This is a genomic window from Microbacterium sp. STF-2 (assembly GCF_034650155.1).
Lineage (GTDB): Bacteria > Actinomycetota > Actinomycetes > Actinomycetales > Microbacteriaceae > Microbacterium > Microbacterium maritypicum_A.
In genome coordinates this window covers 1-115,343 of record NZ_JARKMW010000001.1, presented here as the reverse complement: position 1 = coordinate 115,343, position 115,343 = coordinate 1, and the positions used below count along the sequence as shown (strand labels likewise).

Below are 115,343 nucleotides of genomic sequence, written 5' to 3'. Positions count from 1 at the left end.
GATCTGTGCAGCCGGGAACTCTCGCACCAGATCGGCGATGAAGGGGATCGATCCCCCCACGCCCAGATCGACCGGAGCGACTCCGTAGCCGTCACGCATGGCGTCGCGGGTGAGGGCGACCGCCCAGCCGCTCGTGTCCACCAGGAAGCCGTCGCCGAGATCGACATCCGAGAACGTGAGCTCTGCTCCGAACGGCGCATGCGCACGAAGGTGACTCTCGAGTGCGTCGTAGGCTTCCTGACCGGTCTGCCCGGGGGCGACGCGAGCGCTGATCACGACGGTCACCTCGGGGAGCAACGTGTTGGACGCCGCCGCGACGCTCGTGGCATCGATACCGATCACCGTGACCGACGGCTTGTTCCAGATGCGGCTGAGGATCGTCCCGTCACCGATCGGAGTGGTGCCGGGCAGAAGTCCGGCCTCATCGCGCAGAGTCGCCTCGGTGTAGTCCGGCGTCGGCGCATCGCGCTCCGCCATTCCCTCGACCGCCACCGAGCCGTCGGCGTTCCACAGCGTGGACAGCAACGTCACGGTCGCCATCATCGCGTCGGGCACCGCGCCACCGAACATCCCGGAGTGCGAGGCGTGGTCCAGGGTGCGCACGCGCATCGTGAAGCGCGCGTTGCCGCGGAGGGAGACGGTGAGACCAGGAGTCACGGAATCCCAGTTGCCGGAATCCGCGACGACGATGGCGTCAGCGCGGAGCGCATCCTTGTTGTCGGAGAGGAACTGGGCGAATGAACGGGATCCATACTCCTCTTCGCCCTCGATGAACATCGCGATACCGAGCTCGAGGTCATCGCCAAGCACCTCGCTCACCGCACGGATCGAGGCGATGTGCGACATGATCCCGGCCTTGTCGTCTGCCGCTCCACGTCCGTAGAGACGCCCGTCGCGTACGGTCGGCTCGAACGGCGGCGTCTCCCACAGGGCGTCATCCCCAGGAGGCTGCACGTCGTGGTGCGCATAGAGCAGGATGGTGGGCTTGCCGTTGCGTGCCGCGCGGGTGGCGAGGACGGCCGGCTGTCCCTGCTCCTCGGTGCCCGGGATCGATGCGCGGAGCACGCGCACCTCGTCGAAGACCCCAGTGTCCGATGCCAGGGCCGCCACGGCATCCGCACTGCGTTGCAGCTGGGTCTGATCGAACGCGGGCCAGGCCATCCCCGGAATGCGAACGAGGTGACCGAGATCCGACAGCGCTGCGGGGATTCCGGTCGCCACCGCCTCGAGGACAGCGGCATCGGACTCACGGGGAGGAACAGGAGAGGTCATGCGAGTAATCTTAAGGTGATCCCCCGCCGGCGAACCGAGGAACTCCGTGTCCACTACCCCTGCCTCCCCTTCCACGAACGACGACGCCCCCGAGACGACTGCCGTCGGCAAGGGGCGCGCGACGCCGACCCGTGCGGAGCAGGAGGCAGCACGTCGCCGCCCCCTGGTCGCCAACACCAAGGAAGCGAAGGCGGCCGCGAAGGCGGACCTCAACGAACGTCGTGCCCGCGCCCAGGCCGGCATGGCCGCCGGCGAGGAGAAGTACCTCCCTGTCCGAGACAAGGGCCCGCAGCGCCGTTGGGTGCGCGACTACGTGGACGCCGGCTGGCACCCGGCCGAGTTCGTGATGGGAGTGATGGTGCTGGTCATCCTCGCCTCGCTCGTTCCGGCCAACACGGTCATCTCGTTCTACGCCTACATCGTCATGATGGGCTACCTCGTCATCGCCATCGGCGGCATGGTCCTGCTCGGCATGCGGGTCAAGCGCAAGGCCGCGGCGAAGTTCGGCAAGGATCGCCTCGAGCGCGGCCTCGGATGGTACGCCGCGATGCGCGCGCTCCAGATGCGCTTCATGCGTCTGCCGAAGCCGCAGGTCAAGCGCGGCCAGTACCCCGACTGAGCAGTCCCCTGTTGATCTCGCGGCCCCAGAACGGACCGCGGTACAGGAAAGCGGTGTAGCCCTGCACGAGGGTCGCCCCCGCATCGAGGCGCTCCTGCACGTCGGACGGCGCCTCCACTCCCCCGACGGCGATCACGCAGAAGTCGGAAGGAACCGCTTCGCGCACCACGCGGAGCACTTCGAGCGAGCGCTTCTTCAACGGCGCTCCGGACAGACCTCCCGCTCCGGCAGCCTCGACTGTGGCGGCATCCGTGAGCAGCCCGTCTCGGCTGATCGTGGTGTTGTGAGCGATGATTCCTGCGAGCCCCTCGGCTACCGCCATCTGCGCGATCGCCGTGATCTCCTCGTCAGAGAGGTCCGGTGCGATCTTGACGAGCAGCGGAGTGGCCCCGGCTGCCTCGCGCACGGCGCGCAACAGCGGCGCGAGCGTTTCCACGGCCTGCAGTCCCCGGAGGCCCGGGGTGTTCGGAGACGACACGTTCACGGCCAGATAGTCGGCGAGCGGAGCCAGCCGCGTCGCCGAGGCCACGTAGTCGGCCGTCGCATCCTCGACCTCGACGACTCGGCTCTTGCCGATGTTGACGCCGATGATCGTGTCGGGAGCCCCGCGACGCAGGCGTGCGAGACGACGTGCCGCTGCATCCGCACCCGCGTTGTTGAAGCCCATCCGATTGATCACGGCACGGTCCGCGATGAGACGGAAGAGCCGCGGCTTCGGGTTGCCATCCTGCGGTATCGCGGTCACGGTGCCGACTTCCACGTGCCCGAAGCCGAGAGCCGCGAGTCCCCGCACACCCACCGCGTTCTTGTCGAAACCTGCGGCGACGCCGAACGGTGACGGGAACGTGAGACCGAGCGCTTCGACGCGCAGCGACGGGTCGGGACGAGTGATCGCACGCGTGGCCCACGAGAACGGGGGCACGCCGAGAACGCGGATCACCGCCATGCCGGCGTGGTGGGCGAACTCGGGATCGAAGCGCGAGAGGACAGCGCGGAAGAGCAGCGGATACATCCCTGCCAGATTACCGCTCCTCGGACTCCCTCTTCGTGTGGTCGGCACGCAGATCGGTGATCGCGGCCTCGAAGTCCTCGAGGGAGTCGAACGCCTGGTAGACGCTGGCGAAGCGCAGGAACGCGACCTCATCGAGTTCACGCAGCGGGCCGAGGATCGCGAGACCGATCTCGTTGGTGTCGAGCTGCGAGACACCGGTCTGGCGCACGGCCTCTTCCACGCGCTGTGCGAGCACGGCGAGGTCGCCCTCCGTGACCGGACGGCCCTGGCATGCCTTCCGCACGCCCGTGATGACCTTCTCGCGACTGAACGGCTCCATCACGCCGGAACGCTTGATCACGTTGAGGCTCGCGGTCTCGGTCGTCGTGAAACGGCCACCGCACTCCGGGCACTGTCGACGGCGCCTGATCGAGAGCCCGTCGTCGCTGGTGCGTGAATCGATGACGCGGGAGTCGGGGTGTCGACAGAAGGGGCAGTGCATCTGACCGATCCTACGCGGTGAAACGGGCCTCGATCGCTTCACCGTGTGCGGGGAGCACCTCGGTGTCGGCGAGGGCGACGACTCCGGCACGCACGGCAGCCAGCGCAGCCCTGTCGTAAGAGATGACCTGCTGCGGACGGAGGAACGTGTACGACCCGAGACCCGGGGCGTAACGCGCCTGTCCCCCGGTCGGCAGCACGTGGTTGCTGCCGGCCATGTAGTCTCCGAGGCTGACCGGCGTCTGGTCGCCGACGAACACGGCACCGGCACTGGTGAAGTCGGCGGCGGCATCCTCGGCGTCGACGAGGTGCAGCTCGAGGTGCTCCGGCGCGTAGGCGTTGCTGAACGCCGTGGCCATGGCCCTGTCATCCACGAGGACGATCGCGGACTGCGGTCCCGAGAGAGCGGCGGCGACACGCTCACTGTGGCGGGTTCTCGCTGCCATGCGCTCCACCTCGACGGCGACCTGTTCGGCGAGCTCGGCCGCATCGGTGACCAGCACCGCGGACGCCTGCTCGTCGTGCTCAGCCTGGCTCACGAGATCGGCGGCGATGAGTCGCGGATCCGCGTGGGAATCCGCGACGACGAGGATCTCGGTCGCCCCGGCCTCCGAGTCCGTGCCGACCACACCGGCGACCGCGCGCTTCGCGGACGCGACGTAGTTGTTGCCGGGACCGGAGACGACATCGACGGGATCGAGATCCAGCGACGGCACTCCGTACGCCAGGGCGCCGATCGCTCCGGCACCGCCCATCGCGTATACCTCCGTCACTCCCAGCAGAGCCGCCGCCGCGAGGATGGTCGGGTGAATCCGCCCGCCCTGATCCGACTGCGGCGGCGATGCCAACGCGATCTGCTCGACCCCGGCGATCTGCGCGGGCACGACGTTCATGATCACGCTGGACGGGTAGACGGCCTTGCCGCCGGGGATGTAGACCCCCACGCGGTGCACCGGCTGCCACCGCTGCGTGATGACGGCCCCGTCCCCGATCCGGGTGACCTGTGTTGCCGGAACCTGCGCGGCGGAGGCCAGACGCACTCGGCGGATCGCCTCCTCGAGCGCGCCTCTGACCTCGGGAGCGAGTTCAGCCAGCGCTGCGGTGATGTGTTCGGCGGGCACTCGTACGGCGTGATCCGTGACGGCGTCGAATCGTCCGGCCTGCTCGCGAAGAGCGTCCTCGCCACGGTCGCGCACGTCCTCGACGATCCGCGCAGCGGTTTCGAGCGCTTCGGCACGCGCCTGGGTGGCCCGGGGTACCGCGGCGAGCATGCCTGCGGGCGAGAGCTCGCGCCCTCGCAGGTCTATGGTGCGCATTTCAGCCCTTCGTGATGTCGGAGATGTCGTGGAGGTAGCCGATCCGTCCGTCGTCATGTCGCACGACGAACGCACCCCCACGATCTTCGATCACCAGTGCCCACGCGCTCGGGCCGATGCGGAACAGCGGTTCACCACGCTCGTCGTGGACATCGCGCTCCGAGGGAGCGAGGATCCAGAACGGTTGAGCGGCGGGGGCCGCCTCGCGAGGGTTGGTCGCTTCGAGGTCGGCGTCGGAGACGCCCTCCAACACCAGCGGCGCCGGCTCTTCCGCAACGACGTCGGTCTCATACGTCGCCGCCGTCTCCAGAAGCGACTCGATGCTCCCGGTGTCCGAGACGATCTCGGGTTCCTGACCGCGCGAACGACGCGAGTAGGCGGGCACATACTCCTCATCCGAGGACTCCTGCTCGGTACCGATGCCGCCGCCCGAGGCGTGGGCAGTGAGCGGCACCTGCTCGGCGAGGTCGAATCGGGCGATCTCGTCGGTCGCCTGCCTCCCGGAGGGCTCGACATCGATCGGGATCACGAGCGCTGGTTTCGCACCATCGACGATGACATCTGTCCGGCCGTCGGCCTGCGCCTCTGTCCCCTCGAGGGGTGCGGACGAGTCGGACCCCGCAGGCGATGCCTCGGCCCACTCGCCGGACGGTTCTTCCGCTGCCGGCGCAGGCTCAGGACGCGGCCGCGCGATGACCGGACGCACCGGATTCGCGTTGCGGTGCGCGAGAGTCACCAGACGACCGTGGAAGTCTTCCTTCAGCCCCGGGATGATCGGAGCGAAGACGGTGAGGACGACGAGGGCCAGAGAGGTGATCACCATGGCGACCCCGTTCCACGGAAGGCTCCAGGCGCCTCCGGAGACGAGTGCGGAGATCGCGAGCCACAGGCTACCGGCCCAGACCACCGCTGACACGGAGAACGCGACCGAGGCGAACTGATCGATCCCCAGCGAACCGACCCTGCGGATGCCGTCGGGCGAGAAGCGGCGCAGCACGAGAAGGAAAACGGCGACAGTCGGGAGCGCGATCGGGAGTATCCATTGGATGCCGACGCCCCACAGCGAGAGGTCGCCGATCAGCGGGAAGAAGGAGAAGACGAAGGACAGCAACCAGACGCCCACGATCAGCAGCTCACGCAGTGTGAAGCCGAGGATGCCGAACTCCGGCGTGACCTCTTCGTCGTAGAGGACGCCGTCATCGTCGCCGAAGACGATGTCCTCGGTGTCCGATTCGGGGAGATCCGTGCTCATGCGTGGTCCTTTCGTCACAGGGCTCGACGGGTGGATTCGTCGTGCTGCCGACGGCTCACGATCCTACCCGCTCACCCCAGACAGGTGGGTCCGAGCAGTGACTTGAGGTCACCGAACAGGTCTGCGGACACCTTGACCGGCATGGGCACCTCGAACACCTTCGCGGTGCCCCCGCGATGCACCCGAAGCAGCACTTCGGTGTCGCCGCTGTGCCGTCGCAGCACCTCTGCGAGCTCCATCATCACCCGCTCTGTCGCGCGCTGCTCAGCGAGGACGAGGGCCAAGGGACCCGCCGCGTCGAAGGACCCCACATCCGGGGCGAAAGCCGACTGCGCGTGCAGGTTGAGTCCGTCATCGCGCCGGGACACGCGCCCGCGGACTGCGAGAATCGCATCCTGCTGCAGCGTGTGCTGGAACTCGGTGTAGGTCTTTCCCATGAACATCACGGTGACCTCACCGTTGAAATCCTCGACGGTGATCATGCCGTAGGGATTTCCGCTCGCCTTGGCGACGCGGTGTTGCACGCTGGTGACGAGCCCGGCCACCGTCACCTGGTCGCCGTCCTGCAGGTCTTCGGAGTTGTTGAGGTCGTGGATCGAGATCGATGCATGCTTCGCGAGAGGCACCTCGAGCCCGGCCAAGGGGTGGTCGGACACGTAGAGACCGAGCATCTCGCGTTCGAAAGCGAGCTTGTCCTTCTTGATCCACTCGGGGCGGGCGGGGACCTTGGCGGGAGCGACCTCGTCCATGCCGTCGTAGAGGCTGTCGAAGTCGAACCCGATGGCGCCCTGTGCCTCGTTGCGCTTGCGATCGACGGCGGCCTCCACCGCGTCTTCATGCACCTCCATGAGCGCTCGACGGGAGTCGCCCATCGAGTCGAAGGCGCCGGCCTTGATCAGCGACTCGACCGTGCGCTTGTTCGAGACGTGCAGCGGAACCTTCTCGAGGAAATGGTGGAACGAGGTGAAGCGCTCGTCCTTGCGGGCCTGCACGATCCCCTCGACGACGTTGCTGCCGACGTTGCGGACGGCGCCGAGGCCGAAGCGGATGTCGTCGCCGACGGCCGCGAAGAAGTTGATCGAGTCGGAGACATCGGGCGGAAGGACCTTGATGCCCATGCGGCGGCACTCGTTCAGGTAGAGCGCCATCTTGTCCTTGGAGTCGCCGACGCTGGTGAGCAGCGCCGCCATGTACTCGGCGGGGTAGTGCGCCTTGAGGTATGCGGTCCAATACGAGACGAGACCGTATGCGGCGGAGTGGGCCTTGTTGAAGGCGTAGTCCGAGAAGGGCAGCAGGATGTCCCACAGCGCCTTGATGGCCGCCTCGCCGAATCCGCGCTCGGTCATACCGCCCGCGAAGCCTTCGTACTGCTTGTCGAGCTCGGACTTCTTCTTCTTGCCCATCGCTCGACGCAGGATGTCTGCCTGTCCGAGGCTGAACCCCGCGACCGCCTGGGCGATGGCCATGACCTGCTCCTGGTAGATGATGAGCCCGTAGGACTCCTCCAGGATCTCGGCGAGCGGCGCCTCCAGCTCGGGGTGGATCGGCGTGATCTCCTGCACCCCGTTCTTGCGCAGCGCATAGTTCGTGTGCGAGTTGGCTCCCATGGGACCCGGCCGATACAGGGCGATGAGGGCCGAGATGTCACCGAAGTTGTCGGGCTTCATCAGACGCATGAGCGAACGCAGCGGCGGGCTGTCGAGCTGGAAGACGCCCAGGGTGTCGCCGCGCGCGAGCAGCTGGTACACGCCGGGGTCGTCGAGACCGAGATGTTCGAGGTCGAGCTCTTCGCCACGGTTCGTGCGGATGTTGTCGAGCGCATCCGAGATGATCGTGAGGTTCCGGAGCCCCAGGAAGTCCATCTTGATCAGACCGAGGGACTCGCACGACGGGTAGTCGAACTGCGTGACGATCTGCCCGTCCTGCTCGCGGCGCATGATCGGAATGATGTCGAGGAGCGGATCGGACGACATGATCACGCCGGCGGCGTGCACGCCCCACTGGCGCTTCAGCCCTTCGAGACCCAGCGCGCGGTCGAAGACCGTCTTCGCCTCGGGATCCGTCTCGATCAGGGTCCTGAACTCGCTCGCCTCCTTGTACCTCGGGTGAGCAGAGTCGAACATGCCGTCGAGGGGCATGTCCTTGCCCATCACGGGCGGCGGCATCGCCTTGGTGAGGCGCTCCCCCATGCTGAACGGGAAGCCGAGCACTCGACCGGCGTCCTTCAGCGCCTGCTTGGACTTGATCGTTCCGTACGTGACGATCTGCGCGACGCGCTCGGATCCGTACTTCTCCGTGACGTAGTCGATGACCTCGCCGCGGCGCCGGTCATCGAAGTCGACGTCGAAGTCGGGCATGGAGACACGGTCGGGGTTGAGGAAGCGCTCGAAGATGAGTCCGTGCTCGAGCGGGTCGAGGTCGGTGATCTTCATCGCGTAGGCGACCATCGAGCCGGCACCCGAGCCACGGCCGGGGCCCACGCGGATGCCGTTGTCCTTGGCCCAGTTGATGAAGTCGGCGACGACGAGGAAGTATCCCGGGAAGCCCATCTGCAGGATGATGCCGGTCTCGTACTCGGCCTGCTTGCGCACCTTGTCGGGGATGCCGCCGGGATATCGGTAGTGCAGGCCGGCCTCCACCTCCTTGATGAGCCAGCTGTCCTCGGTCTCGCCGTCGGGCACAGGGAAGCGCGGCATGTAGTTGGCCGAGGTGTTGAACTCGACCTCGCAGCGCTCGGCGATCAGCAGGGTGTTGTCACAGGCTTCGGGGTGGTCGCGGAACAGTTGGCGCATCTCGGCCGCGGTCTTGATGTAGTACCCGTCGCCGTCGAACTTGAACCGGTTCGGGTCGTCCATCGTCGATCCCGACTGCACGCACAGGAGGGCCTCGTGCGCGTCGGCCTCGTGCTGGTGCGTGTAGTGAGAGTCGTTGGTGGCGACCAGCGGGATGTTCAGGTCCTTCGAGAGACGGAGGAGATCGGTCATCACGCGCCGCTCGATCGACAGACCGTGGTCCATGATCTCGGCGAAGTAGTTCTCCTTGCCGAACAGGTCCTGGAACTCGGCTGCGGCCGCGCGCGCAGCGTCGTACTGTCCGAGACGCAGGCGCGTCTGGATCTCGCCTGACGGGCATCCGGTGGTCGCGATCAGTCCTTTGGAATAGGTCTGCAGCAGCTCGCGGTCCATGCGCGGCTTGAAGTAGTAGCCCTCCATGCTCGACCGGGAGCTGAGCCGGAACAGGTTGTGCATGCCCTCGGTGCTCTGACTCCACATGGTCATGTGGGTGTACGCACCGGAACCCGAGACGTCGTCGCTCTTCTGATCGGGAGAGCCCCACTGCACGCGGGTCTTGTCGCTGCGGTGAGTTCCCGGGGTGACGTAGGCCTCGAGTCCGATGATCGGCTTGACACCCGCGGCATTGGCGGCCTTGTAGAACTCGAAAGCTGCGAAAGTGTTGCCGTGATCGGTCACCGCGATGGCCGGCATCTTGTAGTCGGCGGCCGCCTGGGTCATCGCGTTGATCTTCGCCGCTCCGTCGAGCATCGAATACTCGCTGTGCACGTGCAGGTGGACGAAGGAGTCGGATGCCATGCCTCCGATTCTACGGCGGGGCCCCGACACCGGAGGTCGGTGTCAGGGCCCTGGCGCCTCGCTACGGCGCGTCGTCGACGATCGAAATCGACGTCACGACCGAGGCGTTCGGCACGGAAGCCGGTACCCCAGAATGCGAGAACGGTTCGAAACTGGTCACGGCAGAGTGTCGACCACGCTCATCTCGAATGCCATCCGAGAGTCGGGGACGTCACTTGGGATAGGTCCCTCGCCGACGGAGGTGGTGTCCGTGGTCTCAGTCACGATTCCCGTCGCCATGTCGATCGTCAATGTGAACCGCCGAAGAGATGTCTCCGCAGTCTCAGATGCGCCTAGATGGGAGCCGAAGGTGACGGTGCGTTCACCGTCTTGTTCGGCTCCCACCGTTGAGCCCGGGAGCAGGCTGAGCGCCTGATACATCGCAGCACGCATCCCCGGGTCACCGACATTGTGCGACAGCAGTCCGATGAGCAGCCACCCGACCTTTCCATCGGCCCATCCCTGCACATCTGAACCCTGATAGTCGTGAATCCACGCGATCATGGTGGCCGGGTCACGTGGCATCGATTCAAAGAACCACAGGACGTCTTCGGCACCGCTCTCGGGAAGCCGCGGTGAATCCGACGGGAAAGGCGCGACCGCTGGCCCATACGCCTGCATCGTCTCCACCTGTAACGCATGCCCCTGCGCTTGGTCGCCATACACCCCGCCTGCAACCGGAGCCCCCCACTCCTGATACCACTGAGAGTGAAGATCAGCCGGAGCGTAGTCGGCGCCGCTCCGGCTGATCACCCATCCGCTCGATGCCGCCGCGCGCGAGGCGCTGTAGCCGCGACCTCGTCGTAGCTCATCCCCTGCCAGGCATAGAGCAGGAGGGCCTCGCGATCTTTCGGCGCGAGCGCCGCGATGCGCGTCTTCAGCGTCTCGACCTCGCGCTCGGCATCGACGCGGGACATCGCATCCTCCAGGTCTCCGAGCGTCGAGTGCTCTTGCCGGGAGATGGATGCCGCGAACGACTTCCACTGCTTCGCCTCCAGCGCGCGGTGGCGACGGATCAGGCGCGAGGCGATGCCGAGAAGCCAGGGCATCGCCGATTCGATGTCCGTGTCGAAATCGGCTCGGCGGCGGAACGCGACGAGGAATGTCTCGCTCAGGACGTCCTCGGCAGCATGCCGGCCGACGCGATACGTCGCGAACGCGTTGACCGCGCGCGCATGTCTGTCGAAGAGCTCGGCGAACGCCGCCGGCTGCTGGAGAGATCGCTGGATGATCTCGCTGTCTGTGGTCACGCTATGTATTGGCCGTGCGCCGTCGAGCGGTTCACGCTTTCTTTGACGACTTCTGCGATGCACCCAGATCGAGCCGCATCAGCACCCGAGGGAATCCATCCAGGACAGAACCGGTGTCTGCCGCCTTCACGAACCCCGCGCTCTCGAACAACGACCGCGTGCCGACGTACGCCATGGTGAGATTGACCTTCTCCCCGCCGTTGTCGACCGGATACCCCTCGATGGCGGGCGCGCCGCGCTCCATCGCGTAGGCCACTGCTCCCTCGATCAGCGCATGCGAGATGCCCTGCTTCCGATAGCCCGGTCGCACGCGAAAGCACCACAGTGACCATACGTCGAGATCGTCGACGTGCGGGATCAGCCGATTCCGCGCGAAACTGGTGCCGCGACGCGGATGCAGCGCCGCCCATCCCACCGGTTCGTCATCGAGGTACGCGATCACGCCAGGAGGTGGATCCTGGTGGCACAGTTCCCGGACCCGATCGGAACGCTCCTGCCCTTTCAGTGCCACGTTCTCTTTGCTGCCGATGCGGTAGCTCAGGCAGAAGCACACGTTCGACGTCGGCTTCTTCGGCCCGACGAGAGTCGCGACATCGTCGAAATCCGTCGCGGGCAGAACCTCGATGGTCATGGGTTCAGTGTGGCGCACAGGGCCGACATCGCGCGATCGAAGCGCGGGCTACTCTCCGCGCAGCACGTCCAGTGCGTGCCGGAAGTCCTCGGGATACGGGGACTCGAACGTCACCCAGTCCCCCGTCGTCGGGTGCGCGAAGGCGAGCTGATGCGCGTGCAGCCACTGGCGGGTGAGCCCCAGCCGCGCGGACATCGTCGGGTCTGCTCCGTAGAGCGGGTCGCCGACACAGGGGTGGCGGTGCGCAGCCATGTGCACGCGGATCTGATGCGTGCGGCCCGTCTCGAGGTGGATCTCGAGCAGCGACGCGCCAGGAAACGCCTCGAGCGTCGCATAGTGCGTGACAGACGGCTTCCCGTCGGGCACGACGGCGAACTTCCAGGAGTGGTTGGGGTGACGCCCGATCGGCGCATCGATGGTCCCGGCAAGCGGATCGGGGTGACCTTGGACGACGGCGTGATAGATCTTCTCGACGGTACGGTCCTTGAAGGCCTGCTTCAGGACCGTGTAGGCGTGCTCGGACTTCGCCACGACCATCAGGCCGCTGGTGCCGACGTCGAGTCGGTGCACGACGCCCTGACGTTCCGGAGCGCCGCTGGTCGCCACGCGGAAGCCTGCAGCGGCGAGAGCGCCGACGACCGTCGGGCCCTCCCAGCCGACCGACGGATGGGCGGCGACCCCCGTCGGCTTGTCCACCACGATGATGTCATCGTCGTCGTAGACGATGCCGAGCTCCGGCACGGCGAGGGGAACGATCTTCGGCGCCTCTTTCGGCTGCCATTCGACATCGAGCCAGCCGCCCGCGCGCAGACGGTCGGACTTGTCGAGTGTCACGCCGTCGAGTCGTACTCCCCCTGCGGCGGCGACGTCAGCGGCGAAGGTGCGGGAGAACCCCATCAGCTTCGCCAAGGCTGCGTCGACGCGGGTACCGTCCAAACCGTCCGGAACCGGCAGGGACCGCGATTCCACGGTCAACGTCCTTCCGATGCGGGAGCCGCATCCTCCGAGGGAGAATCGTCATCGGTCGAACGCACCGGCACGGGAGCATCGGCGTCGAGCATGTCGTCATCGGTGTCTGTCGCCAGGACAGCCGCCGTCGCGGCGGCTTCGGCTTCTTCCTCGGTCTCGACGATCTCGTGATCGCGTTCGCGCGTACCGTCGAAGCGCAGGCCGAAGACCACGAGCAACGCAACCGAGATCATCCCGGTCACGATGAAGATGTCGGCGACGTTGAAGATCGCCGGCATCATCCACGGCATCGAGATCATGTCGACGACGTGGCCCACCGGAAAACCGGGCTCACGAAACAGACGATCACTGAGGTTGCCGAGGACTCCGCCGAGGAGACAGCCGAGCACGACCGCCCACAGGCGGGACTTGAGCCCGAACGCCTTCCAGACGATCACGCACGCTACGACCGCGAGGGCGATCGTGAAGATCCAGGTGACCTCGGATCCCAGGGAGAACGCCGCCCCGGGGTTGCGAACGTAGTACAGCTGAAGGAACTCCCCCAGGACCGGAACCGGCTCCTGGTAGGGGAGGTTCTCGATCGTGAGGTACTTCACAAACTGATCGGCGGCCAGTACGAGCGCTGCGAGAATCGCAACGACCGCACCGGCCGCCGACCGACGAAGGGGACGGCGTCCTGACAAGAGGGCGCCTTACAGACCGATCGCGGAAACGGGTGTCGAGTCCGTGGAGGTCGACTTCTCGTCGAGCTCGCGGAGCTGACCCTCGATGTAGCCGCGCAGCTGCGAGCGGTAGTCGCGCTCGAAGTTGCGGAGTTCGGTGATACGAGCCTCGAGAGTGTTGCGCTCGCGCTCGAGTCGTGCGGACTCCTCGCGCTGCTTGGCCTCGGCCTCGGTGCGGATGCGGGCGACCTCGGTCTCGGCCTCCGCGATGAGCGCGTTCCGCTTCGCCTCGCCCTCGGCGACATGCTCGTCGTGCAGACGCTGTGCGAGTTCGATGATGCCAGCGGTCGCGGTCGCGGAACCGGTCGGAGCGGGCTCCGCCGGGACCTCGGCCACGGGGGCGGGAGCCTCGACAGCGGCGGGCGCGGCGGCTTCAGGAGCAGCACCGGACTCGTACGCGGCCAGCTTGGCCTTCAGCTCCACATTCTCCTCGAGAGCCTTGCGCCACTCGATGACGATCTCGTCGAGGAAGTCGTCCACCTCGTCCGGGTCGAAGCCGTCCTTGAAGCGGACGTGCTGGAACTGCTTGGTGACGACGTCATCCGGGGTAAGTGCCATGGGTGGCTCCTCTTTCGATGAGTTCGATTGCCAGTATCGATGTATGGCGTGGTCGTGATGTGGCGCGAACCCGGGGCGCGCACCTGGGTGCCAGCATAGCCCCCGAGCATTGGCGCCGCGATGTCACGACACCCAGAGTGGGAGAAGTCGCAGCCACCGAATCAGGGGACACGCCGGGATTTCAGCGGATGAACAGCCCGACGACGTTCATCAGAATCAGGACGATCAGCAGAGTCAGCGCGAAGCCGAAGTCGAGCGAGAGCGAGCCGATCCGCAGTGGCGGGATGATCCGCCGGAAGAACCGGATGGGCGGATCGGTGAGGGTGTAGACGGCCTCGGCGAGCACGAGCCCGAATCCCTTCGGACGCCATTCGCGATTGAACATCGGAATGTAGTCCAGGATCAGGCGCGCGAACAGCACGAAGACGTACAGCAGGAGCACCAGATGGACGATGCTCGCGAGGACGGAGACCAGCTGCACGGGCTACGACTGGTCGAAGCCCGCAGACTCGGCGTCTGCGTGTGCGATGCCCCCGTGACCCGATACGGCGATGTTCTCCGGCGACAGCAGGAACACCTTCGAGGTCACGCGCTCGATCCGGCCGTAGAGGCCGAGGGAGAGCCCGCTCGCGAAGTCGATGAGGCGGCGCGCGTCGGCATCGCTCATCTGGGAGAGGTTGATGATGACCGGGACACCCTCGCGGAAGCTCTCCGCGATCAGCTGGGCGTCGCGGTACTGCTTCGGGTGGACGGTGAGAATCTCGTTCACGGCTCCTGCAGACGGCTGGCGGACGGCGACGGGGCGGCGCAACGGCGTGACGGGGGCCGGTGCCGGCTCCTCGCGGTCACGGTCACGGTCACGCTCGCGGTGAGCGCGGGCGGGCGCCTGCGTCTCTTCCTCGTAGACCTCTTCTTCATCGGCGAGGCCGAGATACACCATGGTCTTCTTCAGTGGGTTACCCATCGTGTCCTCCGGTTCGAACGTGTCGGGCTGGTCTTTTCACAGGTTAACCCCGGTCGGGCCGGGGGCCGGTGATTGCGGAACCGATCCGCAGGTGTGTCGCGCCGGCGGCGATCGCCTCGGCGAAGTCTCCGGTCATCCCGGCTGAGATCCACGACGCGGTTGAGTCGATCGCACGCACGCTGTCGGCGATGTCGTGCAGACGAGCGAAAGCGGAAGCGGGTTCCTCATCGAGGGGCGCCACGGCCATGACGCCGCGCAGCCGCAACGACGGCAGGGCCAGGACATGCTCCGCGAGGGCGACCGCCTGAGCCGGCACGACTCCCCCACGACCGGGGTCGTCGGTGAGATTGACCTGGACGAGAACATCGAGCCGACCGTCATCGTCCGCTGCGCGGTGCAGAGCATCCGCGAACCGGTCTCGATCGACCGAGTGCACGACGTCCGCACTCCGGCGGATCGCCGCCGCCTTGTTCGTCTGCCCCTGGCCGATGAAGTGCCAGCGCAGATCGGATGCTGCGACTTCTGCTTCCTTCGCCGACAACTCCTGCTGTCGGTTCTCGCCGACGTCCTTCACGCCCAGCCCGTGCAGGGCACGGACCAATGACGCCGGGTGGAACTTCGTCACCACGATCCGGGTGATCTCCTCGGAGCTCCGTCCGGCTGCCTGCGCGGCGGCGGCGATCCTCTCGTCGATCGCCGACAGCCGCGCAGCCAGGCCGGAAGGCTCGGCCGCGTCGACCGAGGACGTCACTTCAGGAATTCGGGGATGTCGATGTCGTCATCGGCGAATGCCGGCTCGATGCTGGTGGCCGGAACGCGCTGCTGAACGGGCTCAGGCTGAGCCGTCTCGCTCTTGCTCTCGGGTTCGTCTGTGAGCGCGACCTCGGGAAGCGACGTCGTGGACGGCCGCGAAACGACCATCGGGTCCAGCCGGAGGGAGGGTTCGCCGCCGTCGAAGCCGGCCGCGATCACCGTCACCCGCACTTCATCGCCGAGCGTGTCGTCGATGACCGTACCGAAGATGATGTTGGCTTCGGGGTGGGCGGCTTCCTTGACGAGGTCGGCCGCATCGTGGATCTCGAAGATCCCGAGGTTCGAGCCGCCCTGGATCGAGAGCAGCACGCCGTGCGCACCTTCGATGCTCGCTTCCAGGAGCGGAGACTCCACGGCCAGCTCTGCGGCTTTGATGGCACGGTCGGCCCCACGAGCGGAGCCGATGCCCATGAGCGCGGATCCCGCACCCTGCATGACCGACTTCACGTCGGCGAAGTCGAGGTTGATGAGACCCGGAGTCGTGATCAGGTCGGTGATTCCCTGCACACCGGCGAGGAGCACCTGGTCGGCCGTGGCGAAGGCCTCGATCATCGAGATGCCGCGGTCGCTGATCTCGAGGAGGCGGTCATTCGGCACCACGATGAGGGTGTCGACCTCTTCCTTGAGCTTGGAGACACCGGCTTCGGCCTGGCTCTGGCGGCGGCGACCCTCGAAGGAGAACGGCTTCGTCACGACACCGATGGTGAGGGCGCCGATGGACTTCGCGATGCGTGCCACGACGGGCGCGCCACCGGTTCCGGTGCCACCGCCCTCGCCGGCCGTCACGAAGACCATGTCCGCACCGGTCAGAGCCTGCTCGATCTCCTCGGCATGGTCCTCTGCGGCACGTCGGCCCACCTCGGGGTCGGCGCCGGCACCGAGGCCGCGGGTGAGTTCGCGACCCACGTCGAGCTTGACGTCGGCGTCGCTCATGAGCAGCGCCTGCGCGTCGGTGTTCACGGCGATGAACTCGACTCCGCGAAGGCCGAGATCGATCATGCGGTTCACGGCGTTGACGCCGCCACCGCCGACGCCGACGACCTTGATCACGGCGAGGTAGTTCTGGTTCTGGCTCATGGCCGGCCTCCGATTATTCGAGCCTGGAAGTGGGTGAACCTTAAACCTCAAGTAGAGGTGTAAAGTATTTCCCGGTATTGCGTTCTCTTTGATCGAAGGTAAGCGCCGCCCGGCCGCGTTCGCGCGAAGACACGGGCGTGTCGCCCCATTCCCCGCGAAAGGGATCAGCCGACGACGGCAACTTCGGGGGAAGTGACGTCGATCGACGCGGCTTCGGGGTTCGAGGCCATCGCCTTCGAGAGGACGACGGCCTTCAGCGCGGACTCCTCCGCGCTCCCCCAGACCACACTCAACCCGCTGTTGAGCGTGAGAGTCACGTCATCGGCGGTGCGCGCGCTGATCCCCGTCAGCGCCGCACGGATGTCGGCCGGGAGCGAGCGCACCACGAGACCTGCGCTGCGGAACGCCGCCGAGTCGACGCCGCCCGGGACGTCGATCACCGGCTGCCCCGCAGGCTGATCCGAGGTGGTGGAGAGGGCGACACCGGCGGCATCGACCAGCGTGTACCCGGCGTCCGAACGGATGACGCCGACCGGAGTGCGTTCCACGATGCGCACGGTCAGGTCATGTGGTGGACGTGCTTCGAGGGAATAGGTCTCGATGAGGGGGAAGGCCAGCAACGCGGCCTTCACCTTGCTGGAGTCGACGAGCGCGAGCGGGGTTCCGAGCTGGTCGCCGAGCGCGGCCTCGATGGCTGCGGGGTCGAGAGTCGTGGCCCCGGCGACGCTGATCTTCTGAACGGCGAAGAGCGGACTGTAGGCCGCGGCGACACTGCCCCCGACGAGCAGGAGTGCGGCGCCGATGCTGCTCAGCCACACGATCCTGCGCCGTCTGGAGCGCTGCGTGAAACGACGGATCTCGGCGCGAAGCGCCTTGCGTCGTGCGCGGGCCGCGCGCCAGACGTCCCTCGTCGACGTCGGCTGCGGATCGCCGGTCGACGTGTCATCCCTGTGCTCCTCGGGCGTCACGTCATCGGACATCACGTCATCGGCGGCCGAGAACTCCTCCTCCGCTTCAGCATCGCGTCGCCGCCTGCGGGACTTCGCCCCCGGCGCGGCGTCCTTCTCCCCCGGACTCTCCGGGGTGGTCGGAAGCGGTGCAGGCCGACGCATCGGCTATGCCCCGTCGGTCCGACGCAGCGAATCCAGGACCTGCGGGATGATCTGGTAGACGTTTCCGCAGCCGAGCGTGACGATGAAGTCACCTTCCCGTGCGACGGCTGCGGTGTAGTCGGCGGCCTGCTGCCAATCCGCGACGTAGTGCACGTGCGACGGGTCCTGGAACGCGCCGCTCACCAACTCGCCGGTGACACCGGGCACGGGGTCCTCCCTGGCGCCGTACACGTCGAGCATCACGGTGTGATCGGCGAACTCCTCGAGGACGTCGGCGAACTCCTGGTACATGTGCTGCGTGCGCGAGTAGGTGTGGGGCTGCTGAATCGCGATAATCCGTCCCGCTCCTGCGATGCTGCGCATCGCCTCGAGTGCAGCCCGCACCTCCGTGGGGTGGTGCGAATAGTCGTCGTACACGGTCACGCCGCGCTCGACACCGTGCTGCTCCAGTCGACGCACGGTTCCCGCGAAGCCTTCGACGGCGCGAACGGCTTCCGCGAGCGAGTAGCCGAGCGCACGCAACACCGTCACGGCCCCCGCCGCATTGATCGCGTTGTGCACACCGGGAACGGCGAGCTGCATACGCGCCTGTTCCTCACCGTGCGTCAGCGTGGCGGCGACCGGACCCGCGGCGACGATGTCGGTGACGCGTACATCCGCTCCTTCGGCCTGACCGAACGTCAGCACGTTCGGGTGAGAGAGACCGGCACCGACCCGCAGCGCACCCGCGTCGTCGCTGGAGATCACGACCGCCTCCGTCGCGGCGTCCGCGAACTGCACGAATGCCTGGTGGAAGGCCTCATCCGAGCCGTAGTGATCGAGGTGGTCGGGATCGACGTTGGTGATCAATGCGACAGCGGTGTCGTACAGCAGGAACGTGCCATCGGACTCGTCGGCTTCGATGACGAACAGCTCTCCCGATCCAGTCGCGCTGGATGTGCCGAGCTGCTCGATCACGCCGCCGTTGACGAAGTGCGGATCCGCGCCGAGCTCACGCAGGGCGGTCACGATCATGCCCGTCGACGTCGTCTTTCCGTGGGCACCGGCGACGGAGACGAGACGGCGTGCGCCGATCAGCCAGTGCAGGGCCTGCGACCGGTGGATCACGTGGAGTCCACGGGCCTTCGCAGTCACGAACTCGGGATTCTCCGGCCAGATCGCTCCGGTGTGCACGACGGTGTCGGCGTCACCGAGGTGAGCGGCGTCGTGACCCACATGCACCGTCGCGCCGGCGGCCGCCAGCGCGCGCAGATTGTCGCTGTCCGCGCGGTCGCTGCCGGAGACGCGGATGCCGGCGTCGAGGAACATCTTCGCGAGACCGCTCATACCGGAACCGCCGATGCCGATGAAGTGCGCGGAGGTGATCGTCTCGGGAATGGGGAGGGAGAGGTCGGGTCTGATCATTTCCGCTTCAGTCTACTTTTCTTCGGTCTCGTCGACCGCGTCAGACGGCGACGAGTGCGCGGTCGATGAGGGTGATGACGTTCTCGGTTCCGGCGCGGGTTCCGGCGGTCTCTGCAGCGGCGGCCATCCGTGCGATGCGCTCTCCGTCTCCGAGCAGAGGGACGACGATGCGCCGCACCGCGTCACCGTCGAAGGACGCATCGTCGAGCAGCTCTGCGGCCCCTGCAGCGACGGCCGAGGCGGCGTTCAGACGCTGCTCGCCGTTGCCCACGGAATACGGGACATACAGCGCGGGAATCCCCAGAGCACTGATCTCGCTCACGGTCGCCGCCCCGGAGCGGGAGACGATCAGATCGGCCAGAGCGAACGCGAGATCCATGCGGTCGACGTAGCGGTGGAGCGCGTAGCCCTCGACGCCCGGATCGGCGAGGTCGCTGCGCTCACCCGTCACGTGCAGCAGCTGCCAACCGGTGCCCAGGATGTCGCGCCACGAGTCCGCGAGCGCCTCGTTGAGCCGCTGCGCTCCCAGCGAGCCGCCGAACACGAGAAGGACGGGGCGGTCGGCGTCGATGCCGAAGTACTCCGCCGCCTCCGCGCGCGAAGCCGCGCGGTCGAGGGCGATCACCTCCCGCCGCAGGGGCATTCCGACGACCTCGCCACCGCGGAGCGGAGTGCCCTCGAAGGCAACCCCCACCGCGGCCGCACGGCGTGCCCCGAGCACGTTCGCCAGCCCTGGCTTCGCGTTGGCCTCGTGCACCACGAACGGCACGCCCTCACGGCGCGCGGCGACGTATGCCGGCGCAGACGCGTATCCGCCGAAGCCCACCACCACGTCGATGCCGTGCCGACGGATGTGGTCGCGCACCTGGGCGATGGCCCGACGGAACCGCCCCGGGAACGACAGGGCCTGTCTGTTCGGCCGCCGCGGGAAGGGCACCTTGTCGACGATCAGCAGTTCGTAGCCGCGCGCGGGGACGAGACGGGACTCCAGCCCCTCGGCCGTGCCGAGCACGAGCACGGAGGCTTCGGCATCACGTGCGCGGAGACCGTCCGCGACGGCGAGCAGGGGGTTGACATGACCGGCGGTGCCACCGCCGGCGAGGAGATACGAAGTCACCTGGTGACCCTACCCCGCTCGGCTGACTGCTTCTCGGTCACAGGGATCGTCCGTGCGAACGCCAGCAGCACGCCACAGGCGATGAGCACCGCGAGCAGGGCCGTGCCGCCCTGGGACATGAACGGAAGGGGGACACCCATCACCGGGAAGACGCCGATCACGACGCCGACGTTCATGACGGCCTGGCCGACGATCCACACGGTGATGCCGCCGGCTGCCACGCGGATGAACGGATCCGGTGTCTTGCGGATGATGTGGAAGGCGCCGATCGTGAAGAACGTGAACAGGGCGAGCACGACGATGCAGCCGATCAGGCCGAGCTCCTCGCCGACGATCGCGAAGATGAAGTCATTGCCCGCGGCGGGAAGCCACCCGTACTTCTCCTGGGAGTTGCCGAGGCCGAGGCCGAAGATGCCTCCGGTGGCCATACCCCAGATCCCGTGGATCGACTGGTAGCAGTCCGTGTAGTAGAGCGCCATGTTGTCGCAGGTCGCGGTGATGCGCCGCATGCGGTCCTCGCTCGACAGCGCGTAGGCGAGCACCGCGATGACGCCGAGGATCAGCGGGATGATGAACAGCCGGAGCTTGACGCCCGAGAAGAAGAGGCACCCGAGGAGGATGAGCACCAGCACCATCGCGGTACCGAGGTCCTTGCCCGCGAGCACGGTGCCGATCGCGAGTGCACCGACCGGGATCACGGGGATGAACACATGATGCCAGGTGCCGAGCATCGTGCGCTTGCGCAGCAGCACCGCAGCGATCCAGAGCGCGAGGGCCAGTTTGAGGAACTCGGAAGGCTGCAGGGTGAAGCCCGCGATCTTGACCCAGTTCCGGTTACCGCCGTCCTCGATACCCAGCGGAGTGAACACGAGCATCTGCAGCGCCACGGCCCCGAACAGTGCGGGCCACGCCATCCTCTTCAGGAAGTCCACCGGCAGACGGCTGATCAGGAACATCAGCGGGATGCCGAGCAGCGCGAACACGCCCTGGCGCAGCACGCCATCCATCGGGTTGACCCCCTTGGAGACGGCTGTCGCGCTGGTCGCAGACAGCACCATGACGAGACCGAAGAGGGTGAGGAGCAGCGCGGTCGAGGCGATGAGCAGGAACTCGGTCGACACCGGGGTGAACCGGCGACCGAGCGAGACCCTGGCCGCGAGACCGCCGGACTCAGAGCGCGGAGGGCGGGATACCTGTGTCATCGGCGCTCCCCCGGTCGATCCAGTCCCGCACCGCCTCGGCGAAGCGATGGCCTCGTTCCGCGTAGCCGGAGAACTGATCGAAGGATGCCGCCGCCGGGGCCAGCAGGACTGTGCCCTCGTCGTCGACGATTCCCGCGGCGATCTCCACGACACGGTTCATGACCTGTCCAGTCTCGCCAGCATCCACCTCGAACACCGGCACCCCGGGCGCGTGTCGTCGGAATGCCGCGACCACCACGGAGCGTTCGACCCCGATCACGACGGCTGCACGCGCCGTCGTGCCGACCTCGGCGACCAGGTCGGAGATGTCGACCCCCTTCAGATCCCCGCCGAGCACCCACACGGCACCGGGGTACGCGCGCAGCGACGACGCCGCGGCGTGCGGGTTCGTCGCCTTGGAGTCGTCGACCCAGGTGATGCCGCGATGCCGGGCGATCACCTGGATGCGGTGCGGATCGAGGCGGAAGGACTGCAGGGCCGTGTGGATGGCCTCCGGCTCGACGCCGAGCGAGCGTGCCAGGGCACTCGCGGCGAGGATGTTCTGCACGATGTGAGGAGCGGCGAGACCCGCCGCATCGAGATCGGCGACCGTCGTCAGCTCGAGGGCGCTGCGCGAGCGATCGTCGAGGAAGGCCCTGTCGACGAGCAGTCCCTCGACCACGCCGAGATCGCTCGGGCCGGGGATGCCGAGATCGAAGCCGATCGCACGGGCTCCCTCGACCACCTCCGCCTCTTCCACCATGCGACGCGTGGCCTCGTCCGCCTTGTTGTAGACGCACGCGATCCGGGTGTTCCGGTATACGACGGCCTTCGCGTCCCGGTAGGCGTCCGCGCTCCCATGCCAGACGAGGTGATCGTCGGCGAGGTTCAGGCACACGGAGGCGTAGGGGAACAGCTCCCCTTCGGGCCTCGACTGTCCCAGATACCAGAGCTGATGGCTGGAGAGCTCGACCACGAGGACATCGAACCCCGCGGGGTCGCGTACGGCGTCGAGCACCGGCACGCCGATGTTCCCGCAGGGGGCCGCCCGCAGTCCGCCTTCCACGAGCAGCGTGGCCGTCAACTGGGTGGTCGTCGTCTTGCCGTTCGTCCCGGTGATGAGCACCCAGTCCGCCGGCGTGCCGTCGGCACGGACGACCTTGTCGCGCACGCGCCAGGCGAGCTCGACGTCACCCCAGATCGTGACAGCGGATTCCTGCGCCCACCGGATGAGTGGATGCGACGGCGAGAATCCCGGCGAGGCGATGACCACCTCGGGGTCGAACTCGACGAGCACGGGCGGAACCTCGGCGAGCGGGCCCAATTCGAGTCGGGCGCCGATCACCGGGAGCAGTCGCTCGTACTCATCCTCAGCCGACTCGCTCAGCACGAGAACGTCGGCGCCCAGTTCGGCGAGCGTGTCCGCCACCGAGAATCCTGTCATCGAGAGGCCGAGCACGGCGACCCGTAGACCGCTCCAGTCGGCGTTCCAGCTCGTCAGTCCGGCGAGACGATCAGTCGACACGAGTGAGCCATTCGACGTAGAAGAGTCCGACCGCCGAGACGGCGAGCAGCCCGGCGATGATCCACATGCGCACCACGATCGTGACCTCGGACCACCCGCGCATCTCGAGATGGTGGTGGAACGGGCTCATGAGGAACAGCCGCTTGCCACGAGTGATCTTGAAGTACGCGCGCTGCAGGATGACCGAACCCGACGAAAGCACGAAGACGCCGGCGATCACGAGCAGGAGGAGCTCGGTGCGGGTCAGGATCGCCATCGCGGTGATGACGCCGCCGATCGCCATCGACCCGACGTCCCCCATGAAGACCTTCGCCTTGGGCGCGTTCCACCAGAGGAATCCGATGAGGCTCGCCGCGAACGACGCCGCGATGATGGCGAGGTTGAACGGGTCGCGCACTTCGTAGCAGCCGCCGAGGGCATCGGGATCGCCGCCGATGCACGGCTGCTTGAACTGCCAGAACGCGATCACGCTGTAGGCGCCGACGACGATGACGCCGGCTCCGGCAGCGAGCCCGTCGAGTCCGTCCGTGAGGTTCACACTGTTCGAGGTCGCGACCCCGATGATCGAGATCCAGACGAGATAGAGGATCCATCCGAGCACCACGCCGAAGGCGAACAGGTTGAGCCAGGTGATGTCGCGGAACAGCGAGATCGCGGAGCTCGCCGGTGTCTGGCCCCACTTGTTCGGGAAGTTCAGCGCGACGATGCCGAAGGGGATGATGACCAGCAGCTGGCCGATCACCTTCCGCCAGCCCGAGAGCCCGAGGCTGCGCTGGCTGCGCACCTTCATGTAGTCGTCGATGAATCCGACGGCGCCGAATCCGACCATCAGCCAGATCACCAGCAGCGCGGAGAGTGCGGGGACTTCACCGCTCACCAGCACACCGGTGAAGTAACCGACCATCGAGCCGACGATGAAGATGACGCCGCCCATCGTGGGGGTGCCGCGCTTGGCCTCGTGACTCGGGTTGTGGACGGACTCCGGGGTACGGATGACCTGCCCCCAGCCCCACTTCCGGAAGAGCCGGAGGAAGACGGGGGTCAGGAACAGGGTGAAGGCGAGCGAGATCGCCGCCGACATGATGAGAGACCTCACGAGAACAATTCTCCCAGACGATCGCCGAGATGCCGGAGGCCCACGGAATTGGATGACTTCACGAGCACGCGGTCGCCGTCGCGGAGCTCGGTGCGGAGATACTCGAACGCGGCGTCCTGGTCGGGCAGATGGACTGCCTCGCTGTCCCAGGAGCCCTCCCCGACCGCGGCGAGGTAGAGGCGCCTCGCCTCGGGGCCGACGACGACGATCCGCTGGATGTTCAGGCGCACGGCGAGCAGCCCGATCCTGTCGTGCTCCTCCCCCGCGCTCTCACCGAGTTCGCTCATGGCTCCGAGGACCGCGACGGTGCGCTCGTCGGGACCGGTGATCTGTGCGAGCGTGCGCAGGGCCGCCGCCATGGAATCCGGGCTGGCGTTGTAGGCGTCGTTGATGATCCGCACCCGATCGCTGCCCAGGGGCTGCATGCGCCAGCGTTCGGCGATCTCGACCGTCTCCAACCGGGCCACGGCGTCGGCCGCCGAGACCCCGAGCACGCGTGCTGCGGCGATGGCCGCCAGAGCGTTGGAGACGTGGTGCGCCCCGAGCACGCGCAGCCGCAAGGGAATCCGTTCGGCGTCGACCTCGATGACGCAGGACGTGCCGGAAGCGGATACCTCGATCTCATGCGCGCGCACGTCCGCTGCGGGCCCCTGACCGAAGCCGACGGTGCGGAGTCCGCGAGCGTCCGCGAGTTCGCGCATGGCCGCGACACGCGGGTCGTCGACGTTGAGCACGGCGGTCCCGGGCACGCGGGCGGCGGCGACGAGCTCGGCCTTCGCCTTCGCCGTCTCCTCGATGCCGCCGAATCCCCCGGCGTGCGCCATGCCGACCATCAGCACGACGGCGACGTGCGGCTCGACGAGTCCTGCGAGGTGAGCGATGCTCCCCGGAGCCGCGGCACCGAACTCGCTCACGAGGAAGCGGGTGCTCTCCGTCACCCGGAGCATGGTGACGGGGGCGCCGACCTCGTTGTTGAACGACTTCACGGGGGCGACGGTCTCGCCTTCCCCCTCGAGGATGCGCGCGAGGAAGTTCTTGGTGGTGGTCTTGCCGTTCGACCCGGTGATGCCGACGATCCGGAGCGCGCCGTCGGCACGGACCCGCGCGACGACCTCCCTCGCGAGTGCACCGAGGGCGGCGACAGCGTCCGGAACCACGATCTGGCTCACGGCGACGTCCACCGGGTGCTCGACGATCGCCAGGGCCGCTCCCGCGGCGACAGCTGACCCGACGAAGCGGTGTCCATCGGTCTCGGCTCCGGGCTTGGCCACGAAGATCGATCCAGGCCCCATCGTGCGCGAATCGGTGTCGACGATTCCGTCGACCACGGTCTCGGCCGTGTCTTCACCGGCCACGCGCAGATCACCGCCGACTGCGGCGGCGATCTCAGCGAGCGTCAGGGCGATCATGTCATCTCCATGCGCGGCTCTCGCCGACTATCCGAACTTGGGGAGGAGCTCGTCCATCGGGACAGAGGACGGCATCACGCGATACGTTTTCATCACCTGCGTCATCGCCTTCTGGAAGGCGGATGCGGTGGCCGCGGACGATACAACCTTAGTCGGCTCGTCGAGGGTGACCACGACGACGTACTGCGGATCGTCGACCGGCGCGAAGCCCACCATGCTGGTGTAGTAGACCCCGGCCTTGTAGCCGCCGTTGCCGTCCGACACCTGCGCCGTACCCGTCTTGCTGGTCACGCGGTAGCCGGGGACCTGGATGCGCTCGGCGTTGCCGCCCTGTACTGCGACGTTCTCCAGCATGCGTGTCAGCTCCGCTGCGGTCTGCTCCTTGATGATCTGCTCGCGCTTCGGGTCGGCTGGCGCGGTCACGGTGCCGTCCGCGGCGGTGCACGACTCGACGAGCGAGAGGTCGATCTTCTCGCCGCCGTTCGCGATCGCCTGGTAGGCACCGGCGAGCTGGGCGGCCGTCACGGTGAAGTACTGCCCGAACGTCGTCGTGTAGAGCGACTGGTTGTCCCAGTCGCTGACCGGGTGCAGGATCCCTCCGACCTCCGAGGGGAAGTCGAGCGTCTTGTCCCCCACCCCGAAGCGCTGGAGGTAGTCGTAGCGCACATCGGGGCTCACCATGGTGCCGAACTTCGACAGGGCGACGTTCGACGAGTCGATGAGGCCCCCGGCGAGCGTGTAGTTGTACGCCGGGTGGGTGAACGCGTCGTTCACGACGGCGCCGTTCGGGAACTTCTCCCGAGAGGCCGCGCTCACCGTGCTGAGCGGGGTCAGGCCCGCTCCTTCGATGGCGGCAGCCGCGGTGACGGCCTTGAACGTCGATCCGGGCTCGAAGTCGTGGTGGAAGATCTGACTGGCCCTGGTCGCCGGTGTCGACGCATCGAGATCGTTCGGGTCCAGCGCGGGCCACTCGGCCGCGGCGCGGATCTTGCCCGTCTTGACCTCGACGACCGTGACTGTCCCGCCCTTGGCGCCCTGCGCCTGTGCCTCTTCGGCGATCATCTGCTGCAGGTACCAGTTGAGGTCGCTGTTGATGGTCAGCTGCACGGATCCGCCGTTCACGGCATCGACCGTACGCTCGCTGCCGGGGATCACGACGCCGTCCTTGCCCTTGCGGTAGGTCTCCTCGCCGTCGATGGGCGCCAGGCAGGAGTCGTCGAGCTTCTCCACACCGGCCTGCGCCTCACCAGAGTTGTCGAGGAAGCCGAGGATGTTTCCGGCGACCGCGCCGTTCGGGTATACGCGTGTCTCTCGCGCCTTCAGCGACAGGTACGAACCGACTCCGAGATCCCGCAGAGCCATGTACTGCTCCGTGTTCAAGCCCTTCTTGAGAGGCGCGTACTGGCTGTCGGGGTTCTCGGCGAGGGCGTTCGAGACCAGAGCCCGCACCTCGTCGCCGGTCTGGCCGGTGATGGCGGCGATCTTGTCGGAGGCCTCGGCCCACGGCAGCTTCGGCTTCTTCTCCTCGACGAGCATGATGACCTGCGGGCTGAGCTGCGCGTCGTAGACCATCACACTGGAAGCGAGCACCGTGCCGCCGGAGTCGACGATCGACCCGCGCTGGCCCGGGATCGCCGAACTCGCACCGAGGTGCTCGAGGGACTCGGAGACGTGCTCATCAGCGCTGACCACCTGGATGTCGACCAGGCGTACCACGAACGCGACCAGCACCGAGAGGATGACGGCGAGAGCGACGACGGTGCGTCGCCGCGGACCGCGGGTGGCTCGTGTCGTCATGGGATCTCTCCGTCGCTCGTGGGTGTCAGTGCGTCGTGGGGCTGGGGAGGCCGTCGGTGATCGACGGCGGAAGGTCCTGGGTGGGCTGGTCCGTCGCCGTCCCCTCCTCGGTCTCCGCCGGAGGAGGCGGCGGTTCCACGATGAGGGAGTTGCTCACGGCCCCGACACCGGCGGGATTGACGGTCGATGTCCAGTCGGCCCCCGCACCGGTGCCGAAGACGGCACCGTCGCTGAGACGCAGATACGACGGCGATCCGGCGACGACCATCCCGAGTCCGGCTGCGCTGCTGGCGAGCACCTGGGGCGAGCTGACGCCGGTGAGCTCTTCCTGGAGGGCGTGCGTCTTCAGGTTGAGCTCGCGCTGCTGTGACGAGAGACTCGCGAGAGTGAACGAGTCCTGGGTGATGGCGAGCGACAGCCCGATCTGCGCGGCTCCGATCGCGAGTGCTCCGCCGAGCGCGATGAGGGCGTAGGCGAGCTTCGGCTTGCGGCGGACTGCAGGGCGGGTGACGGGCTGCAGCTTCCGCTGGGGCGTCCTCTCCGGGGCGACCGGCTGCACCGGCTTCCGGACGACGGCATTCAGGCTCATGCGCTCTCCCGCAGCTTCTCGGCGGCGCGCAGGCGCACCGGGATCGCCCGCGGGTTGCGCGCGCGTTCTTCGTCGTCGGCCAGCTCGGCGCCTTTGGTCAGGATGCGGAAACGCGGAGCATGTTCGGGGAGCTCGACCGGGAGCCCGGCAGGAGCGGTCGAGGCAGAGGCCGCAGCGAACGCCTGCTTCACGAGACGATCTTCCAGCGACTGGTAAGACAACACGACGATGCGCCCGCCGACTGCGAGCGCGTCCATCGCCGACGGGATCGCGTCGGCGAGCACGTTGAGCTCGGTGTTCACCTCGATGCGCAGCGCCTGGAACACGCGCTTGGCCGGGTGGCCCGCGCGCTGGGCAGCCGCGGGTGTGGCGGCGATCAGGATCTCGACGAGTTCACCCGACCGCGTGATCGGCTGCTTCTGCCGCGCGTCGATGATGAACCGTGCATACCGACCGGCGAGTTTCTCCTCGCCGTAGCGCTCGAAGATGCGGCGGAGATTGCCTTCGCTGTAGGTCGCGATGACCTCTGCGGCCGTGACGCCCTTGGTCTGATCCATCCGCATGTCCAGCGGGGCATCCTTCGAATAGGCGAAGCCGCGGTCGGCTTCGTCCAACTGCAGAGACGAGACGCCGAGATCGAAGAGGATGCCGGCCGCGCCCTGGGCGTGCAGTCCGATCTCGTCGTACACCGTGTGCACGAGCGTGACGCGGTCCGTGAAGCGGGCGAGCCGCTCCCCCGCGATGCGCAGCGCATCGGTGTCGCGGTCGAGTCCGACCAGACGGATGTTCGGGAAGCGTTCGAGCAGCGCCTCGGAGTGACCACCCATGCCGAGGGTGGCATCGACGAGCACCGCTCCGTCGGCCTGGAGGGCGGGAGCGAGCAGCTCGACGCAGCGGTCGAGCAGTACGGGGGTGTGGATGTCTCGGAGGTTCATGATCTTTCTCGGGGTGACCTTCGGCTCTGATCCCCCTCCGCTTCTCGACCCGGCACCGGGGAAGTGTGTCGGGGCGGGAGCGGCGGGGCATCACAGCCGTGGTCAGAAGAGTCCCGGAATCACCTCCTGCTCGAGGTCGGAGTAGGTCTCCTCGCCGGCGGCGAGGTAGGCGTTCCAGCTCTCGGCATCCCAGATCTCGGCGTGGGCGCCGACTCCGGTGACGATGAGTTCCTTCTGCAGACCTGCGTACTGACGCAGGTGCGCCGGGATGGTGATGCGGTTCTGGCTGTCTGGCATCTCCGCGCTGGCTCCGGAGAGGAACAGTCGCATGAAGTCACGCGCCTGTTTGTTCGCGAGCGGCGCCTGACGGATCCGCTCGTGCATCGCCTCGAACTCGGCCGTGCTGAACACGTAGAGGCACCGTTCCTGGCCTCGGGTGACGACGATGCCGCCGCCGAGGTCTTCGCGGAACTTCGCAGGAAGGATGACCCGTCCTTTGTCGTCCAGCTTCGGTGAGTGCGTACCCAGCAACATCGGCCACCACCCCCTCTGCGTCCGGCCAACTCGAGGTGCGCCCCACTTTACTCCACTTTCCTCCACATACCTACGACCAATCCTTCGGAAATCAGGGTCTATGCCGACAAGTACGCCGAACAACCCCGGAATTCCGGGGTGGAGGAAGGTGGAGGGTGAGTGGAGGGCGAGTGGGGGGACGGACGCGGCGAGCCGGCCGGCGGCGAACGCGGTCAAACGACAGAAGCCCGGATGCTCAGCATCCGGGCTTCTGTCGTGAAGTGTGTGGGGAGGTCAGTGACCGTCCTGGCGGCGATCCCATCGATCGTTCATCCGATCCATGAAGGAGGCCGATTCCTGCCGCTTCGGGGCGGAACGCTCACGGGGCGTGGTCGCGGTGGTGCGTCGCACTGGCGTGACGGCGACCATGACACCGGCGAGCATCGCGGCGAATCCGACGACACCGACGACGATGCCCCAGACGCCACCGAGAATGACACCGGCGACCAGACCGCCGACACCGGCGAGCAGGAGGAGTGCTCCGTAGACGAGATTTCGGTAGCTCAATGCTCGATCGCCGGACGGCGCGGTCACGACGTCGGCATCGTTGTGGAGGAGATGGCGTTCCATCTCGTCGAGCAGACGCTGCTCCTGTTCGGAGAGTGGCATTTCGTCCCCCTCGGGTATCGTGCCTCCCATTCTACGCGCGCCGAGGCGTCCGGGGCTAGCAGTTCGACGTCCCCTTGCTTTACGTATGCTGGGAGTCGTGCCGTCATCCTCCCCCGTCCCCGACGCCGTCGCCACGCACCTCGCACGCTTCTTCGCGCGGATGCGTGAGGAAGCCTCGGACTACGGCCCTGACGCGGCAGCATTCCTGGACGCCGCCGCCGGCACGCTCGACGGCGGCAAGCGCCTTCGAGCCCGCTTCTGCCATGCGGGGTGGCGTGCCGTCGCGAAGTTCGATGACCGCGACGCGGCGGAGACCGATGCGCTGTGGGACATGTGCACCGCGCTGGAGATCTTCCAGTCGGCCGCGCTCGTCCACGACGATCTGATCGACAACTCCGATACCCGCCGTGGTCGCCCCTCCGCGCATCGTGCGCTCGAGACGTCTCATCGCGCGGCCGGGTGGTCCGGAGATGCAGAGCAGTTCGGCAGGGCATCCGCGATCCTCCTCGGCGACCTGCTCGTCGCATGGAGCGATGACCTTCTGGAATACGCACTCGAGGGCCAGCCGCATGCGCGAGCCGTGCGCGCCGAGTACGCGCGGATGCGAAGGGATGTGACCACCGGCCAGTTCCTGGACATCGCAGAGGAATCGGCCTGGAGCGTGAACGACGGAAGTCTCCACGCCGAGAGGGCGCTGCGCGTGGCATCCCTCAAGTCCGCCAGATACAGCATCGAGCAGCCGCTCGTCCTGGGTGGCGCTTTCGGCGGAGCCCACGAGGACCAGGTCGCCGCACTGCGGCGCTTCGGCCATCCGATCGGCCTGGCATTCCAGCTCCGCGACGACGTGCTCGGCGTGTTCGGCGACGCATCCGTCACCGGCAAGCCGGCGGGCGACGACCTTCGGGAGGGCAAGCGCACGGTGTTGATCGCCCTCACCCGACAGGCTCTCGACGCCTCCGCACGGAATCTCCTGGACGAGATGCTCGGCGACCCCGCTCTGACATCGCCGCAGGTGTCGTCCCTGCAAGCCACGATCACTGCTTCGGGCGCGCTGGACCAGGTCGAGGCGATGATCGCCGACTATGCCCTCGAGGCCGACCGTGCGCTCTCAGGCGCCCGGCTCGACAACGCCGCCGTCGGCGAGTTGCGTGATCTCGCACGCGCGGCCACCGTGCGCGCGTCCTGACGGGCTTCGTCAGGCGAGAGTGCGCGCGAGACGCCGGACCGAGCTCTTGTGCCCGGCCAGCAGGGCGGCGATCGGCGAGCGCCCCAAGCTTTCCTCTTCGGCGAGCAGCCAGTCGATCAGCTCGTCGTCGGTGAAACCGGCGTCCTGCAGGACGATAACTGTTCCGCGCAGAGAACTCAGCGGGTGGCCGTCGACGATGAACACCGAGGGCACGGCGAACGTCCCGTTGCGACGCGACCCCACGAGGTAGTGCTCATCGATCAGACGACGCACTCGGCCGAGGGGCTCGTCGAGCACCTCGACGAGGTCGGGCATCGTCAACCACTCGACATCGGCAGCGGCAGGGGTTCCAGCAACGTTCTCAGACACGTTGCCCACTATCTCACCTCCGCCTGGCCGACGCATATCGACCCATCAGTCACATCCGTCACTTGCGTCACTTCTGTTGACTTCTGTTTACATCCGTGTCAGCGTGAAAAACTCGAAAAGGGGGCAAGCCTTGACAGTCAAGACCGCCACGCGTCGAACGCGATACCTGCCTATCGGAGTGCCTGCGGCGGTGCTCGGAGCCCTGGCGACCACGCTCACGGCGGCACCGGCCCACGCGGCTTCTCCGTCGGATGCTGCCGCCGTCGAGCGTCCACGTCTTCTCCCCGCGCGCGCGGTGCCCACCGAGGCCGCTCCACCCAGCTACGTCGTCCGCCCCGGCGACACCGTCTCCGCCATCGCCACGCGCTTCGGTCTTCGAGCGGTCGATGTCCTGACCTGGAACGGCCTCTCCTGGCGTTCCGTGATCTACCCTGGTCAGACCCTGACGCTGCTGCCTGCGGCCCCGGCAGCGACACCCGCAGCCACGCCCACCGCCGCGCCGGCGCCCCCGGCCTCGGCCACGCATCAGGTCGTCGCCGGCGACACCGTCTACGCCATCGCGCAGCGATACGGCACCACCGTCGACGCCGTCCTGTCGGCGAACGGCCTCACGCACGCTTCGATCATCCTTCCGGGCCAGAGTCTCGTCGTCGCCGGCACTGCAGCACCGGCAGCCGCGCCGACACCGGCTGCTGTCCCCGCAGTCGCTCCCGCATCCACCGCGACGCACACCGTCGTGGCCGGAGACACGCTGTTCGGCATCGCGCAGAAGTACGGCACCACGACGCAGACGCTGTACGCCGCGAACGGCCTCGGCCCCTCGTCGATCATCTACCCCGGCCAGACGCTCTCTCTGCAGGCGACGCCGGTAGCGGCTCCCTCCCCCACCACCGCTTCCGCCTCGGCCGGCGGCCAGCAGACGGCGACGCTCACCGCGGAACAGGCTGCGAACGCTGCGCTGATCATCCGCGTCGGTCGCGAGCTCGGCGTCTCGGACCGGGCCATCGCCATCGCCCTCGCGACGGGGATGGTCGAGTCCGGGCTGCGCAACCTCGACTGGGGCGACCGTGACTCGCTCGGCATCTTCCAGCAGCGCCCCAGCACCGGGTGGGGAACGCCCGCGCAGATCATGGACGCCGAGCGGAGCACACGCGTGTTCTACGGAGGGCAGGCCGACCCCAACGGGCAGGTGACGCGCGGGCTCCTGGACATCCCGGGCTGGGAGGGCATGCCCTTCACCGAGGCGGCCCAGGCGGTGCAGATCTCCGCCTATCCGGACAAGTACGGCCAGTGGGAAACGCAAGCCTATGCCTGGCTCGCTCTGCACGGCTGACGACATCCGGGAAAACCCGAAGGCCCGAGGGGTGAGCCGCTCCCCTGTCTTTCAGGCAGTTCTCCATAGAATTCTGACGTGACGACCAATCAGCAGGCCGACCCCCTCATCGGGCGGCTTGTCGACGGCCGCTACCGGGTGCGTGCCCGCATCGCCCGCGGCGGGATGGCGACCGTGTACGTCGCAACCGACCTCCGCCTGGAGCGGTGCATCGCCCTCAAGGTGATGCACGCGCACCTCAGCGACGACTCCGCCTTCCAGAGCCGGTTCATCCAGGAGGCCAGAGCCGCTGCCCGGCTGGCGGACCCCCACGTCGTGAACGTGTTCGACCAGGGCCAGGACGGCGAGCTCGCCTACCTCGTGATGGAGTATCTGCCCGGCATCACGCTGCGCGAGCTCCTCCGCGAGCAGAAGCGCCTCACGATCCCGCAGACCATCACCATCATGGATGCGATCCTGGCCGGTCTCTCGGCCGCGCATCGTGCCGGGATCGTGCACCGCGACGTGAAGCCCGAGAACGTCCTCCTCGCCGAAGACGGTCGCATCAAGATCGGCGACTTCGGGCTCGCGCGAGCGACCACCGCGAACACCGCGACCGGACAGCAGCTGCTCGGGACGATCGCCTACCTCGCCCCCGAACTCGTCACGCGCGGAACCGCCGACGCCCGCAGCGACATCTACGCCCTCGGCATCATGCTGTACGAGATGCTCGTGGGTGAGCAGCCCTACAAGGGCGAGCAGCCCATGCAGATCGCTTTCCAGCACGCCACGGAATCGGTGCCCCGACCGAGCGTGCGCAACCCCGCCGTGCCGGAGCAGCTCGACGAGCTCGTGCTCTGGGCAACGGAGAAGTCGCCGGACGACCGACCCGACGACGCGCAGCAGATGCTCGAGCGCCTGCGGGAGATCGAACGAGACCTCGGCATCGCCCCGACTGCGGCCAGAGCCACCGCGCCGCAGCACAGCCAAGGCGACTCGGGTGACCTCACCAAGGTGATGCCGGGAACGATGGTCATCGCCGACCCCACGGCTCCGGCACCCGCCGCCCTCGACAACGCGACCCTCCTGCGACGACGAGCGTCCAAACGCCGCGCGCGCGGGGCGTTCCTCCTCACTCTCGTGCTGCTGCTGGCGGTGCTCGCCGGCGGGGTCGGCTGGTGGTTCGGTTCCGGACCCGGCTCTCTCATCGCCGTGCCCGCGGTCGCCGGAGGCACATACGACGCCGCCGCGGCGACGCTCACGGATGCCGGATTCGTGCCGTCGCAGAAGGACGAATTCTCGATCGACATCCCCGCGGGGACCGTCATCGAGACCGATCCGGAAGAGGGGGCGCGACTCGACAAGGGCGCCTCGGTCACGGTGATCGTCTCCGCGGGGCCGGCGACGCACACGCTCGACCCGTTGAACGGCCGCGCCGAGCAGGATGCGCGCGACTACCTCACCGGTCTCAAGGTCAACGTCACGGACAAATCTCTCCTGCTCTTCTCCGATGCCGACGCCGGCATCGTCATCAACGCGTACGTCACACCGCGGGCCGGCGGGGACGCCTACATCTGCGGGGACGGCTGCGAGGTCTTCGAGGACGACACGGTGGAGCTCTACGTCTCCGCCGGCGACTTCCCCGACGTCGCGGGTATGTCGGTCGGCGAGGCCACCTCCACGCTCACGGACAAGGGCCTCACCGTGACCGCGGACCCGCAGTACACCTTCAGCGACAGCGTCGCCAAGGATGTGGTCATCGGAGTGGCCGATCGTGCGGAAGAAGGCAATTGGCGGCCGGGCGACAGCGTGCAGCTCATCGTCTCCAAAGGCCCGGAGCTGTTCCCCGTGCCGGATGTCTCGGGCAAGACCTTGAACGAAGCCAAGAAGATCCTCTCCGACAAGGGGTTCAAGTCGACCTATGCCGCCTGGGGCGATCTGCCGGGCTTCGCGGAGATGGCCAAGGTCACGGGGCAGGATCCCGGCCCGGACAAGTCGCTCCCCCGTGGAGGCACCGTGAACCTCTCGATTCAGCTCAGCGGTTGAGCGCTCCGTCGGGGAACGACCGCGAGACGTCATGAGCAAAGAGAAGGCCGCCTCCCCGTGTTCCGGGGGGCGGCCTTCTTCGACGGTGTCTCAGCGCTTCTGTCTCAGCGCTTCTCGAGCTCCTCGGCCACCAGGAAGGCGAGCTCCAGCGACTGCATGTGGTTCAGTCGCGGGTCGCACAGGCTCTCGTAGCGCGTGGCCAGCGCGGCCTCGTCGATCTGCTCCGACCCACCGAGGCACTCGGTGACGTCGTCACCGGTGAGCTCGACGTGGATTCCGCCGGGGAAGGTGCCGACCGCGCGGTGCGCTTCGAAGAAGCCCCGCACCTCATCGACGACGTCGTCGAAGCGACGGGTCTTGTAGCCGGTCGGCGTGGTGATGCCGTTGCCGTGCATCGGGTCGGTGACCCACAGCGGCTGCGCGCCGGAATCGCGGACCGCCTCGAGCAACGGCGGCAGTGCGTCACGGATCTTGCCCGCACCCATGCGGGTGATGAACGTCAGGCGTCCGGGCTCGCGTTCGGGATCGAGCTTGTCGATCAGCGCGAGCGCGGTGTCGGGCGACGTGGTCGGTCCGAGCTTCACGCCGATGGGGTTGCGGATCTTGGAGAAGTAGTCGACGTGTGCGCCATCGAGCTCGCGCGTGCGCTCTCCGATCCACAGGAAGTGCGCAGAGGTGTTGTACGGCGTGTCCGTGCGCGAGTCGATGCGCGTCATCGGGCGCTCGTAGTCCATCAGCAGACCCTCGTGCCCCGTGAAGAACTCGACGCGCTTGAGCTCATCGAAGTCCGCTCCTGCAGCCTCCATGAACTTGATCGCGCGGTCGATCTCCGCGGCCATGCGCTCGTAGCGCTGGTTGGCAGGGTTCTGCGCGAAGCCCTTGTTCCACGAGTGCACCTCGCGGAGATCGGCGAAACCACCCTGGGTGAACGCGCGGATCAGGTTGAGGGTCGACGCCGCCGTGTGGTAGCCCTGGAGCAAGCGACCGGGGTCGGCGGTGCGGGACCCCTCGGTGAAGTCGTAGCCGTTCACGATGTCACCGCGGTAGGCGGGCAGAGTGACGTCACCGCGGGTCTCGGAGTCGCTAGAGCGCGGTTTCGCGAACTGACCCGCCATCCGACCCATCTTGACGATGGGCATCGAGGCGCCGTACGTGAGCACGACAGCCATTTGCAGCACCGTCTTGATGCGGTTGCGGATCTGTTCGGCGGTCGCCCCGGCGAAGGTCTCGGCGCAGTCACCACCCTGGAGGAGGAACGCCTGGCCGGACGCCGCACGGGCGAGCCTGTCACGCAGGTTGTCGACCTCGCCGGCGAAGACCAGGGGCGGAAGGGTCGCGATCTGCTGGGAGACGTCGGCGACGCGGTCCGCGTCGGGCCACTGCGGCTGCTGCTTGATGGGAAGCGAGCGCCATTCATCAAGGGCTTCGATGTGGTGCGGGAGCATGCGTTCCAGCCTAGTGGTCGCGGGTACCACCCAGATCCGCGTGAGGCCTATGTGACGCGCGTGGGGAGCCGGTCCTTGACGGTCGACGCGTAGACGTCTTCGTACTTCTGCTCGCCGAGCCGCTGCAGGGCCACCATGATCTCGTCGGTGACCGAACGCAGGATGTAGCGATCGTTCTCCATGCCCGCGTAGCGCGAGAAGTCGAGGGGCTCCCCGATCACGATTCCGACGCGCACGATGCGGGGTAGCCTCCTGCCGATCGGCATCGCCGTATCGGTGTCGACCATGATCACCGGCACCACCGGGACCTTCGCCTCGAGCGCCATCCTGGCGATGCCGGTCCGACCCCGATACAGCTTTCCGTCGGGGCTTCTGGTGCCCTCGGGGTAGATGCCGAGCAGGTCGCCTCCGCCGAGCACCTGGAGTCCGGTGTTCAGCGAGGCCTCGGAAGCCTTGCCACCCGATCGATCGATGGGGATCTGTCCCGTCGCCTTCATGAAGAACTTCGTGGCCCAGCCTTTGAGGCCGCGGCCCGTGAAGTAGTCGCTCTTCGCGAGGAAGGACATCGACCGGTCGATCACCAGAGGAAGGAAGATGGAGTCGGCGAAGGAGAGGTGATTGCTCGCGAGGATCGCCGCACCGTTCGCGGGCACGTTGTTGCGCCCGACGATCCAGGGACGGAACACCGCCTTGACCACGGGGCCGATCACCACGTACTTCATCAGCCAGTAGAACATCGTGGTGAAGTCTAGCGCCGCGCCCGGCGTCCGTGGAGTCGGCTCCTTACTCCGACCATCCACGCGACCCAGTTCCACCCGAGGCGCGACTGGGTTCCATGCCCTAGACTCAGAGGCAAGTCCGTGCCCGACCGGTACCGAAGGAGCTGCCGTGGTCCAGTTTGAAGTCCCCGCGATCGTCCCCGCCGATCCCGACGCGAACGTCGCCGACCTGCTGGTGAAGCGCGTCGAAGCCACTCCGGATCGTGCGCTGTTCTCGGTTCCGGAGGGAGAGGGGTGGCGAGACATCTCGGCCGCCGACTTCCAGACGGCCGTGACCGCCCTCGCGAAGGGCTTCGTCGCCGCCGGCATCCAGCCCGGCGAGAAGGTCGGATTCCTGGCGCGCACGACCTACGAATGGACGCTCGTCGACTTCGCGCTGTTCTACGCCGGCGCCGTGATGGTGCCGATCTACGAGACCAGCTCGCCCTCTCAGATCCAGTGGATCCTCGAGGACTCCGGTGCCATCGCGCTCATCGTGGAGTCGCCCGAGCACTTCGCCCGCGTCGACGAGGTCCGTGGCGACCTCCCGCTGATCCGCGAGGTGTGGCAGCTGCACCTGGGCGCCATCGACACCCTGACCGCCCAGGGCGCCTCCGTGGCCGATGCCGAGATCGAACGCCGGCGCTCCCTTGCGGTCGGATCCGACATCGCCACGCTCATCTACACCTCCGGCTCCACGGGGCGCCCGAAGGGGTGCGTGCTCACGCACAGCAATTTCGTCGAGCTCTCCCGGAACTCCGCCAAGGCTCTGGACGAGGTCGTCCAGACACCGGGAGCCTCCACCCTCCTCTTCATCACGACTGCCCATGTGTTCGCACGGTTCATCTCGATCCTCGACGTCCATGCGGGAGTGCGCACGGGTCACCAGCCCGATACGCGCCAGCTTCTTCCGGCGCTCGGCTCGTTCAAACCGACGTTCCTCCTCGCTGTCCCCCGCGTGTTCGAGAAGGTGTACAACTCGGCGGAGCAGAAGGCCGAAGCCGGCGGCAAGGGCAAGATCTTCCGTGCCGCCGCCGACGTCGCCATCGAGCACTCCAAGCTGCTCGAAGCGGGCAAGCCGATCCCGTTCGGGATGAAACTCAAGTTCGCCCTGTTCAACAAGCTCGTCTACAGCAAGCTCCGCGAGGCCATGGGCGGCAATGTCGTCTACGCCGTCTCGGGCTCCGCGCCCCTCGGCTCGCGGCTCGGCCATTTCTTCCACAGCCTCGGTGTGGTGATCCTCGAGGGCTACGGCCTGACGGAGACGACCGCGCCCGCCACGGTGAATCTGGCGGACAAGTCGAAGATCGGGACGGTCGGCCCCGCCCTCCCCGGCGTCGGCGTCCGCCTCGCCGACGACGGCGAGATCGAGGTGCGCGGCATCAACGTGTTCAAGGAGTACTGGAACAACCCCGAGGCGACGGCCGAGGCCTTCAGCGAGGGCGGCTGGTTCCACACCGGCGACATCGGCAGCTTCGACTCCGAGGGCTTCCTGACGATCACCGGGCGCAAGAAGGAGATCATCGTCACGGCCGGCGGCAAGAACGTCGCTCCGGCCGCACTCGAGGACCCGATCCGCGCGAATCCGATCATCGGTCAGGTCGTGGTCGTCGGTGACCAGCGTCCGTTCATCTCGGCGCTCGTCACGCTCGATCCCGAGATGCTTCCGACCTGGCTCGCCAACAACGGCCTCGAGGCCACCATGTCGCTCGTGGACGCGTCCAAGAACGCGGCCGTCCGGGCCGAAGTGCAGCGCGCGGTCGATGCCGCCAATGCACGCGTCTCGCGAGCCGAGTCGATCCGGAAGTTCACGATCCTCGATTCCGAGTGGACGGAGGCCTCGGGGCACCTGACCCCGAAGCTCTCGATCAAGCGGAACATCATCATGAACGACTTCGCCGACGAGATCGCCGCGATCTACGACGAGCCCGTCGCGACCACGAATGTCCCGATCGGCGGCTGACCCGATCCCCCCGATGAAGAAGGGCCCCGCACGCGCGGGGCCCTTCTTCATCTGTCCGGCGTCAGAACCAGGAGCTCTCCCGCACTTCGCGCATGGCGACCTTGCGGACCTCCGGATCGAGCCGGGTCAGGAAGAGCTTGCCGTCGAGGTGATCGGTCTCGTGCTGCAGCGCCTGAGCGAGCAGGCCGTCCCCCTCGAGCACTACGGGGTCGCCGTCGAGATCGATCCCCTCGACGCGCGCCCAGGGATGGCGCTGCGCGTCGTGCCAGAGTCCCGGGACTGAGAGACAGCCCTCCCCCGTCGGCACCGGTTCACCGCGCACCTCGGTGAGCACCGGGTTGAGCACATAGCCGATGTCGCCGTCGATGTTGTAGCTGAAGGCACGCAGAGCGACGCCGATCTGCGGCGCCGCGACTCCCGCGCGCCCCGGCAGCTCGACGGTGTCGACGAGGTCGGCCACGAGTGCCCGGACCCCGTCGTCGATCACCTCGATCGGGGCGCAGACCGTACGCAGGACGGGGTCGCCGAAGATGCGGATCTCACGGACGGCCATCAGGCGGCCCTGGCCCGCAGGCCCTCGACCAGCAATGCCGCGAGTTCTCGGGCGGCGATGCGGGTCTCGGGCAGAAGGTTGGCGAACACGATCGTGCCACCCCCGGCGATCTGCGGGTCGTAGGGGACCCGCACGACACTCCGTGCACGTGTGGCGAAGTGCGCCTGCAACTCGTTCAGCCGCACGAGGGGCGCCCCGGGCGTGGACTGGTTGAGGACCACGATCGCCTCGCGCGCCTGCTCGGCATACCCGTTGGTCTCGAGCCAGGTGAGGGTCTCGGATGCGAGGCGCGCCTCGTCGACGCTCAGCCCCGAGACGATGACGACCTGGTCGGCGAGATCGAGAGTTGCCGACATCACCGAGTGGACGATCCCTGTTCCCGTATCGGTGAGGACGAGCGAGTAGTAGTGCGCCGCCACGCCGGCCACGTCACGGTAGTCGCTGTCGCTGAAGGCCTCGGCGATGCGCGGGTCGGCATCGGAGGCGAGGACGTCGAGGCGTGTCGCGTCGCGCGCCACGATGGCGGAGATGTCGTGGTATCCCTTGACGTCATCGTGGATGCGGACGAGGTCGCGCACGGACTTGCGGTGATGCGGACGCACGATGCGCTCGGCGAGTGTTCCGCGATCCGGGTTGGCGTCGACGGCGATCACGCGATCTTCCCGAGCGTCGGCCAACGCCATGCCCAGCAGCGCCGTGATCGTGGTCTTACCCACCCCGCCCTTGCGGGAGAGTACGGGCACGAAGCGCGCTCCCCCCGCGAGCGGTGCGGCGATCCGCGCGGAGAGGGCCTTGCGCTCCCGCGCACGACGGCCGTCGCCGATGTTGATGCGACGACCGGACACGGCGTAGAGGAAGTGGCTCCATGCCCCCTCGGGCTCCGGCTTCGCGATCCGGTGCGGGTCGAGCAACCGGTCGGCGGTGAGCAGATCGGCGGACTCGCGCGAGGACTCGCCCAGATCATCCAGGCGCTTCGAGGTGAGCGTCACGTCCGTGCGTGCCGCCGGGCGAGCCGGTTTCGCCACGACGGGCCTCTCTTCTGGGGTGGACACGGTGGTGGTCTCCTTCTCGGCGGACGCCCGCACGGCGGATGCCGGTGCAGGAGGAGTCGTCTCGATCTCGGATCGAGCCTGGGAGAGGAACCGGGCGGCCGCGGCTTCCTCTGCAGCCCGCCCCTCGGCGGAATCCAGATCGTCGGTGACCGGCTCAGAGTCCGGCTCATCGATGACGACCGCATCGACGACGACCGCATCGATGACGACATCGTCGACGGGGATCACCGGATCGAGTGCGGTCACCTCGATCACGATCCGTTCCATGCCGGGCGCCTCATCGATGACGGGCGCCTCATCGATGACGGGCGCCTCGTCGATGACGGGCGTCTCGTCGATCACGCCCGTGACGACGGGAGGTTCCACGGTCGACCCGACTGTGGGCTCGACGTTCGAGGAGGCCGCCGGCTCCTCCGCCGGTTCGACGACGGGGGCCGATCCGGAGACCGGCGCGGATGCGGCGGCGTTCGCCGATGGGGTCACAGGACGGGTCTGCGATTTCGGCAGCGTCTTCGTCTTCCCCTTCGTCCCGGACTTCGGGATCTGCTCCACGGCAGGCACCTGATCGATCACGAGGTCGCCGATGACCTCGCCGTCGACGACGCCGTCGTCGGCGAGGTCATCCTCCTCGTTTCGGGGAAGGGTCACGCTGACCTGAGCGGTCCCGCCGAGGATGCCGATGCCGGCCGTGTCGAGAGACGCGGCTTCGTCGAGCACCCCCAGCGAGTTCTCCTCGGGGTCGGTGGTGTTCTTCGGTGTCACGATGTCGCTCCAAGCCTGCGCGAGCCTCGGGTGCGCACGCATGCGCGGCCCTCGCCCGCACAAGATTAGTGCGCCGGACGGATCACGACCAAAAGATCTCCGGCGTCCACCTGCTGCGTCTCGGCGATCGCGTGGCGCTCGACCACGCCGTCGACGGGGGCGGTGATGGCCGCCTCCATCTTCATCGCCTCGATGGAGGCGACGGGTTCGCCGGCCCGGACGACGGCTCCGACCTCTGCCTTCAGAGTGACGACGCCGGAGAACGGAGCCGCCACCTGACCGGGGACGGAGGTATCGGCCTTCTCGACCTCGATCGCATCGACCTTGATGGAGCGGTCCCGGACGAACACCGGGCGGAGCTGTCCGTTCAGCGTCGTCATCACGGTGCGCATGCCCTTGTCGTCCGCGTCGCCGATGGCTTCGAGCCCGACGTACAGCCGCACCCCGCGATCGATCTCGATCTGGTGCTCCTGGCCGGCGACGAGGCCGTACAGGTAATCGCTCGTGTCGAGCACCGACAGGTCGCCGAACAGCTCGCGACGCTCCGCGAACTCCGCACTGGGCGCAGGGAACAGCAGCGTGTTGAGTCGCGTCCGCCGTTCGGCGCTGGTCCCGCCGAGAGCCGCCTCGTCGTCTGCAGTGATCGCGGTGAGACCCGTACGCACGGAGCGCCCGGCGAGGACCTTGGTGCGGAACGGCTCCGGCCATCCTCCGGGAAGATCGCCGAGCTCGCCGGCCATGAAGCCCACGACCGAATCGGGGACGTCGTACTTCTCGGGATGGGCTTCGAAGTCGGCAGGGTCCGCCTTCACCGCCGCGAGGTGGAGGGCGAGATCGCCGACGACCTTCGACGACGGCGTCACCTTGGGCACACGGCCGAGGATACGGTCGGCCGCGGCGTACATGTCCTCGATGAGCTCGAAGTCGTCGGCGAGGCCGAGCGCCTTGGCCTGCTGCCGGAGGTTCGACAGCTGTCCGCCCGGGATCTCGTGGTGGTACACACGGCCTGTGGGACCGGGAAGCCCGGACTCGAAGGGCGCATACTGGCGACGCACCGCCTCCCAGTACGGCTCGAGGTCGGAGACGGCGTCGAGCGAGATGCCGCTGTCGCGTTCGGTATGGGCGAGGGCCGCGACCAGCGACGACAAGGACGGCTGACTCGTGGTTCCGGACAGCGGCGCCGATGCGGCGTCCACCGCATCCACGCCGGCGGCGCTGGCGGCGAGGAGCGTCGCGAGCTGACCGCCGGGGGTGTCATGCGTGTGCAGATGGACCGGCAGATCGAAGCGCTCGCGCAGCGCCGTGACGAGTGCGGCAGCGGCGGCGGGACGCAGCAGACCCGCCATGTCCTTGATCGCGATGATGTGCGCGCCGGCCTCGACGATCTGGTCCGCAAGGCCCAGGTAGTAGTCGAGGGTGTAGAGGTCCTCCGCGGGGTCGAGCAGGTCGCCGGTGTAGCAGAGCGCGACCTCGGCGATCGCGGTCCCGGTGTTGCGGACGGCCTCGATCGCCGGACGCATCTGCTCCACGTCGTTGAGTGCGTCGAAGATGCGGAAGATGTCGACGCCGCTGGCGGCGGCCTCCGCGACGAATGCCTCGGTCACCGCCGTCGGGTACGGCGTGTAGCCGACGGTGTTCCTCCCACGAAGGAGCATCTGGATCGCCACGTTGGGCAGAGCGGCACGGAGCTTGTCGAGGCGCTCCCACGGGTCTTCGCCCAGGAAGCGCAGCGCGACGTCGTAGGTCGCACCGCCCCATGCCTCGACCGAGAGGAGTCCAGGAGTGAGCCGCGCGAGATACGGTGCGGCAGCGACGAGATCTTTCGTGCGCACACGCGTCGCCAGAAGCGACTGGTGCGCGTCGCGGAACGTCGTATCGGTGATCGCCAGCGCCGTCTGCGCACGAAGGCTGCGGGCGAAGCCCTCCGGCCCCAGCTCGAGGAGCTTCTGACGCGAACCCGGCACCGGCTCCGAGGTCAGATCGATCGACGGAAGCTTGGTGACGGCGTCGACAACACCGGGGTGCACGCCGTGGGGCTTGTTCACCGTGACGTCGACCAGCCAGTTGAGGAGCTTCGTGCCGCGGTCCTTGGAGACGCGACCGCGAAGCAGCTCGGGCCGCTCGTCGATGAACGACGTGCTGACGTCGCCGGCGATGAACGCGTCGTCCTCCAGGAGCGCCTGGAGGAAGGGGATGTTGGTCGAGACACCGCGGATGCGGAACTCGGCGAGGGCACGACGGGCGCGGGCGACGGCTGCCGGGAAATCACGCCCGCGGCACGTGAGCTTCGCCAGCATGGAGTCGAAGTGGGGGCTGATCTGTGCGCCCTGATGGACCGTGCCGCCGTCGAGACGGATCCCGGCGCCCCCGGGAGAGCGGTAGGTCGTGATCTTGCCGGTATCGGGGCGGAAGCCCTGCGTCGGGTCCTCCGTCGTGATCCGGCACTGCAGTGCGGCACCGCGCAGATGCAGGTTCTCCTGCTGCAGTCCCAGTTCGGCGAGGGTCTGGCCCGAGGCGATGCGCATCTGGCTCTGCACCAGGTCGACGTCGGTCACCTCTTCGGTGACCGTGTGCTCGACCTGGATGCGCGGATTCATCTCGATGAAGACGACCTCGCCGGTGCGCTCCCCCGCGGTCTCGAGCAGGAACTCGACCGTCCCGGCGTTCTCGTACCCGATGGAGCGGGCGAAGGCGACGGCGTACCCGTGCAGAGCGGTGCGCACGCTGTCGTCGAGGTTCGGCGCCGGTGCGATCTCGACGACCTTCTGATGGCGCCGCTGCACCGAGCAGTCACGTTCGAACAGGTGCACGGTCTCGCCGGTCTTGTCGGCGAGGATCTGCACCTCGATGTGGCGCGGGCGCACGACCGCCTGCTCGAGGAACATCCTGGCGTCGCCGAAGGCGCTCTCGGCCTCTCGCATCGCTTCGGCCAGAGCGGGAGCGAGGTCCCCGGCCGTCTCGACACGACGCATCCCGCGGCCTCCGCCACCGGCCACGGCCTTGGCGAACAACGGGAATCCGATCTCCTCCGCCTGGGCGACCAGCGCCTCGACGTCATCGGATGCCTCGGTGGAGCGGAGGACCGGGACACCGGCTTCGATCGCATGGCGTTTCGCCTCGACCTTGTTGCCGGCCATCTCGAGCACGTTCGATGGCGGGCCGATGAACACGATGCCGTTCGCCGCCGCCTTCTCGGCGAGCTCCGGGTTCTCGGAGAGGAAGCCGTATCCGGGGTAGATCGCGTCCGCCCCCGACTCGAGTGCGACGCGGATGATCTCGTCGACATTCAGGTACGCGCGCACCGGATGCCCGCGCTCACCGATCTCGTAGGCTTCATCGGCCTTGAGCCGATGGACGGAGCCGCGGTCCTCATGCGGGAACACCGCGACGGTGCGCGCTCCCACTTCGACAGCCGCACGGAAGGCACGGATCGCGATCTCGCCGCGGTTCGCCACAAGGATCTTCTGGAACATGCACACCTCTGGGAGCTCGATGCGCAGCGTTTTCGATGCGCATGGGGCGGGGCTGAGTGTTCCCCCAGCCTAGGGGAAGGTAACGTGGTCTCCGTGCACGTACTCAGCGTCAGCTCTCTCAAGGGAGGCGTCGGCAAGACGACCGTGACACTCGGGCTGGCCTCAGCGGCTTTCGCCCGAGGCGTCCGGACTCTCGTCGTCGACCTCGACCCGCAGTCCGACGTCTCCACCGGGATGGACATCCAGGTGGCCGGACGACTCAACATCGCCGACGTCCTGGCGAACCCGAAGGAGAAGGTCGTCCGCCAGGCGATCACCTCCAGCGGCTGGGCGAAGGTGCACCCGGGCACGATCGACGTGCTCATCGGCAGCCCCTCCGCGATCAACTTCGACGGCCCGCACCCGAGTGTGCGCGACGTGTGGAAGCTCGAAGAGGCCCTCGCCTCCGTCGAAGCCGACTACGACCTCGTGCTCGTCGACTGCGCGCCGTCCCTGAACGCGCTGACCCGCACGGCGTGGGCTGCGAGCGACCGTGTCATGGTCGTCACCGAACCCGGCCTCTTCTCCGTCGCCGCAGCCGACCGCGCCCTCCGCGCGATCGAGGAGATCCGACGCGGACTCTCGCCCCGACTCCAGCCGCTCGGCATCGTGGTGAACCGCGTGCGCCCCCAGTCCATCGAGCACCAGTTCCGCATCAAGGAGCTGCGCGACATGTTCGGGCCGCTCGTGCTCTCCCCTCAGCTGCCCGAGCGCACGTCTCTGCAGCAGGCTCAGGGTGCCGCCAAGCCGCTGCACATCTGGCCCGGAGACTCCGCCCAGGAGCTCGCCGCCGACTTCGACCAGTTGCTCGACCGCATCATCCGCACCGGTCGCATCCCCGTCCCCGAGAGCGGTCAGCAGAGCTGACCCTCCCGACGCGCACAGCGAAACGGCCGCCCTCTTCGAGGACGGCCGTTTTCTGTATGACGTGAGACGTCAGGCGGAACGCTTGGTGCGACGCGCGGACAGCTCGTCGACAGGGTCCGGAGCGGTGGCATCGAAGGCGACGAGCGTCGACTCCACCTCGCGGAGCACCTTGCCGACGGCGATTCCGAAGACACCCTGACCGCGGCTGACGAGGTCGATGACCTCGTCGTTCGACGTGCAGAGGTAGACCGAGGCGCCGTCGCTCATGAGCGTGGTGCCTGCGAGATCGCGGATGCCGGCGCGACGGAGTTCTTCGACGGCGGTGCGGATCTGCTGCAGCGAGATGCCGGTGTCGAGAAGGCTCTTCACGAGCTTGAGGACGAGGATGTCGCGGAAGCCGTAGAGACGCTGCGAACCCGAGCCGCTCGCGCCTCGGACGGTGGGCTCCACCAGCTCGGTGCGGGCCCAGTAGTCCAGCTGACGATAGGTGATGCCGGCGGCACGAGCAGCGACCGCACCACGGTAGCCGACCTCGTCATCCATGGCCGGAAGGCCGTCGGTGAAGAGGAGTTCGGGTACGAACCGCGGGTCGCCTGTGAGCTCATCCGCATTCATCTGAAATCCTCCCTGGAACGGTTATCTTCCACGGTAGAGCAGTGCCTGGGCACCGGCAATCACATCCGTGCCGCGGCGAAGGTGTGTCGCAATCAGTTCGTTACGAAAGCACGCGCGAGAGCGCATCCTTGACGAAGAGCGAGCGCACTTCGTCGATGCGCGTGGCGAGCTCGGGAGCGAGCTCGCTGGCTTTCGCTCGGGAGGCCGCATCGGTCCGGCGGAGCAGCGCGGACATGGCGGATTCGATGAGGGCGACCTCGCGCTCGGCGCCCTGACGCAGCGAACGAAGGTGCCGCGGCTCGATGCCGTGGCGGTCCAGGCCGACGAGACCGCGAAGCAGCGTCACCGTCGCCTCGGGGTAGCTCTCCTGAGCGGTGATGACGCCGGTGCTGATGGCGTCGTTGAGGAGCTGCGGGCCTGCTCCGGCCGCGGCGAGGAGCTCGTCGCGGCGGTACCGGCGGGGCGCCGGGGTGATCGACGGCGGGGGCACGAGAGCAGTCGCGTCTCCCCCGGCGTCGACGTCGTCGAGCTGTTCGCGGATGACGCTCAGAGGAAGGTAGTGATCACGCTGCAGCGTGAGTCCGAGCCGGAGGCGCTCGATGTCGGACGCCGAGAACTTGCGATAGCCGGAGTCGGTGCGAGAGGGGGTGACGATGCCCTGCACCTCGAGGAAGCGCAGCTTGCTGGAGGTCAGGTCGGGGAACTCCGGGGTGAGCCTTGCGAGCACCTGACCGATACTCAACAGACCCGCGGACGCAGAGCGTTCGCGGGCAGGAGAGGCCGCCATCAGGCGTTCGCCGCCGGGCGGTCGTGCGGAGAGGCGAAGAAGTTCAGACGGAACTTGCCGACGCGGAGTTCGGAACCGTCCACCAGGGTGCTGCGATCGACACGCTCGCCATTGACGTAGGTCCCGTTGAGCGAACGCTGGTCGATGATCTCGAACGTGGACCCCGTGCGCGTGATCTCCGCATGCCGGCGCGAGACCGTCACGTCGTCGAAGAAGATGTCGGCCTCGGGGTGACGGCCGACGGTCGTCACGTCGGTGTCGAGGAGATACCGGGCTCCGGCGAGAGCGCCGGAGCGGACCAGCAGAAGCGCCGATCCCGCAGGCAGCGCGGCGATCGCCGACTGCTCGACGTCGGTGAGTTCCACTCCGAACGGCACGAACGACAGATCGGAATCGTGCCCGAACGTCTGCGTAACGTCGTGTCTCTGCTCACCGGAACGGTGGATCGCGGCTTCTCCGGCCGGTCGGCTGTCGCTGTCAGTCACTGTGCCCTCCTGGTTGTCCAGACTAACGGATGCCGGGCCGGTCGCGGGAGGCCGCTTCCACACTCAGCCGCCCCATACCGAGGATTCATAGGCTGTACTCGTGAAGACCAAAGCTCTGAGCCGCTCGGCCGCCCCGATCGCCCTCGCCGCGACCCTGCTCGCCGCCTTTCTCGTGCTCCTCTCCCCTCTCTCCGCTTCTGCGCACGACGCACTCGTGTCGTCGTCGCCGGCGGCAGACGAGTCGGTCGAGGTCGTTCCCGCCGCGTTGACGCTCACCTTCAACGCGAAGCTGATCGGCGGCGAAGGCGCCACCGAGGTCGTCGTGACCGATCCGTCCGGCGCCTCCATCACCGATGGTCCGGCGACCGTCGACGGCGCGATCGTCACGCAGCCCTTGACGGGCTCGGGGCCGGCCGGCGCCTACCACGTGATCTGGAAGGTCGTCTCCAGCGACGGGCACCCCACGTCGGGCGAGTACTCCTTCACCGTCACCGTCGGCGACGAAAGCGCCGCGACGACCGAACCCAGCGCCGCGCCGACCACGACGCCGCCGACGGCCGAGCAGACGGCAGCCCCCGCCCCCACGGCCACGACCGTGACGGAATCCGGCGATTCTGCCGACGGGTCCGCCTGGATCTGGGTGGTCGTGATCGTCGCCGTGCTCGTCGTCGCCGGCGTGGTCGTCTGGATCGTCATGAGCCGCCGCGGCGGAGGCCCCCGGACCGATTCCGACCCCTCCTCCGAGCGATAGGCTTAAGGCATGCCACACTACGACGTCGTCATCCTTGGTGCAGGTCCTGGCGGATACGTCGCTGCGGTTCGCAGCGCGCAGCTCGGTCTGTCCACCGCGATCATCGAGGAGAAGTACTGGGGCGGTGTCTGCCTCAACGTCGGCTGCATCCCCTCCAAGGCGCTCCTGAAGAACGCGGAACTCGCCCACACCCTGAATCACAAGGCTGATTTCTTCGGAATCTCCGGTGAGTTCACGATCGACTTCGGCAAGGCCTTCGATCGCAGCCGCGAGGTGGCCGAAGGCCGCGTCAAGGGCATCCACTTCCTCATGAAGAAGAACAAGGTGACCGAGTACAACGGTCGCGGCACCTTCACCGGCCCCAAGGCGATCTCGGTCGCCAAGGCCGACGGCACGACCGAAGAGGTCACCTTCGACAACGTCATCATCGCCACCGGCTCCAAGGTCCGCCTGCTCCCGGGCGTCACGCTCAGCGAGAACGTGGTGACCTACGAAGAGCAGATCATGACCCGTGAACTGCCCGAGTCGATCGTCATCGTCGGCGCCGGCGCCATCGGCATGGAGTTCGCGTACGTCCTGACGAACTACGGCGTCAAGGTCACGATCATCGAGTTCCTCGACCGTGCGCTCCCCAACGAGGACGCCGACGTGTCGAAGGAGATCACGAAGCAGTACAAGAACTACGGCGTCGACATCCTCACCTCGACCAAGGTCGAGTCGGTCGTCGACAACGGCTCCTCGGTCACCGTCACCTACACCGGCAAGGACGGCCAGCAGAGCTCGATCGAAGCCGGCAAGGTCCTCATGTCGGTCGGCTTCGCCCCGAACGTCGAGGGCTTCGGGCTCGAGAACACCGGCGTGAAGCTGACCGAGCGCGGCGCGATCGACATCGATGACCACATGCGCACCAACGTCGACGGCATCTACGCGATCGGCGATGTGACGGCCAAGCTGCAGCTCGCCCACGTGGCGGAGGCGCAGGGCGTCGTCGCCGCCGAGACCATCGGCGGAGCCGAGACCCAGACGCTCGGCGACTACCGCATGATGCCGCGCGCGACGTTCTGCTCCCCGCAGGTCGCGTCGTTCGGTCTCACGGAGCAGCAGGCCAAGGATGAGGGGCGCGAGATCAAGGTCGCGACCTTCCCGTTCATGGCGAACGGCAAGGCACACGGCCTGGGCGAGCCGGTCGGCTTCGTCAAGCTGATCGCCGATGCCGAGCACCTCGAGCTCATCGGCGCCCACATGATCGGCCCCGACGTCTCCGAGCTCCTCCCCGAGCTGACGCTGGCCCAGAAGTGGGACCTGACGGCTCTCGAGCTGGCCCGCAACGTGCACACCCACCCGACGCTGTCGGAGGCGCTGCAGGAGGGCTTCCACGGCCTCGCCGGTCACATGATCAACTTCTGATCGAGACTCCTCACGAAGGCCCGGTCCGCCGACAGCGGATCGGGCCTTCGTGCGTCTCCGGAGCCGTCAGAGGCCGCGCATCGTGAGGAGGCCGGTCGTCCATCCGCGCAGCGGTGCCGATCCGAGCCCCTGCATCAGCACCTCCCGTCCACGCACGACCGTCCGGGGAGCGGGAGCGCCCATCGACATGTAGAACGCCGATCGGCGCTGCGCCCGGGAGGCCGATCTGCGCGCGTGCCACTCGTACCCCGACAGGTCGGGCGTCCGACTCGGCAGCGTCCTGACGAGGGCGGTGGCGAGACGAACGGCATCCATCCACCCGAGGTTCATCCCCTGCCCGCCGATCGGACTGATCTCGTGCGCGGCATCGCCGACGAGCACCAGCCGCCCGCGCTGCAGTCGCTTCGCCGCGTGCTGCGCGGCGACGAATGACGTCGGCATCACGTCCGCCGCGGGGGCGACGGCGATTCCCGTGCGCGTCTCGATGGTCGCGCAGAATTCCTCGATGCTGCGCAGACCTCCGCCCTCCGCTTCCCGTACCACCCACCGGCGCTGTCCACCGGGAAGTGGGAACGACTCGACGAGTCCCTCCGGTTCGCAGTGCAGCACGGCGCGCGCGTCGGGTGTCGCATCGGCGAGGTCGACCATCGCATAGGAGGCCCGTCCGAGGCGGCGGCGCCACCCGGCGTCGATCCGGTCACGGAGTCGGCTGCGCACGCCGTCCGCGACGACCACCACGGAAGCCGACAGCTCGTGCGGTCCGTCGGGGGAAACGCATGCGATCTGCACGGCATCCGCGTTCTGCCGTACGCCCCGCACGTCGTGTCCGAGAAGCAGCGACTCGGGGGAGAGCGACTGCAGGCGTGCGCGCAACAGTGCGCCGGTCCGCGGCTGCGGGAGGATGAGGATCGGGTGATCCTGCCCGAACGTCAGAGTCGCCAGAGTCCGGCGGCGACTGCGCACCTCGCCGCCGTCGAGGCGCAGCGCCTCCGCCCGCACCGCGTCACCGATGCCCGCGGTATCCAGAGCCTCCAGCCCCGGACGGTGGATCCCGATCGCCCTGGTCCGCTCATCCGCATCCGTACGGCGCTCGCACACAGCGACATGCCTCCCCTCCTGCACCAGCAGACACGCCAGCAGCAGCCCGACGGGCCCCGCTCCCACGATCAGGACGTCATGGTCGGGCACGGTCTCCCTCCCACCGCAGTTCCAGACGAGCGGGCACACCCCCGCTGACGATCCAGCCACTCGGGGCGATCGCTGCGAGCTCGGAGACCGTGTACGAACGGCGGATGCTGATGAGGCCGTCCTCGCGGATGAACGAGTCCGCGAGCAGAGTTCCGGAGACCGGCCACGTCGCCGCGGCGAACAGCGCATGAGCCGTGCGGCTGCGGGCGATGTCGTGATGGGATACCAAGCCGTCTGGAGCCGCGAGCTGCACGGAGTCGCTGAGCACGGTCCGGAGTTCGGCGTCGTCGAGATGGTGCAGCACGTGGTTCGACAGCACCACGTCGTAGGTCTCGCCCGCCGCCACCAGCTCGGTCGTGAGGGCGCGGCGATACCGGATGCCGGCGCCGCGATCGTGCGCCGATGCCCAGCGGATCGCCCGCTCGTCGACGTCGAGAGCGGTGATCTCGGCGTCGAGCCCCTCATGACGCAATCGCCGGGCGAGCAGACGGCAGAGGTCGCCCCCGCCCGCCCCCACGTCGAGGATCCGCAACGACCGGCGCAGAGCCCGAGGCCGGATGTCACGACGGTAGAAGGTTCCCGGGCGGGAGACCAGAGCGTTCACGAACCCGAACCGCCCGTAGGTCCGGGCCAGCTTGCGCGCATCGGCGTGCGGATCGTCCATCAGCTCGCGGGCGCCGACGTCCCGCGTGGCGAGGGACCGCCTCATGACTCGGTCGAGGCGACGACGGTCATCAGCGCGCTCTCGGCGGTGAGCCCCGGGCCGAACGCCATCGCAGAGACCCGGTCCCCTGCCCTCGCCCCCTCCTCCTCCAGGATGTGTTTGAGGACGAACAGCACGGTCGCGCTGGACATGTTTCCGTTCTGCCGCAGCACCTCCCTGGCCGGGTGCAGCTGCGCGTCACTGAGGTGCAACCGCTCCTGCACCTTGTCGAGGATGCTGCGCCCACCGGGGTGGATCGCCCAGTGCTCGACCACCTCCCCCACGCTGCCGGCCTCGAAGGCCTCGCCGAGACTCTCTTCCGCGGCATAGAGCGGACGGAGGGCGCCGATGATCGTCTCGCCGATGATCTGCGGAACCGCGGTGGAGAGGATCATCTCGAATCCGGTGTCGCCGATCGTCCAGGCCATGTCCTTCTCGCCCTCCGGCGCTATCGCGGTGTGGAAGCGGTCAAGGCGCAGCCCGGTCGAAGGAGAGGGAAGGTCGCGGGCCGTGACGATTCCGGCAGCCGCACCATCGGCGAACAGGGACGAGGCGACGATCGTGTCGGGGTCCTCCGAGGAGCGCAGATGCAGCGTGCACAGCTCCACGCTCACGACCAGGACGACCGCGTTCTCGTCCGCCGCGCAGAACTGACTCGCTGCGCGGAGCGCCGGCATGGACGCATAGCAGCCCATGAAGCCGAGGTGGAAACGCTGCACCGCATCGGACAGCCCGAGGGCGCGGACGATCTCGTACTCCGGGCCGGGGGCATGGAATCCGGTGCAGGAGACCGTGATGACATGCGTCACATCGGCGGGCCCGAGATCGGGGTCGGCCCCGATCGCTCGCCTCGCAGCCTCGACGAACAGCCGCGTGGCCTCACGCGTGTAGAGGTCGTTGCGTACTTTGGTGCCGGGGGCAAGCAGCCTCCCGGTTCGCCGGTCGAAGAAGACGGGATCGGTCGTGTCGGATGCGAGCGACAGCTCATCGATCACCGTGTGCCTGGCGTCGATCCCTGAGACGTTGAAGGACGTCGTGACGATGCGCTGCGCCAGCCTCCCGAGGTCGGGCTGCTGCGCGAAGACATCACGCACCTGCTCCTGGACGAGAACGGTGTCGGGGACGATCGTCTGCAGCGATCGAAGCACAGGCGGTCGGCTCATGGTGTCACTCAAGCACTGCGCACCGTCCCGGGGGAAGGGGTTGCGCGCGACCGCGGCCTGCCCTAGAAGCCGAGCGCCCGCGCGAGCTTGGAGCCGGATGCCGATTCGCGGCCTCCGGCTGCGCGGACGGCCTGCTCCACGGCGTCGAAGAACAGGGCACGCCCCGCGTCATCGGACGGCGCCGCGGGCCCGAGCTCCATCTCCCATTCCCGCCATTCGCGCTGCACGTTCTGACGCAGGTCGGTGGCGCGCACCCGGTCGTCGACGAACTCGGCGACGATCCCGCCGGGGCCCGTGAGCAGATAGGCGGTGCGGTCGTTCTCGATGCGTGCGAGCGGGGTGAGGGGTGCGCTCGTCCACTCCGAGACGGTCTCTGCGACGGCGGGAGGGAGCTCATCGCCCTCGCCCAGCGGCCAGCCGATCTCGAGTCGCCCGTCACCCTGCCGCGGACCCTTCACATGCCAGCCCTCATCGGGCCCGCCGGTACGACGACGCAGCGCCACGCCGCTCTGCGAGAGAGCACCGTCGGCGGTGTCGAAGTACCGGGCATCCAGGATGCGCTCCTCGCCGGAGGTGACGGTGTCGACTCCGGGGAGCGCGTGCCAGTGCGGCAGCGGCGTCTCGAGATCGACGTCGTACTTGCGCTCGACCTCGACCGTACGGGACGGTTCAGTCATCGTCGAGCGTGAGGTCCTCGAGAGACTCTTCGAACCAGTAGTCGATCTCGGTGGGCCCATCGTTCGGGCCGGTGTTCTGCGGTCCGCCTCGGCGGTTGTACACCACCTGCGTCTCGCTGTAGGGGACGATCAGCTTGTCGTCCGCGTCGCCGAGAGGGATGATCTGCCCGTCGAGCGGGCCGCCGTGAAGCCGTGCGAGTGCCATGTGCTCAGGGTAGCGCCGTCGGTGCGGTATCCGGGCGAGGCATGCGGATTCCTCCGAGGGCGGCGTCATCCGAGGACGACGCCGAGAAGGGCGCCGGCGATCATCCACGGCCCGAAGGCGATGCGCGTGGAACCGTCCGCTCTTCGCAGCAGGATGAGCATGAGCGCGTAGAGCGCCCCCAGCACGAAGGCCGCTGCCGCGCCGACCGCCAGTGCCTGCCAGCCGTGCCACCCCAGCACCAGGCCGATGACGGCGGCGAGCTTCACGTCTCCCCCACCCATCCCCGCACGGCTGATGACCCGCAGCACCGCATAGAAGCCGCCGAGCAGCAGCATGCCGAGGAGGGCACGGAGGAACGGCCCGCTCTCCCCCGTGCACAGGGCATCGATCGCGCCGAGTCCGATCAGGGAGGCGAGCGTCGGCAGCACGATGCGGTTCGGGAGCCGGTGTGTGCGGACGTCGATCACGATGAGCCAGGTCCCGACGCCCAGCAGGAGAACGTGCACGAGGACGACGAGGGCGAATCGGATATCCATCCCCGCAGAGTAGGAGATCGCCGACCGCTGCCCCGACCCCCTGTGGACAACCCCTGGCCAATGTCCGATGTACGAACTATCGTCAGTCAGACCCCTTGGTATATTAGAATATATCTTCGAGAAAGGATGCAGGTGATCGGGCTCGATGCCATCGCCCCGCTCTCTCCGGCGGGCGATTCCCGCGCGGGAGAAGTGCTGCGACTGCGCCGCGAGATCAGCCGGATGCAGCGGCGACGCAGCGAGCACGCGCTGCTCCCCCTCGACCCCGCCCTCGCCGCCCTCCTTCCGGAGGAAGGGTTGCAGACCGGCACCTCCTACACCGTCTCCCCGTCACCGAGCCTCGTGCTCGCGCTCCTCAGCGCGGCGTCGCAGAAGGGACTCTGGTGCGCCGTGGTCGGCATGCCGACCCTCGGCGTCGAAGCGGCCGCCGCATTCGGCACCGACCTCACCCGGCTGATCCTGGTGCCCGCACCCGGCGATCGTTGGCTGGCGGCGACCTCCGCCCTGGCCGAAGTCGTTCCCCTGATCGTCGTGACTCCCGGCTCACGGGCTCGCGACGCCGACGTCTCCCGGCTGAGCGCGCGCCTGCGCGATCGCGGATGCACACTCCTGGTCACCGAATCTCCCGGCGTCGAGCGCTGGCCGCAGAGCGAGGGGACGATTCGCCTGCACGACCCGCACTGGCACGGCCTCGGTGCCGGCTGGGGACTGCTCTCCGACTGCACGGTCACGGTGACGGCTCGGACACGGCACAGCCCTCGCCCGTCGAGCGTGCGCGTGCAACTGCCGGGCGGACACGGTGCCGTCGAGCCCATCGCCGTCGAGCCCATCGCCATCGCGCCCGCTGCCGTCGACCTCACCCCGCTCTCCGCCCCTTCCCACGAGTCTCCCGTGCCCGTCGAGCCCGTATCGCTGGAGCTCCTGCACTGGGCGGAGGCCGGATGAACAGCCCGCTTCGCGTCCTCGTGCTGTGGTTCCCCGATTGGCCGATGCGGGCCGTCCTCAGCAGCGCGCCCCCGCATCCCCCCGCAGCCCTGGTGCAGGCGAACACGATCGTCGCGTGCACCGCCTCCGCCCGGGAACACGGCGTGCGCACCGGCCAGCGTCGCCGGGTCGCGCAGGGGCATCTCTCGTCACTGCGGGTGCTCCCCCATGACCCCGAGAGGGACGAGCGCGCCTTCCTGCCTGTGCTGCATCTGATCGAGAGACACGCCCCTGGGGTCACGCTGCTGCGACCGGGGCTCGCGGTCCTCCGCGCCCGGGGCATCTCCCGCTACCACGGAGGAGAGGCGGAGGCCGCAGAGGCACTCACCGCCGTCCTGACGGAGGCCGGCTTCCCCGAGGTACGTGCGGGGGTCGCCGATGGTCCCTTCACAGCGGAGATCGCCGCGCGCGGTTCCGCCGCGTGCACGGTGGTGCCACCGGGGGGCTCCCGGGAGTTCTTGGCGCCCTACCCCGTGCAGGTGCTGCGCGACGAACAGATCACCGGTCTGCTCGTCCGCCTCGGAGTGCGCACCCTCGGCGAGTTCACCGCCCTCGCCCCTCTCGACGTGCGCGATCGCTTCGGCGAGCACGGCGCGCGCCTGCACGCGCTCGCGGCCGGTGCCGACTCCCGGCCGCTGACGCCGCGCCCACCCGACCCGGAGCTGGCGCGGCGGATCGAGTTCGACTCCCCGCTGGGCGGAACGGATCAGGTGGCCTTCGCGGTGCGCCGGACGGCTGATGCGGTGATGCTCGCTCTCGGCGACGTCTCACTCGTCTGCACCGAGGTGCGAATCGAGCTGACCGACGACAACGGGGCCGTCTACTCCCGCTCCTGGCTGCATCCGACCTGCTTCGACGCCTCCGACCTGGTCGACCGGGTGCGGTGGCAGCTGGAGGCTCTGGCCGCGCAGTCCGCCAAGGAACCGGTCGACGAGGCGCGGGCTTTCGGCGGCATCATGGCGGTGCGCATCATCCCCGCCGCCGTCGATGACGCCGCGCATCACCAGCCCGGTCTCTTCGGCTCCGGCACCGATGAGCGCCTGCACCACGCGGTCTCGCGCGTGCAGACCATGCTGGGCCATCAGGGCGTGGTCACCGCCGCCGTCGCGGGCGGGCGCTGGCTCGCCGACCGGCAGGTGCTCACGCCCTGGGGAGAGCGCACGGTCCCTCCGCGCGACCCCGGCTCCCCCTGGCCGGGAAGCCTTCCCGATCCGCTGCCCGCCGAGGTCTTCCTCCCCCCGCGCCCCATCGCGGTGCTCGCCGCGGATGAGAGCACCATCGGCGTCGACGAACGCGGGGCGCTCTCGAACGACCCCGCCCGCATCGAGGGAGCGACCGTGCAGGCATGGGCCGGCCCCTGGCCGGTGCACGAACGACGCTGGACCTCGGGCGGAGGGAAGCGAGGGCACCGGCTCCAGATCGTCGACGACCACGACCGCGCGTGGCTGGTCTTCCACGCCGGCGAGCGCTGGTGGGCCGAGGGGAGGTATCGCTGATGGGGTGGCACAATCCCCCCTTGTCCTGGAACGAGCTGGAGCGCACCCTCAGCGGCGAGGAGTCACCCCCGCCTCCTCCCGGCTCCGAGCCTCGAGGGCAGCGGACGGACCCCGGACCGGTGAGCCGTCGCCGCACGCGCACGCCCCCGGTTGCCGCGCCCCGACCCGAAGACCCGATCCCCTATGCCGAGCTGCACGCCCATTCGTCGTACTCGTTCCTCGACGGCGCCTCCTCCCCGGAAGAGCTCCTCGCCGAGGCCGACCGCCTCGGGCTGACCGCTCTGGCCCTCACCGACCACGACGGCTTCTACGGCGCCGCGCGCTTCGCCGAGGTGGCCGGCCTCATGGAGAGCCCGCTGCAGACGGTGTTCGGAGCGGAGCTCTCCTTGGACCTGCCCGCACCACAACGGGGTCACGCCGATCCCGCCGGCGAGCATCTGCTGGTCCTCGCCCGGGGCACGGAGGGCTATCACCGGCTCTCGGGGGCGATCACCGCGGCGCAGCTGCGCGGCGGTGAGAAGGGGCGCCCGGTCTACGACCTCGACGATCTCGCCGCACGTGCGGGCGGGCACTGGACGATCTTGACCGGATGCCGCAAAGGCGCCGTGCGCCGCGGTCTCGAGGCCGGAGACGCCGCCCATCCGCTGCGGTCGCTCGTCGACCTGTTCGGGAGCGAGCACGTCGCCGTCGAGCTCTTCGACCACGGAGACCCCCTCGACACCCGACGCAACGACACCCTCGCCGAACTGGCCCGTCGGATGCGGCTGCCGGTGGTCGCGACCAACAACGTGCACTACGCCACGCCGGCGCAGGCGCCCCTCGCCGAGGCCGTGGCCGCGGTGCGCGCGGTGCGCAGCATGGACGAGCTCGACGGGTGGCTGCCCTCTCACGACGGTGCACACCTGCGCAGCGGGGCCGAGATGTCGGCGCGCTTCCGGCGCCACCCCGGAGCGATCTCGTACGGGCTCGAGCTGGCCGCGGCATCCGCCTTCCCCCTGCGCCTCGCACGACCGGCGCTGCCGCAGCAGAAGGTGCCGGAGGGGCACACGCCCATGAGCTGGCTGCGCCATCTGGTCTGGGAGGCGGTGCCTACGAAGTACCCGCGACTGGACGACGACGGCCGGCACCGGATCGCGCGCGAGCTCGACGTGATCGAGGAGAAGGACTTCCCCGGGTACTTCCTGATCGTGCACGGGATCGTCACGGAGGCACGACGGCTCGGCATCCTCTGCCAGGGTCGGGGGTCGGCCGCGGCGAGCGCGGTCTGCTACCTGCTGGGGATCACCGCCGTCGATCCGATCCTCTACCGTCTCCCCTTCGAGAGGTTCCTCGCGACGACCCGCACGGAAGAGCCCGACATCGATGTGGACTTCGACTCCGACCGCCGCGAGGAGATCATCCAGTGGGTGTATCGGGAGTACGGCAGGGAGCGGGCGGCCCAGGTGGCGAACGTCATCCAGTACCGCCCGAAGAACGCGGTGCGGGATATGGCCAGAGCGCTCGGCCATTCCCCCGGCCAACAGGACGCATGGTCCCGCCAGGTCGACGGCTGGGGCGTGGGTCTGGAGCCCGTCGAAGGACACGACATCCCCGAGAACGTGCTCGCCTACGCGGGAGAGCTGCTGAAGGCTCCTCGGCATCTCGGCATCCATTCCGGTGGCATGGTGCTCACTGCACGCCCGGTCGGCGAGGTCGTTCCCGTGGAGCACGCCCGCATGGAGAACCGCACGGTCATCCAGTGGGACAAGGACGACTCCGCCTTCATGGGACTGGTGAAGTTCGATCTGCTGGGTCTCGGGATGCTCGCCGCCCTCCAGCACTGCTTCGACCTGATCCGGGAGACCACAGGCGAACAGTGGACGCTCGAGAGCATCCCCAAGGAGGAGGCGGGGGTCTACGACATGCTCTGCCGTGCGGATTCGATCGGAGTCTTCCAGGTGGAATCCCGCGCGCAGATCGGGCTGCTCCCCCGTCTGCAGCCGCGGAGCTTCTACGATCTCGCCATCCAGATCGCGCTCATCCGCCCCGGCCCCATCCAGGGTGGCGCTGTGCATCCTTTCGTGCGGCGCAAGATGGCGAAGGACCGCATCGATGAGGAGAACCGGGAGCGCGCCCTGCGCGGCGAAGAGCCGGTGGAGTTCCTGATCCCGTATCCGCACAGCGATCTGGAGGACATCCTGAAACGCACGCTGGGCATCCCGATCTTCCAGGAACAGCTCATCCAGATGGCGACGGCGATCGGCGACTGCACGGCCGATGAGGCGGACCTGCTGCGCCGGGCCATGGGCTCCAAGCGCGGCCTGGAGAAGATCGAGAAGGTCAGGGACAAGCTGTACGCGGGGATGGCGCGGCGCGGACTCGTCGATGAGGCGGCCGATCGTATCTACGCGCAGATCCAGGCGTTCTCCAACTTCGGCTTCGCCGAGTCGCACTCCCTGTCATTCGCCCTTCTCGTCTACGCCAGCTCCTGGCTGAAGCTGCACTACCCCGCCGCGTTCCTCGCCGGCCTCCTGCGCTCGCAGCCCATGGGCTTCTACTCCGCAGCGACCCTCACTGCCGATGCGCGACGGCACGGGGTCGAGGTCCACCGCCCCGATCTGCATGTCTCCGGTGCGACAGAGACCCTGGAACCACTCGCCGGCGCCTCGGGGAACGGGCCCACCGGCCGGGACGAGTGCCTCACCGACCCTCAACCACCTGTCCTCCGCTTCGACCGTGCGGCACCGGATGAGTCGGCCGCGCACCGCAGGGACGGGGAGTTCGCGGTGCGACTGGGGCTCGGCGGCATCCGTGGGATCGGTGTGCCGATGGCGGAGAGGATCGTCGCCGAACGCGACGCGAACGGCCGGTACCGTGACTTGAACGACCTGGTGCGACGAACGGATGCCACCGCCGCGCAGCTGGAGGCCCTCGCCACCGCCGGCGCCTTCGACTGTCTGGGCCTGGAGCGTCGAGAGGCCATCTGGATGGCCGGCGCCGCGGCGGACGACCGTTCCCGGTTCCTCCCGGGGACGACGGTCGCGGTGCAACCGCCCCTGTTCGCCGATCAGACCAGCTACGAGCGTCTCTCCGCCGACCTGTGGGCGACCGGCGTGTCGACCGACGATCATCCGATGGCGCACTTCCGCGACGAGTTGCGCGCGCGCGGGGTTCTGACGGCGATCGACCTGCAGGGACACGAGGTCGGTCGACGCATCGAGGTCGCCGGTCTGGTCACCCACCGTCAGCGACCCGCGACGGCCGCCGGGATCACCTTCGTGAATCTCGAGGACGAAAGCGGCCTGGTGAACGTGGTCTGCTCAGCCGGGGTCTGGAACCGCTACCGCCGGGTCGCCCGCGATTCACCGGCACTCATCATCCGCGGCATCCTGGAGCGATCTGCGGAGGGCGTGGTCAACGTGCTCGCCGATGGGTTCGAGGATCTTCGCACCGGTCTCACGCATCGGTCCAGGGACTTCCGCTGAGGACGGCCGCCCCGACTCACCAGAATCGCTCGGGCTCCTCCACGGGAGGACGGTCGGCTCCACCCCAGCGGTCCGCCTCGGCCTTCGCGGCGTCGGCGGCTGCGTCGGCTTCACGGAGAGCGACCTTGGCGCCGGTCGGACCGGGCTCGATGGGGTCGACGAGCAGCGAGGTGTGCGCGCCGGCGCCACCCATCGTCACGGTGCAGCGCAGGACGCGCCCGATCCAGCGGGAGAAGTCGCCACTCGGGTCTTCTGCGCGTCGATAGCGGATGCCCGTGTCGAGGTCGACGATGGCGAGGACGACCGGTTCGTCGGTGAGCGGATCGGTCTGCTCCGTCACCTCGATGCGATGGCCGTGGGCGATGGCGACCTGAGCGGTGAGCACGAGCAGTCTGTCCATGAGTCCACCCTAGAGAAGGCCGTCAGGAAGACAACAGGGAGTCCCTCACGAGCAACATTCGTAAATTTCTTTGTCCCCCAAATGGCGGACAAGCGGATTAAGCGATATTCTGCTCTTCGTAGCGGGGGCTACGAGGCTGAGGACTGGGGAATCAGCCGTGAGCGCAGCGATATCTTCGCCGCCTCCCCTACCGTCCGGGAAGGGCGGTGAGCCCTCTCGACGACACCGTCTGGGGCGGGTCATCGAGAGGGCCAATCTCCCCGGTCGACGCGACGCATCGCGACACGGTCAGTCGAGCGGGATGACCTCGAGCGTGTTCGAACGCACCGGCTCCTGACCCATCTCGGGAGCGTATGGGCTCGGCGTGTACTTGCGGAGGTACTCGGCATCGATCGCGGCGTTGATCGCCTCATCGCCGACCCTCTCGAAGCGGACATCCTTCGTGACGCCACCCGCGGAGACACGTCCGCGCAGGCTGGCCAGGGCCGGGGCGTACCACTTGCCCGCAAGTCCCGTGTAGGAGCGGACGAACAGACGACCGTCGACCGCGACCGCCCAGATCCCCACGGTCTTCGGCATGGTGCCGTCCTCGAGCTGCGCGGAGAGATCGAACATCTCCGGCTCGGCGATGCGGCTGAGCTCGTCAGGGTTCCAGGTCGTCATGGGTCCTCCTCGGTATCGACGGATGCGGCAGAGTGCATGCTACGTCAGAACCGGGAAGACGCCTGACCGGTCACGGGCGGAGTGCCGACGAGGCGCGCGCGCAGCGAGTCGAGGAGCAGGCCGACCCCGAGCTCGAATGTACGATCCGACCGCGCACTCCCGCGCTCCGCACCGTCGATGAGACGCCCCAGAGTGCGCGTGCCGCCTTCGGGCTGCCAGACCTCGTCGGGAGAGGCGAGATCGAGACCGAAGCCGATCGCGAAGGCGTCGATGACGGCGATCACCGAGAGCACCTCATCGTCGGGGAAGCCTCCGTCGACGAGCACGGATGCGAGATCGTCGTATGCGGCGATCACCGCCGGGTGCGTGATCGTCTTCCCCACGAGCAACGGAACGAGCTGCGGGTGGTCTGCGTACATCCGGCGTTGCGTGCGCAGCACCGCGAGCACGAACTCGTCCCAGGGCTCGCCGTGCCACTCGACGCGGTATCCCTCCACGAGTTCTCCGCGCATGAGCTCGAGGATGCCGTCCATGCCGTCGACGTGGTTGTAGAGCGATGACGGGCGCACGCCGAGCTCGCGGGCGATGGCGTTCACTCCGAACGGTTCGCCGGCTCTCGCGAGCGCGAGACCCGCCGAGCCGATGATCTCCGGGGACAGGAGCGGGGAGGAAGGCCTCGGCATCGGGACTCGCTTTCTCCGGCGGACCGGGTATGAGATCTGGGGGTTCCGCGAGAACCCTCATCTGTGCATAATAATGAACACCATTCGTTTACGAACACCATTCGTTTACGCCTCGTGCCCCACCCGCCGCACGTCCGCTGTCTTCCCTCTCTCCGCACAATGCCGTGCCGACTCCCTGGAGCCCCATGACCACTCTCGATCTCCGCACCCGAATCCCCCTCCGCTTCCCGACGGCGACGGCGACGTTCGCCATCGGGATCGCGGGGTACCTGGGCGTCAATCTGTCGCCCTACATGATCACCGCCGCGCAGACAGGCCTCGGCCTCGACGTCCTCACCGCCAGCTGGCTCGTCACCGCGACCCTCCTGCTCACCGCGGTGACCGGCTTGGCCATCGCCCCGCTGTGCGCCGGGGTGCATCGCCGCACGGTCGCGCGCGCCGGGCTCGGCCTCGCCGTCGTGGGCTTCGCGACCGCGGCCCTCGCGCCGGCGGCCATGCTTCCCGGGCTGCTCCTCGGCGGCGCCGGAGCAGGTGGCGCGGTCGCCGCATCGGGCGCGGCGCTCGCCGCTTTCCGCAACCCCGACAGGGTCGCCGGCTTCAACGGGCTCGCGAACCGCGGAGTCATCACGGTGGTCCTCGCCGTGATCCCGCTGATCGGCCTCGCCCCTCTCGACGTCTTCGGTGCGCTGGCGCTGTTCAGCCTGATCGGGCTGATCGCCTCGGCATGGCTCCCCGCCGCTCCGGTCCTCGCCCCGCAGGCGGGGGCGGCCGTCGCCGAGGCGATGCCGATCGAGATCCCTCCGACGGGCACCGTGCGCACCTCCCCCGCCCGCTCGCGGACCGTGACGATCGCCGGTCTCGGACTCCTCATCGTGTTCGCCCTGTGGGCGGCGAGCGAAGACTCCCTCTGGGCGATGGCGGGCATCATGGGCGCGGAACAGGCCGGCCTCACTCCCGAAGGGCTCGGCATCGCCCTCAGTGGCGCAACGGCCGGGGGACTCCTCGGCTCGCTGCTGCTCATGATCGTCGGAGCCCGATTCGGGCGCGCGGTTCCCCTGGTCGTCCTGCTGGTCGCCGGGGGCGCACTCAAGATCGTGGAGGGGTTCGTCACCGATCCCACCGCCTTCATCGTGGTGTTCATCGCCTGGAACTCCATCTACGCCATCGCGTTCATGTACTTCGTGTCGACGTCCGCGGCACTGGATGCCGACGGGCGCTGGTCGGGACCGCTGCTCGCCGTCTACCTGGTCGGGTCGGCGCTCACCCCGGTCATCGGCGCGGCCCTCGTCGGCGCCCTGGGATATCAGGGATTCGCGGTGGCGCTCGGCATCGCGAGCTTCATCCTGGCCGTCCCCACCGGGGCGATCGCCCTCATCTCGACCCGTCTGGAACGCATGACCGCACAGGAGATCGACGCATGACCCGCACCCTCTACCGCAACGGCCGCATCTTCACCGGGGACGAATCCCGGTGGAGCTCAGCGCTCGTGGTCGACGACGACGCGTTCGTGCATGTCGGCACCGAGGAATCGGCACCGCACGCCGATGCGGTCGTCGATCTCCACGGCCGCGTCGTGCTCCCCGGATTCACCGACGCGCACACCCACCTGCTCATGATGGGCGAAGCGCTCGGACAGGTAGGACTCACGGACGCCTCCTCTCTCGAGGAGATCCAGCGCCGGCTCCGCACCGCGCGCGAGGCCGCGCCCGGTGTGCTCCGCGGACGCGGATGGCTGTTCGATGCGATCCCCGGCGGTGAGCCGACAGCGGCCATGATCGATGCGGTCGTCTCCGACATCCCGGTCTACCTCGACGCGAACGACTATCACTCGTGCTGGGTGAACACGGCCGCGCTCGCCGAGCTCGGGATCACCCGCGACACCCCCGACCCCATCGGCGGCCGCATCGCCCGCGATGCGGCGGGCGATGCGACCGGGATGCTCTACGAGACCGCCGCGCAGCTGCACGCCTGGGCTCATCGCGACGCCACGACCACCGATGCGCAGCGCGATGCGGCGGTCGAGCGGGTCGTCTCCGCGTACCTCGCCGCCGGCGTGACCGGAGCCGTCGACATGGCTTTCGACGAGCTCGGGCTGGCCGCCCTCGGTCGTGCGGCCGCTCACGGCAGCCTGCCACTGCGCATCGCCGCGCACTGGTTCATCGTCAACACCGGCGACGATGCCGCGAACCTCGCGCAGGTCGCGCAGGCCGCCGCCCATGCGTCCGCGACGACGGCAGGGGTACGGGTGCTCGGGATCAAGCTCGTGCTCGACGGGACGATCGACGCGTGCACGGCCGCCATGCGGGCACCCTACGCCGACGGAACGAACGCCGCGCCGATCTGGCCCGCCGAACGCCTGCTGCCGGTCGTCGCCGCGGCGGATGCCGCGGGACTGCAGATCGCGATGCACGCGATCGGCGATGCGGCGAGCACCCTCGCCCTCGATGCGATCGAGCATGCCGTCGCGGTGAACGGCGACCGCCAACGACGGCACCGCATCGAGCACCTCGAGTACGCGGCGCCGGGGACCGCGGAGCGGATGGCACGGCTCGGAGTGACGGCGTCCATGCAGCCCGTGCACGCTGATCCCGCGATCTTCTCCAACTGGGCGGCACAGGTCGGAGACGAACGGGCCGACCGCGCGTTCGCCTGGTCGGAGTACGACGAGGCTGGCGCGCTCCTCGCCTTCTCCACCGATGCTCCGACGGCGCCGCATGAGGCCATGGCGAACATGTACGTCGCGGCTACCCGTGCTTCAGCTCTGGCTCCGGGCGTGCCGGCGATCCATCCCGAGCAGGCGCTCCCCCTGGAGCGTGCGATCGCGCATGCCACTCGGGAAGCCGCGGCCTCGATCGGCGACGGGGACTGGCGCGGCCGTATCGCTGTCGGATATGCGGCCGACTTCGTCGTTCTCGATGTCGACCCGTTCGAGGGGGATCCCGCTGCCCTGCTGACGACCCGCGTGGTGCGGACCGTGATCGCCGGCCGCACGGTGCACGAGGCGTAGCTCTCCGTCTGCATTTCCAGGATATCGCCGAGGTGGGGGCTTGCCGCAAGGCCCCCACCTCGGGGCAGAATCGACCCTCGCTCGTGCGAACTGCGCGCGGGCGTGAAGGAGATCCATGCCTTTCGACCCCTTCCATCTCCCCGACGATCTGCGCGCGAAGTCGACGGCAGAGCTCATCGACGCCGACCGCGATCACCTCCGCAGGATCGACGACGCCCTCGAGGCGCATCGGGCCGACGTGACGTCACGTCTGGCCGAGGTGCGTCAGCGTTCCGCCCGGTTCGGAGACGCGGCCGTGGAACGCGACCTCGAGATACGTCGCCTGAGCGGACGACTGCGCGTGCTCGAGCGCTACGGCACCGACATCTGCCTCGGTCGGATGACCCCGGAACACGGCGACCCCGTGTACATCGGCCGCACAGGCCTGGCCGCCGCCGACGGCACTCGGCTGCTGATCGATTGGCGGACCCCGGCGGCAGAACCGTACTTCGCGGCGACCATGGAGGATCCGCGCGGGCTCCTGTCCCGACGTCGATACCGGTGGGTCGACGGACGGATCAGCGACTACTGGGATGAGGCATTGACCGACGCCGCATTCGACGGTTCGGCCTCGCTCGACGACCAATCCGCCTTCATCGCCAGCCTCGGCGCCCAACGCACGTCGCGCATGCGGGACGTGCTGGCGACGATCCAAGCCGACCAGGACGCGATCATCCGCGCGTCTTCGCCCGGCGCACTGGTCGTCGAAGGTGGACCCGGCACGGGAAAGACCGTCGTGGCGCTGCACCGCGCCGCGCACCTGCTGTACGCCGAGCCGCGACTCACGCAGAGCGCGGGCGGCATGTTGCTCGTGGGGCCTCACCCGCACTATCTCGCGTACGTCGAAGATGTGCTGCCCAGTCTCGGCGAGGACGCCGTACGGCTCTCGACCCTGCGCGACCTGGTGCCGGAAGGAGCAACGGCCGTGGACGAGCAGGATGCGCGGGTGGCACTGCTCAAGGCCGCCCTCGATCCCGTCGCGATACTCGATGCGGCGGCGACGTGGTTCGAGCGCCCTCCCTCGCACGCGATGCGCATCGAGTCGCCGTGGGCCGACCTCTGGATCAGCCGCGAGGAATGGACGGCACTGTTCTCCGGCGCCGACCCGGCGGTCTCGCACAACGTGGCGCGTGACGAGGTGTGGGAGGAGATCCTCGAGTTGCTGACAGACCAGGTGCACGACGATGACGTGCCTCCCCACATCGTGCGACGGTGGCTGCGACAGGACGAGGAGCTCACCGGGACGTTCGTGCGCGCCTGGCCGATGCTGTCCCCGACCTCGATGGTCGCTCGGCTGTGGAGCTCCCCCGACTTCTTGCAGCGCTGCGCTGCGAGCCTCTCGCCCGGAGAGGTCGCGGCTCTGCAGCGCGAGGACCCCGAGAAGTGGACCGTCGCCGATCTCCCGTTCCTGGACGCCGCGCGCCGGCGGATCGGCGATCCCGACGCCGTCCGCGACGAGCACCGCCGCCAAGCCGTCGTCGCCTCGGCGCAGGAGCAGATCTCCCACGTTGTCGACCACCTGATCGAAGACGATGACAGCGAGATGAAAGTGATGTCCATCCTTCGCGGACAGGATGCGAGGAACGTGCTGCTCGGCGTCGACGCTCCGCCCGCGCTCCCGCCGGACGAGCTGGCGGGGCCGTTCGGGCACATCGTCGTCGATGAAGCGCAGGAGCTCAGCGATGCGGAATGGCGGATGCTCCTCGCCCGCTGCCCCTCACGCAGCTTCACGATCGTCGGAGACCGCGCACAGGCGCGGCACGGCTTCACCGAGAGCTGGGAAGCGCGGCTCACCCGCATCGGCCTCCGCGATGTCCGGATCGCCCACCTGGGCGTGAACTACCGGACTCCGGCCGAGGTGATGGCGGCGGCAGGACCGGCGATCCTCGCGGCGATTCCGGACGCCAATGTGCCGACGTCGGTGCGCGAGAGCGGAACGCCCGTGCGATACGACGTCGTCGCCTCGCTCCCCCGCCTGCTGGATGCCTGGCTCGATGAGCACCCGGACGGGATCGCGTGCGTCATCGGCGCCCCGGACCTCGCCCCGACAGCGCGCGTGCGATCGCTGACTCCCGAGGGGGCGAAGGGCCTGGAGTTCGATCTGGTCGTCCTGGTGCTCCCGGAGCAGTTCGGTGACGATGTCACCGGCGCCGTGGACCGGTACGTGGCGATGACCCGGTCGACACGGGAGCTGATCGTGCTCCGGTGAGCATGCCCGGGCCTCTCACGTTCAGCCCACGAGCACCCGACCGGCACGGGCCTGCCATCGCTCATCGCGATGCTCGATCCGGATGGGGTACTCGAACGCCGCGGTCACGAGGGCGGTCGTGAGAACATCGCTCGCCGCCCCCTGCGACACGACCTCCCCCTTCGAGACCAGGGCTGCGTGAGTGGTCGACCCCGGCAGCTCCTCGAGGTGGTGCGTCACGAGCACCGTCGCGAGATCGGGTTGCGCGTCGTGCAGCAGGTCGAGGGTCTCGAGGAACTGCTCCCTGGCGGCGACATCGAGACCGGTGGAGGGCTCGTCGAGCAGCAGCAACCCGGGGTCGGGCAGAAGGGCTCGCGCGATCAGTGCCCGGCCGCGCTCCCCCTGCGACATGGTCGGCCAGGTGGCGTCCTGCCGCCCGCCGAGGCCCAGCATCCCGATGAGGTGGTCCGCCCTCGCGATGAGCGACGGCGACGGCTCCCAGCGGTTCATCATCTCCGTCGTCCCCGTCGCACCGGTCAGGACGACCTGCCGCACCGTCAGCGGCGAGCGCAGCGGATGACGAGGGTTCACATGTCCGATCGATTCGCGCAGCCGGCGGATCTCGACCCGCCCGAGCTGCTGACCGAGCACATGCACGGACCCTCGGGTCGGGTGCGCCTCCGCGCCGCACATGCTCAGGATCGTGCTCTTGCCCGCGCCGTTGGGTCCGATGAGGGCCCAATGCTCCCCTGCACGGACGGTGAGGTCGACGCCGGTCAGGATCTGGCGCGAGCCGCGGATGACGTCGACACCCCTCAGCACCAGCACGTCGGACGTACGGTTCACACGAGGCTTCTCCTCGGTCATGCCAGCGCGTCCCGCAGTGTGAGGAGGTGTGCACGGCTCCGCGCGGCAGCAGCGCCCTCGTCGCGGTCGACGATCGCGTCGACCTGGGCGGCGTGGGCGTCGTGGTCGGCATCGTCGCCGAACTCCCGTCGGATGCGGAGCATCTCGACCATGGCTTCACGCAGCCGGGGGGTGAAGCTGTCGAACAGGTCGAGGAGGACGGCGTTGTGCGACGCGGCGACGACCGCGCGGTGGAACGCGGTGTCGGCATCGACGTGACTGTCGATGTCGGACCTATGCGCATCGCGATCGGCCAGGGCGCGACGGATGCTGCGCAGGTCTGAGGGCGTGCGTCGCGCGGCGGCGAGCGCGGCGGCTTCGGTCTCGATCGCGATGCGCGCTTCGATCACTGCGACGATGCCGGCCTTTCGCAGCACCGCGTCCCAGTCCTCGGGCGCATCGAGCGCGAGGACGAAGACGCCTGCGCCCTGTCGCGAGGCCAGCACCCCGCGCCCGGCGAGCTGGCGGATCGCCTCGCGCACGGTGGAGCGTCCCACTCCGAGCTGCGGCGCGAGCGTCGTCTCCCCGGGGAGCTTCTCCCCCAGTGCCCATTCTCCGGCGCGGATCCGTTCCAGCAGGAGTGCCGCAGCCTGATCCGCCAGGGGTTCTCGCCTCACCTGTGCCATGCGCAATGCCAGCCTCTCGTCTACTTGTCTGAGGAGTTGTGTTACAGTCTAGCCATGTTCTCGTCAGAGCACCTTCTTCTTCGTCGCCACGGCGGGACGTAGCCGGACCGGCTCCCCGTCGTGGAGTCGAACGTGTGCCGGTCGCAGACCCTCGAAGAAGGACACCGCACCCGCCATGACCACGACATCGTTCCCCCACCCCTCCCCGGCCGCCGACCTCGATACCGACACCGGCTCCGACCGGACGCCGACCTGGAACAGGCAGCGACGTTCCCCGATGCCGTCGCACCGCTACCGCGACGTCTACTCCCGCGTCGACGTGCCCCTCACCGAGCGGGACTGGCCGACACGGCGTCTCACCGCGGCCCCGCTCTGGGTGCCCGTCGATCTGCGGGACGGCAACCAGGCGCTCGCCGAGCCGATGGACCCCGCGCGCAAGCGCCGCTTCTTCGAGCTGATGGTGAGGATGGGCTACAAGGAGATCGAGGTCGGATACCCGTCGGCGTCGCAGACCGACTACGACTTCGTGCGGCTCATCGCCGAGAGCGACATCGCCCCGGATGACGTGACGATCGTGGTGTTCACGCCCGCGCGTCGCGACCTCATCGAACGCACGGTCGCCTCCATCCGGGGCATCGCCAATCCGGTCGTGATCCACATGTACACCGCGACCGCCCCGACCTGGCGCAGCCTGGTGCTCGGGCACGAACGCGAAGCGCTGACGCAGCTCATCCTCTCCGGCGGCCGTGACGTGTGGGAGTTCGCCGGAGACCTGCCGAACGTGCGGTTCGAGTTCTCTCCCGAGGTGTTCAATCTGACCGAACCCGACTACGTGATCGACATCTGCGATGCGATGACCGACCTGTGGCAGGCGACCCCCGAGCGCCCGGTGATCCTCAACCTCCCGGCCACGGTCGAGGTCGCCACCCCGAACGTGTACGCCGACCAGATCGAATACATGCACAAGAACCTCGCCCGTCGCGATGCCGTGATCCTGTCGGTGCACCCCCACAACGACCGCGGGACCGGCATCGCCTGCGCCGAGCTCGCGGTGCTCGCCGGCGCGCAGCGGGTCGAAGGCTGCATCTTCGGCAACGGCGAGCGCACGGGCAACGTCGACATCGCGACGCTCGCCCTGAATCTGCACGCGCAGGGCGTGGACCCGATGATCGACTTCTCCGACATCGACGAGATCCGCCGCACGGTCGAGTACTGCAACCGGATCGAGGTGCACGCCCGCCACCCCTATGTCGGCGACCTGGTGCACACGGCATTCAGCGGGACCCACCAGGACGCGATCAAGAAGGGCTTCTCCGAGCATCGCGCTCGGGCTGCGGCCGAGGGCCGCGACGAACGGGAGATCGAATGGCGGGTCCCCTACCTGCCGATCGACCCCGCCGACATCGGCCGCGACTACGACGCGGTGATCCGCGTGAACTCGCAGTCGGGGAAAGGCGGGATCGCCTACCTGCTCGAAACGGCGTACGGGATCGAACTGCCCCGCCGCCTGCAGATCGACTTCGCGCGACACGTGCAGCGGCACACGGACACGATCGGCACCGAGGTCACGGCATCGGAGCTGTGGAGGGTCTTCGGGGAGGTGTACCTCGGCACCGGTGCCCGCACCGATATCGCGCTCGTCTCGTACGACACCGCCGAGTCCGACGGCGAGTCCCGCACACGGATCACGCTGCACATCGAGGGGCGCGAGCACACTAGCACCCATGCGGCAGGTGGTCCGGTCGAGGCCCTCACGGCGGCACTCGATACCCGGGGAATCCGTGTCGACGTCGTGAGCCTGCACCAGACCAGCGTCGGATCCGGCGCCGACAGTGAGGCGCTCATCCTCCTCGAGCACCGCACGGAAGAAGGGGTCGCCTGGTCGGCAGGCCGCGGGCGCTCCGTCCTCTCCGCGAGCCTGTCCGCCGTGATCACGGCGGCGAGCCGCGCCGCATTCCCCGACGCGACGCCCGACTAGTCCGGGTCGCCGACGTGGCCGGGAGCCGTGAGAGAGAGCACACGCTCGACGAAGGCGGCGTACTCCTCCATGTAGTGCTCCAGGAACTTCTTCGTGCCGTCGTCTTCGACCTCGCCGTCCGGGCCGAACATCTCCGGTCGATACGTCAGGTACGCCTCGGGCGCGTTGAGCTGTGGGGCGTTGAGGAAGCTCAGCACGCTGCGCATCGACGACTGCATGACGGCGGTGCCGATGGCCCCGGTGGAGGCGCCGATGATGCCGGTGGGCTTGCGCGCGAACGAGTTGTGACCCCAGGGGCGTGAGCCCCAGTCGATCGCGTTCTTCAACGCACCCGGTATCGAACGGTTGCACTCGGGTGAGACGATCAGCAGTCCCTCCGCCTGTTCCACCGCCCGCTTGAACGTGGTCACGGCGGCGACCGGATCGAGCTCGTCGTCGCGGTTGTACAGCGGCAGATCGCGGATCGGGATCTCGACCATCTCGAGGCTGTGAGGTGCCAGCTTCACGAGGGCGGTCGCGACGACGCGGTTGATCGAGTCATGGGCGAGGCTCCCGATGAGGTAGCCGATCCGGTGAGTCATGCGCATTCTCCCTCGTTCGTTCCGCCGTGGTCGTTGGCGTTCAGGCTAGCCCCGTATGCCGAAACCGCAAGCCCGCCGCGGCTCACCGGTCTCAGTGCACGAGAGCCTTGAGAACCACGAAGACGAGACCGAACGACGCCGTCCCCAGGGCGCCGAGCACGCGCGTGAGCAGGGGGCTCCCCCGACGGAGGAAGGCCACATAGCCGAGGAACGCGAGGATCACGACACCAGACCAGAGCGCGAGGTCGTTCGCGAGCCCGTCGGGCATGACGCGGGTCGTGCCGGCCAACAGGAAGACCGCCGGCACGGTCGCCGAGCTGAGCATGCCGAAGGAGTGCTTCACCGACGCGGCGAACGCCGCCCGAACCCCGACGGATTCACCGTGCTCGCGTTCATCGTGATCGCTGACCCTGGCCACGGTGCCGGCATACACATGAGCACCCCAGAACACCAGCACCGTGACGGCGACCGTCACCAGCACCGCCAGTGATGTCTCCCCGTGCGCCGAGGACACGGCCACCAGGCCGCTGACGAGAATCGTGCCGTACACCGCGGCCTCGGTGCCGAATCCCGATCGCAGGGCCCTGTGCACGCGAAGGATCCCGTCATCCGCAGTCGTTCTCCGCCTGTCCATACCCGGTGCTGCTCCTGATCCGTCGTGCCATCGCTACCATCGAGCTCCCATCATCCCTCGACGCGCAGGGGGACCTTCACATCGCCGCCCGCCTCCTCGGTGATCCGCTCCCCCATCTGCACGAAGGTCGGCGCCGAGATGAAGCCGCCGGCGAACAGCGCCTGCCCCTGGACGAAATCAGCGGAACGGCGGATGGCGTCCTCGGAGGCGAAGCCGAAGACGTCGGCGAGCTCGGCGAGGTCGCGGGGCGCGTTGACCCGCATCAGCGCGAGGTTGTCGCACTGCGAGAGCACGTTGGGGTGGATCTTCGTCGGACGCTGGGTGGAGAGCAGCAACCAGAGCCCGAATTTGCGCCCCTCGGCCGCGATCTGCACGAGCTGCTCGGTGAGGGCTCGTTCGACGGCGGTCTCGGGATTCGGCGAGCAGAGGTTGTGTGCTTCGTCGATGACGATCAGGACGGGTCGTCGTTCCTCACGGTGTGCCCAGAGATGTTCGAGCACGGCGAGGGCCGCGACCTTCGGCTCGGCAGGGTGCTCGAAGCCGCCCAGGTCGAGGACCGTGGCTCGTGGGCGTTCTTCGATCACGTCGATGACCGATCCCGCGCCGCGTGACCAGAGCGCCCACTCCAGCACCTGCAGGTTCTCCATGCGGTTCGCGAGCCGCACCCGGGCGGGGTCGCCCGAGGCTCGCAGACCGGGGAGCATATCGCGACCGTCGAAGACGTGCGCATCTCGTTCCTCATGGAGCAGAGCGTTGTACTCTTCCGCATCCGCGATCGGGTCCATCTGCAGAACGGCTGCCTTCGATGCCGGCACCAGATCGACGTAACGCACGTGCAGGCGCTCGCCCTCACCCGCGCCGGAGCGGAACACGCGGATGTCGAGTTCTGCCATGCGGTCGGTCTCGGATGCTCCTGCGGAGGCCCGCGTCTCCCGCAAGCGCGTGAAGTCGCTGTTCGGATCGAGGACGATCATCGGCAGCTCGGTGTGCAGGAGCAGCTGTTCCAGCACGACACCGAGCGCATACGTCTTCCCGCTGCCGCTCTGCCCGACCCAGAAGGTATGCCTGTTGAAACGCCGGGCGTCGAGGTCGACCGGAGCCCCCGGGTCCTCGAGCGTCGTTCCGATGGTGAGGTTCGTCATCACTCCGGTACACCTTTCCTTCATCCCGTCATTCCTCGCGGCGGGGCGAGCCCATCCTCCGAGACCGATGCACGACATCATCCTCGCCCGGCTCGCCTTCGCACCAGTGCCGACATCCGTGGCCGCGGATTCCCGTGCGCAGTCCCGACACCCGAGAAGGCCGATTCCCCTCCTGCCCCGACGTTCCGACACCGCTGCGCTCCACTAATGTGACAACGTGGGCGCGGAGTGGAGACGACGGGTGCTCGTCGTCGAGGATCAGGGTGCCCTCCGCATGCTGGTGTGCGATCTGCTCGAGCGCCACGGCTTCCAGACCGCGTCAGCCGCCGATGCCGCCGAGGCGACACGCCTCTTCACCGAATTCGACCCGGACGCGCTGCTGACCGACATCGATCTGGGCTCGCGCCCCTCCGGGGCGGAGCTCGCCGCGATGCTGGTCGAACTCGCACCGCACATCGCGGTCGTGTTCCTCAGCAGCTACCCCCGTGCCGCCGCCGGTGCCACGGCGATGGGGATCGAGCAGGCCGTGTTCGTCGCGAAACAGGACCTCGATTCCCCTGCGGCTCTGCTCTCCGCGCTGGAACGTGCTCTGTCGACGCATCCGACACCTCTGCCGCCCTCGGCCGAAACAGGCGACCCCCTCGGCTCACTCACCAGGCATCAACTGGAGATCCTCGCGATGATCGCACGCGGATGGTCGAACGAGCGCATCGCCGTCGAGACCGGTGGCACGGTGCGCGCAGTCGAACGATCCATCAGCCGGTTGTTCGGAAGACTCGAGGTGACACGCGACCCGACCGTCAACGCTCGTGTCGCTGCGGCGGGACTCTACCTCGCCGCGTTCGGTCCCGCCCGATGAGGAAACTCCGCCGTGCGGCTGTCCGCGCCTTCGGCGGCGGCCGATTCCTCACCGTCTGGTCGATCGCCGCCTCCCTCCCCCTGTCCCTCACCGTCATGGCGCCCACGGGTGTCGGCATCGACACTCTGACCGCGCTTCCCGCCATGGTCGCGACCTGGCTCTGCTTCGCCGCGGCGCTCACGGGCATCGCCGCATGGGAACGTCGCGGCCGATCCCGGCGAGAGCGAGCAGCCGTCGTGACCGCCGGGATCGTCGTCTGCGCGGCGATGCGTCCGGTGACGCAAGACGGCTGGCTCCACCTCGCCGGCCTTCCCGCACCACCTTCGGGTCAGCTTCCGTACCGGATCGCGACGAACATCGTCGTCTGGATGATCGTGCTGAGCATCATCGCCGTGCTGGATTCCTCGCTCCGGTCACTGCGACGGACGAACGCCCTGCTGCGGTCCGTGGCCCAGGAGCTCGCCCGGGCACAGGACGATGCGCACGCGCTGGCGACCGATGCGCGGAACCTTCTCGACCGAGCGCAGTCGACCCTCGATGCGGCGATCATCGAGATGGAACCGACACCCACCGGCGTCCGAAGGCTCGGACACGAATGGATCCGCGAGTGGAGTCACCGTCTCGCCGAGCTCGCCGAGAAGAAGGAGGCCGGGAATCCGCGTCGAGCCCGCGACGGCTTCGGTGATCGCGCGGACCCGAGGTCTTCCCCCTCGCCTCGGCACGTCCTGTTCCGCCTCCCGCCGCCGGGTCTGGTCACCCTCATCTACGCGGTGTGCCTCCTCCCCTATGCGACCCGCACGCAGACGCCACTCGAACTGCTCATCGGGATCGCCGCCCTCGCCGCGGGAGGTGCGGTCGTCGACTTCCTGCCGCGACGCCGCGCGATCGCTCGGGTGCCCCACCACGCGTCCTTGCTCTTCATGATCCTCTCCTGCGTCGTCGGCATCGCGCTCGCAGCACTCGCGGCCGCGCAGGGGGTGGCTCCGTTGCTCGCCGCCGTCTCCGCCATCGCGTACATCGGGTTCGCGTTCGCCGCCGGAACGTGCGCCGGCGCGCTGCACCGTCTCCGCAGCGAACAGCACCGACTTTCGAGCGCCGTCGCCGACGCCCAGCAGCTCGCACGTGCCGGCACCCGCCCCACTCGCGACGGCCTCAGAGCCGCCGCCGACCTCCTGCACGCGGATGCGCAGGGAGCCTGCATTCTGTTCGCGCTCGCACACCCCACACCCGATCCGGACGATATCCGGCGGCTGCGGGCAGAACTCGCGACTGTCGTGAGCCGACTTCCCGAGGCTTTCGCCACGGCCGACGATCCCCGTGCCCACACTTCCCTCACCGCACTCTTCGAGACGTGGGCGCACGTCATCGAGCTCCGTGTCGACGTCGACGACGAGGCACGCGATGTTCTGTCCTCGATCCCCTGGGTGGTGCGAGACTGCTACGACATCGTCGCCGAGGGGCTCCTGAACGCCGCGAAACATGCGAGTGAGCGACGAGCGGAGGTGTCGATCCGTCGAGTGACGACCGGCGCCGGACCTCGGCTTCACGTCCGTGTCTCGTCGCCCGGGATCGCCGCACGCGGCACACGTCTGCGCGCATCCTCACGGATGCAGGAGCTCGGCGCCCATCTTGTCCGCATCCCCGGCGGTGTCGCCCTGGAAGCCGCGTTCGCGCTTCCGCTGCGCGCGGCTGTCGTGTCAACCGAACATCGCGACGGAGAGCACCCGACCCCGCCGTAGCGTCGTCTGCGCCCCACCGAAGGGCACACGAAGACGATCGGACGAGACGTGAGCCAACTGCATGACCTCCTCCCGCTGGCTGTGGGCATGCTCATCTCGCCGCTGCCCCTCGTGGCGATCATCGCGATCATCCTCGCTCCCCGCGGCCGGACGGCGGCGCCCGTCTACGCCGCAGTGTTCATCGCGATCTCCCTCGCGTTCGTCATGGTCGGCGCGCTCACCTCTGCCGGTTCCGCCTCGGGGTCTCCCTCCGCCACCGCGAAGACAGTCTCGTTCTTCCTCGCCATCGTGCTCGCACTCGGCTTCGCCGCGCTCGCCGTCGCGAGTTGGTCGTCTCGCCCCCGCCATGGCCAGCCACCCCAGACGCCGGCCTGGCTCGCGGCCCTCGATGCCGTCACCCCGGCGAAGGCGGCCGCGCTCGGCTCGATCATGGCGGTCACCAACACGAAGAACATCCCGCTCGCGCTGAAGGGCGGTGCACTGATCGGCGAGGCGCATCTCCCTCTGCTCGCAGCGGGAGGGCTCTGCATCGGGCTGGTCGTCGCCGGCACTCTGCCGCTGCTCGTCACGGCCGCCGTCGCCACGAGCAGATCGACGGTCGTCACGAAAGCACTCGAACGGGTCAAGTCCGAGATGATCGCGCACAACGCGATGATCATGACGGTGCTGTTCGCGGTTCTCGCCGCGAACGAGGCCGCCCAGATCATCCGTCACCTGTCCTGAAACACGACCATGTCAGGAGCCGCACGCATGTCAGACAACTCTCTCCCCGACGACGAGACGCGCGTCGTCACCGTCACGGCACCGGCCGGGACGTTCCGCGGCACGGACGCCGACGGTGCGCACTCATGGCGCGGAATCCGCTATGCCCAGGCGCCGGTCGGTCTGCTGCGTTGGCGTGATCCCGTCGCGGCGCCGAGCGTCGAGGAGGAGATCGACGCCACCGTCTACGGCAACGTGTGCCCGCAGCAGATCAACCCCGCCGTACCGCTGGGCGACGACGCGGTGATGGACGAGGACTGCCTCGTGCTGAACGTGTGGGCACCGTCGGAGCGACCCGAGAGCGCCTTCCCCGTCATGGTATGGCTGCACGGTGGCGCCTACACGTTCGGCTCATCGAGCCAACCGCTGTTCGATGCGACATCGCTCGTCACGCGCGGCGAGGTCGTGGTCGTGACGGTCAACTACCGACTCGGCGCATTCGGTTTTCTGGATCTCGCCGGACTCCTGCCCGATGAGGGTTTCGATCGCAACCTGGCCCTGAAGGACGCGCTGCTCGCGTTGCGCTGGGTGCAGGAGAACATCTCGGCGTTCGGGGGCGACGCGGGCAGGGTCACGGTGTTCGGGGAGTCCGCGGGAGGAGGGCTGGTGACGACTCTGCTGGCGACGCCTTCGGCCGAAGGTCTGTTCTCCCGCGCGATCGCGCAGTCCTCCCCCGCCTCGAGCATGTACGGGACCGAACGGGCGCGTGACGTCGCCGCGCGGTTCGTGCATGAGCTGGGCATCGATTCGACGGATGCTGCGGCGGTCGCGGGGGCTCTGCGCGCGGCATCCGTCGATGACATCGTGGCGGCGAGCATGGAGGTGTACGCGGCCGTGCCGGACGACGCACCGGGGACCCTCGCGTTCGCGCCCGTCATCGACGGCGATGTTCTTCCGGAGGCGCCGGTGACCGCGCTGCGCGAAGGACGCGGGCTCCGGGTTCCGCTCCTGATCGGGACGAACAAGGACGAGGCGTCGCTCTTCAAGTTCATGAAGTCGCCTCTCATCCCGATCACCGACGACCGCATCCGACAGATGTTCACCGACATGGCCGAGGACAATCCGACGATCTCCCTTCCCTCCGCCGCTCAGGTCCGGACCGCCTACGAGAACGTGCGGCATGGCGCCGTGGGGCTCGGGATCGCCCGCGACATCGGATTCCGTCTGCCGACGCTGTGGATAGCGGAGGGTCACAGCACCGTGGCGGATGTGTGGCTGTATCGCTTCGACCATGCGGCGCCCTTTCTCCGTCTGATCGGTCTCGGTGCGACGCACGCGACCGAGCTGCCGTACCTGTGGGGCAACCTGTCGAGCGGCCCCAAGGACCCGACGTTCCGGCTCGGCGGCCGCCGAGCCGCGCAGGAGATCTCGGTGCGGATGCAGGAACGCTGGGCGGCGTTCGCGCACGGACGCACACCGGATGCGGCGACCGCGAAGGATGCGCCGACCTGGGCGCCGTATTCTGCATCGGATGCGGCCGGCCGCCGTCAGACCCTCGTGATCGAGCGGCAGGACACTCTCGTCGCCGACCTCGATGCTCCTCTACGCGCGGCATGGGGCGACGACGTGCTCGATTTCCGGTGAGCGCTCGTGCATCCGAAGGGCCGGCCGTGCGGCGACGTACCATTGGCCGATGACGCGACCTCTCACCAACTGGCACACTGCTCAGGCCGAACATCTCACGGCAGGTCAGCGCGCGGCTGATCGGCTTCGGAACGGGATGGGATCATGGCCGTTCATCGGGGTGTTCGTGCTCTTCATGATCGCCTGGGCGATCGTCAACAGCACGGCCCTCATGTGGGATCCCTACCCGTTCATCCTGCTCAACCTCTTTCTGAGCATGCTCGCCGGGCTCCAGGGAGCGATCCTTCTGATCGCCGCGAAGAGGCAGGATGCCATCGCCGCTGCCCTCGCACAGCACGACTACGACACGAACCTCGCCGCGAAGAAGGAGATCGAGGACCTCATGTCGATCAACCGGATGCAGCTCGAACTCCTGACGGAGCTGCGCGCCGCGGTCACGAACGACGGAGACGGGGCAGCGACGTCCGCGCGCTGACCTGCTCGACGAGCAACGTCGGGAACGGTGAGGGGCCCTCGTCGACGGGGCATCTGCTCGTCCAGAGAGGGTGAGACCACGTTCTTCTGCACGCTCTTCTGCGCAGTCTTCTGCACAGTCTTCTGCGCACCGGCCCGTGACCTCTCGTGCTCGGCAAGAGCATCAGCTCGTCGCACCGCGAAGCGGACCGGTGGACCGGGGACAGTCGGCGTGCGCGGCGGCGCCGGACATACAGAAGGCCCGGAGACTCTTGCGAGTTTCCGGGCCTTTCTCGGTCGGCTGTTGGCACAACTACCGCTGATGCGGATCGTAGCCCGGATCCATCCTGCTCTTTCCGGTTGCTCGCTTCACATTTTCCTGTTTCACCAGGAGAGCCGCACCAGCCCCGGAGGTGTGCTGCGGCGGGTTCCGCCTGATCGACGAGATCTGATGGTCGACTTTAAATCGGGTGGCGATGAGGCTGCGATGACCAGCGCTAGAGGTCGCCGCCAGTCACCAGCGTCTGCCGAGCATCAAGGCCGTGCTCGACGCAAGCGCGCTACAACGGAGAGCTAGGCATCTCAGACGACCCTCGCTGCTCGCCCTCAGCGAGCAGCGAGGCAGACCCCTCGGTGTTGAGAGGCAATTGCCCTTGACGACGACACACACTGGCCCCTATTCATCGGGCAGAATCGGATCATGAGTCGCGGTCAAGGAGCTAACGCTGTGAACGCGTCGCCAACATGGACTCAATTCAGGTCTGCCGTACAGCAGTTTGATCGAGACAGCCTCCTCATCCAAGCTGCGGCCGCCAGCGCGACCATCGAGCGTGGTCAACTGACGGAGCGAGCGAAGCTGCAGGGTGTAACCCCGTGGAGCATTGCAGATGTAGCCCGTACTGCACTCGCATGGGGAAGCACCCATAACCGTAGTGCGGACTCACGGATGCTGATCCGGCTGTGCAACTGGAACGCGCGCCTCGTCGATCAAGCCACGATCTCCGATCCGGGTGATCCCGAAGTACTCGCGCGAGTGCTGGCGCGGGTGATGTTCGAGCAATTCCCCGCACAGCGAGCAGTGGCGGCCGAGATCGCCAGGTCACTTCTGTTGTACGGGCCCCGAGCGCAACATCCACCGGGCTTTGCGCCGGAGGCCATGAAACCAGGTTGGTTTGAACGCGTCACAAACGGTCTGACCCTCGACGACTACATCGAGTCGGTGTTCCTCATCGCCACAGAGACCTCTCGTCGAAACGGTGGCTTCGATCCGGAGTGGTACAAAGGCTCCTCGTTCAAAGGACTGGGTGACATAATTTCGTACCGAGTGATTCGCCGAACATTCGTCGAACACCTCCTCACCACCGTGTCCGAGTTCAACGACACCAATCGCAAATTCCAAGATCATCTTCCGGGCGCACTGAAGAAGTTCGCCTTCAATCCACTTACCGATAAGCCGTTTATCGACAACCTCGGTGAGGTAGCGATTGCCCCTTGCGTTCAACACATCATCGCCAAAGCACAACCCGCTGCGATCTATCACTTGGCTCGCCGTGTCCTCGGCGACGAGTTCACGCGTGATCTAGGTCCAGTGTTCCAGCACTACACCGGGCGACAGCTGGGGGTTGTCGAAGGACGACCGGAAGTCATTCCGGAGGTTCGTTACAACCAACGGAAAGATTCGTTCGACTCTTGCGATTGGTTTCTTGATCTACCAGGACTGCTCGTCCTAATTGAGTGCAAGGCTCGACAACCAATTGAGGAGGTACGAATCGGCACCGACGATTGGTTACGCACCGTCAAGGACAGCGTAGGAAAAGGGATACGCCAGATAAACCGCTCCGACAAGCACATCGCCGCGATCAGCGCCGAAGCCCCGCAGATAGATGCATCGAAGCCGCGGGTCGGCCTCGTTATCACTCTTGAACCGTTCTACCTCGATCAGAACTGGCTCGTCTGGGACGAATTGCCAGCCTCGGATATGCCCATCGGGGTCATATCAATCAGCGACCTAGAATCCCTCGTTCTCCTCGATGCCGATGAGCTAGCGAGAGCGCTGAGGAGCGCAGCGGACTCCGCTCGCCAAAACATCATGCTTCTCGCACCTGCATTGGCCGCGACCGCCGACCGGGAGAACGAGCTACTCACTTCAACGTACGACTCGATTGGATTGTTCGACCGCGTGAGTAAAAGGACCGGAAGAGAGCGCAAGCCGCGCCCGCATGGCAACTAGAGGCGACATCGATCACCGCAGGTGTGGCGACTTGAGGGGGCCGCCCAATCAACGGCGGGCTCGCTACCCGCAGCGACGATGCATGAGCTGAGGTAGCCTTCTCACGTGCCACTCCTTAGCCAGGTATTTGGAATCAGCGCAGATAGCTCCAGCGCTTCGTACGTGAACCGAGGCGGACTTGACGAACGCTTCTCGGCCGCCCTTCGCTCCGACAGGCACATCGCAGTCCATGGAGGAAGCAAGCAGGGGAAGTCGTGGCTTCGGAGCCGAGGACTGCCAGCTGACCGCACGAACCTTGTGCAATGCACACCGGCGTCGACGGTGGAGACGATCCTGGCGGACGCGCTTGGCAGCATAGGCGCTCGTGAGGAAAGCACGACCACTCACACCCAAAGCATCAGCGCCCAGTTGCTATCCGAGGTGTCCGTTAGCAACCCTCAAGTTGCTGACGCTCGAACGCAGTCAACGCTCGGCGCAAGTAGCCAGCGGGCAACCTCGACTCGCCCCGTCGGGCAATCCTCTAGCAGTTTGCAGTGGGTAGCCGCGAAGCTAGCTGAGTCCAACAGAAAGCTTGTGCTCGAGGACTTCCACTATCTCTCAGAAGTCGTTCAGAAGCAGTTGGCCTTCCTTATTAAGGCGCTCGGCGAGTACAGGGTCTTCGTAGTGGTTGTGGGCGTATGGCCACAGGACCACATGCTGACCTACTTCAATGGTGATCTCGAGGGCCGAATCGAGGACTTTCGACTCCATTGGCAGGATTCAGAGCTCCGCGATGTACTCGCGAATGGGGCGCGCGCTCTCCGATTGCGATTCGACCATGAGATCGAACTGGCGATGATTCGCGAGTCGTATGGTGGTGTTGGCCTTCTACAGAGACTTGCAGATGAGCTCTGTAAGGCGGAGGGAATCGAGAGGAGGCGTTGGTGGAATCGAGAGCGCTCGCTCAATGACTCCGCTCAATGGGCAGCTGCACTCGCCGCCGTCGCTGCGCAGATGCATGGCCGATACCAGAACTTCGCCGACAACTTCGTTCGGGGCATGCGGCGGCTTCCGGAGGGCCTCGAGGTCTATCGATATCTCCTGCAGTCAGTGACCGCAGCTTCAGACGAGGAACTACTTCGCGGGCTGGATTCTGCTGAGCTTCTTCGGCGCATCACCTCCCTGTCCGGCGGCGACGGAATTCGCCAGTCAGACTTGACCCAGGCGCTTGAGCGCATCGACAGACTCCAGGTGAAGATCGGCATCAACCCACTCGTACTTACCTATAGCCGTTCCGGTCGCACCATCTCGGTTGCTGATCGATCCTTCTGCTTCTATCGCAAGCACGGCACTCCACAGTGGCCTTGGAGCGACGAGGATTTGTCGATCTCGAACGACTTGTCTGGTAACGAACCGCTCAACCTCGACTAGAACAGCCTCGGTGTGCCCGCAATTTTCGCTCCTCGCACGGTCGGCCCGTGGATCTGCTTGGACACCATCGCCTATCTCGGGCCCATCACGGACGCCGCCCATAGGCGAGCCAGCAACGGTTTTCACCGTGCGGCCTGATCTGGGTGTGGCGCGGTTCCCTGCCGATCTCCGTCCTGATCAGATGGCGGCGACTAGAGTGCCGTCACGTGTCCGAGGTTAAGAGTCAGCAGCGGCGATGGCGCATTCCCCGGCGTGATGATCGTGGCGCGTTGTCTTGCGCGCGTTACCCCCACGTTCAGTGCGTATCGCGCTGATTCAAGGTCTCGATGAGTGGGAGTCAGCTTCAATAGAGGATCATATCGTTCCTCATAAACAATGACTTCGTCGTACTCGCGGCCCTTCGCGCGATGAACAGTCATGACGATGATGTCGCGATTGCCTCGTTTGCTGCTCGTGAGCTGAAAGTCGACTACAGCCCTTCGCATGATCTCGCTCGCACTTTTGTAGGCACCAGTCGCGCGCCATGCAGAGGACAAGTCTGTCTCCACATCCGAGCCTCGAGTCACGAAGTTGAGCATCCGCGCGTACCCTGCCATCCGTTTGACATCGTCGACATTCGACGAAGAGAGCAAGCTCACGACCGTGAGGTAGTCCGCATAGACGTGGCCGCTTCGTGCGGTAGCGAACGCTCCGTCAAGCACGGCGCGGAGCGCCTTGACGATCTTGACGTTCACGGTTTTGCCTGCTCGCAACTTCGTCGCATACCCCTCGAGCCGTCCCGCCGTTTCTCTAGCGCTGGTACTGAGCTTCGTCGATTTCGTACGTAGGTACAGCGCCATCGCGTCACACAAGACCGCATCTCGATCAGCGATTTTTTCGTCAAGCTCAAGAACGGTGCCGATAAAGATGAGCGCTGCGTAGCCTTCCTCCTTAGTCGTGTGGATATCGAGGCTGATAGCAGGCAATGGCGGGTTGTCCTGCGCCTCGCCGATGTAGTCGTAGACCTTCACCGCGAGAGCGTTCGAAGGCGTCAGGATCGCCACGGTGCCGCCTCCGCTCTCACGAAACCGCTTGAGCGTCTTGAGCAATGTCAACTTAAGGCGAAGGAGAGTCGGGAAGTCGCTGGCGATGATGTCGACTTCGTCATAGGGTGATTCGTAACTACCTCGCAGGACATCACGGCCAAACCTGGTGATGGAACTCCCTGGACTGCGCCAGTTCCACCCGGAGAGGTCGATCTGAACCGGCGAGAAGTGCTCGTGGAAGTCTTGAAAACGGCGCTCGCTGGATCCTTCCACGAAATCGTATATACGTTGGTCTGGGTCGCCGAGTGTGATCAGTTGGGAGTGCTGTCCGAGCGTCCTCACCAGTTTCCATTGATCATTGGTCGTGTCCTGGAACTCATCGAGCATGATGAGCGGGTGGGCCGACGTGTAGGCCCTCAAGAGGGCCGGGCTCCCTTCAAGGATCTCGTTAGCTAGTCCAGCAAAGTCGTTGAAGCCGACATGACCGAAGCTCTCGAACTGTCTACGGAATTCAGCTCGGATGTCAGCGTCCGCGCTGCCGAGATGCGACATGAACGCATTCTGTTCGGCCTGAGACATGATCTTCACGCCTCTGGGTGCGCCGAGCAGGTACCCGTGGCTACGAAGAATTGTCCAGGCGAAGCTGTGGTAGGTGCTGATATTGAGTTGGGATCGGTACTCCTTCGGAAGCTGATTGGTCGCATGGTCGGCGACCCGGTCGACCGTCGCGTTTGCGAAGCTGAGGAAGAGGACCTGAGCGTGGCCTACACCAAGCCCTTCGCTGATAGCAAGAGCAGCTTTCCTCAGCGCAACCGTCGTCTTCCCGCACCCAGCGCCGCCGGTGACCATGGCAGCTCCGGATGCCTCCAGTAGGGGCTTTACCGCGAGCTCATATTCTTCGTCACTGAGCAGCGTTGCCACCGGCCGACTCTTCCGTATTATCTTGTCTGGCGACAATGTCCTCGCCTTCTCGTAGCGGGGCAGATTCGCTCGCTACCTTCAGGCGCTCGAGTACTTCCACCATCGAGACTGGAAAGTCTGCCTCGTCGAGTCCCGCTACGAGTTCAGCAGCGAATCGATCCCCCTTGGTCTTGGAAAGAAGCTTCCTCGCCGCCTTCTTGTAGGCGGCGTCGGACGCGTCCTCCGGAGCTGCAACATGGCTCGGCCATCCTCCGTCCGAGATCAAACTATCGACGTGGTTACGAATCGCCGAGATGGGCACCTCATCGAGGAGTAGATCTTCGAACCCTGCGTGAGGTTGCTCGAAGACATGGTCGGAGTTGGCCGTGATTTCAGCCAGCCTGTCGGCTGGCTGCTTATCGAATACAGAGGCTACTTCCTTGCCGAGTGCGCGGAAGTAGCCTGCGAAGCCGGCGACATTGGTTTCACCTTGGGCATCAAAGATCGCCCATCCGCGGGTGTCGAGGCGGGCGAAACGCATCGGATTCACTCGAGCAGCAGTCTTGGCGAGTGCCGCATACGATGCAGCTTCGGTGTCTCCCTCCGTGATCAATACACGCCGCGCGAGGAGCGCCTCGCAGAATCGAGTACGGATGCCCATGCGGAATGCCTTGGCGCGCAGGTGCAAGGGCAAGAGCACCTGAGTGCTCGTGAGCACACCCGTGCCATGTTCTCGTGCTAGCACTATCATCCTTTCGGGTTCGAATTCCTCGAGGACGTATGGCGAGTGGGTAGTGAAGATGGCTTGGCCGCCGAGGCCCAGGATCAAGTCGACAACTCGCTTCTGCACCATTGGAGGGACAGATATCTCGGGTTCCTCCATCGCGAAGATCACTCGTCCATTCCGCTTCTGGGCGATCAAGGTGAGCATCGCGATCACAAGCGAGTTCACGGTTCCCGAGCCCTGATGGTTGAAGGGTGCGGCGTACCCGGCGGCACCGGTAGCCATGAACGAGCGCAGGACGTGGCGGAGATCCTCTCTTGTCAGCTCCGAAACTCGAAGATGCGGCGCGTCTGCCCATTCAGACGCGACGATCTGCTTCATCGCCGAGTCGATGCTGGAAAGAACTTGCCCGAACTCTTCGTTGTCGTCGCCTGCAACCGGAACGGCGCGCAGTTTCTCAAGCAGGTTCTCCCACATCTGAACTTCGACCTCGAAGGCACGGAGCACGAAGTCGAGTAGCGAACCGCGCTCCATCGACATCGCACGGTTTCCTGTCCGGAGCGCACGCAGGAGAAGGAAGCCGAACTCTCGCTTGTCCGCAGACCGCGCTTCACTCGTAGGTTGGCCTTCCTCGTTTTCTGGGCTGCAGAACCAAGTTCGACCATCAAAATCGTCGTCATCAGCGTCGTAGCGACCCACGAATCGAATGCGGATGCACGGCAACGCTTCAGAGGTAGCCCCGGGCAAGGACGTCAACAGCGCCCCGTTCGAGGCGTCCCAGTACTCCAGGTGATTTCTGAATCTCGACTGGAGTTCGTCATCGAGATCGACGACCATCACCTCGACGCGGACCTCCTCGTCCTTGTATCGACCAGCGTAGAAGTCGTGCTCATCGATGACTGGGCGCCGGAATAGCCGGTCTGCTCCGAGCGCCAACTCGACAGCTTCCAGGAGAGTAGATTTGCCAGAGTTGTTGTCACCTAAAAGAACAGTGTTTCCACTCAAAGCAACGTCAGTCGAGGAGATTCCGCGAAAATTTTCGACCTGGACACGCGCAAGATACATATGAGTGCTTTCGCTTCGTTGCTTGATGCACAAGTAGTCCTCTACTTGCGGATTCGATGCTCGCAGAAACGCGGCACCTGCGACATGCGGCCCGCCGACTAAGTCACCAATTGAGACGTTCAAGGGCCGGAACAGGGCGGTGTCGGCCGGAGACAGGGGGCAACCACTCCATCATCCGCATGCCTCTGAAGGCATCGGGGACTGACACTTCGATCTGCCCCGATGACGGACTGTGCCAGGCCGATTGGCCGCGTGAAGTCACGCTCCTGGCGGCCTCCGGTGGGTTTGCGCGCTTGGTAAGCGACTAGCTCGACCGCCGTCCGCTCGCTCGAAGAGTTCGTTGAACCACTCTGTGTCGGCTGCACGGGCGCTCTTCTGAGTGACGCGGGCCCCAGCCAAGTAGCGCTTGTCTCGGTAGATGGTCCCAAACCTGAGCCCACAACCGATTCGCCGCAAACCGACTATCTGTGGCGCTCCGCCGGAGCTAGGGTCGCTCCCCTTTTTCAAGCCGTCAACGAACGCACTGTAGATTGCTCGACTAGTACCAGCGTGTTCGCTCTCTTCCCAGTGCTGTTCCGCGGCTCGAACCTGCGCAGCGCCGCTTCCGGCTATCTTCAATCGAGATGAACGCTCGGGCATCTCGATGTTCTGAGTCGCCCAGAGATCGGCGGAAGCGTCGTACGTGACAACAGCCATTTCGAAGACGGACTTCATTTTGTCTCGCCTACGCGTGGCCATGATGATTCCAAAGTCCCGTCGCTCTCGCGAAGGATATTCGAGCCATAGACGGCGAAGCGCGTTGGAGACATCAGCGAACGCCGATGCCCGCTCACGGAAGGCTCCTGCCGCGAGGTGTTCAACAATGGTCGTGAGCGCCATTGAGGGAAAAAGCACGTCGCCCCAGTATCCGAAGATGTGCGGTGTAGTGGCGGAGGCGAACGTCTTGAGCCCCTGATCCCAGAGGTGCGACGTTCCCCACGTAATCCGACTATCACTCGCGATGTAAAGCGATGAAACTTGCCGCTGGTCGACAGCCGCCCAAGCCACAATCGTCGTCACGTCATACCTTCAATCGGCCCCCGGGCAGCAATGAACCGCCCGGGGAAGACCTGAGTGCCCGCGCGAGCAGGCAGTGACACCTCGTACCGCCACGAATTGGCGGTCTCAGGAGTTGCGCCCCCGTTAAAACTGCGACATTCGAACGGGGCGGGACTTCGCCCACGCGAACGTGGCATCCCGTACGCAACTCACCATAGCGCCACTCCGCATATCGGGTCTAGCTCCCGCACGCCACCCGTCAAGCTATACGCCGTGACGCACGACAACTCACAGCTGGACTCCGGGCAGCCCGACCCTAAGTATCCGAATCTCGAGGCTCACCAACTCGTTCGGTGCCTCGCCGTCGCCTCGACGCAGTAGATCGTGAAGGACGAAGGTCTGGCACTGACACCGCGCCATCCATCACGGCCGCGTCCCGCGCGCGGTCCCCGTTCGCGCTTGAATGGCCCGAGGGGAAGACATCGTCGAGAGCGCCCCTTTGCCTGCCGCCGAGCAACGGCTAGGCGCTAGCGAGTCGCTTTTCCGACCGCGAGATTGCACTTCGCGAGCACCCGCTCACCACTACGACCCTGCGGCCACGACAGGCACTCGGCTCGCTGCGATTTTGTACAGCCCCACTGGCAGGCCTGATCCGGCGAGAAAGGAGGCTTCGTCTATGCCGGCCTCATGCAGCACTTCCCGGGCGCGTGGCAATATCGATGGCATCTCCAGCGAAGAGATTCGACCCGGTTCTGCTCGACGCCAACCATTCTGTGACATCCGGATGACCGCGTTGCGGTAGGAGACGTCACTCATGACGCCCAGAGCACGCGCGCGGTAGAGGAGCGCGGCGAGGCTGACGCCCCAGTACTCCTTCAGCTCGGCCAACGTTGCCCACGCTTTGCCCGCAGTGGAGATGGGTAGGAAAGGGGCGATCTCTTCGGCGGGCATCAGGAATTCGGAGGCGAAACGGTTAGCCTGCTCCTCGGCGACCTTGCCCCCCGGTTCAGCGTCGTGGTGCATTATGAGATGCCCGAGTTCATGAGCGGCGTCGAAGCGTTGCCGGTAGTAGTCGTCCTTCACCGGGTTCAGAACGATGATCGGCCGGGTTGCCGAATGCAAGGAGTACGCATCGATGGCCGCCACCCCCGGCTCGCTGAAAACGACAACTACACCGCTACGCTCGACAAGCCGCACAACGTGCTGCACCGGTCCCGGGCCGACGCCAAAGAACTGGCGGGCCTCGCGCGCGGCTTCCTCGGGAGTCATCGAACGTTCGTCGGGATCCACCGGCAGGTCGGGCAGGAGCGCCTCAGGGAACTCGACGGCGTTCTCGAGCATCCCGGCGATCTCCGCCACGAACCGGCCATAGGCTTCAGCCTCGTCCTGTGCGATCTGCGGCGTCGAGCGGAGCGAACGGAAGTGCGGCTTGTTAGCCTTCGGCGGCGCTCCTCCCCCGAAGAACTGGGGCTCCACCTGCAGCGCTAAAGCGAGCTTCGCCACCGTGGCCCGGTTAGGTTGCTTGGCGCCGCTCTCCCATGCCGTCACCGAGGCCGGCGACATCTCGATACGGCTCGCCAGGTGAGACTTCTTCAGGCCCTTCAGCTGGCGTGCCATAGTGAGGCGCTCACCGTTGAAGAACGAAGCCGCGGCGGCGAGCGTCTGAGACGGTCGACGCGCCTCAACCATTCGCCGCGCCCGCCCCTTCGCCCGCACCAGCCCGCTTGATCCGTACCGGCACGTCGTCGACGTCAGTCGAGGCTCCACCGCTCGGCATCTGATGTGTAACCGGGATACCCGTACCGCCCGCCGGAGCTCCGCCGGAGAGCAGCAGTTCCTTCCAGTGCCAGCACGAGTCTCCCGGGTACCCGGGGTTCTTGCTCTGTCCGATATACAGCTCGAACTGTTTGGTTGCGGGGTGGAAGGCATGCGCTGCGATAAGCGTCACACCAGCGAAGTCATCATCGTCTGGGATGCCTGGGATGGACTCCAAGCCAAACTCTTCATCGTCGAAGAGTGCGTTGTCGCGGACGAATAGCTGGTCAGCGACACGCTTTTTCGCGTCGCTACGTTGCACCCACTTGATCTCGTCAATCTTTCCGAAGGGGAAGGACTGCAGCAGCACGCGGTACCCCTGGATAGCCCAGCCGGGAGACTGCTTGTAGTCCCGGCGTCCGACCACGTCCTCATGAAGGCTCGGCATCGAGTCGAAGGCCTCGGGCGTGATGCCACGCTTGAGGAAATCCTCGCCGACGCTCTCGAGTCCCTCGGCCAGCCTGAAACGACCATTCGAGGTGGCCCGGTCGAGGAGGTCTCGAAGGTGCTTGAAGTTGAGATAGCCGACGACGCCCTGATCGTGGCCCTGGTCCTCGTCGAAGAGTTGGTCCGTCGCAGCGAACGCTACGGGCGCACCCCACTTCAAGACATCGAGCAGTCCGGACATCTGGAGCTCGGAGAGGGCCTCGTGTCCTGCGGTCATGGGACTAAAGTACACGACTCCCAGTAGATGGCGCTTTTATTTTTACTCTCGGCGTGTCGAATGCTTGCAAGTCATCCTGGATGGGACACAGTTCGGGTGAGCAAGCATTCTCACGGCTGTGAGTGGGCACGCTCGGCGCCAACAGGTAGACCGCTGGGTCACTGCCTGGTCAGGCGTTCCCAGATGCTCCTTCGTGATCGTGGCAGCGGGGCAGGTGGCCGCCCCGCTCGCGGAGAACCGTCGACGTTCTCCTTCGCGACACGTACATCGCCCCCCGTACCAACGACGCCGCGCAGGGTAGGCACGTACTCCTGAGCATCGGGCACCGCCTTCTTGACCGGCGGGATCGCGTCGCCGAGCGGCCGGACGATCCACCAGCATTCACCACAATCCCGCCCACGTCGAGGACGAGGCGAATGACCTGCAAAGTCCCCTCGTCGATGCGTGGCATAGCCTCTCGCCACTCCTTGGCCTCGAAGTTGCTCAACGACCAAGTCAGGCGTCCGAGCCGGACGCCGCCTCGCCACGCCCACCAGCTTTTGTCCCCATCGAACCGCACATCGAAGACGTCGCCGATGCGTATGTTCGACATCAGACGCCGGTCAACGGACCGCTCGTACATCTTGTTCGCGACGATGTAGCATCGCTTCTCGAGTTGGCGCGCGGCATCTGGGAGAACGCGGATGCCGATGTGGCGCGATCCGTCCTTGTTTGGCCCGGAGAGCACCAGCCAGGATCCAAGTGGTCGCTTCACAAACCGATCTTCTCAGAATGTTGCGAAACGGCCCCGATTAATCGATCTAGCTCACGGGGTCACATGGAATCGTCCGCCGTGGGAACGGGAGGGCCACGCCGCCGAATCCCTTCCGCGACCGACCCGAGCGATTCACGCGCCTAGGTACCGCGCACGCTTCGCCGACCCAACGACAGATCACGCGACGGCTCTGTGCCTGCACTCCACCCACCTGGGACGCTGATCATCAACGTGCGCGCTAGCGCGGTCTATCGCGTCGTCATCTCGATGGGAGACCCGTGGACGCTCTAGAACACGCAGCCGAAATCACGCTGCCAGACCAGCGAGTCGCAGTGTTGGGGGACGTTCACGGCAACGTAGGTTGGATCCGGATGCTGGCGAGGGCACTCCCCTACCTCGCGCCGGACGTCACGACCATCTTGCAGCTCGGCGACTGGTGGATGCCCCCGGAAGAGGTCGACAAAGCGCTCACTGAGACGGGCATCACAGGCATCTACGTGACCGGAGGGAATCATGAGCCGTGGGGTGAGATCACCCCACTCATGAACAAGTACCCCGGCGAAGCCGTGCGGGTCTCCAAGCTCGTGTGGCTGCTCCCCCGGCCCGCGCGCCTCACCATTGGCGGGCGCTCTGTGCTGTCGCTCGGTGGCGCCGCCTCTGTCGACCGTGAGTCGAGGATCGAAGGGCTGACCTGGTGGCCCGACGAGGCCATCACCGATGAACACGTCGCCGACGCCATCGCCGGGGGCCCCGCCGACCTGATGCTCACCCACGAGTCACCCGCCAACACCCCTGTTCGCCCCGTCCGTGAGATCCTTCGCACGAACCCGTACGGCTTCCCGAAGGCGGCCCTGGAGGCGTCCGCGGCGTCGCGCGCGCGGGTCAGTAAAGTCTGGGATGCCGTGCGCCCGGAGCTCCTCGCTCATGGGCACCTGCATGTCGGAGCGGGCGGACAGACTGCTGATGGCCGTCGAGTGGCGAGCCTCGGGCGTGAAGGCCACGAGTGGAACCTCGGGATTCTCGACCTGTCCAACCTCCAGATGGCAACCCCGAGCCTGGCGATCCTCCGCGGACTCGCCAACGACGACGACGGTTCTCGTCGCACGCGGGAGCAGCGGATGAACAGCGTCGCCGAGTCCGTTCACTCGGGAGTCCTGGACGGGCTCAAGCCCACACCCGACGCCCTCCGAGACGCGCGGGACTACGTCGACGGAGTCCGCGCGCTCGAGGAGCTCATCGACGACGTCCGCCGCCGCCACACCCGCGACCCTGAGGAGAAGCCATGAGCGAGGACGAGGACGAGCCGAGCCCCTGGGCCGAGATCGTCGGCCCCTGCTACACGGTGACGAGGCTGGCCCGCATACTCGGGTGGACGGAGGCCGAGGTCATGGCGACGGGGAAAGATCTCCGGCTCCTCGCGCTGCACAGTGACGACCACGTCGACTTGTTCCCGTCGTTCCAGCTCCGGGACGGGAAGATCGTCGAGGGTCTACGGGACGTCCTTCGTGCCCTCGAGACTGGGACCCCGAGCAGATGGACGTGGGCGCAGTGGCTGAACGTCGCATTGCCCGTAGCGGACCCGCCCCGCAACATCACGCTGCTCTATGAAGGTCGCCTCGAGGAGGCGGTGCGTGATGCCCGTCACGACGCCTGGTCGTGGAGTTCATGACCGCTGCCGGACGCGTGGGGGATCCCGATGGCCCGGCTGCGCCGAGCGCCCGCGCCCTCACTAGGTTTACTGCGTGAAGCATGCGCCCGCCATGAACACGATGCATCCACTCCGACCACGAGCACGGACGCCGCAACGAAGGCCAGAGCGCACCCGCCATTACCGGTCTGCTCGGTCATGTGAAGGCGCAAGCGCTACTCTGACGACGTGCCCAAGTACGAAGACTCTCCCGAACAAGCCGAAGCAAGCCTCCGAGAGAGCGGTGACGCGATCAGCAAGCTCGACGACGCACTCACCGCGGCCGAGGAGCGCTCAGAGCAGCTAGAGCAGGAGATCGACCAGGCGTTCGGTGCCGGGGACACGGATCAGCAGGCGAAGCTCGAGGAAGAGATGGAGCGCATACAGCAGGAGATCCAGGACATCAACACAGACCTCGAAGGCGCGCACCAGCACCATATAGACAACCAGGGCTTCTGGGGCTTCCGGGGCTTCTAAGCCTCAGGACTACCTCTTCTTGGCGTTCTTTGCCTTCTCGCGAGCGAGCTTTTCCTTCAGCTTCGCGATCTTGATCTGATTCTCGCCGTCCTTGCGGATCTCCCGCGGAGTGCGGTTGGTAGCGCCCTTAGTTCGCGCCATGTTTCCCCCCAGTGAATTGGCCGAAGTACCGTATTCTTATCATAGATTCCGCAGTTGTCGGGCACCCCGATAGATTGTGGCCATGCCCGCGACCGCTGCCGCTCTAGTTTTGCTCGCACAAGCAACTGGAACGACTGAGAGCGCTCCGTGGTGGGGTGTCCCAGTTGTCGCTGGAACCTTCCTCATCATCGGAGGCGTGCTGGGACACCAGTTCAACAAGCGGCAGGAGGATCGCAAGGCTGAGCGCGCACTGTCCGAGCGCTACATGGACCAGCGGCTAGAGCATTGCTCCAACCTCCTAGAGGAAGCGCGAGCCGTGAAAGAAACGCTGGGAGAAGCCGGTGTCTGGCCAGCCGAGGCAACGCCGTCTTCCAAGGTCAGCGAGAAGGTCACGGTCGCACGAGACCTAATTCGTGGCGCCTGTAAGCGCGCTATGAGTTCGTACTCATCCATAACGCTGATCGCGCCCGAGACGCTACGCAAGCCGGCGCGTAGCGTCGTTGTAGGCATGATGTACGCGCGCATCCTGAGCACATCGCAACAGGCCCGCGACACACAGAAGAGCCTGTCCGCCGCGATCCAACAGTTCGAAGCAGCTGGGCGCAAGCACTTCGGGGCTGGCGAGCAAGAAGCGCCTAAGCCCGTCACCGACGAACCCGCAGAAGAACAGGGCGAGCTGACTCGCTTCCGCAGATGGCTTGCATGGTGGAACGAAACTCTCTAACCCGCAGCTAGTTGAGCGTCATGTTGGAGATCTTCTCGATGGCACCCTCGGTGGCGAGAGCGACCGTCCGGGACTACTCGGCCGTCCCGCTGATGAACGTTGAAGCTCCGACACCAACCCAAGAACGCTCCACGCTCGCCGCTACCGCTCCCCCGCCCGCCATCATGTGGATGGTCGACGCCATTCCCGCGAGGAGGGTATTCGCCGTGCACCGTTGGCGGGTGTCGGATACCCCGACACGACTGCGTGACTCGATCTGGTCCGCGCTGGAAGCGAGCCGTCGAGGCCTGTACGCATGGCAGTTCCAGGGACCAACGAGTACGGCTGCGCGATGTCTTCAAGGCCGAGGACGGGTGGCACGTTCATCGGAGCTACGAGTGACGTCGGTCGTCGTCACGGAGTTCGCACCGTTGCTGATCCAGGTTAGCGCCGTTTGAACGTGAGGGTTGGGGTCGCCAGGACAACCGAACGCGCCCGAAAGCCGGGCGCGTTCGTTTTCTCGGCCCCAGAATCGGTCGAATCCAACTATCTGAACCGAAATCCAGCGCCGCAGACACGAAAAAGGGAAGGGCACCTGCTCGAAGCAGGTGCCCTTCCCTTTTCTCTAGCTGTTCTGCAATCAGTATTGCCAACAGCCCATCTGGTCGGGCTGACAGGATTTGAACCTGCGACCCCTTGACCCCCAGTCAAGTGCGCTACCAAGCTGCGCCACAGCCCGTTGTTCTGCGCTCTCGCGCAGGCAACTCCCCTATCTTAGCCGTATCTCCACCCCCTCCGCGAACCGAGGCGTTGCGAGTGTCGGATGCCCGGCGTAGCGTCACGGCATGGTGACGATCACGACCGAGGTGGCGACGACCGCTCGTTGGGATGACGTGCAGCACGCGCTCACCGGAGGCGGGGATGGAGCAAGCTGTCAGTGCATCTGGCCGGTGCTCAGCAACAAGGACTGGAACGCGACAACGACTCCGCAACGCATCGAGATGTTCCGCGCCGAGATCGACGACGGCCCGCCGCCGGGAATCATCGCCTACGTCGACGGCGAGGGCGCAGGTTGGATCCGCATCGGTCCCCGCACCCGCCAGGCGCGTGTTCCCCGCACCCGCATCATCGCGGCGGCCAGCACCGAGCCGTTCGACGACGAATCAGTGTGGGCCGTGACGTGCTTCGTGGTGCGCCGAGAACACCGCGGTGCCGGGCTCAACCTCGAACTCCTGCTCGCGGCGGTGGATTACGCCCGAGGCTCCGGGGCCCGCCTGATCGAGGGGTATCCCGTGGACACCGGGGGCGAGAGGAAGCGCACCAACGACCTGTTCCACGGCACCCTGGGCACGTTCCTCTCCGCCGGCTTCACGGAGAAGTCCGAGCTCAAACCTGGTCGCGCGCTGGTCACCCTCGATCTGACCCCATGATGACGATCACCCAGAAGCCACTAGCGTGAAAGGCATGACCGACGAGAACGCGACCATCGACGATCCCGAGCTCGGCAGGTTCGCCCGTGCCCGTTCGGAACTCACCGACGGCACGGTACTGACGCACGATTGGTTCGTCGGCACCACCTCCGTCGAGGGCACCGAGGTCGAGCTCATGCTGGAGGGCACGAGCTCCGACGAGGTCGCACCGCTCCTTCCCCGCATGCGCGACGCGGTGAAGCGACTGGACATCGTGCACCGGATCGCCACCGACGCGGTCGTCGCGAATTTCAGCACGGGTGCCCCTGAACCCCGCGAGCTCGACGAAGCCGCCTCCGACCTCACGATCGAGGCGATCGAGGCGGCCTCCGACGGCACCGTCATACTGCACCTCACCGACAACTGCGGAGAGCACTTCCCCGAAGGCTACTGGCCGGCCGTGCACCTCAGTGTCGACGACAGCGTCACGCAGGTCGCCGTCGAATCGTGAACAGCGGGATGACGCCGGGGCCGACGCGGGGGACGGCGATGCCCGTCGCCCCCGGTCAGGGCGAACCCTACGATGGCGGGATGCAACGTCGCTCCCCGCGCCACGCTCTCATGTGGGCCTTTCTCCCGTTCGCGGTGATGTCCCTCCTGCACGTCATCCTCCTGACCATCGACAACCCGCTCGCTGCGCCCACGAAGCTGCTGCTGATGCCGTTGCTGGCCGTTCCGGTGCTGGTCTCCGCGCGACGCCTCTCCCCGCGGATCACGCTCGTCCTCCTCGTCGCGGCATTGTCGTTCTCCTGGCTCGGCGACGGTGCCGGCACCTTCTTCCCCCAGGGCCCGGAGCTGCCTCTGATGCTGACCTTCTTCGGCATCGCCCACGTGGCATACATCGTGCTGTTCGCGCGCCACCTGTCCGTCCGGCGCATGCCCTGGTGGGCGCTGGTGTACGCCGCCTGGTGGGTGGGCATGATCACGACACTGGGTTCGCACACGGGCGATCTGCTCATCGCCGTCGCCGCCTACGGGCTCGTGCTCGGCGGAACCGCGGCATTCTCGGCGCGTTGTCACCCTCTCATCGCCGTCGGCGGGGCCTTCTTCCTCGCCAGCGACACGATCCTCGCCTTCCGCCTGTTCCTCCCCGATTCGCTGCCGTCCTGGAGCAGCCCTGCAGTGATGCTCACCTATACGATCGGCCAAGGCCTGATCGTCGCCGGCGCCCTCGTGACGCTGCGGAAGAGGAGCACCTGATGGATGCCGCCCGCGTCGACAGCTGGCTCTGGGCGATCCGCGTCTACAAGACGCGGTCGGCCGCGACGACTGCATGCCGAGCGGGGCATGTACGGGTGAACGGAGACAAGGTGAAGGCCGCGCAGCAGGTTCGCATCGGAGATGAACTGCGCATACGCATCGCGGGATTCGATCGGATCCTCATCGTCCGTCAGCTGCTGGTCAAACGTGTGGGGGCCCCGGTGGCCGCGCTCGCCTACGAGGATCGCACTCCCGAGCGCGAACCCCAGGCAGCGCTGGGACTCCGCGACCGCGGGGCCGGGCGCCCCACCAAGCGAGAACGCCGCGACATCGACAAGCTGCGGGGGCGGAACGACGAGAGCTTTCACTGATATCTCGGCATGCACCACCACCACACCTTACGATATTCGAATCTTTGTTCTAATCTTGAGGCATGGCCCTCTCGACTGATCTCGACCTCGATCTCGAGGAACGACGGCGCGTCTTGGACGCGTGGGTCGACACGAGACGTCGGATCGCCGCACTCGAAGCCGAGGCCGCAGACCTGCTGACGGAGCAGATCGCCATCCACGACGCCGATGTCTCCGCGAGCCCTTCTCATCGAGAGGCGATCCATCGCTCGATGATCGCGGAGTTCTCCGCTGCCGGACACGTGTCGAAAGGCTCGATGGAGTTCGCCTTCGCCGATGCCCATACCCTTCACACCCATCTCCCGGCCGTCCGTGCCGCATTCGCCGACGGCATGATCAGCGTCGGACATGTGCGAGAGATCGCCAGGGCCTGCGCGCTCGTCGCCGAAGCGATCCGCAACAGGAAGGCCGATCCCGCGGTCATGGAACTCTTCGAAACCGCAGCGCTCGTCGTCGCCGAACGCGACACGGCCGCGCGCACGCGCGCCCATGTACGCCAGGTCGCCGCTGCCCTCGTCGGCGAGACGCTCGTGGAGAGGCACCGCCGCGCTGCAGAAGAACGATGTGTGACGGTGAGAGCACTCGACGACGGCCTGGCACTTCTCACCGCGGTGCTCCCCGAGTGGATCGCCGCCGCGATCTCCGACCGGCTCAACCGGATGACGCGCGAAGTCGTGCGGGCTCGAGACACCCGCGAGATCCTGCCCCCACCCCGGTGGTTCGACGACGCGGCTGAGTACATCGATGTGCCTCCCCTCGATGAACCTCCCCTCGCCGCCCCGTCGGTCGACTTCGTCGATGGTGGCGTGATCCGCGGTGCTGATGGCGACACGTTCGCGACAGATCCCGAAGTGACGCACTTCCCGGCCGACACCCGAACATGGAAGCAGACCGAGGCGGACCTGTTCTCGGACCTGCTCCTGACCGCAGATCCGAGCACCGCGCACGGCGACGCCCTCGACGGCGTCCAGGCCCGCATTCAGGTGACCGTCGCGGCGACCACGCTCGCCGGCGTCGACGACCGCCCTGCCGAGCTCGACGGACTCGGCCCCCTGAGCCCCGACATCGTCCGGGAGCTGGCGGGGCGCAACACCGGCTGGACCCGTCTGTTCCTCGACCCGACAGGCATGGTGGTCGAGACAGACACCTATACGCCGACCGAGGGGATGCGACGGTTCCTGCGCGCGCGTGACCGACACTGCCGCTTCCCGGGGTGCCGCATGCCGGCGCACCGCAGCGAGATCGACCACAACCACGATCATGCGAAGGGAGGGAAGACCAGGCTCGACAACCTCGGCCACTTCTGCCGGGGCCACCACGCGCTCAAGCATCCGGACATTCCCGATCCGTATCGCTGGACCGCTCAGCAGGAGAAGGACGGCAGCATCACGTGGCAGAGTCCGCTGGGCCGCGACTATGCCGACCCGCCGCCCCGACGCGTGATGTTCGTCTGAATCACGACGTCAGGACCACAGCGCGCAGGACCCGCGCTAGGACCACGGCGCGCTAGGAACAGCGCGCAGGACCCCAGCGCGCGGGGCTTGGGGCGAAAGTCAGCCGTTGGCCGCGAAGAGATCGAGCAACCACCCAGCCGAACGGATGTGCGCGGCTCCGGCGCTCTCGGCGCGATCGCGGAGGCCCCTGTCGCTCGTGACGGTCACGACCAGCTGCTGCATCGCGACACGGCGCTCGACCTCGGCGACGATCGCGTCATCACCCGCGGCTTCCGCGCGGATCACCGAGACCGTGCCGGCTTGGTCTTCGATACCTCGCGCCCGCCCCTCGACCACCATCGACACGTCGGGGAACCACTCATCGCCTGCGAGTTCCAGCGCGTGCGCGGGGACCGCCAGTCCCTCCAGACGCGCACGAAGACGAGCTGCGGCGCCCGCACGGTCTTTCCACCACCCATCAGGGACCGAGCCGACGACATTCGCGGCATCCACCACGATCGCCGGTCGCACGTCGAGCAGTTCGAGCAACGCCGGCCACGACGAACCGAAACCGGGGTGCAACGGTCGTGACGACACCTGATCGACCGGCACCCACTCGAGCGCGACGCTCTCGGGGTCGCTGATCACCGGCTCGAAAGGCTCCCCGACATCGGCGACGACGGTCGTGTACGACCAGATACCCAGATCGAGAACGCTCGTGAACCGGGCGCGCACGGCACCGTCCGGCACGCCCGCCTCTTCCTGGGCCTCACGGGTCGCTCCCGCGATCGCGCTCTCCCCCTCGTGGAGTGCGCCGCCCGGCAAGCCCCAGGTTCCACCGAAGTGACTCCACGCGACACGATGCTGCAGCAGGATGCCACGTGCGGGGTCATAGGCGAGAAGCCCGGCAGCACCGAAGCGCCCCCAGTACTTCTCCCCCGACTCCGCGATCACCCAGGCATCGCCGGGGTTCCGCGGCCCCTCGGGGCGACGCGGTTCACCGAAAGCAGGAGGTACGACAGTCACCCCTTCAGCCTTTCACAGCATCGGGGTCACAGCACCACGGCGCGACATGCGCCGGAACAGATCAGCGCTGACGCTTCTCGCGCACGCGCATGTTGATCACGATCGGCGTGCCCTCGAACGAGTAGAGCTCGCGCAGACGCCGCTGGATGAACCGGCGGTACCCGGGGTCGAGGAAACCGGTCGTGAACAGCACGAACGTCGGCGGGCGCGTCGACGCCTGGGTGCCGAACAGGATGCGCGGCTGCTTGCCACCGCGCAGCGGGTGCGGGTGCTCCGCCACGAGTTCTGCGAGGAACGCGTTGAACTTGCCCGTCGGAATACGACGGTCCCAGTTCTCCAGGGCCGTCTCCAGCGCGGGCACGAGCTTGTCGAGGTGACGCCCGGTCTTCGCCGAGATGTTCACCCGCGGGGCCCAGGCGACGTGCGCCAGATCCTGCTCGATCTCACGCTCGAGGTAGCGACGGCGGTCGGCGTTCTCGAGATCGTCGTCGTTCAGACGGTCCCACTTGTTGAAGGCGAGCACGAGCGCGCGGCCCGACTCCAGCACGAGATCGATGATGCGTACGTCCTGCTCACTGATCGACTCCGAGACGTCGAGAACGACGACGGCGACCTCGGCCTTCTCCAGCGCGGCCGAAGTGCGCAGCGAGGCGTAGAAGTCGGCCCCCTGCGCCATGTGCACGCGACGACGAATACCGGCGGTGTCGACCAGACGCCACATCTTCCCGCCGAGTTCCACGACCTCGTCCACCGGGTCACGGGTGGTGCCGGCCAGATCGTTGACGACCACGCGCTCCTCGCCTGCCGCCTTGTTCAGCAGTGACGACTTGCCCACGTTCGGACGACCGAGGATGGCCACGCGGCGCGGTCCGCCGATCTCCTGCTTCGCGACGGCCGAGACCTCGGGAAGCTTCTTGAGCACAGCATCCAGCAGGTCGGCGACGCCGCGTCCGTGGATCGCCGACACGGGCCAGGGCTCGCCGAGGCCCAGGCTCCACAGCGCTGCGGTCTCCGGCTCCTGGCGGGCGTCATCGATCTTGTTGGCGACGAGGAACACCGGCTTGCCGCTCTTGCGCAGCAGCTTCACGACGTGCTCGTCGGTCGACGTCGCTCCCACCATCGCGTCGACGACGAACAGCACCATGTCGGCGAGGTCGATCGCGACCTCGGCCTGCATCGCGACCGAACGGTCGATGCCGCGTGCGTCGGGCTCCCACCCGCCGGTGTCGACGAGCGAGAAGCGACGGTCGGCCCACTCCGCCTTGTACGTCACGCGGTCACGGGTGACACCGGGGGTGTCCTCGACCACGGCTTCGCGGCGGCCGAGGATGCGGTTGACCAGCGCGGACTTGCCCACGTTCGGTCGTCCGACGATCGCCACCACGGGAAGAGCCGGGCTGTAGTGGATGCCGTCTTCGCCGAGCGTGATGCCCGCGAGGAGTTCCGCGTCCTCATCGTCCAGCTCGTAGTCGGAGAGGCCGGCGCGCAGCGTCTCCGCGCGCTGCTCGGCGAGATGCTCGTCGAGCTGGTCCATCTTCTCGGCGAGCTGGTCGGGGCCGCCTTCGTATTCGTCGTCAGCCACGGTGTGCTCCTTGGATTCGTTCGATCACCGTGAGGACGGCGTCGATGGTCTGGGGGAAATCGAGTTCCGTCGAATCGACGACCTCGACGCCTTCTGCGGCGTTCAGGAAGTCGACGACGGCGCTGTCTGAGGCGTCACGCTTGTGCAGCGCCGCGGCGACAGCAGCCGCGTTCTCGCCGGCGAGTTCACCGGCACGTCGTGCAGCCCGTACCTCGGGAGCTGCGGTGAGAAGGATCCGCACCGGAGCGTCGGGGGCGACCACGGTCGTGATGTCACGGCCCTCCACCACGACGGCGGGGTACGACGACTCCGACACCAGACGGCGGAACAGCTCGTTGACCTGCGCGCGAACCTCGGGCACGCGCGCCACGCCGCTCACCGCGCCGGAGACCCTCGGGTCTCGGATGGCCTCGGTGACCTCGACGTCGCCGACGAGCACCGTCCGCTCGTCGGGGTCGAGCCCCAGCGTCAGAGGGAAGTCTGCCGCCGCAGCGCGCACGGCCTCAGGGTCTTCGGTGTCGGCGCCCCGATCGAGCACATGCCAGGCGAGTGCGCGGTAGGCGGAGCCGGTGTCGAGGTAGCCGAAACCGAGTGCGCGGGCGACGGCCTTCGAAACGCTGGACTTGCCCGATCCGGCCGGCCCGTCGATCGCGATGAACTTGTGCGCGTCGGTCACCGAAGCGTCCGCAGCAGAGGTCGAGATATCAGTCATTCGTGCTCCCAGCGATGCGCCATCCACGTTCCTGCAGCCCGGTGATCGCGCCATGCAGCGCCGCGGGATCGACGCTGATCTCGGCGAGGCCGAACTGCGCGCCGGGCGAATGCTCGAGGCGGAGGTCCTCGACGTTCACACCGAGCTCGCCGAGCTCTCCGAACAGGCGGCCGAGCTGACCCGCGGTGTCGTCGACCATCACGACGAGGGTTTCGAAACGCTGATTCTGTCCGTGCTTGCCGGGGAGCCGTTCGACGCCGTCGTTCCCCTGCCGGATGGTCTCGGCGACGATGCGCCGGGCGCCCGGAGCGCTCGGCTCACGCAGGGCATCGGAGATCTCGCCGAGGTCGGAGGCCAGCGCATCGAGGATCTCGACCACGGGTGCCGCGTTCGCCCCGAGGATCTGCACCCAGAGCTCGGGGGCGGATGCCGCGATGCGTGTGGTGTCGCGGACGCCCTGGCCTGCAAGGCGGAGCGCCCCCTCTTCCGCTCCGGCGAGGCGACCGGCGAGCAGGCTCGCGACCACCTGGGGCACGTGCGAGGTCAGGGCGACCGAACGATCGTGCTCCTCCGGAGTCATCTCGAGAGGCGTCGCTCCGACGTCGAGCGCGAGGGCCTCGACGAGGGCGAGGTCGGAGGCTCTCGTCTCCTCATCCCGGCACACCACCCAGGGGCGCCCGATGAAGAGGTCGGCACGCGCTGAGATCGCGCCCCCGCGCTCACGACCGGCGAGCGGGTGAGAGCCGATGTAGCGGGTGAGGTCGACACCGCGCGCCTGGAGTGCACGGAAAGGCTCGAGCTTCACGCTCGCGACGTCGGTGACGACGGCCTCTGGGAACCGTTCGAGTTCGGCCTGGATCACGTCGGCAGTGACATCCGGCGGCACCGCGACAACGACCAGGGACGGCTGATCGTCCTCGTTCGAGATCCTTCCGGCGCCGTAGTCGACGGCGAGACGCAGTTGGGCGGGCGAGGCATCGGTCAGGACGACATCTACCCCCTTCGCGCGGAGGGCGTGGCCGATGCTCGCGCCGAGGAGTCCGGCGCCGACGATGCGGACGGTACCGGAGAGGCGCGGCGCGACGACGCCCGCTCTCCGCCCCGTGGGCGCACTCGTCGTATCGGTCATTCGTTCTCCTGCTCGCCTGGCGCCTCGGCGACACCGGAATCACGGCGCGACAGGGTCAAAAGCGCGCCGAGTTCGATTTTACTCAGTTCCCGCGTCTTCCCGGCCGGGAGGGTTCCCAGGTGGAGCGGACCGAACTGCCGGCGGACCAGTTCGGTGACGGGGTGGCCCACCGCCGCGAGCATGCGTCGCACGATGCGGTTGCGACCGGAGTGCAGCGTCAGCTCCACCAGGCTCTCCTCGCGGGAGGTGTCCAACAGCCGTGCCTTGTCGGCGGCGATCGGTCCGTCCTCCAGCTCGATGCCCTTCGTCAGCTTCGAGATCGTCTGCGGCAGCACTGTGCCCTCGACCTTCGCGATGTACACCTTCGTCACGCCGAAAGACGGGTGGGCCAGCACGTGGGCGAGCGCGCCGTCGTTCGTGAGGATCAGCAGACCGCTCGTCTCGGCATCGAGGCGGCCGACGTTGTAGAGGCGCTCGTCGTACTTCTCGGTGAAGCGGCGCAGGTCGGGGCGGCCGCTCTCGTCCTTCATGCTGCTCACCACGCCGGTCGGCTTGTTGAGCATGACGTAGCGCTTGGAGACGTCGAGCTGGATCGCGGTACCGTCCACGTCGACGAGGTCGCGCTCGGGGTCGATCCGTCGCCCCTGCTCGGACACGACGATGCCGTTGACGCGGATGCGCCCCTCGGCGATGTACTGCTCCACCACGCGGCGGGAGGCCACGCCTGCCGCGGCGAGCACCTTCTGCAAGCGCACGCCCTCGGGCGCGGCCTCGGAGTCTGTCGAGGCGTCGAAGCCTGTCATCGGATGGTCCCTTCGTCGAAGCCGTCTGCACCGTCATCGAGCAGCGGGGAGATCGGGGGCAGCTCGTCGAGCGAGTTGATGCCCAGGTGCTGCAGAAGCGCGTCGGACGTGCCGTAGTTGATCGCGCCGGTCTCGGAATCCGCGAACAGCTCCGTGATCAGCCCGCGGGCGAGCAGCGTGCGCACGACGGAATCGACGTTCACCGCGCGGATGGACGCGACCTGGCTGCGCGTCACCGGCTGCTTGTAGGCGATGACCGCCAATGTCTCGAGCGCGGCCTGCGACAGTCGCGCCGGGGCCTGCCCTCCGACGAACTCGGCCACCATGGCATCGAGATCTTCGCGGACGTACAGTCGCCACCCGCCCCCCACCTCGCGCAGCTCGAAGCCGCGCCGTGGTCCCGTGCCCCGCCCGTCGTAATCCTCGACGAGCATCTCGAGCGTCTGACGTACCGCTGGCACCGGCGACCCGACGGCGGCAGCCAACGCGACGAGGCCGATCGGCTCATCCACGATGAAGAGGATCGCTTCGACCCGCTCGGCGAGGGGAATCTCGGGTGCCGTCCCGGCAGCGTCCGAGGTCTGATCCTCCGACCCCGTGGGGTCGGCCCCCTCCGCGTCGTCGGTCTCCATCACAGCGTCGGTCTCCGTCACGTCATCGGTCATAATCGGCTCCCAGGGTCGCCAGCGTCTCGTCCGACCAGGAGTCGGCGGCCCAGCGGAGCGTCAGCTCGCCGAGCGGTTCCAATTGTTCGAAGGACAGCGCCGCGTGCCGATAGAGCTCCAGCACCGAGATGAAGCGCGCGACGACGATGCCCGGCTCCGTGACGCCCGCGACGAGCTCACGGAAGCTCACCGACTCGGTCCCACGCAGCAGTGTCACGACGATCGCCGCCTGCTCACGGATGCTGACCAGCGGTGCGTGCAGATGGTCGAGCCCGACGTGCGGGATCTCCTTGGGTGCGAACGCCAGTAGCGCGAGCGCGGCGAAGTCGTCGGCGCTCAGTGACCAGACGAGCTCCGGAGTCTGCCGCCGGTGCTTCTCCTCGAGGGGAACGGCACGGACGTGTCGGCGATCCTCGCGCTGCAGGCAGCGGGCGAACCACGTCGAGACCTCCTTGAAGGCCCGGTACTGCAGCAGGCGGGCGAACAGCAGGTCACGCGCCTCGAGAAGGGCCACCGCCTCGGCATCCACCAGCTCGCCCTGCGGCAGGAGTCCCGCCACCTTCATGTCGAGCAGGGTCGCGGCCACGACCAGGAACTCGGAGGCCTGGTCGAGGTCCTCATCGTCGTCGAGTTCCCCCAGATACGCGATGAATTCGTTCGTGACCGCGCTCAACGACACCTCGGTGATGTCCATCTCATGTTTCGAGATGAGATTCAGCAGCAGGTCGAAGGGGCCGTCGAAGTTCGACAGGGACACCCGGAAGCCTGCCGTGTCTGTGGCCGCGGCATCGCCCGCGCTCTCCTCGAGCGTTGCGTCGACAGGCCCCTCGCTAGGCGACGGCGCCACGGGCGACCAGCTCCCGCGCCAGCCGCAGGTACGCCTGAGCGGCGGCGTGCTCGGGGGCGAACTCGGTGATGGGCACGCCCGAGACCGACGCGTCGGGGAACTTCACGGTGCGGCCGATCACGGTCTCCAGCACATCGTCGCCGAATGCCTCGACGACCCGCTCCAGAACTTCGCGGGAGTGCAGCGTGCGCGGGTCGTACATCGTCGCCAACAGGCCGTCCATCGTGATCGACGGGTTCAGCCGGTCGCGGACCTTGTCGATCGTCTCGATCAGCAGCGCCACACCGCGCAGGGCGAAGAACTCGCACTCGAGGGGGATGATCACGCCGTGCGCCGCGGTCAGCGCGTTCACGGTGAGGATGCCGAGGGACGGCTGGCAGTCGATGAGGATGACGTCGTACTCCCCCGCCACCTGGCGCAGGACACGTGCGAGGATCGTCTCGCGCGCGACCTCGTTGACGAGGTGGACCTCTGCGGCAGAGAGGTCGATGTTGGCCGGCATGACGTCGAGACCCTCGACGCTCGAGTGCACGATCGCATCGTGCGCGTCGCGCTTGGTGTCCAGCAGCAGGTCGTAGATCGTCGGCACATCGTGCGTCGGGATGCCGAGGCCGGCCGACAGGGCACCCTGCGGGTCGAAGTCGACGGCGAGGACCTTCCGGCCGTACTCCGCGAGGGAAGCGGCGAGGTTGATCGAGGTCGTCGTCTTGCCGACGCCGCCCTTCTGGTTGCACAGCGCGATGATGCGCGCCGGGCCGTGCGACTTCAGCGGCTCCGGGATCGGGAACCCGTGATAGGGGCGGCCGGTGGGTCCCATGGGGGTCTCGTCGGCCTTCTGCGCCTTCGCCCTGGACTTCGCCACTTTCTCAGCCACCCGTTCTCCTGCTCCGTCGTGCTTGGTCGATTGTACCGGCCGGGCCCCCGCTCAGCTGCCTCGGCACGCGGCAGACGCCAGGCCGGCGCCGCGAGGTCACCGGGCGCGCGGGTGCGACGTCGCGTAGATGTCGCGAAGGGCGTCGACCGAGACGTGCGTGTAGATCTGCGTCGTCGCGACCGAGGAGTGTCCGAGCAGTTCCTGCACGACACGCACGTCGGCACCCCCTTGCAGGAGATGCGTCGCGAACGAGTGCCGCAGCGTGTGCGGCGATACGTCCACGGTGATCTGGGCGCTCTCGGCTGCCGCGCGGATGACGAGCCACGCGCTCTGGCGGGAGAGCGGGGCGCCTCGCGCCCCGAGGAAGAGCCGAGCCGAGGCGCGACCCTTGGCGGCGAGGGCGGGGCGCACACGGGTCAGATACGTGTCCACGGCGGCGCGCGCGTAGGAACCCAGCGGCACGATGCGTTCCTTGGATCCCTTCCCCCGCAGCCGCAGCACATCGCCGTGCGCCAGGTCGTCCACATCGAGGTCGACCGCCTCGGACACGCGCGCACCGGTCGCATAGAGAAGCTCGAGCAGAGCGCGATCACGGATGCCGAGCGGCGCCTCGGGAGACGGCGCGGCGAGCAGACGCTCGACCTGTTCGATCGTGAGGGCTTTGGGCAGCCGTCGCGGCGCCTTCGGCGGGCGGAGCCGACCACTCGGGTCGTCGGCCTCTATGCCCTCTCGTGCGAGGAAGCGGTGCCATCCCCGCACCGACGACTGCAAGCGTGCGAGGCTCGTCGACGCGGGTGGCGGCTCTGCGGAGGCCCGTTCCGCGATGAACCGGTCGATCGTCGCCGGCGTCACCTCGCCGGTGTCGTCGATCCCCTCGGCGACCAACCACTCCCGGTATCCCTCGAGGTCGCGCCGGTAGGCCGCGATCGTGTGCGCGCTCAGACCACGCTCGATCGTGACATGACGCAGGTAGGCGTCGAGGGCGCGCTCGAGCTGCATCCTCAGCCCCGGTCGCGCAACCTCTGCGAGGCCGCCAGCACGCCGATCGCGAGGATCCCATTGCGCATCCGACCCTCCATGACCGCAGAGACCGCATCGGCCAGCGACACCCACTCCACCCGGATATCCGCTTCCTCGTCCTCGCGATCGTGCGGCGCACCGGACGGTCGGACGCCGGTCGCGAGGAACACGTGGATGATCTCGTCGTTCCCACCGGGCGTCGTCCACGAGGAGACCAGTGGCTCCCAGTGGACGGCGACCAGGTCGGCCTCCTCGGCGAGCTCACGCCGGGCGGCCTCGAGAGGCTCTTCGCCCTCCACATCGAGCAGTCCGGCCGGGAGCTCCCAATCACGATGGCGGATCGGGTGGCGGTACTGCTGGATCAGCAGCACCCGCCCCTGTTCGTCGAGGGCGACGATCGCCACCGCGCCGGTGTGGGCGACGTACTGCCGCACGATCTCGCCGTCGCCATAGCGCACGCGGTCAGAGCGCACGTCCCAGACCCTGCCGCGATAGACGAGGTCGCTCTCGAGAACCTCCGGCTCGAAGGTCTCGTCCCGGAGGCTCTCCGTCGACTCCGTCATCATCGCTCGATTGCTCGATTCAGTCGTCCGCGCTGACGTCGAACAGCTCGCTCGCGCGGTGCCGATCGATCGCCGCGCCCACCAGCCCGCGGAACAGCGGGTGCGGGGCGGTCGGACGCGAACGCAGTTCCGGGTGCGCCTGGGTGGCGATGTAGTACGGGTGCACATCGCGGGGCAGCTCGACGTACTCGACGAGGTCGAGCTCCGGGTTGAGTCCGGAGAACACCAGCCCCGCCTCGGAAAGACGGTCACGGTAGGCGTTGTTCACCTCGTAGCGGTGGCGGTGACGCTCGGAGGCCTCAGGGGCGCCGTAGAGCTCGCGGGCGAGCGAGCCTTCCGCCAGGGCTGCCTGGTACAGACCGAGGCGCATGGTGCCGCCGAGGTCGCCACCGTCGAGGATGTCGACCTGCTCGGCCATCGTCGCGATGACCGGTTCTGCGGTCTCCGGGTCGAACTCGCTGGACGAGGCCCCGACGATGCCGGCGACGTCACGTGCGTACTCGATGACCATGCACTGCAGACCGAGGCACAGGCCGAGCGTCGGGATGCCCTGCTCGCGCGCGAACTTCAGCGCGCCGAGCTTGCCCTCGATGCCACGGATGCCGAAGCCGCCGGGCACGCAGATGCCGTCGAGCTGTGCCAGCTGCTCCTGCGCGCCTTCCGGCGTCTCGCAGAGATCGGAGGGGATCCAGCGGATGTTGACCTTGGTCTCCTGCGCGAAACCGCCGGCTTTGAGCGCCTCGGTCACCGAGAGGTACGCGTCGGGCAGGTCGATGTACTTGCCGACCAGACCGATCGTCACCTCGTGCTTGGGGTTGTGCACCGCGTGCAGCACCTTGTTCCAGCGGGTCCAGTCGACGTCGGCCGCCTTCTGGTCCAGGCCCAGCCGTCGCACGATGTACGAGTCGAGCCCCTGCTCGTTCAGAGTCGAGGGGATGTCGTAGATGCTCGGCAGGTCGACGGTGTTGATGACGCCTTCGACGTCGACGTCGCACATGAGAGCGATCTTGTTGCGGTTGCTCACGCTGACCGGACGGTCGCTGCGGAGCACCAGGGCATCGGGCTGGATGCCGACCTGGCGGAGCGCCGCGACGGAGTGCTGCGTCGGCTTGGTCTTCTGCTCCCCCGACGCGCCCATGAACGGGACGAGCGATACGTGCACGAAGAACACGCTGTCGCGTCCGAGCTCGTGACGAAGCTGGCGCGCGGACTCGAGGAACGGCTGCGACTCGATGTCGCCGACTGTGCCGCCCACCTCGGTGATGATCACGTCGGGGCGCGGGTCTTCCGAGGCCTGCAGGCGCATGCGGCGCTTGATCTCGTCGGTGATGTGCGGGATCACCTGGACCGTGTCTCCGAGGTACTCGCCACGGCGCTCGCGCGCGATCACCTGCGAGTAGATCTGACCCGTGGTGACGTTGGCCGCCTCGGACAGGTTGATGTCGAGGAAGCGCTCGTAGTGTCCGATGTCGAGATCGGTCTCGGCGCCGTCGTCCGTCACGAACACCTCACCGTGCTGGAACGGGTTCATCGTTCCCGGATCGACGTTCAGGTACGGGTCGAGCTTCTGCATCACGACGCGCAGACCGCGGGCCGTGAGGAGGTTTCCGAGGCTGGCTGCCGTCAGCCCCTTGCCCAAAGACGAAACGACACCACCAGTCACGAAGATGTGCTTGGTCGTGTCGTTCTTGGGTCCCGCAGAAGAAGAGTTCATCACGGGCTTCGATCCTATCAGGAGGTGGGGACGCGGAGGCTGAGAAGTTCGCGGGCGTGGGTCAGGGCGGCGTCGGAATCGGCGAGTCCTGACAGCAGACGAGCCATCTCGGCTTCCCGTTCCTCCCCTTCCAGACGGCGCACGCTGGAGGCCGTGACCGCACCATCATTGGCCTTCACGACCGACAGATGGTTGTTCGCGAAGGCCGCGACCTGCGCGAGGTGCGTCACCGCGATCACCTGCGACTTCTCGGCGAGTCGGGCGAGTCGCCGACCGACCTCGATCGCCGCGGCACCGCCGATGCCGGCGTCGACCTCGTCGAAGACGAACGTCGGAACCGGATCGGTCGCGGCGATCACCACTTCGATCGCCAGCATCACTCGCGACAGCTCTCCGCCGGAGGCTCCCTTCGAGACCGAGCGCGGCTCGGCTCCCGGATGGGGGGCGAGGAGGATCGCGACGTCGTCCCGGCCGTGGGCGCTCTCGGCGCCCTCGGAGACCGAGACCTCGAGGCGCGCGTCCGGCATCGCGAGCGCACGCAGTTCTTCCGTCACGGCAGCACCGAGACGAGAAGCCGCCTCTGCGCGCGCCGCCGTCAGCGCCTCGGCGTGGGCGTCGAGTTCGACCCGTGCCGCATCACGCTCGGCGATCAGTCGTTCGATCCGATCGCCGTCGTCATCGAGTTCGGCCAACCGAGCGGATCCGGTCTGCCAGACGGTCAGCGCCTCGTCGAGCGAGCCGTGTGCACGGATCAGGGTGCCCAGCGCAGCGCGGCGTTCCTCGACAGCGGCGAGCTCGTGCGGACCCGTCTCGTCGAGATCGGCGAGATAGGCGGAGAGAAGGCCTGCGGTGTCGGCGATCCGATAGCCGATGTCGGCGAGGTTCTCGCTGATCTCGGTCAGCTTCACGTCTGCAGCGCGTTCGAGTACTCGACGCGCCTCCGCGACGAGAGCCGAGGCATCAGGTTCGCCCTCTTCGCTCGAGAGCGCGCCGTGCGCGAGCGAGGCCGCGAGACGCAGCTCCTCGGCGTTCGCGAGACGTTCGGCACGCGCGGTGAGCTCCTGGTCCTCCCCCGGCTCCGGAGCCGTCGCCTCGATCAGCGCGAGGGCTTCTCGCAGCCGCGACGCCTCTTCAGCGCGACGTTCACGGTTCTCGGTGATCTCGGATATCTCGGCGTCGAGTGTCCGCCAGCGTGCGAAGGCCCGGGCGTATTCGTCCACGGCCTCAGCGATCGGGGCCCCACCGAAACGATCGAGCGCATCACGCTGCGCGACGGCCGAACGCAGTCGCAGCTGCTCGGCCTGGCCGTGCACGACCACGAGCTCGTCCGCGAGCGAGGAGAGCACACCCGCGGGGGCCGCGCGCCCACCGACACTGGCACGGCTGCGCCCTTCCGAACTGAGCGTGCGAGACACGTAGAGTTCCGCGCTGCCAGCACCGACAGGCTCCAGCTCGCCACCGGCCTCGGCGACGATCTCGGCGACGGTTCCGCTCTCGGGGACGATCCAGACGCCCGCGACCGATGCCTGCGCCGCGCCCGCACGCACGGCTCCGGAGTCGGCGCGCTGGCCCAGCAGCAGTCCGAGCCCGGTGACGACCATGGTCTTTCCGGCGCCGGTCTCGCCGGTGATGGCGGTGAATCCGGGACCCAGCGGCAGCACGGCATCGGCGATGACGCCGAGCCCCTGCATCCGCATCTCCTCGATCACGACGTCGCCCCCGGCGCCTGTCCGCGCCACCCTTCGACGGGAAGCTGGAACTTGCGCACGAGTCGGTCGGTGAATGCCGTGGGGTGCAGACGAGCCAGCCGCACGGGACGCGAAGAGCGGCGCACCACCACGCGTGCGCCCGGCGGCAGGTCGTGCGAGCGGCGGCCATCGCACCAGAGGATGCCCGAGCCGTCCGTGCGTTCGAGCATCTCGATCGCCACCGAGGCATCGGGGCTCACCACGAGCGGCTTGGCGAACAGGGCGTGCGCCGACAGCGGCACCACCGCGATCGCCTCGACACTCGGCCAGATCACCGGTCCCCCGGCGGAGAAGTTGTAGGCCGTCGAGCCGGTCGGGGTGGAGATCACCATGCCGTCGCATCCGAAACTCGACAACGGCCGGCCGTCGATCTCGAGAACGATCTCGATCATCCGCTCACGACTGGCCTTCTCGACCGTGGCCTCGTTGAGGGCCCACGTCTCGTAGACGACCGTGCCGTCGACATCCTTCACACGCACGGACAGGGCGAGCCGTTCCTCGACCTCGTAGTCGCGGTCGATCACACGACGTACGGCTTTGTCCATGTCGTCGCGGTCGATCTCCGCGAGGAAGCCGACGTGCCCCATGTTGATGCCGAGCACCGGAGCCCCGCTGTCGCGTACGAGTTCCGCTGCGCGCAGAATCGTCCCATCCCCACCCAGCACGATCGCCAGTTCGAGGTCGGCCGGGTCGACGGAGACGCCGAGTACGTCGGTGTCGGCGAAGAACGGATCCACGGACACGAGTGCCTCGTGATCGTCAGCGGCCAGGACCGGTCGCGCTCCGGCCTCCCGAAGGGCGTCGATCACCCGCCGGGCGGCGTCGACGGTGTCCACACGGCCCGCGTGAGCGACGACCAGGATGCTGCGCTCGTTCATCGTCCTCCTGCCAGTCGGTTGATGCTGTCCAGCCATTCTGTCGGATTGCTGCCTCGACCCGGTGCGAGGTGCACGAGATACTCGGCGTTGCCGTGGGTTCCGAGGATCGGGGAGGGAAGGATGCCGAGCATCCCCAACCCCACGTCCCAGGCGCTCCACACGATGCGAGCCACGGCATCGGCGCGTGTTGCGGGGTCGGTGACCAGTCCCCCACGGACGGCGGTGCGTCCGACCTCGAACTGCGGCTTCACGAGAAGCAGGACGTCGGACTCCGATGGGACCACCGCGGCGACGGCCGGCAACACGAGTTCGAGAGAGATGAACGAGAGGTCACCCACGACCAGATCGGGGGCTGCGACCTCGCCCGTCGCCTCGGCGAGGTTCTCCCGTGTCATGTATCGGACGTTGTAGCCCTCGACGGACACGACGCCGGGATCAGCGGCGATCGACGCGGCGAGTTGTCCATGCCCGACGTCGACCGCGAGCACCTCACGTGCTCCCCGCTCACGGAGCACCTGGGTGAAGCCGCCGGTGGATGCGCCCATGTCGAGTGCCAGCCGCCCCTCGACCGGTATCGCGAAGCCGTCGAGGCCCGCGATGAGCTTGTGCGCGGCACGTCCGACGTAGTGGTCTGCACCGGCGATGGTGATCTCCGCCGCATCGTCGACCGCCGTCGAGGCCTTCACGACAGGTCGTCCGTCGACGCTGACGAGGCCCTCCGAGATGAGAGTGGCCGCGTGGGTGCGCGAACGGGCGAGTCCTCGGGCGGCGAGGGCAGCGTCGAGTCGCGTCATCGGGATCCCGAGGTCTCCCGCTGCTCGAGCTTCGCGCCGCTCTCGAGGCGACGGGAGAGCTCGTCGTGGAGGGCCGAATACGCATCGGCCCTCGCCGGGAGCGGCTGCCCCTCGATCAGGCGCAGTCGACTCCACAGGCCATCGGTCGGCGCGCTCGTCGTCTCATCGCTCACGGTTCTACTGTACGCGGCCCGTCCGACGCGGAAGGGCGCCACGCGAGCACCGTCAGGGACGGTGGAACGGGTCGTCGTAGAGGCGCTCCGGAACCCTCAGCACGAACACGGGGGTGCCGGATGCCCAGATGGCGGCGGCTCCCGCGCGCAGCAGGTCGATCTGCTCACCGGAATCCGCCACGATCTCGACGTCGGCGCCCGAAACCCGCACCGCCGCACCGTTCACGCGGAAGACGCCGTCCTGCTCGGTCACCTCGGGATACGGGGCATGCAGTTCGCGCAGGTCGCCGAGGATGTAGGTGGGACGCGAGCCCTCCGGGGCGGCCAGCACATGCTTCGGGCGGTCGATGCCGGTGAGCACCAGGACCGATTCGATGCCGACCCTGCTCGCCCCCATGATGTCGGTGTCGAGACGGTCCCCGATGAAGAGGGCCTTCTTCGCGCCGAAGCGTGCAAGGGCCTCCTGGAAGATCGGCTCCTCCGGCTTCCCCGCGACGGTGGCGAGCCTGCCGATCGCCGTGTGCACGGCGGACACGAGCGTCCCATTGCCGGGCGCCACTCCCCGCTCACGGGGGATCGTCCAGTCGGTGTTGGTGGCGATCCACGGGATGCCGCCTTCGTCCTCGGGAAGCTTGAGAGCGAAGGCCGCCTCAGCGAGATCCGTCCACGCGACCTCCGGAGCGAACCCCTGCACGACGGCGCTCGGCGCATCCTCCGCGCTCCGTGTGACTGTGTACCCGGCTTTCTGCACCTCGTCGACGAGACCGTCACCGCCGATGACCAGGATCGTTGCCGGGGCGGGCACGATCTGAGCCATCAGCCTCATCGCCGCTTGCGGGCTCGTGACCACGTCGGATGCCTGGACGCGCAGCCCGAGACTGCTCAGGTGCGCTGCGACCGAGGCATCCGTGCGTGCCGCGTTGTTCGTGATGTAGCCGAGTCGAGCCGACTTCGCCGCCTCGTTGAGGCTGTCCACCGCGTAGGGCAGGGCCCCGGGGCCGGCGTACACCACACCGTCGAGGTCGGCGAGAACCGTATCGACTCCGTCAAGCGGAGTGCGAGGCGATCGCTTCCGAGAGAACAGCGCCACTACGCCTCCGGTTCCGACTCGTCGTCCTCGCCGAGGAGCTCGCGCACCTCGTCGTCGACGGTCGGTTCCTCAGCGACGAGCGCGGCTTCGTCGACGTCGGCAGGCGCATCGGACGCTGGCTCTTCCCGATCCGCGTCATCTGCCTCCAGGGGCGTATCCGCCGCGGAATCATCGTCATCCTCGTCGGGGAACTCTCCCTCGATGAGGCTGTCTTCGATGAAGATCTCCTCGTCGCCGGCCTCATCGACCCCTAGCGCCTCAGCGGCGACTTCGGCGCGGTGCGCCCAGAACTCCGCCTCCTCGGTGCGCCCGAGGTCTTCGAGCACGGCAGCGCGGGCGGCGAACAGCGCCGGGCTCCATTCGAAGGCCCGATCGGGATCGAGCTCCGGGATCTCCAGCTCGCCGAGTGCGAGTTCGAGATCGCCCTGGTCGAGACGGGCACCGGACATCGCGATCGCAAGCGCGACCCGGACCGGAGTCTCGAGCGCAGAACGATCGACGGCGCGTCCGGTCTCGAGCGCACGATCGGAGCGACCGATTCCGCGCTCGCTGTCGACCATGAGAGCGATCTGATCGTCCTTGCCGGAGATACGACGGTAGGTCCGCAGTTCGCGGAGCGCCAGGGCGAAGTCTTCCGTCGCGTAGGCGGTGATGCCGAGGGTCTCACGGACGATCGCGATGCGTCCAGCGCGGCGCGATGCGGCCAGCGCGTGCTCGTGGGCAAGCGCCGGGTCCTCGTCGATGAGACGAGAGGCCATCGCCAGGTGCCGGGCGACGTGTTCGGCGTTCTCCTTGCTCAGCGTCTTGAGCTCATTACGCGCTGCGCCGTTGAGGTCGCGAGCCGTGACGTCGTCGGGGATCTGCGGCTCATCGAACCGCGGACGCTCGTTCGTCGCCTGAGCCGGACGCTCTCGCCCCGCTCCCCCGCGCTGCGGGAATGAACGTGAACGATCGCGGTCGCCGCCTTCGCGACGCGGGGCGCCACCGTCGCGGTTGTAGCCGCCACCCTCACGACGGGGAGCAGCACCGTCGCGACGCGGGGCGCCACCGTCACGGTTGTAGCCGCCCTCGCGACGGGGAGCAGCACCGTCACGGCGCGGGGCACCACCGTCACGGTTGTAGCCGCCCTCGCGACGGGGAGCAGCACCGTCACGGTTGTAGCCGCCACCCTCACGACGGGGAGCAGCACCGTCACGACGCGGGGCACCACCATCACGGTTGTAGCCGCCCTCGCGACGGGGAGCAGCACCGTCGCGACGCGGGGCGCCACCGTCACGGTTGTAGCCGCCACCTTCACGACGGGGAGCAGCACCGTCACGGCGCGGGGCGCCACCGTCACGGTTGTAGCTGCCACCTTCACGACGGGGAGCAGCACCGTCACGGCGCGGGGCGCCACCGTCACGGTTGTAGCCGCCACCTTCACGACGGGGAGCTGCACCATAACGGCTATACCCGCCCTCGCGACGGGGAGATGCGCCATCGCGGTTGTACCCGCCCTCACGACGCGGAGCGGCGCCGTCGCGGTTGTACCCGCCCTCACGACGCGGAGCACCACCATCACGGTTGTAGCCGCCACCTTCACGACGGGGAGCAGCACCGTCACGACGCGGTGCACCACCATCACGGTTGTACCCGCCCTCACGACGCGGAGCACCACCATCACGGTTGTAGCCGCCACCTTCACGACGGGGAGCTGCGCCGTCACGACGCGGTGCACCACCATCACGGTTGTACCCGCCCTCACGACGCGGAGCACCACCATCACGGTTATACCCGCCCTCACGACGCGGAGCACCACCATCACGGTTGTACCCGCCCTCACGACGGGGAGCTGCGCCGTCACGACGCGGCGCACCGTCACGGCTATTGCTGGGGCGTCCGCCAGAAGCGCGGTGCCCGCGCGATCCACCGTCGTCGTTGCGACGCGGACGGCGCTCTTCCTCTTCTGGCATGATGCTCCCTGTTCTTTTCGTGTAAACGCAAAATGGCCACCCAACGATGGGTGGCCATTTTGTCTAAAAGGAGTCCGGCGGTGTCCTACTCTCCCACAGGGTCCCCCCTGCAGTACCATCGGCGCTGTGAGGCTTAGCTTCCGGGTTCGGAATGTAACCGGGCGTTTCCCTCACGCTATGGCCGCCG

Annotated in this window: 105 protein-coding genes, 1 tRNA gene and 1 rRNA gene (1 of these 107 running past the window's edge); 31 read left to right on the top strand and 76 right to left on the bottom strand. The window is 67.3% G+C overall.

From position 1 onward, the window contains the following. On the bottom strand, positions 1-1,272 hold the 5' portion of the coding sequence (locus MicroSTF_RS00535; RefSeq protein WP_322952821.1) for a dipeptidase. The gene continues 132 nt to the left of window position 1, outside the view; only the first 1,272 of its 1,404 coding nucleotides appear in the window; the start codon lies at positions 1,270-1,272; the stop codon falls past the left edge of the window. A 46-nt stretch (positions 1,273-1,318) separates the two neighbouring features. On the opposite strand from MicroSTF_RS00535, the gene MicroSTF_RS00530 reads away from it, so the two are divergent. Further along, positions 1,319-1,891, top strand: coding sequence for a DUF3043 domain-containing protein (locus tag MicroSTF_RS00530; protein ID WP_029264925.1), 573 nt, complete (start codon positions 1,319-1,321; stop codon positions 1,889-1,891). On the opposite strand, the gene MicroSTF_RS00525 is transcribed toward MicroSTF_RS00530, so the two are convergent. The 27 genes from MicroSTF_RS00525 to MicroSTF_RS00395 all read right to left on the bottom strand — a co-directional run bounded on the left by MicroSTF_RS00525 (position 1,866) and on the right by MicroSTF_RS00395 (position 29,911). After that, on the bottom strand, positions 1,866-2,903 hold the full coding sequence (locus tag MicroSTF_RS00525; protein WP_322952819.1) for a quinone-dependent dihydroorotate dehydrogenase: 1,038 nt from the start codon (positions 2,901-2,903) through the stop codon (positions 1,866-1,868). The genes MicroSTF_RS00530 and MicroSTF_RS00525 overlap by 26 nt on opposite strands. Positions 2,904-2,913: 10 nt before the next feature. Continuing rightward, positions 2,914-3,384 carry a transcriptional regulator NrdR gene (nrdR, locus tag MicroSTF_RS00520; RefSeq protein WP_021201559.1) on the bottom strand — a complete coding sequence of 157 codons (471 nt, stop codon included), beginning with the start codon at positions 3,382-3,384 and terminating at the stop codon, positions 2,914-2,916. Positions 3,385-3,394: 10 nt separating this feature from the next. Then, on the bottom strand, positions 3,395-4,699 hold the full coding sequence (gene hisD / locus MicroSTF_RS00515) for a histidinol dehydrogenase (RefSeq protein WP_322952816.1): 1,305 nt from the start codon (positions 4,697-4,699) through the stop codon (positions 3,395-3,397). Position 4,700: 1 nt separating this feature from the next. Then, positions 4,701-5,951 (bottom strand): hypothetical protein, encoded by a 1,251-nt coding sequence (locus MicroSTF_RS00510; protein ID WP_322952814.1) that lies wholly within the window; start codon positions 5,949-5,951, stop codon positions 4,701-4,703. A 71-nt stretch (positions 5,952-6,022) separates the two neighbouring features. Further along, positions 6,023-9,541 (bottom strand): DNA polymerase III subunit alpha, encoded by a 3,519-nt coding sequence (gene dnaE, locus MicroSTF_RS00505; RefSeq protein WP_322952812.1) that lies wholly within the window; start codon positions 9,539-9,541, stop codon positions 6,023-6,025. Positions 9,542-9,697: 156 nt separating this feature from the next. Beyond that, positions 9,698-10,333 (bottom strand): hypothetical protein, encoded by a 636-nt coding sequence (locus MicroSTF_RS00500; RefSeq protein WP_029264922.1) that lies wholly within the window; start codon positions 10,331-10,333, stop codon positions 9,698-9,700. Further along, positions 10,330-10,830: a sigma-70 family RNA polymerase sigma factor gene (locus MicroSTF_RS00495; protein WP_322952809.1), complete on the bottom strand. Its 501-nt coding sequence runs from the start codon at positions 10,828-10,830 to the stop codon at positions 10,330-10,332. Before MicroSTF_RS00495 ends, MicroSTF_RS00500 begins: the two co-directional genes overlap by 4 nt. A 31-nt stretch (positions 10,831-10,861) precedes the next feature. Beyond that, the gene (locus tag MicroSTF_RS00490; RefSeq protein WP_029264920.1) at positions 10,862-11,461 is read right to left on the bottom strand and encodes a GNAT family N-acetyltransferase; all 600 of its coding nucleotides are present in this window, start codon (positions 11,459-11,461) and stop codon (positions 10,862-10,864) included. Between the two features lie 48 nt (positions 11,462-11,509). After that, a complete protein-coding gene (locus MicroSTF_RS00485; RefSeq protein ID WP_322952807.1) occupies positions 11,510-12,430 on the bottom strand; it encodes an RluA family pseudouridine synthase in 921 nt (306 codons plus the stop codon). A 2-nt stretch (positions 12,431-12,432) separates the two neighbouring features. Continuing rightward, positions 12,433-13,113: a signal peptidase II gene (gene lspA / locus MicroSTF_RS00480; protein WP_046399048.1), complete on the bottom strand. Its 681-nt coding sequence runs from the start codon at positions 13,111-13,113 to the stop codon at positions 12,433-12,435. A gap of 9 nt (positions 13,114-13,122) precedes the next feature. Then, positions 13,123-13,710 (bottom strand): DivIVA domain-containing protein, encoded by a 588-nt coding sequence (locus MicroSTF_RS00475; protein ID WP_021201570.1) that lies wholly within the window; start codon positions 13,708-13,710, stop codon positions 13,123-13,125. Between the two features lie 181 nt (positions 13,711-13,891). Further along, on the bottom strand, positions 13,892-14,191 hold the full coding sequence (locus tag MicroSTF_RS00470; protein WP_029258344.1) for a YggT family protein: 300 nt from the start codon (positions 14,189-14,191) through the stop codon (positions 13,892-13,894). A gap of 3 nt (positions 14,192-14,194) precedes the next feature. Next, positions 14,195-14,674: a cell division protein SepF gene (locus MicroSTF_RS00465; RefSeq protein WP_021199342.1), complete on the bottom strand. Its 480-nt coding sequence runs from the start codon at positions 14,672-14,674 to the stop codon at positions 14,195-14,197. Between the two features lie 43 nt (positions 14,675-14,717). Then, positions 14,718-15,425, bottom strand: coding sequence for a YggS family pyridoxal phosphate-dependent enzyme (locus tag MicroSTF_RS00460; RefSeq protein ID WP_322952801.1), 708 nt, complete (start codon positions 15,423-15,425; stop codon positions 14,718-14,720). Continuing rightward, entirely contained in the window at positions 15,422-16,564 is a 1,143-nt protein-coding gene (gene ftsZ, locus MicroSTF_RS00455) for a cell division protein FtsZ (RefSeq protein ID WP_029258346.1), read from the bottom strand. Before ftsZ ends, MicroSTF_RS00460 begins: the two co-directional genes overlap by 4 nt. 164 nt (positions 16,565-16,728) lie before the next feature. Further along, a complete protein-coding gene (locus MicroSTF_RS00450; protein ID WP_292769188.1) occupies positions 16,729-17,676 on the bottom strand; it encodes an FtsQ-type POTRA domain-containing protein in 948 nt (315 codons plus the stop codon). A 3-nt stretch (positions 17,677-17,679) separates the two neighbouring features. Continuing rightward, a complete protein-coding gene (murC, locus tag MicroSTF_RS00445) occupies positions 17,680-19,080 on the bottom strand; it encodes a UDP-N-acetylmuramate--L-alanine ligase (RefSeq protein ID WP_322952798.1) in 1,401 nt (466 codons plus the stop codon). Positions 19,081-19,120: 40 nt separating this feature from the next. Next, entirely contained in the window at positions 19,121-20,197 is a 1,077-nt protein-coding gene (locus MicroSTF_RS00440; RefSeq protein WP_322952796.1) for a UDP-N-acetylglucosamine--N-acetylmuramyl-(pentapeptide) pyrophosphoryl-undecaprenol N-acetylglucosamine transferase, read from the bottom strand. Next, a complete protein-coding gene (gene ftsW, locus MicroSTF_RS00435; RefSeq protein ID WP_029258350.1) occupies positions 20,194-21,399 on the bottom strand; it encodes a putative lipid II flippase FtsW in 1,206 nt (401 codons plus the stop codon). Before ftsW ends, MicroSTF_RS00440 begins: the two co-directional genes overlap by 4 nt. Beyond that, the gene (gene murD, locus MicroSTF_RS00430) at positions 21,368-22,903 is read right to left on the bottom strand and encodes a UDP-N-acetylmuramoyl-L-alanine--D-glutamate ligase (RefSeq protein ID WP_029258351.1); all 1,536 of its coding nucleotides are present in this window, start codon (positions 22,901-22,903) and stop codon (positions 21,368-21,370) included. The genes ftsW and murD overlap by 32 nt, the downstream gene beginning before the upstream one ends. Beyond that, positions 22,893-23,999 carry a phospho-N-acetylmuramoyl-pentapeptide-transferase gene (gene mraY, locus MicroSTF_RS00425; protein WP_029258352.1) on the bottom strand — a complete coding sequence of 369 codons (1,107 nt, stop codon included), beginning with the start codon at positions 23,997-23,999 and terminating at the stop codon, positions 22,893-22,895. The genes murD and mraY overlap by 11 nt, the downstream gene beginning before the upstream one ends. Beyond that, positions 23,996-25,408: a UDP-N-acetylmuramoyl-tripeptide--D-alanyl-D-alanine ligase gene (locus MicroSTF_RS00420; RefSeq protein ID WP_322952790.1), complete on the bottom strand. Its 1,413-nt coding sequence runs from the start codon at positions 25,406-25,408 to the stop codon at positions 23,996-23,998. The genes mraY and MicroSTF_RS00420 overlap by 4 nt, the downstream gene beginning before the upstream one ends. 27 nt (positions 25,409-25,435) lie before the next feature. Next, positions 25,436-27,205: a peptidoglycan D,D-transpeptidase FtsI family protein gene (locus MicroSTF_RS00415; protein WP_029258354.1), complete on the bottom strand. Its 1,770-nt coding sequence runs from the start codon at positions 27,203-27,205 to the stop codon at positions 25,436-25,438. A 25-nt stretch (positions 27,206-27,230) separates the two neighbouring features. Next, complete coding sequence (locus MicroSTF_RS00410) at positions 27,231-27,794, bottom strand: hypothetical protein (RefSeq protein ID WP_029258355.1); 564 nt, start codon at positions 27,792-27,794, stop codon at positions 27,231-27,233. Further along, a complete protein-coding gene (rsmH, locus tag MicroSTF_RS00405) occupies positions 27,791-28,729 on the bottom strand; it encodes a 16S rRNA (cytosine(1402)-N(4))-methyltransferase RsmH (RefSeq protein ID WP_322952787.1) in 939 nt (312 codons plus the stop codon). Before rsmH ends, MicroSTF_RS00410 begins: the two co-directional genes overlap by 4 nt. 102 nt (positions 28,730-28,831) lie before the next feature. Further along, positions 28,832-29,263: a division/cell wall cluster transcriptional repressor MraZ gene (gene mraZ, locus MicroSTF_RS00400; RefSeq protein WP_017830220.1), complete on the bottom strand. Its 432-nt coding sequence runs from the start codon at positions 29,261-29,263 to the stop codon at positions 28,832-28,834. Positions 29,264-29,536: 273 nt separating this feature from the next. Further along, positions 29,537-29,911: a DUF3040 domain-containing protein gene (locus MicroSTF_RS00395; RefSeq protein ID WP_029258357.1), complete on the bottom strand. Its 375-nt coding sequence runs from the start codon at positions 29,909-29,911 to the stop codon at positions 29,537-29,539. 97 nt (positions 29,912-30,008) lie between these two features. Here MicroSTF_RS00395 and MicroSTF_RS00390 point away from each other — a divergent pair, with 97 nt between their 5' ends. Continuing rightward, on the top strand, positions 30,009-31,097 hold the full coding sequence (locus tag MicroSTF_RS00390; RefSeq protein WP_322952765.1) for a polyprenyl synthetase family protein: 1,089 nt from the start codon (positions 30,009-30,011) through the stop codon (positions 31,095-31,097). A 9-nt stretch (positions 31,098-31,106) separates the two neighbouring features. On the opposite strand, the gene MicroSTF_RS00385 is transcribed toward MicroSTF_RS00390, so the two are convergent. Further along, positions 31,107-31,475 carry an Rv2175c family DNA-binding protein gene (locus MicroSTF_RS00385; protein WP_021199327.1) on the bottom strand — a complete coding sequence of 123 codons (369 nt, stop codon included), beginning with the start codon at positions 31,473-31,475 and terminating at the stop codon, positions 31,107-31,109. A gap of 121 nt (positions 31,476-31,596) precedes the next feature. On the opposite strand from MicroSTF_RS00385, the gene MicroSTF_RS00380 reads away from it, so the two are divergent. Then, a complete protein-coding gene (locus MicroSTF_RS00380) occupies positions 31,597-32,799 on the top strand; it encodes a muramidase family protein (RefSeq protein WP_322952762.1) in 1,203 nt (400 codons plus the stop codon). A gap of 78 nt (positions 32,800-32,877) precedes the next feature. After that, positions 32,878-34,824: a Stk1 family PASTA domain-containing Ser/Thr kinase gene (pknB, locus tag MicroSTF_RS00375; RefSeq protein WP_322952761.1), complete on the top strand. Its 1,947-nt coding sequence runs from the start codon at positions 32,878-32,880 to the stop codon at positions 34,822-34,824. Positions 34,825-34,928: 104 nt separating this feature from the next. Here the strand turns inward: pknB and MicroSTF_RS00370 are convergent, their stop codons facing one another. Together MicroSTF_RS00370 and MicroSTF_RS00365 are read right to left on the bottom strand one after the other, a co-directional pair. Next, positions 34,929-36,269, bottom strand: a complete 1,341-nt coding sequence (locus MicroSTF_RS00370) for a class II 3-deoxy-7-phosphoheptulonate synthase (RefSeq protein ID WP_322952759.1) — start codon at positions 36,267-36,269, stop codon at positions 34,929-34,931. Positions 36,270-36,316: 47 nt separating this feature from the next. Beyond that, positions 36,317-37,006, bottom strand: a complete 690-nt coding sequence (locus tag MicroSTF_RS00365; protein WP_021199324.1) for a lysophospholipid acyltransferase family protein — start codon at positions 37,004-37,006, stop codon at positions 36,317-36,319. Between the two features lie 151 nt (positions 37,007-37,157). Here MicroSTF_RS00365 and MicroSTF_RS00360 point away from each other — a divergent pair, with 151 nt between their 5' ends. Further along, positions 37,158-38,990, top strand: a complete 1,833-nt coding sequence (locus MicroSTF_RS00360; protein WP_021199323.1) for an AMP-dependent synthetase/ligase — start codon at positions 37,158-37,160, stop codon at positions 38,988-38,990. A 61-nt stretch (positions 38,991-39,051) separates the two neighbouring features. Here the strand turns inward: MicroSTF_RS00360 and def are convergent, their stop codons facing one another. The 3 genes from def to MicroSTF_RS00345 all read right to left on the bottom strand — a co-directional run bounded on the left by def (position 39,052) and on the right by MicroSTF_RS00345 (position 44,830). After that, positions 39,052-39,543: a peptide deformylase gene (def, locus tag MicroSTF_RS00355; protein WP_167253867.1), complete on the bottom strand. Its 492-nt coding sequence runs from the start codon at positions 39,541-39,543 to the stop codon at positions 39,052-39,054. Further along, positions 39,543-41,357 carry a MinD/ParA family ATP-binding protein gene (locus MicroSTF_RS00350; protein WP_322952756.1) on the bottom strand — a complete coding sequence of 605 codons (1,815 nt, stop codon included), beginning with the start codon at positions 41,355-41,357 and terminating at the stop codon, positions 39,543-39,545. Before MicroSTF_RS00350 ends, def begins: the two co-directional genes overlap by 1 nt. A gap of 65 nt (positions 41,358-41,422) precedes the next feature. Next, positions 41,423-44,830: a pyruvate carboxylase gene (locus MicroSTF_RS00345; RefSeq protein WP_029258365.1), complete on the bottom strand. Its 3,408-nt coding sequence runs from the start codon at positions 44,828-44,830 to the stop codon at positions 41,423-41,425. Between the two features lie 93 nt (positions 44,831-44,923). Here MicroSTF_RS00345 and MicroSTF_RS00340 point away from each other — a divergent pair, with 93 nt between their 5' ends. Continuing rightward, complete coding sequence (locus tag MicroSTF_RS00340; RefSeq protein ID WP_029258366.1) at positions 44,924-45,736, top strand: ParA family protein; 813 nt, start codon at positions 44,924-44,926, stop codon at positions 45,734-45,736. A 69-nt stretch (positions 45,737-45,805) separates the two neighbouring features. Here MicroSTF_RS00340 and MicroSTF_RS00335 read toward each other — a convergent pair whose 3' ends face one another. The 3 genes from MicroSTF_RS00335 to MicroSTF_RS00325 form a co-directional block, all read right to left on the bottom strand. Next, on the bottom strand, positions 45,806-46,351 hold the full coding sequence (locus MicroSTF_RS00335; RefSeq protein ID WP_021199318.1) for a MerR family transcriptional regulator: 546 nt from the start codon (positions 46,349-46,351) through the stop codon (positions 45,806-45,808). Positions 46,352-46,451: 100 nt separating this feature from the next. Continuing rightward, on the bottom strand, positions 46,452-47,138 hold the full coding sequence (locus MicroSTF_RS00330) for a MerR family transcriptional regulator (RefSeq protein WP_021199317.1): 687 nt from the start codon (positions 47,136-47,138) through the stop codon (positions 46,452-46,454). Beyond that, positions 47,138-47,623: an FHA domain-containing protein gene (locus MicroSTF_RS00325; RefSeq protein ID WP_029258367.1), complete on the bottom strand. Its 486-nt coding sequence runs from the start codon at positions 47,621-47,623 to the stop codon at positions 47,138-47,140. Before MicroSTF_RS00325 ends, MicroSTF_RS00330 begins: the two co-directional genes overlap by 1 nt. Before the next feature lie 100 nt (positions 47,624-47,723). On the opposite strand from MicroSTF_RS00325, the gene MicroSTF_RS00320 reads away from it, so the two are divergent. Both MicroSTF_RS00320 and lpdA read left to right on the top strand, forming a co-directional pair. Further along, on the top strand, positions 47,724-48,374 hold the full coding sequence (locus MicroSTF_RS00320; RefSeq protein WP_029258368.1) for a copper resistance CopC family protein: 651 nt from the start codon (positions 47,724-47,726) through the stop codon (positions 48,372-48,374). Between the two features lie 9 nt (positions 48,375-48,383). Next, a complete protein-coding gene (gene lpdA / locus MicroSTF_RS00315) occupies positions 48,384-49,781 on the top strand; it encodes a dihydrolipoyl dehydrogenase (protein ID WP_029258369.1) in 1,398 nt (465 codons plus the stop codon). A gap of 66 nt (positions 49,782-49,847) precedes the next feature. Here the strand turns inward: lpdA and MicroSTF_RS00310 are convergent, their stop codons facing one another. The 6 genes from MicroSTF_RS00310 to MicroSTF_RS00285 all read right to left on the bottom strand — a co-directional run bounded on the left by MicroSTF_RS00310 (position 49,848) and on the right by MicroSTF_RS00285 (position 54,253). Beyond that, on the bottom strand, positions 49,848-50,969 hold the full coding sequence (locus MicroSTF_RS00310; RefSeq protein WP_322952745.1) for an NAD(P)/FAD-dependent oxidoreductase: 1,122 nt from the start codon (positions 50,967-50,969) through the stop codon (positions 49,848-49,850). After that, complete coding sequence (locus MicroSTF_RS00305; protein WP_029258371.1) at positions 50,956-51,678, bottom strand: methyltransferase domain-containing protein; 723 nt, start codon at positions 51,676-51,678, stop codon at positions 50,956-50,958. Before MicroSTF_RS00305 ends, MicroSTF_RS00310 begins: the two co-directional genes overlap by 14 nt. Continuing rightward, complete coding sequence (locus MicroSTF_RS00300; protein ID WP_322952742.1) at positions 51,675-52,835, bottom strand: type III polyketide synthase; 1,161 nt, start codon at positions 52,833-52,835, stop codon at positions 51,675-51,677. Before MicroSTF_RS00300 ends, MicroSTF_RS00305 begins: the two co-directional genes overlap by 4 nt. A 62-nt stretch (positions 52,836-52,897) precedes the next feature. Further along, a complete protein-coding gene (locus MicroSTF_RS00295; RefSeq protein ID WP_322952740.1) occupies positions 52,898-53,512 on the bottom strand; it encodes a CYTH domain-containing protein in 615 nt (204 codons plus the stop codon). Next, positions 53,505-53,717, bottom strand: coding sequence for a hypothetical protein (locus tag MicroSTF_RS00290; protein WP_029258374.1), 213 nt, complete (start codon positions 53,715-53,717; stop codon positions 53,505-53,507). The genes MicroSTF_RS00295 and MicroSTF_RS00290 overlap by 8 nt, the downstream gene beginning before the upstream one ends. Before the next feature lie 65 nt (positions 53,718-53,782). Continuing rightward, positions 53,783-54,253, bottom strand: a complete 471-nt coding sequence (locus MicroSTF_RS00285) for an A24 family peptidase (protein ID WP_322952737.1) — start codon at positions 54,251-54,253, stop codon at positions 53,783-53,785. A 126-nt stretch (positions 54,254-54,379) separates the two neighbouring features. On the opposite strand from MicroSTF_RS00285, the gene MicroSTF_RS00280 reads away from it, so the two are divergent. From MicroSTF_RS00280 to MicroSTF_RS00270, 3 genes are read left to right on the top strand one after another with little or no spacing between them, the layout of a single operon-like run. Next, positions 54,380-55,198: a hypothetical protein gene (locus MicroSTF_RS00280; protein WP_322952735.1), complete on the top strand. Its 819-nt coding sequence runs from the start codon at positions 54,380-54,382 to the stop codon at positions 55,196-55,198. After that, entirely contained in the window at positions 55,195-56,733 is a 1,539-nt protein-coding gene (locus MicroSTF_RS00275; protein WP_297557980.1) for a DNA polymerase Y family protein, read from the top strand. Before MicroSTF_RS00280 ends, MicroSTF_RS00275 begins: the two co-directional genes overlap by 4 nt. Beyond that, a complete protein-coding gene (locus MicroSTF_RS00270) occupies positions 56,733-60,197 on the top strand; it encodes an error-prone DNA polymerase (RefSeq protein ID WP_315072141.1) in 3,465 nt (1,154 codons plus the stop codon). Before MicroSTF_RS00275 ends, MicroSTF_RS00270 begins: the two co-directional genes overlap by 1 nt. A 16-nt stretch (positions 60,198-60,213) precedes the next feature. Here the strand turns inward: MicroSTF_RS00270 and MicroSTF_RS00265 are convergent, their stop codons facing one another. From MicroSTF_RS00265 to MicroSTF_RS00255, 3 genes are all read right to left on the bottom strand, one after another. Beyond that, positions 60,214-60,597, bottom strand: coding sequence for a hypothetical protein (locus tag MicroSTF_RS00265; RefSeq protein ID WP_322952731.1), 384 nt, complete (start codon positions 60,595-60,597; stop codon positions 60,214-60,216). Positions 60,598-60,885: 288 nt separating this feature from the next. After that, on the bottom strand, positions 60,886-61,260 hold the full coding sequence (locus MicroSTF_RS00260) for a DUF2255 family protein (RefSeq protein WP_021199303.1): 375 nt from the start codon (positions 61,258-61,260) through the stop codon (positions 60,886-60,888). A gap of 44 nt (positions 61,261-61,304) precedes the next feature. Continuing rightward, the gene (locus MicroSTF_RS00255; protein WP_021199302.1) at positions 61,305-61,943 is read right to left on the bottom strand and encodes a TetR/AcrR family transcriptional regulator C-terminal domain-containing protein; all 639 of its coding nucleotides are present in this window, start codon (positions 61,941-61,943) and stop codon (positions 61,305-61,307) included. A 185-nt stretch (positions 61,944-62,128) separates the two neighbouring features. Between MicroSTF_RS00255 and MicroSTF_RS00250 the strand changes: the two genes are divergently transcribed. The 3 genes from MicroSTF_RS00250 (at position 62,129) to helR (ending at position 67,198) form a co-directional block, all read left to right on the top strand. After that, complete coding sequence (locus tag MicroSTF_RS00250; protein WP_029264892.1) at positions 62,129-63,364, top strand: hypothetical protein; 1,236 nt, start codon at positions 62,129-62,131, stop codon at positions 63,362-63,364. Further along, positions 63,361-64,950 carry an amidohydrolase gene (locus MicroSTF_RS00245; protein WP_322952727.1) on the top strand — a complete coding sequence of 530 codons (1,590 nt, stop codon included), beginning with the start codon at positions 63,361-63,363 and terminating at the stop codon, positions 64,948-64,950. Before MicroSTF_RS00250 ends, MicroSTF_RS00245 begins: the two co-directional genes overlap by 4 nt. A gap of 115 nt (positions 64,951-65,065) precedes the next feature. Continuing rightward, complete coding sequence (gene helR / locus MicroSTF_RS00240; protein WP_322952725.1) at positions 65,066-67,198, top strand: RNA polymerase recycling motor ATPase HelR; 2,133 nt, start codon at positions 65,066-65,068, stop codon at positions 67,196-67,198. A gap of 21 nt (positions 67,199-67,219) precedes the next feature. Here the strand turns inward: helR and MicroSTF_RS00235 are convergent, their stop codons facing one another. Beyond that, entirely contained in the window at positions 67,220-68,023 is an 804-nt protein-coding gene (locus MicroSTF_RS00235) for an ABC transporter ATP-binding protein (protein WP_322952724.1), read from the bottom strand. 17 nt (positions 68,024-68,040) lie between these two features. Beyond that, positions 68,041-68,709 (bottom strand): FadR/GntR family transcriptional regulator, encoded by a 669-nt coding sequence (locus MicroSTF_RS00230; RefSeq protein ID WP_322952722.1) that lies wholly within the window; start codon positions 68,707-68,709, stop codon positions 68,041-68,043. Positions 68,710-68,986: 277 nt separating this feature from the next. On the opposite strand from MicroSTF_RS00230, the gene MicroSTF_RS00225 reads away from it, so the two are divergent. Beyond that, positions 68,987-70,687 (top strand): 2-isopropylmalate synthase, encoded by a 1,701-nt coding sequence (locus MicroSTF_RS00225; protein ID WP_322956294.1) that lies wholly within the window; start codon positions 68,987-68,989, stop codon positions 70,685-70,687. On the opposite strand, the gene MicroSTF_RS00220 is transcribed toward MicroSTF_RS00225, so the two are convergent. The 3 genes from MicroSTF_RS00220 to MicroSTF_RS00210 form a co-directional block, all read right to left on the bottom strand. Further along, entirely contained in the window at positions 70,684-71,268 is a 585-nt protein-coding gene (locus MicroSTF_RS00220; RefSeq protein WP_322952720.1) for an NADPH-dependent FMN reductase, read from the bottom strand. The genes MicroSTF_RS00225 and MicroSTF_RS00220 overlap by 4 nt on opposite strands. A gap of 91 nt (positions 71,269-71,359) precedes the next feature. Continuing rightward, positions 71,360-71,902, bottom strand: coding sequence for a hypothetical protein (locus MicroSTF_RS00215; protein ID WP_051667801.1), 543 nt, complete (start codon positions 71,900-71,902; stop codon positions 71,360-71,362). A 50-nt stretch (positions 71,903-71,952) separates the two neighbouring features. After that, positions 71,953-73,044: an ATP-binding protein gene (locus MicroSTF_RS00210; protein ID WP_021199292.1), complete on the bottom strand. Its 1,092-nt coding sequence runs from the start codon at positions 73,042-73,044 to the stop codon at positions 71,953-71,955. A gap of 217 nt (positions 73,045-73,261) precedes the next feature. On the opposite strand from MicroSTF_RS00210, the gene MicroSTF_RS00205 reads away from it, so the two are divergent. From MicroSTF_RS00205 to MicroSTF_RS00175, 7 genes are all read left to right on the top strand, one after another. Beyond that, positions 73,262-73,903, top strand: coding sequence for a response regulator (locus MicroSTF_RS00205; protein WP_031207062.1), 642 nt, complete (start codon positions 73,262-73,264; stop codon positions 73,901-73,903). Beyond that, complete coding sequence (locus MicroSTF_RS00200) at positions 73,900-75,642, top strand: hypothetical protein (protein WP_322952715.1); 1,743 nt, start codon at positions 73,900-73,902, stop codon at positions 75,640-75,642. Before MicroSTF_RS00205 ends, MicroSTF_RS00200 begins: the two co-directional genes overlap by 4 nt. A 48-nt stretch (positions 75,643-75,690) precedes the next feature. Beyond that, positions 75,691-76,365: a GAP family protein gene (locus MicroSTF_RS00195; protein ID WP_029264879.1), complete on the top strand. Its 675-nt coding sequence runs from the start codon at positions 75,691-75,693 to the stop codon at positions 76,363-76,365. Positions 76,366-76,392: 27 nt separating this feature from the next. Next, on the top strand, positions 76,393-77,988 hold the full coding sequence (locus MicroSTF_RS00190; protein WP_322952711.1) for a carboxylesterase/lipase family protein: 1,596 nt from the start codon (positions 76,393-76,395) through the stop codon (positions 77,986-77,988). Between the two features lie 49 nt (positions 77,989-78,037). Beyond that, a complete protein-coding gene (locus MicroSTF_RS00185; RefSeq protein ID WP_029258950.1) occupies positions 78,038-78,463 on the top strand; it encodes a DUF1003 domain-containing protein in 426 nt (141 codons plus the stop codon). Between the two features lie 924 nt (positions 78,464-79,387). Further along, positions 79,388-80,671, top strand: coding sequence for a hypothetical protein (locus tag MicroSTF_RS00180; protein WP_322952708.1), 1,284 nt, complete (start codon positions 79,388-79,390; stop codon positions 80,669-80,671). Between the two features lie 321 nt (positions 80,672-80,992). After that, positions 80,993-82,081, top strand: coding sequence for a hypothetical protein (locus MicroSTF_RS00175; RefSeq protein ID WP_322952706.1), 1,089 nt, complete (start codon positions 80,993-80,995; stop codon positions 82,079-82,081). Between the two features lie 191 nt (positions 82,082-82,272). Here MicroSTF_RS00175 and MicroSTF_RS00170 read toward each other — a convergent pair whose 3' ends face one another. The 4 genes from MicroSTF_RS00170 to MicroSTF_RS00155 all read right to left on the bottom strand — a co-directional run bounded on the left by MicroSTF_RS00170 (position 82,273) and on the right by MicroSTF_RS00155 (position 89,312). Then, positions 82,273-84,027, bottom strand: coding sequence for an ATP-dependent helicase (locus MicroSTF_RS00170; RefSeq protein WP_322952704.1), 1,755 nt, complete (start codon positions 84,025-84,027; stop codon positions 82,273-82,275). Further along, a complete protein-coding gene (locus MicroSTF_RS00165; protein WP_322952702.1) occupies positions 84,008-85,795 on the bottom strand; it encodes an ATP-dependent nuclease in 1,788 nt (595 codons plus the stop codon). Before MicroSTF_RS00165 ends, MicroSTF_RS00170 begins: the two co-directional genes overlap by 20 nt. A gap of 1,620 nt (positions 85,796-87,415) precedes the next feature. Beyond that, positions 87,416-88,522 carry an XRE family transcriptional regulator gene (locus MicroSTF_RS00160; RefSeq protein WP_322952699.1) on the bottom strand — a complete coding sequence of 369 codons (1,107 nt, stop codon included), beginning with the start codon at positions 88,520-88,522 and terminating at the stop codon, positions 87,416-87,418. Then, a complete protein-coding gene (locus tag MicroSTF_RS00155) occupies positions 88,515-89,312 on the bottom strand; it encodes a hypothetical protein (RefSeq protein ID WP_322952697.1) in 798 nt (265 codons plus the stop codon). The genes MicroSTF_RS00160 and MicroSTF_RS00155 overlap by 8 nt, the downstream gene beginning before the upstream one ends. 1,032 nt (positions 89,313-90,344) lie before the next feature. Here MicroSTF_RS00155 and MicroSTF_RS00150 point away from each other — a divergent pair. The 3 genes from MicroSTF_RS00150 to MicroSTF_RS00140 all read left to right on the top strand — a co-directional run bounded on the left by MicroSTF_RS00150 (position 90,345) and on the right by MicroSTF_RS00140 (position 92,230). Next, positions 90,345-91,352 carry a metallophosphoesterase gene (locus MicroSTF_RS00150; RefSeq protein WP_322952694.1) on the top strand — a complete coding sequence of 336 codons (1,008 nt, stop codon included), beginning with the start codon at positions 90,345-90,347 and terminating at the stop codon, positions 91,350-91,352. After that, entirely contained in the window at positions 91,349-91,735 is a 387-nt protein-coding gene (locus MicroSTF_RS00145) for a hypothetical protein (RefSeq protein WP_322952692.1), read from the top strand. The genes MicroSTF_RS00150 and MicroSTF_RS00145 overlap by 4 nt, the downstream gene beginning before the upstream one ends. A gap of 207 nt (positions 91,736-91,942) precedes the next feature. Further along, positions 91,943-92,230 carry a hypothetical protein gene (locus tag MicroSTF_RS00140; protein WP_322952689.1) on the top strand — a complete coding sequence of 96 codons (288 nt, stop codon included), beginning with the start codon at positions 91,943-91,945 and terminating at the stop codon, positions 92,228-92,230. Between the two features lie 9 nt (positions 92,231-92,239). Here the strand turns inward: MicroSTF_RS00140 and MicroSTF_RS00135 are convergent, their stop codons facing one another. Then, entirely contained in the window at positions 92,240-92,371 is a 132-nt protein-coding gene (locus MicroSTF_RS00135; protein ID WP_322952687.1) for a hypothetical protein, read from the bottom strand. Between the two features lie 82 nt (positions 92,372-92,453). On the opposite strand from MicroSTF_RS00135, the gene MicroSTF_RS00130 reads away from it, so the two are divergent. Beyond that, positions 92,454-93,095: a hypothetical protein gene (locus MicroSTF_RS00130; protein WP_322952685.1), complete on the top strand. Its 642-nt coding sequence runs from the start codon at positions 92,454-92,456 to the stop codon at positions 93,093-93,095. A gap of 641 nt (positions 93,096-93,736) precedes the next feature. Here the strand turns inward: MicroSTF_RS00130 and MicroSTF_RS00125 are convergent. Beyond that, positions 93,737-93,813, bottom strand: a tRNA-Pro gene (locus MicroSTF_RS00125). A gap of 106 nt (positions 93,814-93,919) precedes the next feature. Here MicroSTF_RS00125 and MicroSTF_RS00120 point away from each other — a divergent pair. From MicroSTF_RS00120 to MicroSTF_RS00100, 5 genes are all read left to right on the top strand, one after another. Continuing rightward, the gene (locus MicroSTF_RS00120; RefSeq protein WP_322952683.1) at positions 93,920-94,504 is read left to right on the top strand and encodes a GNAT family N-acetyltransferase; all 585 of its coding nucleotides are present in this window, start codon (positions 93,920-93,922) and stop codon (positions 94,502-94,504) included. 34 nt (positions 94,505-94,538) lie between these two features. Further along, entirely contained in the window at positions 94,539-94,994 is a 456-nt protein-coding gene (locus MicroSTF_RS00115) for a hypothetical protein (protein WP_021199285.1), read from the top strand. Between the two features lie 80 nt (positions 94,995-95,074). After that, positions 95,075-95,743 (top strand): lysoplasmalogenase, encoded by a 669-nt coding sequence (locus MicroSTF_RS00110; protein WP_315073936.1) that lies wholly within the window; start codon positions 95,075-95,077, stop codon positions 95,741-95,743. After that, positions 95,743-96,114 (top strand): RNA-binding S4 domain-containing protein, encoded by a 372-nt coding sequence (locus MicroSTF_RS00105; protein ID WP_021199283.1) that lies wholly within the window; start codon positions 95,743-95,745, stop codon positions 96,112-96,114. The genes MicroSTF_RS00110 and MicroSTF_RS00105 overlap by 1 nt, the downstream gene beginning before the upstream one ends. 62 nt (positions 96,115-96,176) lie before the next feature. Next, positions 96,177-97,607 (top strand): HNH endonuclease signature motif containing protein, encoded by a 1,431-nt coding sequence (locus tag MicroSTF_RS00100; RefSeq protein ID WP_322952678.1) that lies wholly within the window; start codon positions 96,177-96,179, stop codon positions 97,605-97,607. 99 nt (positions 97,608-97,706) lie between these two features. Here MicroSTF_RS00100 and MicroSTF_RS00095 read toward each other — a convergent pair whose 3' ends face one another. The 19 genes from MicroSTF_RS00095 to rrf form a co-directional block, all read right to left on the bottom strand. Next, positions 97,707-98,612 carry an NUDIX hydrolase gene (locus MicroSTF_RS00095; protein WP_322952676.1) on the bottom strand — a complete coding sequence of 302 codons (906 nt, stop codon included), beginning with the start codon at positions 98,610-98,612 and terminating at the stop codon, positions 97,707-97,709. 61 nt (positions 98,613-98,673) lie between these two features. Further along, positions 98,674-100,146: a ribosome biogenesis GTPase Der gene (der, locus tag MicroSTF_RS00090; RefSeq protein WP_208323601.1), complete on the bottom strand. Its 1,473-nt coding sequence runs from the start codon at positions 100,144-100,146 to the stop codon at positions 98,674-98,676. Positions 100,147-100,186: 40 nt separating this feature from the next. Further along, entirely contained in the window at positions 100,187-100,906 is a 720-nt protein-coding gene (cmk, locus tag MicroSTF_RS00085) for a (d)CMP kinase (RefSeq protein WP_021199279.1), read from the bottom strand. Then, entirely contained in the window at positions 100,899-102,035 is a 1,137-nt protein-coding gene (locus tag MicroSTF_RS00080; RefSeq protein WP_322952672.1) for a prephenate dehydrogenase, read from the bottom strand. Before MicroSTF_RS00080 ends, cmk begins: the two co-directional genes overlap by 8 nt. Then, a complete protein-coding gene (locus MicroSTF_RS00075; protein WP_322952670.1) occupies positions 102,032-102,838 on the bottom strand; it encodes a pseudouridine synthase in 807 nt (268 codons plus the stop codon). Before MicroSTF_RS00075 ends, MicroSTF_RS00080 begins: the two co-directional genes overlap by 4 nt. Continuing rightward, positions 102,835-103,503 carry an SMC-Scp complex subunit ScpB gene (scpB, locus tag MicroSTF_RS00070; protein ID WP_322952667.1) on the bottom strand — a complete coding sequence of 223 codons (669 nt, stop codon included), beginning with the start codon at positions 103,501-103,503 and terminating at the stop codon, positions 102,835-102,837. Before scpB ends, MicroSTF_RS00075 begins: the two co-directional genes overlap by 4 nt. Further along, a complete protein-coding gene (locus MicroSTF_RS00065) occupies positions 103,493-104,350 on the bottom strand; it encodes a segregation and condensation protein A (protein WP_021199275.1) in 858 nt (285 codons plus the stop codon). Before MicroSTF_RS00065 ends, scpB begins: the two co-directional genes overlap by 11 nt. Beyond that, the gene (locus MicroSTF_RS00060) at positions 104,334-105,167 is read right to left on the bottom strand and encodes a ParA family protein (protein ID WP_168441067.1); all 834 of its coding nucleotides are present in this window, start codon (positions 105,165-105,167) and stop codon (positions 104,334-104,336) included. Before MicroSTF_RS00060 ends, MicroSTF_RS00065 begins: the two co-directional genes overlap by 17 nt. Before the next feature lie 153 nt (positions 105,168-105,320). Continuing rightward, complete coding sequence (gene xerD / locus MicroSTF_RS00055) at positions 105,321-106,223, bottom strand: site-specific tyrosine recombinase XerD (RefSeq protein WP_029264871.1); 903 nt, start codon at positions 106,221-106,223, stop codon at positions 105,321-105,323. Between the two features lie 2 nt (positions 106,224-106,225). Continuing rightward, positions 106,226-106,807 (bottom strand): NUDIX domain-containing protein, encoded by a 582-nt coding sequence (locus MicroSTF_RS00050; protein WP_029264870.1) that lies wholly within the window; start codon positions 106,805-106,807, stop codon positions 106,226-106,228. Between the two features lie 19 nt (positions 106,808-106,826). Then, positions 106,827-108,521, bottom strand: a complete 1,695-nt coding sequence (locus MicroSTF_RS00045; RefSeq protein WP_029258974.1) for a CTP synthase — start codon at positions 108,519-108,521, stop codon at positions 106,827-106,829. A gap of 17 nt (positions 108,522-108,538) precedes the next feature. Continuing rightward, complete coding sequence (recN, locus tag MicroSTF_RS00040) at positions 108,539-110,230, bottom strand: DNA repair protein RecN (protein ID WP_029264869.1); 1,692 nt, start codon at positions 110,228-110,230, stop codon at positions 108,539-108,541. Beyond that, the gene (locus MicroSTF_RS00035; RefSeq protein ID WP_029264868.1) at positions 110,227-111,147 is read right to left on the bottom strand and encodes an NAD kinase; all 921 of its coding nucleotides are present in this window, start codon (positions 111,145-111,147) and stop codon (positions 110,227-110,229) included. Before MicroSTF_RS00035 ends, recN begins: the two co-directional genes overlap by 4 nt. Then, positions 111,144-111,941: a TlyA family RNA methyltransferase gene (locus MicroSTF_RS00030; protein WP_029264867.1), complete on the bottom strand. Its 798-nt coding sequence runs from the start codon at positions 111,939-111,941 to the stop codon at positions 111,144-111,146. The genes MicroSTF_RS00035 and MicroSTF_RS00030 overlap by 4 nt, the downstream gene beginning before the upstream one ends. Then, complete coding sequence (locus MicroSTF_RS00025; protein WP_168436332.1) at positions 111,938-112,114, bottom strand: hypothetical protein; 177 nt, start codon at positions 112,112-112,114, stop codon at positions 111,938-111,940. The genes MicroSTF_RS00030 and MicroSTF_RS00025 overlap by 4 nt, the downstream gene beginning before the upstream one ends. A gap of 52 nt (positions 112,115-112,166) precedes the next feature. Next, the gene (locus tag MicroSTF_RS00020) at positions 112,167-113,204 is read right to left on the bottom strand and encodes an HAD-IIA family hydrolase (RefSeq protein ID WP_029264865.1); all 1,038 of its coding nucleotides are present in this window, start codon (positions 113,202-113,204) and stop codon (positions 112,167-112,169) included. Continuing rightward, a complete protein-coding gene (locus MicroSTF_RS00015) occupies positions 113,204-113,962 on the bottom strand; it encodes a hypothetical protein (protein WP_322952658.1) in 759 nt (252 codons plus the stop codon). Before MicroSTF_RS00015 ends, MicroSTF_RS00020 begins: the two co-directional genes overlap by 1 nt. 38 nt (positions 113,963-114,000) lie before the next feature. Continuing rightward, on the bottom strand, positions 114,001-115,065 hold the full coding sequence (locus tag MicroSTF_RS00010; RefSeq protein ID WP_322952655.1) for a hypothetical protein: 1,065 nt from the start codon (positions 115,063-115,065) through the stop codon (positions 114,001-114,003). A gap of 163 nt (positions 115,066-115,228) precedes the next feature. Next, positions 115,229-115,343: ribosomal RNA gene (gene rrf / locus MicroSTF_RS00005) — 5S ribosomal RNA — on the bottom strand; the annotation flags it as partial.

Coding starts and splice junctions, on each gene's coding strand:
- MicroSTF_RS00260 (WP_021199303.1), bottom strand. CDS start 61,260: ATGACGACCTGGAACCCTGACGAGCTCAGCCGCATCGCCGAGCCGGAG.
- MicroSTF_RS00265 (WP_322952731.1), bottom strand. CDS start 60,597: ATGGACAGACTGCTCGTGCTCACCGCTCAGGTCGCCATCGCCCACGGC.
- MicroSTF_RS00510 (WP_322952814.1), bottom strand. CDS start 5,951: ATGAGCACGGATCTCCCCGAATCGGACACCGAGGACATCGTCTTCGGC.
- MicroSTF_RS00135 (WP_322952687.1), bottom strand. CDS start 92,371: ATGGCGCGAACTAAGGGCGCTACCAACCGCACTCCGCGGGAGATCCGC.
- MicroSTF_RS00370 (WP_322952759.1), bottom strand. CDS start 36,269: ATGCTCCCGCACCACATCGAAGCCCTTGATGAATGGCGCTCGCTTCCC.
- MicroSTF_RS00115 (WP_021199285.1), top strand. CDS start 94,539: ATGACCGACGAGAACGCGACCATCGACGATCCCGAGCTCGGCAGGTTC.
- MicroSTF_RS00190 (WP_322952711.1), top strand. CDS start 76,393: ATGTCAGACAACTCTCTCCCCGACGACGAGACGCGCGTCGTCACCGTC.
- hisD (WP_322952816.1), bottom strand. CDS start 4,699: ATGCGCACCATAGACCTGCGAGGGCGCGAGCTCTCGCCCGCAGGCATG.
- MicroSTF_RS00225 (WP_322956294.1), top strand. CDS start 68,987: ATGCCGTCGCACCGCTACCGCGACGTCTACTCCCGCGTCGACGTGCCC.
- MicroSTF_RS00300 (WP_322952742.1), bottom strand. CDS start 52,835: ATGAGCCGACCGCCTGTGCTTCGATCGCTGCAGACGATCGTCCCCGAC.
- MicroSTF_RS00100 (WP_322952678.1), top strand. CDS start 96,177: ATGGCCCTCTCGACTGATCTCGACCTCGATCTCGAGGAACGACGGCGC.
- nrdR (WP_021201559.1), bottom strand. CDS start 3,384: ATGCACTGCCCCTTCTGTCGACACCCCGACTCCCGCGTCATCGATTCA.
- MicroSTF_RS00280 (WP_322952735.1), top strand. CDS start 54,380: ATGCAGGTGATCGGGCTCGATGCCATCGCCCCGCTCTCTCCGGCGGGC.
- MicroSTF_RS00275 (WP_297557980.1), top strand. CDS start 55,195: ATGAACAGCCCGCTTCGCGTCCTCGTGCTGTGGTTCCCCGATTGGCCG.
- ftsZ (WP_029258346.1), bottom strand. CDS start 16,564: ATGAGCCAGAACCAGAACTACCTCGCCGTGATCAAGGTCGTCGGCGTC.
- MicroSTF_RS00330 (WP_021199317.1), bottom strand. CDS start 47,138: ATGGCGGCCTCTCCTGCCCGCGAACGCTCTGCGTCCGCGGGTCTGTTG.
- MicroSTF_RS00155 (WP_322952697.1), bottom strand. CDS start 89,312: ATGACCGCAGGACACGAGGCCCTCTCCGAGCTCCAGATGTCCGGACTG.
- dnaE (WP_322952812.1), bottom strand. CDS start 9,541: ATGGCATCCGACTCCTTCGTCCACCTGCACGTGCACAGCGAGTATTCG.
- MicroSTF_RS00250 (WP_029264892.1), top strand. CDS start 62,129: ATGACCACTCTCGATCTCCGCACCCGAATCCCCCTCCGCTTCCCGACG.
- MicroSTF_RS00395 (WP_029258357.1), bottom strand. CDS start 29,911: ATGCCACTCTCCGAACAGGAGCAGCGTCTGCTCGACGAGATGGAACGC.
- MicroSTF_RS00365 (WP_021199324.1), bottom strand. CDS start 37,006: ATGTTCTACTGGCTGATGAAGTACGTGGTGATCGGCCCCGTGGTCAAG.
- MicroSTF_RS00145 (WP_322952692.1), top strand. CDS start 91,349: ATGAGCGAGGACGAGGACGAGCCGAGCCCCTGGGCCGAGATCGTCGGC.
- MicroSTF_RS00185 (WP_029258950.1), top strand. CDS start 78,038: ATGACGCGACCTCTCACCAACTGGCACACTGCTCAGGCCGAACATCTC.
- MicroSTF_RS00475 (WP_021201570.1), bottom strand. CDS start 13,710: ATGGCACTTACCCCGGATGACGTCGTCACCAAGCAGTTCCAGCACGTC.
- MicroSTF_RS00015 (WP_322952658.1), bottom strand. CDS start 113,962: ATGGCCTCTCGTCTCATCGACGAGGACCCGGCGCTTGCCCACGAGCAC.
- MicroSTF_RS00215 (WP_051667801.1), bottom strand. CDS start 71,902: ATGGACAGGCGGAGAACGACTGCGGATGACGGGATCCTTCGCGTGCAC.
- der (WP_208323601.1), bottom strand. CDS start 100,146: ATGGACCAGCTCGACGAGCATCTCGCCGAGCAGCGCGCGGAGACGCTG.
- MicroSTF_RS00335 (WP_021199318.1), bottom strand. CDS start 46,351: ATGAATGCGGATGAGCTCACAGGCGACCCGCGGTTCGTACCCGAACTC.
- MicroSTF_RS00045 (WP_029258974.1), bottom strand. CDS start 108,521: ATGAACTCTTCTTCTGCGGGACCCAAGAACGACACGACCAAGCACATC.
- MicroSTF_RS00035 (WP_029264868.1), bottom strand. CDS start 111,147: ATGAACGAGCGCAGCATCCTGGTCGTCGCTCACGCGGGCCGTGTGGAC.
- MicroSTF_RS00465 (WP_021199342.1), bottom strand. CDS start 14,674: ATGGGTAACCCACTGAAGAAGACCATGGTGTATCTCGGCCTCGCCGAT.
- MicroSTF_RS00200 (WP_322952715.1), top strand. CDS start 73,900: ATGAGGAAACTCCGCCGTGCGGCTGTCCGCGCCTTCGGCGGCGGCCGA.
- MicroSTF_RS00030 (WP_029264867.1), bottom strand. CDS start 111,941: ATGACGCGACTCGACGCTGCCCTCGCCGCCCGAGGACTCGCCCGTTCG.
- MicroSTF_RS00060 (WP_168441067.1), bottom strand. CDS start 105,167: ATGGGACCCACCGGCCGCCCCTATCACGGGTTCCCGATCCCGGAGCCG.
- helR (WP_322952725.1), top strand. CDS start 65,066: ATGCCTTTCGACCCCTTCCATCTCCCCGACGATCTGCGCGCGAAGTCG.
- cmk (WP_021199279.1), bottom strand. CDS start 100,906: ATGACTGATATCTCGACCTCTGCTGCGGACGCTTCGGTGACCGACGCG.
- MicroSTF_RS00295 (WP_322952740.1), bottom strand. CDS start 53,512: ATGACTGAACCGTCCCGTACGGTCGAGGTCGAGCGCAAGTACGACGTC.
- MicroSTF_RS00080 (WP_322952672.1), bottom strand. CDS start 102,035: ATGACCGATACGACGAGTGCGCCCACGGGGCGGAGAGCGGGCGTCGTC.
- MicroSTF_RS00165 (WP_322952702.1), bottom strand. CDS start 85,795: ATGTATCTTGCGCGTGTCCAGGTCGAAAATTTTCGCGGAATCTCCTCG.
- MicroSTF_RS00050 (WP_029264870.1), bottom strand. CDS start 106,807: ATGACGGAGTCGACGGAGAGCCTCCGGGACGAGACCTTCGAGCCGGAG.
- MicroSTF_RS00490 (WP_029264920.1), bottom strand. CDS start 11,461: ATGACCATCGAGGTTCTGCCCGCGACGGATTTCGACGATGTCGCGACT.
- ftsW (WP_029258350.1), bottom strand. CDS start 21,399: ATGACACAGGTATCCCGCCCTCCGCGCTCTGAGTCCGGCGGTCTCGCG.
- MicroSTF_RS00120 (WP_322952683.1), top strand. CDS start 93,920: ATGGTGACGATCACGACCGAGGTGGCGACGACCGCTCGTTGGGATGAC.
- MicroSTF_RS00160 (WP_322952699.1), bottom strand. CDS start 88,522: ATGGTTGAGGCGCGTCGACCGTCTCAGACGCTCGCCGCCGCGGCTTCG.
- MicroSTF_RS00075 (WP_322952670.1), bottom strand. CDS start 102,838: ATGACAGGCTTCGACGCCTCGACAGACTCCGAGGCCGCGCCCGAGGGC.
- MicroSTF_RS00450 (WP_292769188.1), bottom strand. CDS start 17,676: ATGCGTCGGCCTGCACCGCTTCCGACCACCCCGGAGAGTCCGGGGGAG.
- MicroSTF_RS00180 (WP_322952708.1), top strand. CDS start 79,388: ATGCTGATCCGGCTGTGCAACTGGAACGCGCGCCTCGTCGATCAAGCC.
- MicroSTF_RS00210 (WP_021199292.1), bottom strand. CDS start 73,044: ATGACGAACCTCACCATCGGAACGACGCTCGAGGACCCGGGGGCTCCG.
- def (WP_167253867.1), bottom strand. CDS start 39,543: ATGGCCGTCCGTGAGATCCGCATCTTCGGCGACCCCGTCCTGCGTACG.
- MicroSTF_RS00345 (WP_029258365.1), bottom strand. CDS start 44,830: ATGTTCCAGAAGATCCTTGTGGCGAACCGCGGCGAGATCGCGATCCGT.
- MicroSTF_RS00245 (WP_322952727.1), top strand. CDS start 63,361: ATGACCCGCACCCTCTACCGCAACGGCCGCATCTTCACCGGGGACGAA.
- lpdA (WP_029258369.1), top strand. CDS start 48,384: ATGCCACACTACGACGTCGTCATCCTTGGTGCAGGTCCTGGCGGATAC.
- rsmH (WP_322952787.1), bottom strand. CDS start 28,729: ATGAACCTCCGAGACATCCACACCCCCGTACTGCTCGACCGCTGCGTC.
- MicroSTF_RS00410 (WP_029258355.1), bottom strand. CDS start 27,794: ATGAGCCTGAATGCCGTCGTCCGGAAGCCGGTGCAGCCGGTCGCCCCG.
- MicroSTF_RS00305 (WP_029258371.1), bottom strand. CDS start 51,678: ATGAGGCGGTCCCTCGCCACGCGGGACGTCGGCGCCCGCGAGCTGATG.
- MicroSTF_RS00220 (WP_322952720.1), bottom strand. CDS start 71,268: ATGACTCACCGGATCGGCTACCTCATCGGGAGCCTCGCCCATGACTCG.
- scpB (WP_322952667.1), bottom strand. CDS start 103,503: ATGACCGATGACGTGACGGAGACCGACGCTGTGATGGAGACCGACGAC.
- MicroSTF_RS00420 (WP_322952790.1), bottom strand. CDS start 25,408: ATGATCGCCCTGACGCTCGCTGAGATCGCCGCCGCAGTCGGCGGTGAT.
- MicroSTF_RS00230 (WP_322952722.1), bottom strand. CDS start 68,709: ATGGCACAGGTGAGGCGAGAACCCCTGGCGGATCAGGCTGCGGCACTC.
- xerD (WP_029264871.1), bottom strand. CDS start 106,223: ATGCAGCTCGAGCGCGCCCTCGACGCCTACCTGCGTCATGTCACGATC.
- murC (WP_322952798.1), bottom strand. CDS start 19,080: ATGATCAGACCCGACCTCTCCCTCCCCATTCCCGAGACGATCACCTCC.
- MicroSTF_RS00110 (WP_315073936.1), top strand. CDS start 95,075: ATGCAACGTCGCTCCCCGCGCCACGCTCTCATGTGGGCCTTTCTCCCG.
- MicroSTF_RS00290 (WP_029258374.1), bottom strand. CDS start 53,717: ATGGCACTCGCACGGCTTCACGGCGGCCCGCTCGACGGGCAGATCATC.
- mraZ (WP_017830220.1), bottom strand. CDS start 29,263: ATGTTGCTGGGTACGCACTCACCGAAGCTGGACGACAAAGGACGGGTC.
- MicroSTF_RS00270 (WP_315072141.1), top strand. CDS start 56,733: ATGGGGTGGCACAATCCCCCCTTGTCCTGGAACGAGCTGGAGCGCACC.
- MicroSTF_RS00130 (WP_322952685.1), top strand. CDS start 92,454: ATGCCCGCGACCGCTGCCGCTCTAGTTTTGCTCGCACAAGCAACTGGA.
- MicroSTF_RS00415 (WP_029258354.1), bottom strand. CDS start 27,205: ATGACGACACGAGCCACCCGCGGTCCGCGGCGACGCACCGTCGTCGCT.
- MicroSTF_RS00105 (WP_021199283.1), top strand. CDS start 95,743: ATGGATGCCGCCCGCGTCGACAGCTGGCTCTGGGCGATCCGCGTCTAC.
- MicroSTF_RS00255 (WP_021199302.1), bottom strand. CDS start 61,943: ATGCCGAGGCCTTCCTCCCCGCTCCTGTCCCCGGAGATCATCGGCTCG.
- MicroSTF_RS00285 (WP_322952737.1), bottom strand. CDS start 54,253: ATGGATATCCGATTCGCCCTCGTCGTCCTCGTGCACGTTCTCCTGCTG.
- MicroSTF_RS00525 (WP_322952819.1), bottom strand. CDS start 2,903: ATGTATCCGCTGCTCTTCCGCGCTGTCCTCTCGCGCTTCGATCCCGAG.